At 62.0% G+C, this 113,663-nt stretch carries 106 protein-coding genes and 1 pseudogene (1 of these 107 running past the window's edge); 46 read left to right on the forward strand and 61 right to left on the reverse strand.

The features are described from left to right. Positions 1-196 precede the first annotated feature (196 nt). From FB009_RS07690 to FB009_RS07720, 7 genes are all read right to left on the reverse strand, one after another. Positions 197-427 carry a formate dehydrogenase subunit delta gene (locus tag FB009_RS07690; protein ID WP_012067107.1) on the reverse strand — a complete coding sequence of 77 codons (231 nt, stop codon included), beginning with the start codon at positions 425-427 and terminating at the stop codon, positions 197-199. Positions 428-444: 17 nt separating this feature from the next. Further along, positions 445-1,353 carry a formate dehydrogenase accessory sulfurtransferase FdhD gene (fdhD, locus tag FB009_RS07695; protein WP_012067108.1) on the reverse strand — a complete coding sequence of 303 codons (909 nt, stop codon included), beginning with the start codon at positions 1,351-1,353 and terminating at the stop codon, positions 445-447. Between the two features lie 8 nt (positions 1,354-1,361). Beyond that, entirely contained in the window at positions 1,362-4,241 is a 2,880-nt protein-coding gene (gene fdhF / locus FB009_RS07700; RefSeq protein ID WP_028054298.1) for a formate dehydrogenase subunit alpha, read from the reverse strand. Positions 4,242-4,323: 82 nt separating this feature from the next. Beyond that, positions 4,324-5,880 carry a formate dehydrogenase beta subunit gene (locus tag FB009_RS07705; RefSeq protein ID WP_012067110.1) on the reverse strand — a complete coding sequence of 519 codons (1,557 nt, stop codon included), beginning with the start codon at positions 5,878-5,880 and terminating at the stop codon, positions 4,324-4,326. Continuing rightward, positions 5,877-6,356, reverse strand: coding sequence for a formate dehydrogenase subunit gamma (locus FB009_RS07710; protein WP_012067111.1), 480 nt, complete (start codon positions 6,354-6,356; stop codon positions 5,877-5,879). The genes FB009_RS07705 and FB009_RS07710 overlap by 4 nt, the downstream gene beginning before the upstream one ends. 176 nt (positions 6,357-6,532) lie before the next feature. Next, complete coding sequence (locus FB009_RS07715; RefSeq protein WP_012067112.1) at positions 6,533-7,429, reverse strand: LysR family transcriptional regulator; 897 nt, start codon at positions 7,427-7,429, stop codon at positions 6,533-6,535. Between the two features lie 89 nt (positions 7,430-7,518). Next, positions 7,519-8,289, reverse strand: a complete 771-nt coding sequence (locus tag FB009_RS07720; RefSeq protein WP_012067113.1) for an SDR family NAD(P)-dependent oxidoreductase — start codon at positions 8,287-8,289, stop codon at positions 7,519-7,521. A gap of 168 nt (positions 8,290-8,457) precedes the next feature. Here FB009_RS07720 and FB009_RS07725 point away from each other — a divergent pair, with 168 nt between their 5' ends. The 11 genes from FB009_RS07725 (at position 8,458) to FB009_RS07775 (ending at position 21,453) form a co-directional block, all read left to right on the forward strand. Next, the gene (locus tag FB009_RS07725; RefSeq protein ID WP_012067114.1) at positions 8,458-9,222 is read left to right on the forward strand and encodes a DeoR/GlpR family DNA-binding transcription regulator; all 765 of its coding nucleotides are present in this window, start codon (positions 8,458-8,460) and stop codon (positions 9,220-9,222) included. Between the two features lie 127 nt (positions 9,223-9,349). Beyond that, complete coding sequence (gene glpD, locus FB009_RS07730; RefSeq protein ID WP_012067115.1) at positions 9,350-10,861, forward strand: glycerol-3-phosphate dehydrogenase; 1,512 nt, start codon at positions 9,350-9,352, stop codon at positions 10,859-10,861. A gap of 41 nt (positions 10,862-10,902) precedes the next feature. Next, positions 10,903-11,973 carry an ABC transporter ATP-binding protein gene (locus tag FB009_RS07735; protein WP_012067116.1) on the forward strand — a complete coding sequence of 357 codons (1,071 nt, stop codon included), beginning with the start codon at positions 10,903-10,905 and terminating at the stop codon, positions 11,971-11,973. A gap of 22 nt (positions 11,974-11,995) precedes the next feature. Further along, positions 11,996-13,066 carry an ABC transporter ATP-binding protein gene (locus FB009_RS07740; RefSeq protein ID WP_012067117.1) on the forward strand — a complete coding sequence of 357 codons (1,071 nt, stop codon included), beginning with the start codon at positions 11,996-11,998 and terminating at the stop codon, positions 13,064-13,066. A gap of 1 nt (position 13,067) precedes the next feature. Beyond that, on the forward strand, positions 13,068-13,934 hold the full coding sequence (locus FB009_RS07745; RefSeq protein ID WP_012067118.1) for a carbohydrate ABC transporter permease: 867 nt from the start codon (positions 13,068-13,070) through the stop codon (positions 13,932-13,934). A 20-nt stretch (positions 13,935-13,954) separates the two neighbouring features. Beyond that, a complete protein-coding gene (locus tag FB009_RS07750) occupies positions 13,955-14,779 on the forward strand; it encodes a carbohydrate ABC transporter permease (RefSeq protein ID WP_012067119.1) in 825 nt (274 codons plus the stop codon). A 13-nt stretch (positions 14,780-14,792) separates the two neighbouring features. Next, positions 14,793-15,212, forward strand: coding sequence for a DUF2160 domain-containing protein (locus FB009_RS07755; protein WP_012067120.1), 420 nt, complete (start codon positions 14,793-14,795; stop codon positions 15,210-15,212). Positions 15,213-15,292: 80 nt separating this feature from the next. Further along, positions 15,293-17,017 carry an ABC transporter substrate-binding protein gene (locus FB009_RS07760; RefSeq protein WP_012067121.1) on the forward strand — a complete coding sequence of 575 codons (1,725 nt, stop codon included), beginning with the start codon at positions 15,293-15,295 and terminating at the stop codon, positions 17,015-17,017. 261 nt (positions 17,018-17,278) lie between these two features. Continuing rightward, entirely contained in the window at positions 17,279-18,751 is a 1,473-nt protein-coding gene (locus FB009_RS07765) for a nucleobase:cation symporter-2 family protein (protein ID WP_020487369.1), read from the forward strand. Between the two features lie 184 nt (positions 18,752-18,935). Next, complete coding sequence (locus FB009_RS07770) at positions 18,936-20,420, forward strand: nucleobase:cation symporter-2 family protein (RefSeq protein WP_012067122.1); 1,485 nt, start codon at positions 18,936-18,938, stop codon at positions 20,418-20,420. Between the two features lie 127 nt (positions 20,421-20,547). Continuing rightward, positions 20,548-21,453, forward strand: a complete 906-nt coding sequence (locus FB009_RS07775) for a DMT family transporter (RefSeq protein ID WP_012067123.1) — start codon at positions 20,548-20,550, stop codon at positions 21,451-21,453. A 5-nt stretch (positions 21,454-21,458) separates the two neighbouring features. Here FB009_RS07775 and FB009_RS07780 read toward each other — a convergent pair whose 3' ends face one another. Then, positions 21,459-21,887, reverse strand: a complete 429-nt coding sequence (locus tag FB009_RS07780) for a Fur family transcriptional regulator (RefSeq protein WP_012067124.1) — start codon at positions 21,885-21,887, stop codon at positions 21,459-21,461. Positions 21,888-22,008: 121 nt separating this feature from the next. Between FB009_RS07780 and FB009_RS07785 the strand changes: the two genes are divergently transcribed. From FB009_RS07785 to FB009_RS07805, 5 genes are all read left to right on the forward strand, one after another. Beyond that, positions 22,009-22,914: a metal ABC transporter substrate-binding protein gene (locus tag FB009_RS07785; RefSeq protein ID WP_012067125.1), complete on the forward strand. Its 906-nt coding sequence runs from the start codon at positions 22,009-22,011 to the stop codon at positions 22,912-22,914. Continuing rightward, a complete protein-coding gene (locus FB009_RS07790; protein ID WP_012067126.1) occupies positions 22,911-23,846 on the forward strand; it encodes a manganese/iron ABC transporter ATP-binding protein in 936 nt (311 codons plus the stop codon). The genes FB009_RS07785 and FB009_RS07790 overlap by 4 nt, the downstream gene beginning before the upstream one ends. Then, on the forward strand, positions 23,843-24,700 hold the full coding sequence (locus FB009_RS07795) for a metal ABC transporter permease (protein WP_012067127.1): 858 nt from the start codon (positions 23,843-23,845) through the stop codon (positions 24,698-24,700). Before FB009_RS07790 ends, FB009_RS07795 begins: the two co-directional genes overlap by 4 nt. Further along, positions 24,697-25,554: a metal ABC transporter permease gene (locus tag FB009_RS07800; RefSeq protein ID WP_018012716.1), complete on the forward strand. Its 858-nt coding sequence runs from the start codon at positions 24,697-24,699 to the stop codon at positions 25,552-25,554. The genes FB009_RS07795 and FB009_RS07800 overlap by 4 nt, the downstream gene beginning before the upstream one ends. Positions 25,555-25,681: 127 nt before the next feature. Continuing rightward, on the forward strand, positions 25,682-26,527 hold the full coding sequence (locus FB009_RS07805) for a DUF6030 family protein (RefSeq protein WP_012067129.1): 846 nt from the start codon (positions 25,682-25,684) through the stop codon (positions 26,525-26,527). A gap of 11 nt (positions 26,528-26,538) precedes the next feature. On the opposite strand, the gene FB009_RS07810 is transcribed toward FB009_RS07805, so the two are convergent. Continuing rightward, positions 26,539-26,970: an Lrp/AsnC family transcriptional regulator gene (locus tag FB009_RS07810; protein WP_024310848.1), complete on the reverse strand. Its 432-nt coding sequence runs from the start codon at positions 26,968-26,970 to the stop codon at positions 26,539-26,541. 126 nt (positions 26,971-27,096) lie between these two features. Here FB009_RS07810 and FB009_RS07815 point away from each other — a divergent pair, with 126 nt between their 5' ends. Further along, positions 27,097-28,200: a saccharopine dehydrogenase family protein gene (locus FB009_RS07815; protein ID WP_012067131.1), complete on the forward strand. Its 1,104-nt coding sequence runs from the start codon at positions 27,097-27,099 to the stop codon at positions 28,198-28,200. 264 nt (positions 28,201-28,464) lie between these two features. Here FB009_RS07815 and FB009_RS07820 read toward each other — a convergent pair whose 3' ends face one another. The 7 genes from FB009_RS07820 to FB009_RS07850 all read right to left on the reverse strand — a co-directional run bounded on the left by FB009_RS07820 (position 28,465) and on the right by FB009_RS07850 (position 36,495). Next, entirely contained in the window at positions 28,465-28,869 is a 405-nt protein-coding gene (locus tag FB009_RS07820) for a F0F1 ATP synthase subunit epsilon (RefSeq protein WP_012067132.1), read from the reverse strand. A 122-nt stretch (positions 28,870-28,991) separates the two neighbouring features. Continuing rightward, the gene (atpD, locus tag FB009_RS07825; protein ID WP_012067133.1) at positions 28,992-30,521 is read right to left on the reverse strand and encodes a F0F1 ATP synthase subunit beta; all 1,530 of its coding nucleotides are present in this window, start codon (positions 30,519-30,521) and stop codon (positions 28,992-28,994) included. Positions 30,522-30,545: 24 nt separating this feature from the next. After that, on the reverse strand, positions 30,546-31,421 hold the full coding sequence (locus tag FB009_RS07830; protein ID WP_012067134.1) for a F0F1 ATP synthase subunit gamma: 876 nt from the start codon (positions 31,419-31,421) through the stop codon (positions 30,546-30,548). Positions 31,422-31,448: 27 nt separating this feature from the next. Next, positions 31,449-32,978, reverse strand: coding sequence for a F0F1 ATP synthase subunit alpha (gene atpA, locus FB009_RS07835; protein ID WP_012067135.1), 1,530 nt, complete (start codon positions 32,976-32,978; stop codon positions 31,449-31,451). Continuing rightward, the gene (locus FB009_RS07840; protein WP_012067136.1) at positions 32,978-33,544 is read right to left on the reverse strand and encodes a F0F1 ATP synthase subunit delta; all 567 of its coding nucleotides are present in this window, start codon (positions 33,542-33,544) and stop codon (positions 32,978-32,980) included. The genes atpA and FB009_RS07840 overlap by 1 nt, the downstream gene beginning before the upstream one ends. Positions 33,545-33,781: 237 nt before the next feature. After that, complete coding sequence (locus FB009_RS07845; RefSeq protein WP_012067137.1) at positions 33,782-34,168, reverse strand: AGROH133_08824 family phage infection protein; 387 nt, start codon at positions 34,166-34,168, stop codon at positions 33,782-33,784. Between the two features lie 122 nt (positions 34,169-34,290). Beyond that, positions 34,291-36,495: a primosomal protein N' gene (locus FB009_RS07850; protein ID WP_012067138.1), complete on the reverse strand. Its 2,205-nt coding sequence runs from the start codon at positions 36,493-36,495 to the stop codon at positions 34,291-34,293. Positions 36,496-36,670: 175 nt separating this feature from the next. On the opposite strand from FB009_RS07850, the gene fsa reads away from it, so the two are divergent. After that, a complete protein-coding gene (fsa, locus tag FB009_RS07855; RefSeq protein WP_012067139.1) occupies positions 36,671-37,324 on the forward strand; it encodes a fructose-6-phosphate aldolase in 654 nt (217 codons plus the stop codon). Between the two features lie 74 nt (positions 37,325-37,398). Here the strand turns inward: fsa and FB009_RS07860 are convergent, their stop codons facing one another. Beyond that, positions 37,399-38,838: an alpha/beta hydrolase gene (locus FB009_RS07860; protein ID WP_024310849.1), complete on the reverse strand. Its 1,440-nt coding sequence runs from the start codon at positions 38,836-38,838 to the stop codon at positions 37,399-37,401. Between FB009_RS07860 and FB009_RS33115 the strand changes: the two genes are divergently transcribed. Then, a complete protein-coding gene (locus FB009_RS33115; RefSeq protein ID WP_234705059.1) occupies positions 38,746-38,961 on the forward strand; it encodes a transferrin-binding protein-like solute binding protein in 216 nt (71 codons plus the stop codon). The two genes, FB009_RS07860 and FB009_RS33115, sit on opposite strands and share 93 nt — an antisense overlap. Positions 38,962-39,174: 213 nt before the next feature. After that, positions 39,175-40,128 carry a surface lipoprotein assembly modifier gene (locus FB009_RS07870; protein ID WP_234710101.1) on the forward strand — a complete coding sequence of 318 codons (954 nt, stop codon included), beginning with the start codon at positions 39,175-39,177 and terminating at the stop codon, positions 40,126-40,128. 60 nt (positions 40,129-40,188) lie between these two features. Here the strand turns inward: FB009_RS07870 and FB009_RS07875 are convergent, their stop codons facing one another. Both FB009_RS07875 and FB009_RS07880 read right to left on the reverse strand, forming a co-directional pair. Beyond that, positions 40,189-41,337: an AAA family ATPase gene (locus tag FB009_RS07875; protein WP_018209313.1), complete on the reverse strand. Its 1,149-nt coding sequence runs from the start codon at positions 41,335-41,337 to the stop codon at positions 40,189-40,191. A gap of 66 nt (positions 41,338-41,403) precedes the next feature. Continuing rightward, positions 41,404-42,318 (reverse strand): GNAT family N-acetyltransferase, encoded by a 915-nt coding sequence (locus tag FB009_RS07880; RefSeq protein ID WP_012067143.1) that lies wholly within the window; start codon positions 42,316-42,318, stop codon positions 41,404-41,406. 205 nt (positions 42,319-42,523) lie between these two features. Between FB009_RS07880 and FB009_RS07885 the strand changes: the two genes are divergently transcribed. Then, positions 42,524-43,459 carry a tyrosine recombinase XerC gene (locus tag FB009_RS07885; protein WP_024310850.1) on the forward strand — a complete coding sequence of 312 codons (936 nt, stop codon included), beginning with the start codon at positions 42,524-42,526 and terminating at the stop codon, positions 43,457-43,459. An 85-nt stretch (positions 43,460-43,544) separates the two neighbouring features. Next, positions 43,545-44,636, forward strand: a complete 1,092-nt coding sequence (locus tag FB009_RS07890) for a TraB/GumN family protein (RefSeq protein ID WP_012067145.1) — start codon at positions 43,545-43,547, stop codon at positions 44,634-44,636. Here FB009_RS07890 and FB009_RS07895 read toward each other — a convergent pair. The 16 genes from FB009_RS07895 to FB009_RS07970 all read right to left on the reverse strand — a co-directional run bounded on the left by FB009_RS07895 (position 44,620) and on the right by FB009_RS07970 (position 62,866). Then, positions 44,620-45,114, reverse strand: a complete 495-nt coding sequence (locus FB009_RS07895) for a DUF2867 domain-containing protein (RefSeq protein ID WP_012067146.1) — start codon at positions 45,112-45,114, stop codon at positions 44,620-44,622. The genes FB009_RS07890 and FB009_RS07895 overlap by 17 nt on opposite strands. 129 nt (positions 45,115-45,243) lie before the next feature. Then, on the reverse strand, positions 45,244-46,650 hold the full coding sequence (gene lpdA, locus FB009_RS07900; RefSeq protein WP_012067147.1) for a dihydrolipoyl dehydrogenase: 1,407 nt from the start codon (positions 46,648-46,650) through the stop codon (positions 45,244-45,246). A 50-nt stretch (positions 46,651-46,700) separates the two neighbouring features. Next, the gene (locus FB009_RS07905; RefSeq protein WP_012067148.1) at positions 46,701-47,453 is read right to left on the reverse strand and encodes an SDR family oxidoreductase; all 753 of its coding nucleotides are present in this window, start codon (positions 47,451-47,453) and stop codon (positions 46,701-46,703) included. Continuing rightward, positions 47,450-47,950, reverse strand: coding sequence for a hypothetical protein (locus tag FB009_RS07910; protein ID WP_012067149.1), 501 nt, complete (start codon positions 47,948-47,950; stop codon positions 47,450-47,452). Before FB009_RS07910 ends, FB009_RS07905 begins: the two co-directional genes overlap by 4 nt. Then, entirely contained in the window at positions 47,950-48,594 is a 645-nt protein-coding gene (locus FB009_RS07915) for a LysE family transporter (RefSeq protein ID WP_012067150.1), read from the reverse strand. Before FB009_RS07915 ends, FB009_RS07910 begins: the two co-directional genes overlap by 1 nt. 164 nt (positions 48,595-48,758) lie before the next feature. Continuing rightward, positions 48,759-50,006, reverse strand: a complete 1,248-nt coding sequence (gene odhB, locus FB009_RS07920) for a 2-oxoglutarate dehydrogenase complex dihydrolipoyllysine-residue succinyltransferase (RefSeq protein ID WP_028054302.1) — start codon at positions 50,004-50,006, stop codon at positions 48,759-48,761. A 49-nt stretch (positions 50,007-50,055) separates the two neighbouring features. Then, complete coding sequence (locus FB009_RS07925; protein WP_012067152.1) at positions 50,056-53,052, reverse strand: 2-oxoglutarate dehydrogenase E1 component; 2,997 nt, start codon at positions 53,050-53,052, stop codon at positions 50,056-50,058. 280 nt (positions 53,053-53,332) lie between these two features. Beyond that, a complete protein-coding gene (gene sucD, locus FB009_RS07930) occupies positions 53,333-54,235 on the reverse strand; it encodes a succinate--CoA ligase subunit alpha (RefSeq protein WP_012067153.1) in 903 nt (300 codons plus the stop codon). Between the two features lie 6 nt (positions 54,236-54,241). Beyond that, complete coding sequence (sucC, locus tag FB009_RS07935; protein WP_012067154.1) at positions 54,242-55,438, reverse strand: ADP-forming succinate--CoA ligase subunit beta; 1,197 nt, start codon at positions 55,436-55,438, stop codon at positions 54,242-54,244. Positions 55,439-55,471: 33 nt separating this feature from the next. Next, a complete protein-coding gene (gene mdh / locus FB009_RS07940) occupies positions 55,472-56,434 on the reverse strand; it encodes a malate dehydrogenase (protein ID WP_012067155.1) in 963 nt (320 codons plus the stop codon). A gap of 183 nt (positions 56,435-56,617) precedes the next feature. Beyond that, the gene (gene zapE, locus FB009_RS07945) at positions 56,618-57,772 is read right to left on the reverse strand and encodes a cell division protein ZapE (protein ID WP_024310852.1); all 1,155 of its coding nucleotides are present in this window, start codon (positions 57,770-57,772) and stop codon (positions 56,618-56,620) included. Between the two features lie 117 nt (positions 57,773-57,889). Then, complete coding sequence (locus FB009_RS07950; protein WP_012067157.1) at positions 57,890-58,429, reverse strand: protease inhibitor Inh/omp19 family protein; 540 nt, start codon at positions 58,427-58,429, stop codon at positions 57,890-57,892. Positions 58,430-58,597: 168 nt separating this feature from the next. Next, on the reverse strand, positions 58,598-59,668 hold the full coding sequence (locus FB009_RS07955) for an ABC transporter ATP-binding protein (protein ID WP_012067158.1): 1,071 nt from the start codon (positions 59,666-59,668) through the stop codon (positions 58,598-58,600). A gap of 40 nt (positions 59,669-59,708) precedes the next feature. Continuing rightward, complete coding sequence (locus tag FB009_RS07960) at positions 59,709-60,554, reverse strand: carbohydrate ABC transporter permease (RefSeq protein ID WP_145161545.1); 846 nt, start codon at positions 60,552-60,554, stop codon at positions 59,709-59,711. Continuing rightward, positions 60,547-61,485 (reverse strand): carbohydrate ABC transporter permease, encoded by a 939-nt coding sequence (locus FB009_RS07965; protein WP_145161548.1) that lies wholly within the window; start codon positions 61,483-61,485, stop codon positions 60,547-60,549. Before FB009_RS07965 ends, FB009_RS07960 begins: the two co-directional genes overlap by 8 nt. A gap of 76 nt (positions 61,486-61,561) precedes the next feature. After that, positions 61,562-62,866 (reverse strand): ABC transporter substrate-binding protein, encoded by a 1,305-nt coding sequence (locus FB009_RS07970; RefSeq protein ID WP_024310853.1) that lies wholly within the window; start codon positions 62,864-62,866, stop codon positions 61,562-61,564. Between the two features lie 210 nt (positions 62,867-63,076). Between FB009_RS07970 and FB009_RS07975 the strand changes: the two genes are divergently transcribed. From FB009_RS07975 to FB009_RS07985, 3 genes are read left to right on the forward strand one after another with little or no spacing between them, the layout of a single operon-like run. Next, positions 63,077-64,282: an ROK family transcriptional regulator gene (locus FB009_RS07975; protein ID WP_012067162.1), complete on the forward strand. Its 1,206-nt coding sequence runs from the start codon at positions 63,077-63,079 to the stop codon at positions 64,280-64,282. Positions 64,283-64,322: 40 nt separating this feature from the next. Continuing rightward, the gene (locus FB009_RS07980; RefSeq protein ID WP_012067163.1) at positions 64,323-65,423 is read left to right on the forward strand and encodes a Gfo/Idh/MocA family protein; all 1,101 of its coding nucleotides are present in this window, start codon (positions 64,323-64,325) and stop codon (positions 65,421-65,423) included. Positions 65,424-65,443: 20 nt separating this feature from the next. Next, positions 65,444-66,085 (forward strand): ThuA domain-containing protein, encoded by a 642-nt coding sequence (locus FB009_RS07985; protein ID WP_012067164.1) that lies wholly within the window; start codon positions 65,444-65,446, stop codon positions 66,083-66,085. 160 nt (positions 66,086-66,245) lie between these two features. On the opposite strand, the gene FB009_RS07990 is transcribed toward FB009_RS07985, so the two are convergent. From FB009_RS07990 to sdhC, 6 genes are all read right to left on the reverse strand, one after another. Beyond that, the gene (locus FB009_RS07990) at positions 66,246-66,512 is read right to left on the reverse strand and encodes a type II toxin-antitoxin system Phd/YefM family antitoxin (RefSeq protein ID WP_012067165.1); all 267 of its coding nucleotides are present in this window, start codon (positions 66,510-66,512) and stop codon (positions 66,246-66,248) included. A gap of 102 nt (positions 66,513-66,614) precedes the next feature. Then, positions 66,615-67,211 carry a peptide-methionine (S)-S-oxide reductase MsrA gene (gene msrA, locus FB009_RS07995; RefSeq protein ID WP_012067166.1) on the reverse strand — a complete coding sequence of 199 codons (597 nt, stop codon included), beginning with the start codon at positions 67,209-67,211 and terminating at the stop codon, positions 66,615-66,617. 149 nt (positions 67,212-67,360) lie between these two features. Then, on the reverse strand, positions 67,361-68,140 hold the full coding sequence (locus tag FB009_RS08000) for a succinate dehydrogenase iron-sulfur subunit (protein WP_003531162.1): 780 nt from the start codon (positions 68,138-68,140) through the stop codon (positions 67,361-67,363). 18 nt (positions 68,141-68,158) lie between these two features. Then, positions 68,159-70,000, reverse strand: coding sequence for a succinate dehydrogenase flavoprotein subunit (gene sdhA, locus FB009_RS08005; RefSeq protein WP_012067167.1), 1,842 nt, complete (start codon positions 69,998-70,000; stop codon positions 68,159-68,161). 7 nt (positions 70,001-70,007) lie between these two features. Further along, positions 70,008-70,388 carry a succinate dehydrogenase, hydrophobic membrane anchor protein gene (sdhD, locus tag FB009_RS08010; RefSeq protein WP_012067168.1) on the reverse strand — a complete coding sequence of 127 codons (381 nt, stop codon included), beginning with the start codon at positions 70,386-70,388 and terminating at the stop codon, positions 70,008-70,010. Positions 70,389-70,399: 11 nt separating this feature from the next. Then, positions 70,400-70,792, reverse strand: a complete 393-nt coding sequence (sdhC, locus tag FB009_RS08015; protein ID WP_012067169.1) for a succinate dehydrogenase, cytochrome b556 subunit — start codon at positions 70,790-70,792, stop codon at positions 70,400-70,402. Between the two features lie 300 nt (positions 70,793-71,092). On the opposite strand from sdhC, the gene FB009_RS08020 reads away from it, so the two are divergent. Beyond that, positions 71,093-71,713, forward strand: a complete 621-nt coding sequence (locus tag FB009_RS08020; RefSeq protein WP_012067170.1) for a hypothetical protein — start codon at positions 71,093-71,095, stop codon at positions 71,711-71,713. 29 nt (positions 71,714-71,742) lie between these two features. On the opposite strand, the gene FB009_RS08025 is transcribed toward FB009_RS08020, so the two are convergent. From FB009_RS08025 to tsaD, 5 genes are read right to left on the reverse strand one after another with little or no spacing between them, the layout of a single operon-like run. Beyond that, complete coding sequence (locus tag FB009_RS08025; protein ID WP_012067171.1) at positions 71,743-72,399, reverse strand: class I SAM-dependent methyltransferase; 657 nt, start codon at positions 72,397-72,399, stop codon at positions 71,743-71,745. 13 nt (positions 72,400-72,412) lie between these two features. Further along, positions 72,413-72,844, reverse strand: a complete 432-nt coding sequence (locus FB009_RS08030) for an EVE domain-containing protein (protein ID WP_012067172.1) — start codon at positions 72,842-72,844, stop codon at positions 72,413-72,415. Between the two features lie 6 nt (positions 72,845-72,850). Next, positions 72,851-73,144 (reverse strand): YciI-like protein, encoded by a 294-nt coding sequence (locus tag FB009_RS08035; RefSeq protein WP_012067173.1) that lies wholly within the window; start codon positions 73,142-73,144, stop codon positions 72,851-72,853. Positions 73,145-73,160: 16 nt separating this feature from the next. After that, positions 73,161-74,156 (reverse strand): NAD(P)H-dependent glycerol-3-phosphate dehydrogenase, encoded by a 996-nt coding sequence (locus tag FB009_RS08040; protein ID WP_012067174.1) that lies wholly within the window; start codon positions 74,154-74,156, stop codon positions 73,161-73,163. Between the two features lie 4 nt (positions 74,157-74,160). After that, entirely contained in the window at positions 74,161-75,189 is a 1,029-nt protein-coding gene (gene tsaD, locus FB009_RS08045) for a tRNA (adenosine(37)-N6)-threonylcarbamoyltransferase complex transferase subunit TsaD (RefSeq protein ID WP_231234240.1), read from the reverse strand. Positions 75,190-75,430: 241 nt separating this feature from the next. Between tsaD and hemC the strand changes: the two genes are divergently transcribed. From hemC to FB009_RS08075, 6 genes are all read left to right on the forward strand, one after another. Next, on the forward strand, positions 75,431-76,360 hold the full coding sequence (gene hemC, locus FB009_RS08050; RefSeq protein WP_024310856.1) for a hydroxymethylbilane synthase: 930 nt from the start codon (positions 75,431-75,433) through the stop codon (positions 76,358-76,360). A gap of 115 nt (positions 76,361-76,475) precedes the next feature. Beyond that, entirely contained in the window at positions 76,476-77,192 is a 717-nt protein-coding gene (locus tag FB009_RS08055) for a uroporphyrinogen-III synthase (RefSeq protein WP_012067177.1), read from the forward strand. Positions 77,193-77,421: 229 nt separating this feature from the next. Next, a complete protein-coding gene (locus FB009_RS08060) occupies positions 77,422-78,717 on the forward strand; it encodes a COG4223 family protein (RefSeq protein ID WP_024310857.1) in 1,296 nt (431 codons plus the stop codon). Positions 78,718-78,829: 112 nt separating this feature from the next. After that, positions 78,830-80,485: a heme biosynthesis protein HemY gene (locus FB009_RS08065; protein WP_012067179.1), complete on the forward strand. Its 1,656-nt coding sequence runs from the start codon at positions 78,830-78,832 to the stop codon at positions 80,483-80,485. 25 nt (positions 80,486-80,510) lie between these two features. Next, on the forward strand, positions 80,511-80,990 hold the full coding sequence (locus FB009_RS08070) for a tellurite resistance TerB family protein (protein ID WP_012067180.1): 480 nt from the start codon (positions 80,511-80,513) through the stop codon (positions 80,988-80,990). A 2-nt stretch (positions 80,991-80,992) separates the two neighbouring features. Then, positions 80,993-81,739, forward strand: coding sequence for a glutamine amidotransferase (locus FB009_RS08075; protein ID WP_012067181.1), 747 nt, complete (start codon positions 80,993-80,995; stop codon positions 81,737-81,739). A gap of 158 nt (positions 81,740-81,897) precedes the next feature. Here the strand turns inward: FB009_RS08075 and FB009_RS08080 are convergent, their stop codons facing one another. Further along, positions 81,898-83,145: an MFS transporter gene (locus FB009_RS08080; RefSeq protein ID WP_012067182.1), complete on the reverse strand. Its 1,248-nt coding sequence runs from the start codon at positions 83,143-83,145 to the stop codon at positions 81,898-81,900. A 233-nt stretch (positions 83,146-83,378) separates the two neighbouring features. On the opposite strand from FB009_RS08080, the gene FB009_RS08085 reads away from it, so the two are divergent. Beyond that, the gene (locus FB009_RS08085) at positions 83,379-83,672 is read left to right on the forward strand and encodes a YggT family protein (protein WP_024310858.1); all 294 of its coding nucleotides are present in this window, start codon (positions 83,379-83,381) and stop codon (positions 83,670-83,672) included. A gap of 164 nt (positions 83,673-83,836) precedes the next feature. On the opposite strand, the gene ppa is transcribed toward FB009_RS08085, so the two are convergent. The 5 genes from ppa to FB009_RS08110 all read right to left on the reverse strand — a co-directional run bounded on the left by ppa (position 83,837) and on the right by FB009_RS08110 (position 89,936). Next, positions 83,837-84,370 carry an inorganic diphosphatase gene (gene ppa, locus FB009_RS08090; protein WP_024310859.1) on the reverse strand — a complete coding sequence of 178 codons (534 nt, stop codon included), beginning with the start codon at positions 84,368-84,370 and terminating at the stop codon, positions 83,837-83,839. A 478-nt stretch (positions 84,371-84,848) separates the two neighbouring features. Beyond that, positions 84,849-85,355 (reverse strand): GNAT family N-acetyltransferase, encoded by a 507-nt coding sequence (locus tag FB009_RS08095; RefSeq protein ID WP_012067185.1) that lies wholly within the window; start codon positions 85,353-85,355, stop codon positions 84,849-84,851. A 213-nt stretch (positions 85,356-85,568) separates the two neighbouring features. Beyond that, positions 85,569-87,395, reverse strand: coding sequence for a translational GTPase TypA (typA, locus tag FB009_RS08100; RefSeq protein WP_012067186.1), 1,827 nt, complete (start codon positions 87,393-87,395; stop codon positions 85,569-85,571). A gap of 135 nt (positions 87,396-87,530) precedes the next feature. After that, entirely contained in the window at positions 87,531-89,093 is a 1,563-nt protein-coding gene (locus tag FB009_RS08105) for an alkaline phosphatase D family protein (RefSeq protein ID WP_012067187.1), read from the reverse strand. A 153-nt stretch (positions 89,094-89,246) separates the two neighbouring features. After that, the gene (locus FB009_RS08110; RefSeq protein WP_012067188.1) at positions 89,247-89,936 is read right to left on the reverse strand and encodes a FadR/GntR family transcriptional regulator; all 690 of its coding nucleotides are present in this window, start codon (positions 89,934-89,936) and stop codon (positions 89,247-89,249) included. Positions 89,937-90,101: 165 nt separating this feature from the next. Between FB009_RS08110 and FB009_RS08115 the strand changes: the two are divergent. From FB009_RS08115 to FB009_RS08140, 6 genes and pseudogenes are all read left to right on the forward strand, one after another. Continuing rightward, positions 90,102-90,901, forward strand: a pseudogene (locus FB009_RS08115) (ABC transporter substrate-binding protein). Positions 90,902-91,005: 104 nt separating this feature from the next. Then, positions 91,006-91,677 (forward strand): amino acid ABC transporter permease, encoded by a 672-nt coding sequence (locus FB009_RS08120; RefSeq protein ID WP_012067190.1) that lies wholly within the window; start codon positions 91,006-91,008, stop codon positions 91,675-91,677. Next, positions 91,677-92,414 (forward strand): amino acid ABC transporter ATP-binding protein, encoded by a 738-nt coding sequence (locus tag FB009_RS08125; RefSeq protein WP_012067191.1) that lies wholly within the window; start codon positions 91,677-91,679, stop codon positions 92,412-92,414. The genes FB009_RS08120 and FB009_RS08125 overlap by 1 nt, the downstream gene beginning before the upstream one ends. A 28-nt stretch (positions 92,415-92,442) precedes the next feature. Next, the gene (locus FB009_RS08130) at positions 92,443-93,720 is read left to right on the forward strand and encodes a cysteine desulfurase-like protein (RefSeq protein ID WP_012067192.1); all 1,278 of its coding nucleotides are present in this window, start codon (positions 92,443-92,445) and stop codon (positions 93,718-93,720) included. Next, positions 93,717-95,171: a dihydropyrimidinase gene (hydA, locus tag FB009_RS08135; protein WP_162304016.1), complete on the forward strand. Its 1,455-nt coding sequence runs from the start codon at positions 93,717-93,719 to the stop codon at positions 95,169-95,171. The genes FB009_RS08130 and hydA overlap by 4 nt, the downstream gene beginning before the upstream one ends. A gap of 212 nt (positions 95,172-95,383) precedes the next feature. Then, positions 95,384-96,691 carry an amidase gene (locus FB009_RS08140; protein WP_012067194.1) on the forward strand — a complete coding sequence of 436 codons (1,308 nt, stop codon included), beginning with the start codon at positions 95,384-95,386 and terminating at the stop codon, positions 96,689-96,691. Positions 96,692-96,695: 4 nt separating this feature from the next. On the opposite strand, the gene FB009_RS08145 is transcribed toward FB009_RS08140, so the two are convergent. Continuing rightward, complete coding sequence (locus tag FB009_RS08145) at positions 96,696-96,857, reverse strand: hypothetical protein (RefSeq protein ID WP_012067195.1); 162 nt, start codon at positions 96,855-96,857, stop codon at positions 96,696-96,698. A 279-nt stretch (positions 96,858-97,136) separates the two neighbouring features. Between FB009_RS08145 and FB009_RS08150 the strand changes: the two genes are divergently transcribed. Continuing rightward, on the forward strand, positions 97,137-97,643 hold the full coding sequence (locus tag FB009_RS08150; RefSeq protein ID WP_012067196.1) for a hypothetical protein: 507 nt from the start codon (positions 97,137-97,139) through the stop codon (positions 97,641-97,643). Positions 97,644-97,741: 98 nt separating this feature from the next. Here the strand turns inward: FB009_RS08150 and FB009_RS08155 are convergent, their stop codons facing one another. After that, on the reverse strand, positions 97,742-98,398 hold the full coding sequence (locus tag FB009_RS08155; protein ID WP_012067197.1) for a phytochelatin synthase family protein: 657 nt from the start codon (positions 98,396-98,398) through the stop codon (positions 97,742-97,744). A 475-nt stretch (positions 98,399-98,873) separates the two neighbouring features. Between FB009_RS08155 and FB009_RS08165 the strand changes: the two genes are divergently transcribed. The 3 genes from FB009_RS08165 (at position 98,874) to FB009_RS08175 (ending at position 101,253) form a co-directional block, all read left to right on the forward strand. Continuing rightward, a complete protein-coding gene (locus FB009_RS08165) occupies positions 98,874-99,452 on the forward strand; it encodes a cysteine hydrolase family protein (RefSeq protein WP_012067199.1) in 579 nt (192 codons plus the stop codon). A 97-nt stretch (positions 99,453-99,549) separates the two neighbouring features. Continuing rightward, on the forward strand, positions 99,550-99,963 hold the full coding sequence (locus tag FB009_RS08170; RefSeq protein ID WP_012067200.1) for a CopG family transcriptional regulator: 414 nt from the start codon (positions 99,550-99,552) through the stop codon (positions 99,961-99,963). Between the two features lie 30 nt (positions 99,964-99,993). Beyond that, positions 99,994-101,253, forward strand: a complete 1,260-nt coding sequence (locus FB009_RS08175) for an extracellular catalytic domain type 1 short-chain-length polyhydroxyalkanoate depolymerase (protein ID WP_012067201.1) — start codon at positions 99,994-99,996, stop codon at positions 101,251-101,253. A 191-nt stretch (positions 101,254-101,444) separates the two neighbouring features. On the opposite strand, the gene FB009_RS08180 is transcribed toward FB009_RS08175, so the two are convergent. The 7 genes from FB009_RS08180 to FB009_RS08210 form a co-directional block, all read right to left on the reverse strand. Continuing rightward, entirely contained in the window at positions 101,445-102,764 is a 1,320-nt protein-coding gene (locus tag FB009_RS08180; RefSeq protein ID WP_012067202.1) for a glucoamylase family protein, read from the reverse strand. Between the two features lie 6 nt (positions 102,765-102,770). Continuing rightward, positions 102,771-106,682: a GH36-type glycosyl hydrolase domain-containing protein gene (locus FB009_RS08185; protein WP_102045040.1), complete on the reverse strand. Its 3,912-nt coding sequence runs from the start codon at positions 106,680-106,682 to the stop codon at positions 102,771-102,773. Positions 106,683-106,856: 174 nt separating this feature from the next. Continuing rightward, a complete protein-coding gene (locus FB009_RS08190; protein ID WP_102045039.1) occupies positions 106,857-107,426 on the reverse strand; it encodes a histidine phosphatase family protein in 570 nt (189 codons plus the stop codon). 16 nt (positions 107,427-107,442) lie between these two features. Beyond that, positions 107,443-109,905, reverse strand: coding sequence for a phosphoketolase family protein (locus tag FB009_RS08195; RefSeq protein WP_018209289.1), 2,463 nt, complete (start codon positions 109,903-109,905; stop codon positions 107,443-107,445). A gap of 57 nt (positions 109,906-109,962) precedes the next feature. Next, complete coding sequence (gene adhP / locus FB009_RS08200) at positions 109,963-110,997, reverse strand: alcohol dehydrogenase AdhP (RefSeq protein ID WP_012067206.1); 1,035 nt, start codon at positions 110,995-110,997, stop codon at positions 109,963-109,965. Between the two features lie 72 nt (positions 110,998-111,069). Further along, positions 111,070-111,741, reverse strand: coding sequence for a CBS domain-containing protein (locus tag FB009_RS08205; protein ID WP_012067207.1), 672 nt, complete (start codon positions 111,739-111,741; stop codon positions 111,070-111,072). Positions 111,742-111,809: 68 nt separating this feature from the next. Beyond that, on the reverse strand, positions 111,810-112,136 hold the full coding sequence (locus FB009_RS08210; protein WP_012067208.1) for a hypothetical protein: 327 nt from the start codon (positions 112,134-112,136) through the stop codon (positions 111,810-111,812). A gap of 104 nt (positions 112,137-112,240) precedes the next feature. Here FB009_RS08210 and FB009_RS08215 point away from each other — a divergent pair, with 104 nt between their 5' ends. From FB009_RS08215 to FB009_RS08230, 3 genes are all read left to right on the forward strand, one after another. Beyond that, positions 112,241-112,504 carry a hypothetical protein gene (locus FB009_RS08215; RefSeq protein ID WP_012067209.1) on the forward strand — a complete coding sequence of 88 codons (264 nt, stop codon included), beginning with the start codon at positions 112,241-112,243 and terminating at the stop codon, positions 112,502-112,504. Positions 112,505-112,652: 148 nt separating this feature from the next. Then, positions 112,653-113,000 (forward strand): hypothetical protein, encoded by a 348-nt coding sequence (locus tag FB009_RS08220; protein ID WP_024310869.1) that lies wholly within the window; start codon positions 112,653-112,655, stop codon positions 112,998-113,000. A 179-nt stretch (positions 113,001-113,179) separates the two neighbouring features. Next, positions 113,180-113,663 carry the start of a mechanosensitive ion channel family protein gene (locus FB009_RS08230; RefSeq protein ID WP_018012758.1) on the forward strand. The gene runs 1,598 nt beyond the window's last position, so the window shows 484 of its 2,082 coding nt (coding positions 1-484); its start codon is at positions 113,180-113,182; the stop codon falls past the right edge of the window.

Raw genomic sequence — 113,663 nt, forward strand, 5'->3', positions numbered from 1 at the left:
CAGCACACGGTCTTTAAAGACCAGGATTCCGACGGCCTTCCGCCCGCACCCATATAAGCACAGTTTCGACACACAGGATTCCTGTGACGAGCACATGAATGAGGGGAATAGGTGCAGCGATACCGCGCAACCCGAACGCGCCGCTCTCCCTGCCAATACCGCAAAGCACGAAGGGGACGAGCCTTCCTGAAGTGCCTTAAACCGCTTCCGGACGACGGATTTTCTCAGCCGCCTCGAGCACCAGCGGGTTCAAACCTTCACCGCCATGCGCGATATGCTCGAAGAGTTTGCGGCGCATGCGCGGCTCCCAATATTTGTTGATATGCGTCGCCACGCCATCGGCCGCCCCTGCCGCCGGCTGAGTCAGGAAGAAGGTGGCAATCTGGTTCGCCATATAAATGAGCTTGGCGTTCGGGTTTTCAGACATGGGCGAATTGCTCCGATTCAGAATAGCGGTGCGCGGGCGGATAAGGACGCAGGCACCTCGTCATGGCGAGCGATGCGCTCCGCATGGGTGAAGATTTCAAACTCGTCACCGCGGACAAGCGCAATGAGGGTCATGCCCGCCCCCTCCGCCGTGCGGATCGCGAGCGCCGTGGGTGCGGAAATGGCGATGATCACCGGGCTTCCGGCGATCGCGGTTTTCTGCACCATCTCGACCGAGACGCGCGAGGTGACGACGACTGCGCCTTGAGCGCCCCTGAACCCGGCGCGGGCGGCCGCTCCGGTGAGCTTGTCCAGCGCATTATGGCGACCGACATCCTCGCGAACCGCGATCAGCCCGCGCCCCGGCACATAGAAGGCAGCACCGTGGACGGCGCGTGTCTCGAAATGCAGCGGCTGCTGACCATTGAGAAGCGCGACTGCGTCCACCACGTCCTGCTCGGAAAGGCGAAGCAGCGAGCCGGAGACGTCCGGCGTCGGGCGAACGGCCTCGTCGATCGACTCTATACCGCAGAGGCCGCAACCGACCGGCCCGGCCATGTGGCGACGCCTGAGGCGCAGAGCGTCGTTCTGCTCGTCCTTGAGCCTGATCTGCAGGTCGATGCCCTTCTCCTCGGCAACGATGTCTATGTCGTCTATCTGTTCGGGACCGGTGATGATCCCTTCAGTGAGGCTGAAGCCGGTGGCGAAATCCTCGAGGTCGGCGGGCGTCGCCATCATCACCGCATGAGTCGAACCGCCATAGGTGAAGGCAACCGGCATTTCCTCGGGCACCACCCGCGATTGCGCGACGAAGATACCGCCGCGCCGTGCAGCCTCGGCAACCGTCGCCGTCGTTCCTGGTCGGGGCGCGCCGCCGGCGCCGGCCGGAACAACCGTTGGAGAGGTCGAAACGCGCTTGCCCGCCATGCCCGATCCTATTCCGCCGCCTCCAGCTTGCCGGCGATGCGACGCGACTGGCGCGCCTGCTCATCATAATCACGCTGCCAGTCGGAGGGGCCGTTCGACGGCGAGACCTGCACCGCCGTCACCTTGTATTCCGGGCAGTTGGTCGCCCAGTCGGTAAAGTCGGTGGTGATCACGTTCGCCTGCGTCGAGGGGTGATGGAAGGTCGTATAGACGACGCCAGGTGCGACTCGGTCGGTGATCAGCGCGCGGAGCGTCGTGTCGCCCGAGCGGCTGGCGAGCCTGACCCAGTCGCCGTCGCGAATGCCGCGCTGCTCGGCGTCGTGCGGATGGATTTCCAGCCGGTCTTCCGCATGCCAGACGACGTTCTCCGTGCGCCGCGTCTGGGCACCGACATTGTACTGGCTGAGAATACGGCCGGTCGTCAGAAGCAGCGGGAAGCGGGGGCCGGTTCTCTCGTCGGTCGCCACATATTCGGTGCGGATGAACTTGCCCTTGCCGCGTACGAAACCGTCCACATGCATGATCGGCGAGCCGAGCGGCGCCTTTTCGTTGCACGGCCACTGCACCGAGCCCATCTTGTCCAGATAGTCGTAGGAGACCATGGCAAAGCTCGGCGTCGTAGCGGCGATCTCGTCCATGATCTCGGACGGATGACGGTAATTCCAGGCAAGCCCCATGGCTTGCGCCATCTTCTGCGTCACCTCCCAATCGGCATAGCCGTTCTTCGGCCGCATGACGCGCCGGACGCGGTTGATGCGGCGCTCGGCATTGGTGAAGGTTCCGTCCTTTTCGAGGAAGGTCGAGCCCGGCAGGAAGACATGAGCGTAGTTCGCCGTCTCGTTGAGGAAGAGGTCGTGCACCACGACGCACTCCATGGCGGCAAGGCCGGCCGCGACGTGCTTCGTGTCGGGGTCCGACTGCAGAATGTCCTCCCCCTGGACGTACAGGCCCTTGAAGGTGCCCTCGACGGCGGCGTCGAGCATGTTGGGAATGCGCAGTCCCGGCTCGTGGTTGAGCTTCACGCCCCAGAGCTTTTCGAAGATCTCGCGCGTTGCATCGTCCGAAATATGCCGGTAGCCGGGAAGCTCATGTGGGAAGGAGCCCATGTCGCAGGAGCCCTGGACGTTGTTCTGGCCGCGCAGCGGATTGACGCCAACGCCCGGCCGGCCGATGTTGCCGGTGAGCATGGCGAGGTTCGCGATCGCCATCACTGTCGTCGAGCCCTGGCTGTGCTCGGTGACGCCAAGGCCGTAATAGATCGCGCCATTGCCGCCGGTCGCGTAAAGCCGCGCGGCTCCGCGCACCAGATCGGCCCGAACGCCGGTATAGGCCGCGGTCGCTTCCGGGCTGTGATGCGGCTCGGCGACGAAGGCTGCCCAGTCCTCGAATTCCGACCAGTCGCAGCGCTCGCGGATGAAGGCTTCGTTACCAATACCCTCGGTGACGATGACATGCGCCAGCGCGGTCAGGATGGCGACGTTGGTACCTGGCTTCAGCGGCAGATGGTAGGACGCTTCGACATGGGCCGAGCGGACGAGGTCGATCCGGCGCGGATCGATGACGATCAGCTTGGCGCCCTGGCGCAGCCGCTTCTTCAGCCGCGAGGCGAAGACCGGATGACCGTCGGTCGGGTTGGCACCGATGATGACCGCAACATCCGTGTGCTCCACGCTGTCGAAATCCTGCGTGCCGGCGGAGGTGCCGAAGGTCTGGTTGAGGCCGTAGCCGGTCGGCGAATGGCAGACGCGGGCGCAGGTGTCGACATTGTTGTTGCCGAAACCGGCGCGCACCAGCTTCTGCACCAGAAAGGTCTCCTCATTGGTGCAGCGCGAAGACGTGATGCCGCCGACGGAATCACGGCCGTACTGGTACTGGATCCGGCGGAACTCGGAGGCGACATGGGCGAAAGCTTCCTCCCAGGTGACCTCGCGCCAGGCATCGGTGACCTTCTCGCGGATCATCGGATTGAGAATGCGGTCCTTGTGGTTGGAATAACCATAGGCAAAGCGGCCCTTTACGCAGGAATGGCCGCGGTTCGCCTGCCCGTCCTTCCATGGCACCATGCGCACCAGCTCCTCGCCGCGCATCTCCGCCTTGAAGGAGCAGCCGACGCCGCAATAGGCGCAGGTGGTGACGACAGAATGCTCGGGCTGGCCGATTTCTATCACCGATTTTTCCGTCAGCGTCGCGGTCGGGCAGGCCTGAACGCAGGCGCCGCAGGAAACGCATTCGGAGGAGACGAAGTCCTCGTTCATGCCGGCCGATACGCGTGAATCGAAGCCACGGCCGCTGATCGTCAGCGCGAAAGTTCCCTGCACTTCCTCGCACGCCCGCACGCAGCGCGAGCAGACGATGCACTTCGCCGGATCATAGGTGAAATAGGGGTTCGATTCGTCCTTCGGCATCCATTTGGCGTTGATTTCGCCATTGTTGCGCGCCGTCACATGGTTCTCGCCGTCATAGCCGTAGCGCACATCGCGCAGGCCCACGGCGCCAGCCATATCCTGCAGCTCGCAATCGCCGTTGGCTGCGCAGGTAAGGCAGTCGAGCGGATGGTCGGAAATATAGAGTTCCATGACGCCGCGGCGGACATCCTTCAGCCGCTGTGTCTGCGTCGAAACGCTGATGCCTGCCGAAACCGGCGTCGTGCAGGAGGCCGGCATCCCAGCGCGCCCATCGATTTCGACGAGACAGAGCCGGCAGGAGCCGAAGGCATCCATCATGTCGGAAGCGCAAAGCTTCGGCACCTCGATGCCCGCTTCCATTGCCGCGCGCATGATCGAGGTGCCTTCCGGCACGGTGATCTCGCGTCCGTCGATCGTCAGCGTCACCAGCTTTTCGGATTTGGAAGCAGGAGTGCCGTAGTCGATTTCATGAATGAGAGACATTAGCGGGACTCCTGAGAAATTACGTTCGGGGCGGATGCGATAGCCGGCTCTGTCAAGGTTCCGTGTGCCATGGCCGCCATTATCATTCCGCAGCCTCCACCATCGGCACTGGTGAAAAATCCTCCGGGAAATGCGTCATGGCGCTCATCACCGGATAGGGCGTAAAGCCGCCGAGTGCGCAAAGAGAGCCGAACTTCATCGTGTTGCAGAGATCGGCAAGCAGCACTCGATTCTTTTCCGGCTCGATGCCGGCCGCGATCGCGTCGGCAACCTCGACACCGCGTATGGAACCTATGCGGCAGGGCGTGCACTTGCCGCAGCTCTCTATGGCGCAGAATTCCATGGCGAAACGCGCCTGCTTCAGCATGTCGGCCGTGTCGTCGAAGACGACGATGCCGGCATGACCGATAAGCCCGTCCCTGGCGGCGAAGGCTTCGTAGTCGAATGGCGTATCGAACAGCGCCCGTGGGAAATAGGCGCCAAGCGGACCGCCGACCTGCACGGCCTTCACGGGTCTGCCGCTCGCGGTGCCGCCGCCGATCTCGTCGACGATCTCGCCAAGCGTCAGGCCGAAAGCGGTTTCGAAAAGCCCGCCATGCCTTACATTGCCGGCGATCTGCAGCGGGATCGTTCCGCGCGACCGGCCCATGCCGAAATCGCGATAGTAGCCGGCACCCTTGTCGAGAATCACCGGTACGGACGCGAGCGAGATGACGTTGTTGATGACGGTCGGGCGATCGAAAAGGCCCTTATGCGCCGGCAGCGGCGGCTTGGCGCGCACCAGTCCGCGCTTGCCTTCGAGGCTGTTCAGGAGCGAAGTCTCCTCGCCGCAGACATAGGCGCCGGCGCCGGTGCGAACCTCCATATCGAAGGCATGCGCAGAGCCGAGCACAGAGGTGCCGAGCACACCGGCGGCCCGGGCGATCTCGACCGCTGCGCTCATCACCGCGATCGCATGCGGATATTCCGAGCGCGTATAGATGTAGCCCTTGGTTGCGCCAGTCGCGATGCCGGCGATCGCCATGCCCTCGATCAGCACGAAGGGGTCGCCTTCCATGATCATACGGTCTGCGAATGTGCCACTGTCACCCTCGTCGGCATTGCAGACGATGTATTTCCGCGCACCCGGCGTTTCGAGCACGGTCTTCCATTTGATCCCGGTCGGGAAGCCGGCACCGCCGCGGCCACGAAGACCGCTTTCCGTGACCTCGGCAACGATCGCCGCAGGCTGCATGACGACTGCTCTTTCGAGGCCGCGCAGGCCTCCATGAGCCCGATAATCATCGAGCGAGAGCGGGTCGATGACACCGCAGCGGGCAAAGGTAAGCCGCGTCTGTCGCTTGAGGAACGGAATTTCCTCGGTCTTGCCGAGACAGAGCGGATGCGCACCACCCGAAGTCAGCCCGGCATCGAAAAGCGAGGCCACGTCGCCCGCTTTCACCGGCCCGTAGGCGACGCGCCCATCGGCCGTTTCGATTTCGACCAGCGGCTCCAGCCAGTGCATGCCGCGAGAGCCGTTGCGGACGATCGTGGCGTCGAGCGCGCGAGCGGCGATCTCGCCGGAAATCGCCTCCACCACGCTTTCGGCGCCGAGCGCCAAGGCTGCTGCATCCCGGGGAATAAAGATTCTTACAGTCATTGGCGGGCCTCCGCGACCAGCGCGTCGAGCACCGCCTCATCGAGCCGCGCATGAAGCTCGCCGTCGAGCATCGCCGACGGCGAGCAGGAACAGAGCCCAAGACAGTAAACGGGCTCGAGCGTGACGGCGCCATCCGGCGTCGTCTCGTGGAAATCGATCCCGAGAAGCGCCTTGGCGCGCTCGGCAAGCCGGTCGCCGCCCATCGACTGGCAGGCTTCGGCGCGACAGAGCTTGAGCACATGGCGTCCGGCCGGGTGCTCGCGGAAATCGTGATAGAAGGTGACGACGCCATAGACTTCGGCGCGCGACAGATTGAGCTCCTGTGCGATCACCGGCAGGCTCTCCTCAGGCACGTAGCCGAACTCGTCCTGAATCTCGTGCAGAATGGGAATAAGCGGGCCTTCGAGCCTCTTGAGTTCGCCGACGATCGCCAGCGTCCGTTCGGTCACGTCTGCGCGCGGCAGATGGATATTCACTGAAGGAGCCCTCCCGGCTCGCGGCCGCATTGGTCAAGTTTTCTCGACCGTCGTCGCGCCGCTGTCTCAACCAATTGGCAAAGATCGGAGATTTCACGCTCTTTGCCCAGGAAATAAGCTTCGCGCGTATGCTTCCACGGGTCAATAAGGCTGTTCCGTTGGTCGATAGGAAATTTCTATTGAGCTTTATTGCGCTCACCGAGCATGCGCGCCTCATGCAGCAGTGCGGAGACCAAGGGCGTGAACGGCTCACGATAGGTGGCGACCAGCCCGACCGTATGATGGACGTCCGGATCGACAATCGGTATCATCCGGATATCCTCGTGAAAGCCGAATGATTTCGCTACGTTAAAAGGCATGATGCTCGCCCATCGTCCGGTTCGGACATGGGAGAAGAGCACGATCATCGAATTCGATTCGAGTGTAGGGCTCGGGACCGCACCGGCCTCTGCAAAGTGCTGGTTGATGATGCGGCGGTTCTGCATATCGGCCGTCAATAGACAAAGCCGAATGCCGCTCACTTCCTTCCAGGTCACGCTTTCGCGATCCGAAAGGGCCGTGTCGGCGGCCGTAACCAGATGATATTGCTCGATCTGCAGCGGCACGCTCGTTACCCGGCCGAGCGGCTCATTCTCGAGATAGGTCAGGCCGGCATCGATCTCGAGGTTTTCGAGTAGCGCCAGTATCTGCAGCGATGTGGTGGAAAGGACGGAGAAAGTGACGTCCGGATGCTTCTCCTGGAACGGTGCGGTTATCATCGGCACCATGGAGAGTGTCGTCGGTATTGCGGCGAGGCGGATATGACCCGACAGACCTTTTCGGGCTGCACGCATCTCTTCACGCATCGTACGGGTGTCGCTGACGATCCGCCGTGCCCATTCCAGCACCCGCTGCCCTTCGGGTGTCAGCCCCTGGAAACGTGATCCGCGATTGACCAGGATGACGCCGAGCTGTTCTTCAAGCTGACGGATCGCCGCCGAAAGCGTCGGTTGCGTCACGCCGCACTCCTCCGCCGCCCGGCCGAAGTGCCGCTCCCGGGCAAGTGCGAGAAAGAATTCCAGCTTGTCGATCATGACCGGCTCACTCAGTGCACGCGTTTTTGCCCCTCACCCCCGCAGGCGGGGAGAAGGCACCGGCAGGCGGATGGGGGGCGGACGCGCGCTCAAGCGATGAGCTGCCCACCGTTCACCTCCAGAACCTGGCCGGTGATGTAACCTGAAAGCGCGTGCGAAGCGAGGAAGAGGTAGGCTGGCGCGCAATCCTCGGCCATCCCCAGCCGACCTAGCGGAATCGTCTTACGCGTCGCCTCGAGCTTCTCCGGCGTCGAATAGCGTTCGTGGAAATCCGTCGCGATCGTGCCGGGCGAGACGCAGTTGACGCGGATGCCTTCCGGCGCAAGTTCGCGCGCCAGAGCCTTGGAATAGGTGGAAACGAAGGCCTTGGTGGCGGAATAGATCGAAGAGCCGGGACTGCCGCCCGCGCGTGCCGAGATGGAGACGGTGTTGACGATCGCCGGGTGCGTGCCCTTGCGCAGGAGCGGTAACATCGTCCGGGTCATCTCGACCACCGAGGTCTGGTTGAGCTTCACGACAGTGCGGTAGTCGTCGTCGGTGAGTTCGCCGGCCGGAAAACGACCGACCATCGTGCCGGCATTGTTGACGAGAACGTCGACGCTGTCGAAACGGCTCCTCACCGCGTCGGCAAGGCTCTCCACGCCCCCGTCCGAAAGGAAATCCGCCGCCGTGAGGAATGCCCTGCCCTCTGCCGCTGCAAGATCGAGAAACTCCGGGCGGTCGGATGCGATCGTCCGCCCCAGATGCACCAGAACACGGGCACCGCAATCCAGGAACTGCCGCGCGACCTCGAGGCCAATGCCCCTCCCGCCGCCGGTAACCACCACGTTCATGCCCTTGAACAAGGCCGGATGATACATTCTCTTTCGCCCTCCCGTACCGTTCCGACTGGCGCGTCCGCAAGGATTACAGCGCATATCGGGTGTAAGCCGCAATGAAAATCGAACGTGTTGGATATGCCCAAACACAAATTGCGCCACTTTCGTTTTTGCATATTATGAAAGAAAACGAAAAGCGAGGGGCGTTGAATGTACCTGACCGAACGACAGGCGGAGATCCTGGAGCTGGCGAAAGCGGAGGGCCGCGTACTGGTCGAAGACCTCGCCCAGCGTTTTTCGGTGACACCCCAAACGATCCGCAAGGATCTGAACGATCTTTGCGATGCAAGAGTTTTGAACCGCATCCATGGCGGCGCCATCTTTCCGAGCGGCAAGGAAAACGTCAAATACGAATCTCGCCGCCAGATCGCAGCGGCCGAGAAGCAGGCGATCGGACGCGCCGCGGCTAGCCTCATTCCGGACAATTCCTCGCTGTTCATCAATATCGGCACGACAACGGAAGCGGTCGGAGAGGCACTTCTCGACCATCGGGAACTGATGGTCATCACCAACAATATAAACGTCGCCAACAGGTTGCGTGTGTTCCCCACGATCGAAGTGGTTATTGCCGGCGGGGTCGTACGCGGTTCGGACGGCGGCATCGTCGGGGAGGCCGCCGTCGATTTCATCAAGCAGTTCAAGGTGGATTTCGCGGTGATCGGCGCCTCGGCGATCGACCCGGATGGCGCGCTTCTGGACTTCGACTACCGCGAAGTGAAAGTGGCGCAGGCGATCATCGCCAATGCCCGCCATGTCATCCTGGTTTCGGATTCGACGAAATTCGAACGCACGGCGCCGGTGCGTATCGGTCATATCTCACAAGTGCAAACCTTCATTACCGATCGCTGCACCGTTGAAAATGTTCGCAAAATCTGTGCGGACCGGGATGTGCGGCTGCTGGAGACCGAGACTTGATCCGCCTTGGAACGCAAGGATAGTGTCGCCCAAACATTCGTTTGACATTCGAAATATTTTCGCTTTAACTGTTTTCACTTTCGCGATTGCGTGGAATTGTGCGTTGCGAAAAGTGGAGGGGAACAGAGTGTCAGAGCAGGCGATCTTCGACGTCTTCGTCATAGGCGGCGGCATCAACGGATGCGGCATTGCGCGTGATGCGGCCGGTCGGGGATATTCCGTCGCGCTTGCGGAGATGAACGATTTCGCCTCGGGAACGTCTTCCGGCTCGACCAAGCTCATCCATGGCGGCCTGCGCTATCTCGAATATTATGAGTTCCGCCTCGTACGCGAAGCCTTGATGGAGCGCGAAGTCCTCTGGGCGATGGCGCCGCATGTCATTTGGCCGATGCGGTTCGTTCTGCCTTTCCACAAGGGCGGCCCACGGCCCGCCTGGCTGATCCGTCTCGGCCTCTTCCTCTACGACCATATTGGCGGCCGCAAGCGCCTGCCGGCGACAAGCACTCTTGACTTGACCCGGGATCCGGCCGGCGTGCCCTTGAAGCGCCTCTTCTCCAAGGCTTTCGAATATTCGGATGGGTGGGTCGACGATGCCCGCCTCGTGGTCTTGAACGCACGCGATGCCGCCGATCGCGGCGCGCGGATCATGGCCCGTACCCGCGTCGTCTCAGCACGGCGCGCATCCGGACGTTGGACGATAGAGATCGAGGATGTCACGACGGGAGCGCGCGAGACGCTGGGCGCCCGCATGCTCGTCAATGCCGCAGGTCCCTGGGTGGACCGGATTCTCTCCGAAGCCGTCGGAAAGAAGGACGTCCGCAATGTCCGCCTCGTCCAGGGCAGCCATATCGTCTTAACGAAAAAGTTCGACGATACGCGGGCCTATTTCTTCCAGAACCCGGACGGGCGGATCATGTTCGCCATTCCCTACCAGAACGATTTCACACTCATCGGAACGACAGATCACGATTTTGCCGGCAATCCGGCGGATGTGCGCATCAGTGACGCAGAAATCGACTATCTCTGCGCGGCGGCGAGCGAATATTTCAAAGATCCGGTCACGAGGGACGATATCGTCTGGACCTATTCCGCCGTTCGTCCCCTTTACGACGACGGCGCGAGTAAAGCCCAGGAAGCGACCCGCGACTATGTGCTGCGCGTCGAGAACGGCGATGCGCCGCTGCTCAATGTCTTCGGCGGCAAGCTCACCACCTACCGGCGGCTTGCGGAATCGGCTCTGGACAAGATCGGCGAGGCTATTGGCGCCAAGGGCGGGAAATGGACCGCCGGATCGCATCTTCCCGGCGGCGACTTCCCGGCGACAGGCTATGAAGACGAGGTGGAAAAGCTCAAGTCGCGCTATCCGTTTCTGGCTGCCTCGCATGTCCGCCGGCTGGTGCGGCTCTATGGGAGGCTTGCGGCGCAGCTTCTCGGCAACGCCGCAAGCGAGGCCGATCTTGGAAGGTACTTCGGAGCGGATCTCTACGCGGCGGAGGTGGATTGGCTCATCGGACGGGAATGGGCGTTGGGCGCGGAAGACGTGCTTTGGCGCCGAACGAAACTGGGACTGAAGTTTTCGCGGGCGCAAATCGCGGAACTGGAGGAATATATCCGGGCAGCGGCCAACGCCGCCGCCTGAGATACCACGGCTGAACCGCCGGTGGCTGGGTGGAGAATTCAATGCTTGAAATGAAGAACATATCCAAGGTCGTGGGGGGCGAGATGCACATCCACCCGACCGACCTTGTGCTGGAGAGGGGGTCGCTGAACGTGCTGCTCGGCCCGACGCTCTCCGGCAAGACGTCGCTGATGCGGCTGATGGCCGGTCTCGACAAGCCAGCCTCCGGTTCGATCCATCTCGACAATGCGGACGTTACCGGCGTTCCGGTTCAGAAGCGCTCGGTTGCCATGGTCTACCAGCAGTTCATCAACTATCCCGCGATGACGGTATACGAGAACATCGCCTCGCCTATGCGGATCAAGGGCGCCGACGCCGCCACCATCGACCGCGAAGTGCGCAAGGCGGCGGAACTTCTGAAGCTTACGCCATATCTCGACCGCACGCCTCTCAACCTGTCCGGCGGCCAGCAGCAGCGCACGGCGCTTGCGCGCGCCATCGTCAAGAACGCCGATCTGGTGCTGCTCGACGAACCGCTTGCGAACCTCGACTACAAGCTGCGGGAGGAATTGCGCGAAGAGCTGCCGAAGATTTTCTCCGCATCAGGCGCGATCTTCGTCTATGCGACGACCGAGCCTTCCGAAGCGCTTCTCCTCGGCGGCAACACCGCCACGATGAGCGAGGGAAGGATCACCCAGTTCGGCCGCACAATCGACGTCTATCGCCAACCTGTCGATATCGTTACGGCACGTACATTTGCCGATCCGCCGCTCAATACCATCGACCTCCTGAAGAGCGGGTCGCATTTCGCGCTCGAAGGCAAGCCCGTGCTTCCCGTTCCCGTGCATCTCGGCGCCGTCGCCGACGGCCCCTGTACCGTCGCTTTCCAGCCACACCACCTTTCTTTCGACCCGCCGAACGGCAGCGACCAACCACTTGCCGTCAAGACGGCGATCTCGGAAATCACCGGGTCCGAGAGTTTCATTCACGTCGCGTTCGCGGGCGCCCGCTGGGTCATGCTCGCGCCCGGCATTCACGAGATCGAACCGGACGCAACCCTCAGAGTCTTCGTCGACACGCGCCACCTTATGGCCTTCGGGCCGGACGGCAGGGCGGTCGGCGGAAGGGCCTGAGGAAGGCGTCGGGGAGGAAACCATGGCACGCATCAATCTCGAACACATCCGCCACGCTTACGGCGCCAAGCCGAAGTCGGAGAGCGATTATGCGCTGAAGGAAGTACATCACGAGTGGAACGACGGCGGCGCTTACGCATTGCTCGGGCCCTCCGGCTGCGGCAAGACCACGCTGCTCAACATCATATCGGGGCTGATCAACCCCTCCGAGGGCCGCATTCTCTTCGACGGCACGGACGTGACGCATCTGACGACGCAGCAGCGCAACATCGCCCAGGTGTTTCAATTTCCGGTCATCTACGACACCATGACCGTCTACGACAATCTTGCATTTCCACTGCGCAACCGCCGTGTGCCGGAGACCGAGGTCGACCGCCGCGTCAAGGAAATCCTTGAAATGACCGGGCTCGTCAGTTGGGCGAAGAAGACTGCGCGCGGGCTGACGGCCGACCAGAAGCAGAAGATTTCGCTCGGCCGCGGCCTCGTGCGCTCGGACGTCAGCGCCATTCTCTTCGACGAGCCGTTGACCGTCATCGATCCGGAAATGAAATGGGTCCTGCGCTCACAGATCAAGCGGCTGCACAAGCAGTTCGGCTTCACCATGGTTTATGTGACACACGACCAGACCGAGGCGCTCACCTTCGCCGACAAGGTCGTTGTCATGTATGACGGCCAGATCGTTCAGATCGGCACGCCGGCCGAACTCTTCGAGCGCCCACGCCATACCTTTGTCGGCTATTTCATCGGCTCTCCGGGCATGAACGTGTTGCCGGCCGAGATCGCCGGCAGCACGGCCTCCATCGGCGACCAGAGGATCGCGCTGGATTTCCGGCCTGAGGTCAAGGCCGGCACGAAGACCGAGCTTGGCATCCGGCCGGAATTCATCTCGCTCGGCCGCGAAGGCATGCCGGTTGCGGTCACCAAGGTCGAGGATATCGGCCGCCATAAGGTGGTGCGTGCCCGCTTCGCCGACCGGCCGATCTCGATCATCGTCGACGAAGACGGTGAGATTCCCGCGGAGCCGCGTGTCACCTTCGATCCGAAGGCAATCAATATCTACGCCGATTCCTGGCGCGTCGGCGGGGAGGCCTGATATGGAAAAGACCTGGAACAACAAGGCCTGGTTCATGGTCCTGCCGGTGCTGGTGCTTGTCGCTTTCTCGGCGGTGATCCCGCTGATGACCGTCGTCAACTATTCGGTACAGGACACTTTCGGCAATAACGAGTTCTTCTGGGCCGGAACCGACTGGTTCCTGGATGTGCTCGAATCCGACCGGTTCTGGGACGCACTCACGCGCAACCTGATCTTTTCGGCAATCATTCTCTCGATAGAAATCCCGCTCGGCATCATCATCGCGCTCAACATGCCGAAGAAGGGCATCGGCGTGCCGATCTGCCTCGTTCTGATGGCGCTGCCGCTGCTCATTCCGTGGAACGTCGTCGGCACTATCTGGCAGGTCTTCGGCCGCGTCGACATCGGCCTGCTCGGACGCACGCTCGCCTCGCTAGGCATCAATTATAATTACGTGCAGAACCCGTTCGACGCCTGGGTCACGCTGATCGTCATGGATGTCTGGCACTGGACAAGCCTGGTCGTGCTGCTCTGCTATGCCGGTCTGGTCTCGATCCCCGACGCCTATTACCAGGCCGCCAAGATCGACGGCGCCTCGCGCTGGTCGGTCTTCCGCTACATCCAGCTTCCGAAGATGAAGCGTGTGCTTCTGATCGCTTTCCTGCTGCGCTTCATGGACAGCTTCATGATCTACACGGAACCCTTCGTCGTGACCGGCGGCGGTCCCGGCAACTCGACCACCTTCCTGTCCATTGATCTGGTCAAGACGGCGATCGGCCAATTCGACCTCGGCCCGGCCGCAGCCCTCTCGATCATCTACTTCCTCATCATCCTGCTCTTGTCGTGGATCTTCTACACGGTGATGACCACGAGCGACGCGCAAGGCTGAGAAAGGCGGGAGGAGACATCATGATGACCAACAAGCAACCACTTTCGCAGCGCCTCTCCTGGCTGGTGCCGACACTCTATATCGTTTTCCTGCTCCTGCCGATCTACTGGCTCGTCAATATGAGCTTCAAGGAGACGAGCGAGATCCTCAGCACCTTTTCGCTATGGCCGCAGAATCCGACGCTCCGGAACTACACGGTGATCTTCACCGATCCTTCCTGGTACAACGGCTACATCAACTCGATAACCTACGTGGTTCTGAACACCATCATCTCGGTCACGGTGGCGCTGCCGGCCGCCTATGCCTTCTCGCGCTACCGATTTCTCGGCGACAAGCATCTGTTCTTCTGGTTGCTCACCAACCGGATGGCGCCGCCGGCGGTTTTCGCTCTGCCCTTCTTCCAGCTCTATTCCGCCTTCGGCCTGATCGACACGCATATCGCTGTGGCCATCGCGCACTGCCTGTTCAACGTGCCCCTTGCCGTCTGGATCCTGGAAGGCTTCATGTCCGGCGTGCCGAAGGAGATCGACGAGACCGCCTATATCGACGGCTATTCCTTCCCGCGCTTTTTCGTGAAGATCTTCGTGCCGCTGATCGCCTCCGGCATCGGCGTCGCGGCCTTTTTCTGCTTCATGTTCTCGTGGGTCGAGCTCCTGATCGCCCGCACGCTGACGACAACGGATGCCAAGCCGATCGCCGCGACCATGACACGCACGGTCTCGGCCTCCGGGCTCGACTGGGGCGTGCTGGCCGCCGCCGGCGTGCTGACGATCATCCCGGGCGCGCTCGTCATCTATTTCGTTCGCAACTACATCGCCAAGGGCTTCGCCCTTGGTCGGGTCTGAAAAGGAGGGTCTGATGGCAGCCATTGCCGCTCGCAACAACCGCTGGCCCGTCGCACTTGCCGCCGTACTCATCGTCTACCTTGGCGCCGCGGGCCTGCTTTTCTCGCTTCTGCCGGTGAAGGACGGCGAGCGCGACTGGTTCGCGCCGCTGGTCCCGGGAGGCTGGATGGCCTGGTCTTTCCCGACCGCCATGTTCTTTCTGACGATCTTCGCGCTCCTGTCGCTGATGGCCGTCTGGGAATATGCCCGGCCCGGCGGCAATCCCAGGGTCGGCATCCTGCGCTTCGAGACGACACGCGGCGACCGGCTCTTCGTATCGCTTCTCGGAAGCGCATTCATTCACCTCGCCTGGCTGGGGCTGGTCGGCGCAAATCTCTGGTGGGCCGTCGCCCTCTCGGTGATCTATGCGGTCGGCGTCTTCCGCTACGTCTGAGGAATGGAATGAAGGGCGCTCCCCACAGGCGCCCTTTTAGACTGCAAGGCAACGCAATCGCAAAACCCAGGGAGGAATTGATGCGACGGCACCTTTTGACAACGACGGCGGCCATGCTGCTGGCTTTCACCGGCTCGGCCTTTGCCGGCATGGACGAGGCAAAACAGTTTCTGGACAAGGAAGTCGGCGACATGTCCTCGCTCGACCGCGCTGCCCAGGAAGCGGAAATGCAGTGGTTCGTCGATGCGGCGAAACCCTTTGCGGGCATGGAGATCAAGGTCGTCTCCGAAACGATCACCACCCACGAATATGAATCGAAGGTGCTGGCCCCGGCCTTCACTGCGATCACCGGCATCAAAATCACCCATGACCTGATCGGCGAAGGCGACGTTGTCGAAAAACTGCAGACGCAGATGCAGTCGGGCGAAAACGTCTATGACGCCTACATCAACGACAGCGACCTGATCGGCACCCACTGGCGCTACCAGCAGGCGCGAAGCCTGACCGACTTCATGGCGAACGAGGGCAAGGACGTCACCAATCCCAACCTCGACATCGACGACTTCATCGGCAAGTCCTTCACCACGGCTCCGGACGGCAAGCTCTACCAGCTTCCCGACCAGCAGTTCGCGAACCTCTACTGGTTCCGCTACGACTGGTTCAACGACGAGAAGAACAAAGCGGATTTCAAGGCGAAGTACGGCTACGATCTCGGCGTTCCCGTCAACTGGTCGGCCTACGAGGACATCGCCGAGTTCTTCACCGGCCGCGAAGTCGACGGCAAGAAGGTCTATGGCCACATGGACTACGGCAAGAAGGACCCGTCGCTCGGCTGGCGCTTCACCGACGCTTGGCTCTCGATGGCCGGCAATGGCGACAAGGGCATTCCGAACGGCAAGCCGGTCGACGAGTGGGGCATCAAGGTCGACGAAAACTCAAGACCCGTCGGATCCTGCGTTGCACGCGGCGGCGATACCAATGGCCCGGCATCCGTCTATGCCATCCAGAAATATCTCGACTGGATGAAGGCCTATGCACCGGCCGCTGCTCAGGGCATGACCTTCTCGGAATCTGGCCCCGTTCCATCGCAAGGTGAGGTCGCCCAGCAGATGTTCACCTATACGGCCTTCACCGCCGATTTCGTGAAGGAAGGCCTGCCAGTCGTGAACGAGGACGGTACGCCGAAGTGGCGTTTCGCTCCGAGCCCGCATGGCGTCTACTGGAAGGAGGGCATGAAGCTCGGCTATCAGGACGCCGGTTCCTGGACGCTGCTTAAGTCGACGCCGGACGATCGCGCCAAGGCCGCGTGGCTCTACGCGCAGTTCGTGACCTCGAAAACGGTAGACGTGAAGAAGAGCCATGTCGGCCTCACCTTCATCCGTCAATCGACGCTCGACCATCAGAGCTTCACCGACCGTGCGCCGAAGCTCGGCGGTCTGATCGAGTTCTACCGTTCGCCGGCCCGCCTGCAGTGGTCGCCGACCGGAACGAACGTCCCTGACTATCCGAAGCTGGCACAGCTCTGGTGGCAGGCGATCGGCGATGCTTCTTCCGGTGCGAAGACCGCACAGGAGGCCATGGACTCGCTCTGCGCCGAACAGGAAAAAGTGATGCAGCGTCTCGAGCGCGCCGGAGTCCAGGGCGAAATCGGGCCGAAGCTCGCCGATGAGCACGACCTCGAATACTGGAACGCGGAAGCCGTCAAGGCCGGCAACCTCGCACCGCAGCTCAAGGTCGAGAACGAGAAGGATAAGCCGGTCACCGTCAATTACGACGAACTGGTCAAGAGCTGGCAGACCAACTGATTGACATGCGCCGCCCGATCCGACGGGCGGCGCCGCTTTCCGGGGAGATGCGGTACCGGGGCTGGAAACAGCCCCGTTTTTTATTCCGAAAGCTGATCGGAAGGGGGTGCGCCCCGCTCGCCGCTCCGGCCGGCATTACCGCCCATCACGCGAAAACTGTTTCCGCCATTTCAGTAAGGCGGCGCCTCACGGCCGCTGCCATTATTTGCGAACGTCTTCGTAAGACGTGGATTACATGCAAAGGTATTGGAGGAGCTTACCTTGGCAATCAATGCAGAGGAACCCGTAGCATCAACGCGCCCGGAGGATGAGAAGCTCGGCATCGGCGCCAATCTGGCCTATGGCCTGCAACACGTTCTGACGATGTATGGAGGCATCGTCGCCGTTCCCCTTATTCTCGGCCAGGCGGCAGGCCTTGATCCCGGCGAGATCGGACTGCTTATCACGGCATCCTTATTTGCCGGCGGCCTCGCCACCATATTGCAGACCATCGGCCTTCCCTTTTTCGGAAGCCAGTTGCCGCTGGTACAGGGCGTCTCCTTTTCCGGCGTGGCGACGATGATCGCCATTTCCGGCAATGGGGGCCTTCAGTCCGTGCTCGGAGCCGTCATCGCCGCCTCCCTGATCGGGTTGTTGATCACCCCCGTATTTTCGAGGATCACGCGCTTCTTCCCGCCGCTCGTCACCGGCATCGTCATTACGACCATCGGCCTGACGCTGATGCCGGTCGCCGCGCGATGGGCGATGGGCGGCAATAACAGCTCTCCGGATTTCGGCAGTCCCGCCAATATCCAGCTTGCGGCCGTCACACTCGTCGTCGTGCTCCTGCTCAGCAAGCTCGGAAGCGCGGCCATCTCCCGGCTCTCGATCCTGCTCGCCCTGATCATCGGCACGATCATAGCCTGGTTCGCCGGCATGGCGGATTTCTCGCAGGTCACCGAAGGTCCTCTTTTCGCTTTTCCGAAGGTGTTTCACTTCGGCTATCCGACTTTCGAACTTGCGGCGATCGCTTCGATGTTCATCGTCATCATTGTGACGCTGGTCGAGACATCGGCGGACATTCTGGCAGTCGGCGAGATCATCGAGACGAAAGTGGATTCGCGCCGGCTCGGCGATGGCCTCAGGGCCGACATGCTGTCGAGTCTGATTGCACCGGTCTTCGGCTCCTTCACCCAGAGCGCCTTTGCCCAGAACGTGGGGCTCGTTGCGGTAACCGGGGTCAAGAGCCGTTATGTCGTTGCCATGGGCGGCCTGTTTCTCGTCACGCTCGGCCTTCTGCCGGTCATGGGCCGCATCGTCGCGGCGGTTCCAAGTTCCGTGCTCGGCGGCGCCGGCATCGTGCTCTTCGGCACGGTCGCGGCGAGCGGCATCCGCACGCTGTCGAAAGTCGACTACGTCAACAACATGAACCTGGTCATCGTCGCGACTTCCATCGGCTTCGGGATGATCCCGATTGCCTCGCCGACGTTCTACGAGCATTTCCCGGCCTGGGTCGAGACGATCTTTCATTCCGGCATCAGCTCCGCCGCGCTGATGGCGATCAGCCTCAATCTGATCTTCAACCATATGACCGCCGGAAACTCGGACCAGCAATCGGTCTTCGTCGCCGGCACCGAGCGAACGCTGCGTTACCAGGACATCGCACGGCTGCACGACGGGGATTACTTCCTCAACGGCAAGCTCTACGACGCCAAGGGTATCGAAGTGCCGGTGATTGCTGCGGAAGCGCATTGACCGCGACAATCCGTACTGGTCAACTGGCGCAAACGCGATCCGGACCTCTGAGCGTCCGGATCGGCGGCGCGCCGATTACGCCGGAAAACCGGAAAGTGTTTCCGATTCTCCCTCCCTTGCGACATGCGCCCGCCGCACGAAAAGTCTCCGTTCCCGTTGGAGGACGGGGAATGGAGGAGGAACCATGAACGACGCATCCAGCATACATCCCGTGGACGAGCGCCTGCCGGTCGGCAGGCTTGCAACGCTCGGGATACAGCATGTTCTTGTCATGTATGGCGGCGCGGTCGCCGTTCCGCTGATCGTCGGACGGGCGCTGCAACTGAGCCCGGAAGACGTCGCCTTCCTGATTTCGGCGGATCTCTTCGTCTGCGGCATCGTCACCATCATCCAGTCGCTCGGACTGACGAGAGGCATAGGCATTCGCCTCCCCGTGATGATGGGCGTCACCTTTGCCGCCGTCGGCCCCATGGTCTCCATGGCGGCCATGACACCGGGGATCGACGGGGCCAGAACGATCTTCGGCGCGATCATCGGTGCAGGGCTCGTTGCGCTTCTGCTCGCGCCCGTCATGGGGCGCCTTTTGAAGTTCTTCCCGCCCGTTGTCACCGGCACGATCATTCTCGTCATCGGGGTGACCCTGATGCGCGTCGGCGTCAATTGGATATTCGGCAATCCCTTCGGCCCGACCGCGCCGAAACTCGTGGATCCGGCCCATGCGCAATGGCTGGCGGAATTGAAACAGCTCGCCACGGCAGGCGGATCTGCCGTGCCGGACGGGCTCGTCCTCGGTGCGACGATACCGAACCCGATCTATGCCGAACCGAGCCATGTGGCGCTTGCCGCCTTCGTTCTGGTCTCCATTCTCGTTGTGGCGCGCTTCGGCAAGGGTCTCATCAGCAACATCGCTGTTCTGATCGGCATCGCGGTCGGATGCGTAGCGGCGGCTATGCTCGGCATGATGCACTTCGATCGTGTGGCGAGCGCCGGCTGGTTCGCCGTCGTGACGCCCCTGCGCTTCGGCACGCCCATTTTCGATCCGGTGCTGATTGCCACGATGTCGCTCGTCATGGTCGTGGTGATGATCGAATCGACCGGCATGTTCCTGGCGCTCGGCGAGATGACCAATCGTGAAGTGACGCAGCAGCAACTGACCGCCGGGCTGCGCGTGGACGGCCTTGGCACCGTTATCGGCGGCCTCTTCAACACCTTTCCCTATACGAGCTTCTCGCAGAATGTGGGGCTCGTCGGCGTCACCGGCGTCAAGAGCCGTTACGTGTGCGTCATGGGCGGCATCATCATGATCCTGCTCGGACTCGTTCCCAAGATGGGCGCGCTGGTCGAGGCCGTTCCGACATTCGTTCTCGGGGGAGCCGGGCTCGTAATGTTCGGCATGGTGGCGGCAACTGGTGTCAGGATTCTCTCCACGGTCGACTTCAAGTCCTCGCGCAACAACCTGTTCGTCGTGGCCGTTTCCGTCGGATTCGGGTTGATCCCGATGATTGCTCCGAACTTCCTGATGTGGATGGCGCATGCGCTCCACCCGATCATCGAGTCCGGCATCGTCCTCGCGGCCATCTCGGCCATCGTGCTCAACGCCTTCTTCAACGGCCTCAGTCTCGAGCGTTCCGCTTGCGTCGAGGCCGCGCGGATGGCAGACGGGCATTGATCAAAGGACAATCTCCCGTGGCCCAGGGCCACGGGAGATTGTCACACTTCGATCGGCACCGAAGCATTGCGGCAGCTCCGGGCGGTAGGAATGGTCCGATGACAACGATTCACAAGGACACCTCGTCATGGACAGGCCGCGTCTCGCGCTCGAACTGCTTTTGCTCGTCGCCCTCGCAACACTCTGGGGCGCCTCGTACACCTTCATCAAGATCGGCGTCGAAACCATCCCGCCGGTGACGCTGATTGCCGCACGCACGCTGCTTGCCGGCGCGATCCTTCTGGCACTGATTGCATGGCGCGGACTGAAATTGCCGCGGGACAGGGCGACATGGAGAAAGTTCCTGTTCCAGGCCTGCCTCAACAGCGTCATTCCCTTCACTCTGATCGCCTGGTCGGAGCGCACGATTGATGCCGGCGTGGCGGCCATCCTCAACTCCACGACCCCGATCTTCGCCTTTCTTCTGACGGCGTTGATCACCCGCCACGAGCCCGTCACCCCGCGCAAGTTCATAGGCGTCCTTGCTGGCCTCACAGGAATAGGGCTGATTATCGGCCTTGAGGCTTTCCGGGGCATCGGCGATCAGCTCATCCCACAGCTTGCCGTGGTGCTTGCGACCCTTTGCTATGCCGGCGCGGCCATTTTCGGAAAGAGTTTCAAAGGTCTCGATCCGATGATGCCCGCCTGCGGATCTCTCCTCGCAGGTGCGGCCCTGCTCATCCCGGCGAGCCTGGTGGTCGATCGGCCCTGGATGCTCGATCCCTCCCGGGAGTCGCTGATCGCTCTCCTCTGCCTGTCGGTCTTCTCGACAGCGCTCGCCTTCGTCATCTATTTCCGCCTGATCCATACACTCGGCTCGGTCGGCGCGACGGCCCAGGCCTATGTGCGCGTTCCGATCGGCGTTGCCATCGGAGTGGTCTTTCTGGGGGAAACGCTTTCGACCACCGCGTGGCTCGGCCTCAGCTGCGTCATCGTCGGCGTCGCCGCGATGACGATCCCCTCACGGCCCGTGATTGCCACCCTCAAAGGGTAATCGGCTCAATCCTTGCGCTTCCGGCAATAGAGTTCCAGCCGGTGGCGCACAAGATCGTATCCGAGTTCGGCGGCAATTTCGGCCTGCAGCTGCTCGATCTTGTCGGAGCGGAATTCGATCACCGCACCCGTTTCTATGTCGATCAGGTGATCGTGATGCGGCGCGTCCGCCGTCTCGAAGCGGGCCGTCGCATTCTCGAAAGCATGCCGCTGCACTACCCCTTGTTGCTCCAGCGCCGAAAGCGTCCGGTAGACCGTCGAGAGCGAGACGGTCGCGTCGATTTCCTTGGCCCGCCGGTGCAGCTCGCTGGCATCCGGATGGTCCTCTGCCTCGGCCAGGATCTTCAGAATTGCGGCGCGCTGACGGGTGACGCGCACGCCGCCATCCCGCAGAATTCCTTCCAGTTCCTCGACCCGATTCTTGCTCTGCTTCATCCGGCGACACTAGCCAAGGGCGTGCCTCTTGAAAATAGCCAGTTGCAAATGCTTCTCATTTGCATTGACTTATGCAGACCATTCACCTACCCCTATTATGGTTCGCAAAGAGGAGAGCCGAATGATTCAATCAACGAGGCGCATGATCGTAGCGGCAGCAGCGGCAATGGCCGTCTGTTCCATCATGCCGGCGGCGGCCCCGGCAGCGGAAAAACTCAAGGCAGTCACCACCTTCACGGTCATCGCCGATATGGCGCAGAACGTCGCGGGCGACGTCGCAGTGGTCGAATCGATCACCAAGCCCGGCGCCGAGATCCATAATTATCAACCGACGCCGCGCGATATTCTCAAGGCCCATGATGCCGACCTTATTCTCTGGAACGGGCTGAATCTCGAGCTCTGGTTCGAAAGATTTTTCCAGAACTTCGACGACGTTCCGGGGATCGTCGTTTCGCAGGGTGTCGAGCCGATGGGCATCGCCGAAGGCCCCTATACCGGCAAGCCAAACCCGCATGCATGGATGTCGCCGTCTGCCGCGCTGGTCTATGTCGACAACATCCGCGACGCCTTCGTGAAATACGATCCTGCGAACGAGGCGGCCTATAAAGCCAATGCCGAGGCTTACAAGAAGAAGATCGAGGCGGCCGTGGCACCGATCCGCGCTCAGCTCGACGGGATTCCGCTGGAAAGGCGGTGGCTCGTTTCCAGCGAGGGCGCCTTCAGCTATCTCGCCCGTGATTTCGGCCTGAAGGAGCTTTATCTCTGGCCGATCAATGCCGACCAGCAAGGGACGCCACAGCAGGTGCGCAAGGTGATCGACGCGGTTCGGGCCAATAATATCCCCGTCGTCTTTTCCGAGAGCACCATCTCGCCCGATCCGGCAGAGCAGGTCGCGCGGGAGACGGGTGCAAAATACGGGGGCGTGCTCTATGTCGACTCCTTGAGCGAGGCCGACGGGCCCGTTCCGACCTATATCGATCTGCTGCGCGTTACATCGGAAACGATCGCGAAAGGCTTGTCGCAATGAATCTTCAGGAAATGGCCCGCGCCAATCCGAAAGCAGCTCCGGAAGAGGAAGGGAGCGGCATTCGCGTCAGCGGAGCCACGGTGACCTACCGCAATGGTCATCGGGCATTGCGCGATGCCTCCTTCAAAATCCCCACCGGCACGATCGCCGCCCTTGTCGGCGTCAACGGCAGCGGCAAGTCGACGCTCTTCAAGGCGATCATGGGCTTCGTGCGGCTGGCGAAGGGCGACATCTCCATCCTGGGAATGACGGTCCCGCAGGCATTGAGGCAGAACCTCGTCGCCTATGTGCCGCAGGCCGAAGAGGTGGACTGGAACTTTCCGGTTCTCGTCGAAGACGTGGTGATGATGGGCCGTTACGGCCGCATGAACATGCTGCGCATCCCGAAAAAGGCCGATCACAACGCTGTCGAAACGGCGCTGGCAAGGGTCGGCATGAGCGAATTCCGCAAGCGCCAGATCGGCGAGCTGTCCGGCGGCCAGAAGAAGCGGGTCTTCCTGGCCCGGGCGCTTGCCCAGGACGGTCGCGTCATTCTTCTCGACGAACCTTTCACGGGGGTCGACGTGAAAACGGAGGATGCGATCATCCGCCTGCTCGTCGCGCTTCGCGAGGAGGGGCGCGTGATGCTCGTCTCCACGCACAATCTCGGCAGCGTGCCGGAATTCTGCGACCGCGCCATCCTCCTGAAGAATACCGTGCTCGCCTATGGGCCGACGGAAACCACGTTCACGCGCGAAAACCTGGAACTCGCCTTCGGCGGCGTACTGCGTCACTTCGTGCTTGGCGGCGAGAATCTCCACGACGATGCCGACCCGCGCCAGCTCTCGGTCATCAGCGACGACGAGCGCCCGCTCGTCATGTATGGCGCCCGCGACCGAATGGTCGCCCAGCCGGCAAAACCGGAACCAGACTCCGAGGCGGACTCCGAATGATCGCCATGCTCGCCGAGCCGTTCTCCTATAGCTATATGGTCAATGCCATGTGGGTCAGTGCGCTCGTTGGCGCGGTCTGTGCCTTTCTGTCAGCCTATCTCATGCTGAAAGGCTGGTCGCTGATCGGCGATGCGCTCTCCCACTCGATCGTGCCGGGAGTTGCCGGCGCCTATATGCTCGGGCTCCCTTTCTCGCTTGGCGCCTTCTTCTCCGGTGCGCTGGCCGCGGCGGCAATGCTGTTCCTGAACCAGCGCACGCGGCTGAAGGAGGACACGATCATCGGCCTGATCTTCACCTCCTTCTTCGGGCTCGGCCTGTTCATGGTCTCCCTCTCGCCAACCTCGGTGAATATCCAGACGATCGTGCTGGGCAACATACTCGCAATAACGCCGGCCGACACCGTACAGCTTGCCATCATCGGCATCGTCTCGCTGCTGATCCTGTGGGCGAAGTGGAAGGATCTGCTGGTGACCTTCTTCGATGAAAGCCACGCCCGTTCGATCGGCATCAACACCACCTTTCTCAAAATTCTCTTCTTCACGCTGCTCTCGGCCTCGACGGTAGCGGCGCTGCAGACGGTCGGCGCCTTTCTGGTCATCGCCATGGTCGTAACCCCCGGCGCGACCGCCTATCTCCTGACCGACCGTTTCCCGCGGCTGATCTTGATCAGCATCGTCATAGGGGCACTGACGAGCTTCTTTGGAGCCTATGCGAGCTACTTCCTGGACGGCGCCACCGGCGGCATCATCATCGTGCTGCAGACGCTGATCTTCCTGTTCGCCTTCGTGTTCGCCCCCAAACACGGGCTGCTCGCCGCCCGCCGCCGCTCAACGGAAGCTCTGGAGACCGCATGATGCCATCGCTCGACATGCTCCTTGCGGTCTTCGAGTTCGAGTTCATGCGCAACGCGCTGCTGATCTCGGTTCTGGTCGCGATCCCCACGGCGATGCTCTCATGCTTCCTGGTGCTCAAGGGCTGGTCGCTGATGGGCGATGCGATATCGCATGCGGTCTTCCCCGGCATCGTTATCTCCTACATCGCCGGCCTGCCGCTCGCCGTCGGTGCCTTTACCGCAGGCATGTGCTGCGCGCTTCTGACCGGCTATCTGAAGGAAAACAGCCGCATCAAGCAGGACACGGTGATGGGCGTCGTCTTTTCCGGGATGTTCGGTCTCGGCCTGGTGCTCTACACCAAGATTCAGAGCGACGTGCATCTCGACCACATCCTCTTCGGCGACATGCTCGGCATCGGCTGGGGCGACATATTCGAAACCGGCCTCATCGCGCTTCTGGCCGGCGGCATCCTCGGCCTGAAATGGCGCGATCTCCTGCTGCACGCCTTCGATCCGGCGCATGCCCGCGCCATCGGACTCAAGGTCGGTTGGCTGCACTACGGCCTGCTCGCGATCCTGTCGCTGACGATCGTTGGCGCGCTGAAGGCGGTCGGCCTTATCCTGGCGATAGCCATGCTGATCGCCCCCGGCGCTATCGCCTTTCTCGTCACCCGGACATTCGGCGCGATGCTTGCGGTTGCCGTAATGGTCGCCGTCGCCGCTTCTTTTTGCGGCGTCTACCTGTCCTTCTTCATCGACAGTGCTCCGGCACCCACCATTGTCCTTCTGATGACGGCTATATTCCTTCTCGCCTTCGCCTATTCCAGCTGGAGGACGGCCCGCGCCGAAGCCGAGCGGACAGGCGTGCTGGAATGACGTTGCGACCAGCCCCTCGTCAGCCTCTTGGACGCAGGCGCCCTGATCCCTTATGGTGCGCCACTACTGAGGTTTGGAGCGGTACGCCACAAGCGTGGTCCTCTCCGTGGCGGAGTAACGACGCAAGATGGAGAAGAAGCAGAAAGGCCGTTCCGGCATCGCTTTCTTCTTCTTCGCCATGGGGCTCATCTTCGCGGCGATCGCGGCAACCGTGCTCCTTGCCAACGAGCAGCGAAACTTGAAACAGATCCTGTCCCGGCTGGGCTTTCATACGCCGGCGCCGCAGGCGGAGCGGCAGCCGCGGATCGCCCGCGGGCCGCGTAAAGAACCCGATCAGCCGAAGGGTTTCCTGCCCGCCCACATCTTCGCGGATCTTCAGACACCGGAACAGCAATTCATCCGCCAGATCCGCAGTGACCCGCGGGCCCTTTGCGAAGGGCTGAGCGATGCCGGCTTCCGCGACCTCGAATGGAAATCGGCCGAGAGCGGCCGCTGGGAATGCTCGTCGCTCGTTCCCTTCGTCCGTCCCGGCCAGGAGCCGAGCTCGTCCATCTTCATCCTGGTCAAGGGCCGCGGAGAGGAGGAGATCACATCCTTTCGCGTGAAGCTCAATATCGAGCATGGCGGCGATACGCCCGTCGTCACCAGTGCTGCGGCAAGGGCTGCTTCCGTATTCTTGAACGAGGTCCGTTGGGCCGGCAGCGCGAGCATCACTCTCAAGATCCAGGCACTACAGGAATTCGACCTCGAGCGCTTCGGCAGTCGTATCCAGTTCCGGCGTGAAATGGGGGATACGCCCCGCTACAACTTCCTTGCTAACCAGACCGCGCGCACGCGGCCGAAGAGCGTTGCCGAGCTATATTTCGACCGCGAAAAATGGCTGACGCCGGGCGAGGGTGCGAGCGTTTCCTTCATCCAGGGTCCCAGCGCCTGGCCACGGCCGGGCCCGCAACCCGCTACTCCGGCACAGTGAGGAGCCGGCGTTCAACGGTCGATGCGGGTCGAAAGAATGATCGACGACAGGGTCTTTTCGACACCCTCGATCTCGCCGATGCGGTCGATCAGCAGATCCAGTTCGCTGATCGAGGAAGCCGCGACGACCGCGATCAGATCGAAACTGCCGCTGACCGAATGCAGCATGCGGATTTCGCCAATGGCGGCAAGTTCCGGCGTGACCCGGCTCAGCGCCCGGGGCGCGATGGTGATCAGGACATGCGCTCGCACGAGACCCTTCTCGTAGCTTTCCGAGAGCCGCACGCCGTAGCCCGCGATCACCCCCTCACGCTCCAGCCGTTCGATTCGGGCCTGTACGGTCGTGCGCGACAGGCCGAGGCGCCGGGCGATCGTCGCCGTGGACATGCGAGCGTTCTCGCTCAGGATGGCGAGGAGTTCGCGGTCTTTGTCGGTTACCTGCATATCGTCGGCTTTCGTCGGCGAATTGCCGAACATAAGCCGACGATTTAGCCATATCGAAGCTTCAAATCAATAGGTGGCAGCGCGACAATGGCGGTGGAAAAGGCTCATGCCCCGGGGAATTTTAGAATGAAAGACATCGTCGTCATCGGCGCCGGCAAAATCGGCTCCACCATCGCCCGCATGCTGGCACATAGCGGGGACTACCGCGTCTGCATCGCCGATCGCAGTGGCGAACAATTGCAGCAGGTCGAGAAGCACGACGCCGTTTCGACCGCCGTCGTCGATATTGCCGACAGGAAGGCGCTGGTCGCCCTGCTCTCCGGCAAGTTCGCAGTTCTGAGCGCCGCCCCGTTCCATCTGACAGTCGAGATCGCCGAGGCTGCAGCCGAAGCCGACGTCCACTATCTCGATTTGACCGAGGACGTCGAATCGACCCGTCAGGTCAAGGCCATCGCGGCGGACTCCAGGACCGCCTTCATCCCGCAATGCGGCCTTGCACCCGGCTTCATCTCGATTGTCGCCAATGACCTTACCCGGCATTTCGACACGCTCGAAAGCGTGCGCATGCGTGTCGGCGCGTTGCCGCAGTACCCGTCGAACGCTCTGAACTACAATCTCACCTGGAGCACCGACGGCGTCATCAACGAATATATCGAGCCCTGCGAAGCGATCGTCGAAGGATCTCTGATCGAAGTTCCCGCCATGGAGGAGCGCGAGGAGTTTTCGCTCGACGGCGTCACCTATGAGGCCTTCAACACCTCAGGCGGGCTGGGCACGCTTTGCGAAACGCTCAAGGGCAAGGTCCGGACCCTCAACTATAAGACGATCCGTTATCCTGGCCACGCCGCGATCTTCAAGGCGCTTCTGAACGATCTCGGCCTGCGTCACCGCCGCGAAGTGCTGAAGGACATACTGGAGAACGCTCTGCCGACGACGACCCAGGACGTGGTCGTGATCTTCGTCACGGTCTCCGGCTTTCGCGAAGGCCGCCTGGTGCAGGAAACCTACGCCAATAAGGTCTATAGCGGCGTCGTGGCAGGACGCATGCAGAGCGGCATCCAGATCACCACCGCCGGCAGCATCTGCGCCGTCCTCGACATGCTCTCCGAGGGCAAGATTCCGACCAAAGGCTTCATCCGCCAGGAAGACATCGCCCTCGACAGCTTCCTCGCCAACCGCTTCGGCCATTACTACGCCCAGAAGCACCAGACCGAGCGCGCAGTGAGCTGACCCCGAGTTCAGGTCGAGAACCAGCATGCCCGGGCCTTGTCCGGGCATTTTTCGTTCCTGCCTGAGAAGCCCCTCATCCGCCTGCCGGCACCTTTACCCGCAAGCGGGGAGAAGTCGCGGCAGCGGGATGATGGGCGGCAGGGACGGAGAGCTTTCTGCCCCGCCGTGCTCCTTCTCGAGGTGAACGGCATGGTCTGTCCAGAAACGAAAAACCCCGCTCGAGGCGGGGTTGGATAGGCATTATCCCTTATCGGGATGTCCCTTTCAGGCCGGGATCACGATCTCCCCGAGCTTCGTGAGTTCGGCGACGAGTTGCTCCAGGCGGGTTTTCTTCTCGTCGCTCGCGCCTTCGAGTTCGGCACGTGCCGCTTCGATGCGGTTCTCGAGAACCGTGCTGTCCAGCTCGTCGACATGGACGGCGGATTCGGCCAGCAGCGTGCAGCCGGTCGGCAGGATGTCGGCAAAACCGCCGAAAACGGCGTAGCGTTCGGTATTGCCGGCGGCGGTTTTCACCGCGACTACGCCCGGCCGGACGGTCGTCATGGTCGGCGCGTGATTGGCCATCACGGTCATCTCGCCCTCGGTCGCCGGAATGACGACTTCCGTCACCGTCTCCGAGACCAGCAGGCGCTCGGGGGAAACAAGCTCAAAATTGAAAGTTTCGGCCATGACCATTCACTTCTGGTGAGCGCGCCGCGGGTCGGCGGGCTGTGCACGTTCTCCGCCGTCACTGATCGCGGCGGGACGAAGGCCGTGGCGCGAAATGTGCGCGCCACGGTTCACGAGGCAGTTTAAGCGGCTTCGGCAGCCAGCTTCTTGGCCTTCTCGACGGCTTCCTCGATGGAACCGACCATGTAGAAGGCGGCTTCCGGCAGGTGGTCGTACTCGCCGTTGACGAGGCCCTTGAAGCCCTTGATCGTATCTTCGAGCGCGACCAGCTTGCCCGGCGAACCGGTGAAGACTTCGGCGACGAAGAACGGCTGCGACAGGAAGCGCTCGATCTTGCGGGCGCGGGCAACGGCGATCTTGTCCTCTTCGGAAAGTTCGTCCATGCCCAGGATGGCGATGATGTCCTGGAGCGCCTTGTAGCGCTGCAGCGTGCCCTGGACCTTACGCGCGACTTCGTAATGCTCTTCTCCGACGACCATCGGGTCGAGCATGCGCGAGGTCGAGTCGAGCGGGTCCACGGCCGGGTAGATACCCTTTTCGGCGATCGAGCGCGACAGAACGGTCGTTGCGTCCAGGTGGGCGAACGAGGTCGCCGGTGCGGGGTCGGTCAAATCGTCGGCGGGAACGTAGATCGCCTGAACCGAAGTGATAGAGCCCTTGGTGGTGGTGGTGATGCGCTCCTGCATTTGACCCATGTCCGTGGCCAGCGTCGGCTGATAACCCACGGCCGAAGGAATACGGCCGAGAAGAGCCGACACTTCCGAACCTGCCTGGGTAAAGCGGAAGATGTTGTCCACGAAGAACAGAACGTCCTGGCCTTCGTCGCGGAACTGTTCGGCGACCGTCAGGCCGGTCAGCGCGACGCGCGCACGGGCGCCCGGCGGTTCGTTCATCTGACCGTAAACGAGCGCAGCCTTGGAGCCTTCGCCGCCGCCGTGCTTGTTCACGCCGGATTCGATCATTTCGTGGTACAGGTCGTTTCCTTCGCGGGTCCGTTCACCGACACCTGCGAAGACGGAGTAACCGCCATGCGCCTTGGCGACGTTGTTGATCAGTTCCATGATCAGAACGGTCTTGCCCACACCTGCGCCGCCGAAGAGGCCGATCTTGCCGCCCTTGGCGTAAGGAGCCAACAGGTCGACAACCTTGATGCCGGTAACGAGGATCTGCGCTTCCGTCGACTGGTCGACATAGGCCGGCGCATCCTGGTGGATCGCGCGGCGCGCGGAGGTCTTGAGCGGACCGGCTTCGTCGACCGGCTCGCCGATGACGTTCATGATGCGTCCGAGCGTTTCCTTGCCGACCGGAACCGCGATCGGGGCGCCCGTGTCGGTGACCTTCTGGCCGCGAACGAGACCTTCCGTCGAGTCCATGGCAATCGTGCGGACCGAATTTTCGCCGAGATGCTGCGCGACTTCGAGAACGAGGCGGTTGCCGTTATTGTCGGTTTCCAGTGCGTTCAGGATCTTCGGGAGCTGGCCTTCTTCGAAAGCCACGTCGACGACGGCGCCGATGACCTGCGTCACGCGGCCGACAGCACCCGTAGCCGCAACGACTGTGGTGGCAGAAGCTGTCTTGGCGGAAGCTGCCTTCTTCGGAGCAGCTGGCTTCTTCGCCGCTGCGGTTTCTTTCGGGGTAGCTGCCTTAGCCATAATTCTTACCCTCTTCTCGTAACCTTAGAGCGCTTCCGCGCCAGAGATGATTTCAATGAGTTCCTTGGTGATCTGCGCCTGCCGCTGACGGTTGTAGTTGAGCGTCAGCTTGTTGATCATCTCACCCGCATTGCGCGTCGCATTGTCCATGGCACTCATCTTCGCGCCCATTTCGCCGGCGACGTTCTCGAGCAGGGCCCGGAAGATCTGCACGGAGATATTGCGTGGAATGAGATCGCTCAGGATCGCCGCGGCGTCCGGCTCATATTCGTAGATCGCCGAAGCACCCTCGGCAACGGCTTCGCCGGCCGATGCTGGAATGAGCTGCTGGGCCGTCGGGATCTGAGAAATGACGGACTTGAACTCGGAATAGAACAGAGTGCAGACGTCGAACTCGCCATTGTCGAAGAGCTCGATGACCTTGTGGCCGATCCGGTCCGCGTTCTCGAAACCGATCTTCTTCACTTCGCGCAGGTCAACCCGGTCGATGATCAGCGACGCGAACTCGCGCCGAAGAATATCGAAGCCCTTCTTGCCGACGCAAATGATCTTGACCGTCTTGCCCTGGGCCAGGAGCTTGCGTACGTGGTCGCGGGCATGGCGGGCGATCTGCGAATTGAAACCGCCGCAAAGGCCGCGCTCGGCTGTGCAGACTACCAGCAGATGCGTGTCGTCCTTGCCGGTGCCCGTCATCAGCCGCGGCGCGCTGTCGTCCGCACCGACCGCCTGGGCGATATTGGAGAGAACGGCAGCCATGCGCTGCGAATAAGGCCGGGCGGCCTCGGCCGCCTCCTGGGCACGCCGAAGCTTCGCCGCGGCGACCATCTTCATCGCCTTGGTGATCTTCTGCGTCGCCTTGACGGAGGCGATCCGGTTCTTCAGATCCTTAAGTGAAGGCATCCGTTGTCCGTCCTAATTGAGGTCCGCTCAGGCGAAAGACTTGGCGAAGCTGTCGATTGCGGCCTTCAATTTGGCCTTGGTGTCGTCCGAGATCGCCTTTTCCGTGCGGATGGTATCCAGAACGGCCTTGCCTTCCGAACGCATGTAGGAAAGGAGACCCTGCTCGAACTTGCCCACGTCGGCGACCGGCAGCTTATCGAGAAAGCCATTGACGCCGGCAAAGATGACCGCGACCTGCTCTTCCGTCTTCAGCGGCGAGAACTGCGGCTGCTTCAGGAGTTCGGTCAGACGGGCACCGCGGTTGAGCAGGCGCTGCGTCGCGGCGTCGAGATCCGAACCGAACTGTGCGAAGGCCGCCATTTCGCGGTACTGGGCGAGCTCGCCCTTGATCGAACCGGCGACCTGCTTCATCGCCTTGATCTGGGCGGAGGAACCGACACGCGAGACCGACAGGCCGACGTTAACGGCCGGGCGGATGCCCTGGTAGAACAGATCGGTTTCAAGGAAGATCTGGCCGTCGGTGATCGAGATCACGTTGGTCGGGATGAACGCGGAAACATCGTTGCCCTGCGTCTCGATGACGGGCAGAGCCGTCAGCGAGCCGGCGCCATTGTCGTCGTTGAGCTTTGCAGCACGCTCCAGCAGGCGCGAATGCAGGTAGAAGACGTCGCCGGGATAGGCTTCGCGGCCCGGCGGGCGGCGGAGCAGCAGTGACATCTGACGGTAGGCGACGGCCTGCTTGGAGAGATCGTCATAACCGATCAGGGCGTGCTTGCCGCTGTCACGGAAATATTCGCCCATCGTGCAACCGGCAAACGGCGCCAGGTACTGCATCGGTGCGGCATCGGAAGCGGTCGCAGCAACGATGATCGAATACTGTAGCGCGCCGCGCTCCTCGAGCACCTTCACGAACTGGGCGACCGTCGAGCGCTTCTGGCCGATCGCGACATAGACGCAATAGAGCTTGTCGCCTTCCGGCCCATTGTCGTGAATGGCCTTCTGGTTGAGGATCGTGTCGAGAATGATGGCGGTCTTGCCGGTCTGGCGATCGCCGATGACGAGCTCGCGCTGGCCGCGACCAACCGGGATCAGTGCGTCGATGGCCTTGAGGCCGGTCGACATCGGCTCGTGAACCGACTTGCGCGGGATGATGCCGGGCGCCTTGACGTCCACGCGGGCACGCTGCTTGGCATTGATCGGGCCCTTGCCGTCGATCGGATTGCCGAGCGCGTCCACGACGCGGCCGAGCAGTTCCGGGCCGACCGGAACGTCCACGATGGCTCCGGTCCGCTTGACGGTGTCACCTTCCTTGATGTCACGGTCGGAACCGAAGATGACCACGCCGACATTGTCGGCTTCCAGGTTCAGCGCCATGCCGCGAATTCCGCCCGGGAATTCGACCATCTCGCCTGCCTGAACGTTGTCGAGGCCGTAGACGCGGGCAATACCGTCACCGACGGAAAGCACCTGACCCACTTCGGAAACTTCCGCTTCCTGGCCGAAATTTTTGATCTGATCTTTAAGAATAGCGGAAATTTCCGCGGCGCGGATATCCATCAGCCGACCTCTTTCAGTGCAAGCTTAAGGGTAGAGAGTTTGGTGCGAAGGGAGGTGTCAATCTGGCGGGAACCGACCTTGACGATCAGACCTCCAAGAATAGACGGGTCGACAGTGACGTTTACCGCCACGTCTTTGCCGGTGACGCCTTTCAGCGCCGCCTTCAATTCGGTTTCCTGCGCCGGGGTCAGCGCATGCGCCGACGTCACGTCGGCAGTGATTTCGCCCTTGTGGCGGGCAGCGAGCAGACGAAATGCCCTGATGATGCCCGGCAGCACGAAGAGACGGCGGTTGCGCGCGACGACTTTGAGGAAGTTGCCCACCAGCCCGGAGACGCCGAACTTCTCGACGAGGGCCGAAATTGCCTTGTACTGGTCGTCGGCAGAAAAGACCGGGCTTACGATCAGTCGCTTCAGATCCGCGCTGCCGTCGATCAGAGCCTGGATGCGCGTCAGGTCGGCACCGACCGCTTCGATCGATCCGGCTTCCAGAGCAAGCTCGAAAAGCGAGGAGGCATATCTTTCTGCAACACCGGAAATGAGCTGGGATGTGTCTGCCACGGGCACAAGCTTCTCTCAAAATCATCCAGGAATGTCAGACCCGGCGAACCTAAGACCTAACCTCTTGAATTTGCTGCAACAACTCGCAGGATATCGAGGCCTAGCGACCCACTTCCCCCGCAGTTCGCGGTTCGTCTAGCATAGGATGTTTGGACTCGCAACACGCCAAGGGCAGGAATGCGGGATTACCCGGCCGGTTAGGCCGAATTTTGCCGTAAATAGTGTCGCAGTCCTTGCCGGCGATCAGATCAGGCCGAAAACATAGGCAAGCGGCAGGATCGCAAGTGCCGCCTGGATAAGGAGTGCGAGCCAGTTGAAAAGGGTCGCGCCGTTGTCGCTCATGATGGACAGGATGCGACCGAACGTCGCGAGCGCGAAAGCCGCACCAACCGCGAGATAGACCATGGGCTGCGCAAGCAGGATGGCCCCGAGCCCCAGCCCGAGATGCATGCCGCCCATGGTCGAACGCGCCTCCGCGAGGCCTCCCCGTCTGCCCTCGGCGATCCCGATTCCGGCGGCTCGAAAGGTCAGGCGCGGCGCAAAGAGCATGACGAGCCCGATCAGCGCCGCGAGCGCGGCAGCACAAAAGGCAAGCAACTCCCCGGTTTCCGTCGGTATGTAGAACTCCATCGCCGTCCCGCCTGTTGATGCCGTGGGTCATCGCCCCGCGCCGAGTCGGCGCAGTGCGTGGGAGTGGTCTAGCCTATGTCCTCCCGGATGTGAATCGGTTGAAGGACGAAGGAGGACGGTGATCACAGGAAACTCTGCGGATCGATGTCGAGTTGGACGCTGATCGATCCGCGCTCCTTGGGGCCGGCCGCGATCATCGCCCGGACGAAAGTCTGCATGTCGCTGTTGCGCCGCCCGTGGACGAGCAGCCGGAAGCGATGCCGGCCGCGGATGAGCGCGAGCGGTGCTTCCGCCGGTCCGAGGATCGCGATGCCGTCGACGCGCGGCGCCGCGTTGCGCAATCCGCGGGCATGGCCCTCGGCATCGCCGCGGCTGTCGGCGGAAACGATGATCGAGGCGAGCCGGCCGAACGGAGGCAGCGCCGCCCTTTCCCGCTCATGGATTTCGCGCTGGTAGAAAGCATCGGAATCGCCCGACACGATCGCCTGCATGACCGGATGCTGCGGCTGATAGGTCTGCAGAAGGCCGAGGCTCTTGAGGCCCGTCCGGCCGGCGCGGCCAGTCACCTGAGAAAGCAGCTGAAATGTCCGTTCGGCCGCGCGCGGGTCGCCATTGGCAAGCCCCAGATCCGCATCGACGATGCCGACCAGCGTCATATTCGGGAAGTTGTGCCCTTTGGCAACGAGCTGCGTGCCGATGACGATGTCCGCCTCGCCGCGAGCGATCGCCTCGAGCTCCAGCCGCAGCCGCTTGACCCCCATCAGGTCGGAGGAAAGCACGATGGTGCGCGCGTCCGGAAAGTGCCGTTCGACCTCTTCGGCAATGCGCTCGACGCCGGGGCCGCAGGCAACGAGATGGTCGAGCGTGCCGCATTCCGGACAGGCTTCAGGGGTTCTCTCCGAGTAGCCGCAATGATGGCACTGGATCTGGCCGCGGAAGCGGTGCTCGACGAGCCAGCTCGAGCAGTCCGGGCACTGGAAACGATGGCCGCAGACACGGCAGAGCGTCAGCGGTGCGTAGCCGCGCCGATTGAGAAAGAGGAGCGCCTGCTGGCTGCGGCCGATCGTCTTGCCGATATGGTTCACGAGCACCGGCGAGAGGAAGCCGCCGCGTTCCGGCGGATGACGGCGCATGTCGACTATGCCGAGATCCGGCAGCGCCGCATCGCCGTAACGGGTCGGCAGATGGATCGGCCGGTAACGGCCCATCTCACCGTTTACCCGGCTCTCGACGGAAGGCGTGGCGGAGACGAGTACAACCGGAAAATTGCCGATGCGCCCGCGCACGACAGCCATGTCGCGCGCGTTGTAGAAAACGCGGTCCTCCTGCTTGTATGCGGGGTCGTGCTCTTCGTCGACGATGATGAGCCCGAGTTCTTCGAAGGGCAGGAACAACGCCGAGCGGGCGCCGGCGACGACGCGCACCTGACCGGTCGTCACCTGCCGCCAGACCTTCTCCCGCGTGCGCGGCGCGAGATCGGAGTGCCACTCCGCCGGCTTGGCGCCGAAACGGTCCTGGAAGCGTTCGAGAAAGCTTGCGGTAAGCGCGATCTCCGGCAGCAGGATCAGGACCTGTCTGCCGGCGCGCAGCGTGGCCGCGATCGCCTCGAAATACACCTCCGTCTTGCCGGAGCCGGTAATGCCGTCGATCAGCGAAACCGAGAACTTCCGCTCCTCGACGGCCGCCAGCAGGTCGACAGCCGCCTGCCTTTGCGGTCCTTCGAGGCGGGGCGCGGCGAAGGCTGGATCCGGTAGCGCGACGACGGGTGGCGGCGGCATGAAGACGGTTTCGAACACGCCCTGCGACGCCAGCCCGTCGATGACGCTGGACGAAACCCCGGCGGCATGCGCGAGCCCCGAGCGGGTCCAGGATAGTCCGTCGCTCGCTCTGGCAAGGACGCGCTCGCGCGCCGTCGTCATACGCTCGGGCCTCATGTCGGTCAGCCGCAGCGCTTCCACCATCGGCTCCGGATCGAAAGCCGCAGGCGCCCGCAGGGCCATGCGGGCGACGAGGCCTGGCGGCGTCAGCGTGTAGGCAGCAACCCAATCGAGAAAGGCGCGCATCTCGGGGCTGAGCGGCGGGCAATCGAAGACCTTTTCGATCGCCCTCAGCTTCTTCGGGTCGACGCCGCCGTCGTCTTCGCCGTCCCAGACGACGCCGACGACGAAACGGGGGCCGAGCGGCACTTGGACGATCGACCCCGGCTCGACCGCCATGCCCTCCGGCACCGCGTAGGAATAGGCCCTCGGCGCCGGCATGGGCACGAGGACGGGCACCACGCGGCGGTCCAGTACGGGGCCGAATAGATCGGTTGAATCAAGAGTCATTTTGCCGTGACCTTGCCACCGCTTTCAGTTAAAGAAAACTCGCAGCGAACCGCTGCCTTGCAGAAAGCAGGGTTTGTCACGGTTCCAACCGAGTTTCAACGCGCGCGATACCCGCCAAGGAATTTCCTGCTGCGGAGATGCGCCCGAAACGGCTGAGTGCCAAAGGAAGACTCCGATGAAATTTTTCGTTGATACCGCCGATGTGAAGGACATCCGGGAGCTGAACGACCTCGGCCTGCTCGACGGCGTCACCACCAATCCGTCATTGATCCTGAAGGCCGGCCGCGACATCGTCGAGGTCACCAAGGAAATCTGCTCGATCGTCGAGGGACCGGTTTCCGCCGAGGTCACCGCTACCGAATACAGTGCGATGATGAAGGAAGCGGCCGCACTTTCGAAGATCGCCGACAACATTTGCATCAAGCTGCCGCTGACGCTCGACGGCCTCAAGGCCTGCAAGGCGCTGACCTCGGACGGTCACCAGACCAACGTGACGCTTTGCTTCTCGGCCAACCAGGCCCTGCTCGCCGCCAAGGCCGGTGCGACATTCGTTTCGCCCTTCATCGGCCGCCTCGACGACATCGCCGTCGACGGCATGGATCTGATCCGCGAGATCCGCCACATCTACGACAATTACGGCTACGAGACCGAGATCCTCGCCGCCTCGGTGCGCACGGTCAACCACGTCAAGGAAGCCGCGCTCATCGGCGCCGACGTCGTCACCGCGCCGCCGGCGACGCTGAAGGCGCTGGTCAAGCACCCGCTGACCGACAAGGGTCTCGAAACGTTCCTCGCCGACTGGGCCAAGACAGGCCAGAAGATCGCCTGATCCTACGGCATTGGGCAGATTTTTAAGGGCCTCGCAGCAATGCGGGGCTTTTTCGTCTGTACGGGGTGACTCTCTCAGCTTTCGGAGGAACGGCAATCGAGAAAGCCGCGGTAGAGGCGAATCGTCGGTTCGAAATGACTATGGTAAAGCAGTTGCCCGGCGTTTGGCAGCGACAAGACCGGCACGCCCCCGAGCGACTGTGCCAGTTTGCGTCTCTCTGTGACGGAATGGATGAAATCCTGCGCCCCGTGGAGAAAAACGGCACGGCAGCCTGGCACGGGAAATCCGCTCCAGTCAGGCAAAGCCTGGTGATAAAAATCGTGCTTTATCGACTGCACCGAGGAGGCAAAGAACTTTCGCATCCTCTCGCCGCCGAAAGGCACTCCATATTCGGCGTCGATGATCGCCAAATCAGCCATATTGGGGCGATAGACGCTTAGAAGCAGATGCTTTAGCGTCTCCGGACGACGAATTCGCCGTCCATAAAAATCCATCAGGCGAGAGTAAAGGTGCCATTGGTGCATCGAGACGGTGAACAAGCCGGATCGAAGTCGCCCGGCTGTAGTTCGTGACGTGGTCGGCTTCACCGTTGCTCCAACCAAGGCAAGGGAAGACACCCGATCAGGGTGACGGCGAGCATATTCCAGCCCGTAAGCCGTTCCGCTTATGCAAGCCATGATATCGACCAGGTCGCCGCAAAAATGCTTTCGCGCGAGATCGATCCCTTCGCAGGCGTGATCGAGATGGGCGGAGACATTCAAAGCGGCTGTTTCTCGCGACATCGCGCCGTGGCGCAAGGGTATTATCAGGCGCGTGGAGAGAGTTTTGAGCGCCTCGATATCTCCTTCCCTGAGGTCCGGAAGGATCATTGGATGCAGCATTACGGCGGGCCGCCCGTCCACCGGGCCCACGTCCACGAAGCGGTGGCTTTTTCCGGATCGACAACGCAGGCGCAAGGTTCGCGCTCCGGGCGCGAACTCCCGCAGGAGATCGTCGAAGTAATCGTCGTGGGGCACGCCGGGGCGGGACACCGACGCGATTTCCAGGAAGACACGCGACAGGGCTCTGCTGGCGATCTCCGCCTGTGAACCGCCGCCAAGCTTGCGAGCGAGCGACTTGAACTGGGAGCGCTTCGTTTCGTGACTTACCCCGTCGAGAGCCGCGGCCGCGGCAAGGTTGAAGCCACAAATCAGTTGCTTCAACAGCCGCCGCTCTGAAGCAAAGAGTGGCTCATCGGAAGCAAGCTTACCGACCGCATCGAATAACGCAGAATCGCGGAGGACGATGAGGCGCGTGGGGCGGTCACTACCGCCGGGTACAATCACAGCCAGGCCATCATCAAGAAGAATCCCACTGCGCAATTCGCCTTGACGGCTCAAACCATCGGCAATGTTCTGCCACAATGCATTTTGCAGTTCCGCGTGTTTCAGTGGGCGAGGAATACCGTCGGCAAGGCCGGTGACCTCGCTATCGAAGCGGGCGGCCTTTCCGGTAACATCGCAACGGCCGACCAAGGGATGACCGGCACGGCGAACGGTCACTTCTATGGATCGAAGGCCCAGGAAGTTGGCGGCACCTTCGATCTGAAGGGCGGCGGCGCGACGATGGTTGGCGGGTACGGGGCCGTCAAACAGTAATGGGTCGCACGGTCTTCATGGCGGGCCTCCTTCTAGCAGGCGTGGCGACGGCTTCGGTTGCCGCCACGCCTGCCGAGATCGACGCCGGTTTCAAGCGCGATGACCGACGCCGGCACGGGCCGGGTGGATAGCGCCATAGAGGGCCTCCGGTTGCTTCTGTCGGAGACCGACGCCCCGCGCATCAGGCTTGAACTGGCGCGGCTGCTCCTGCGCATGGGCGACAACGCCGGTGCGCTTGCGCTGTTTCGCGAGGTTTATCTGGACAAGGAAACGCCGCAAAAGGTTCGCCGCAACATTCTTCCCTATATCGAAGAGGCGGAGTTGCGTGTGCTTCGCATCCGTTACGGGGCCAGGATCGTCACCGACAGCAATCCGTCCAAGGTCGGCGAGGGCGGCACGATCTATTTCAACGGCATCCCGCTCGAGTATCAGCCGCCGGCACAGAAGGAGATCTCCTACGGTATCGAGCCGTGGTTCTCCGCGGAAAAACTCTGGCAGAACGGCTACATCACAAAGTTTCATACATCGGCGCGACTTTTCGAGGAGGATGATCTGCGAGCGGGGTATTTTCGGCTTGCGGCCACCAAGCAAGTCGCCGCAATACCCGGTCTCTTTATCCAGGCAAGCGTCGACACCGGGCTCTCTCTAGATAGTTCATATGTGCTGCCCACCGCCGAATCCTGGAAGCGGTTCCGACTATCCGATACGATGGGTGTCGGTCTTGGCGGCCAGGCGGGATACATGTTTGCGCAGGAGAAGGATGTCTCCGGGCCGTTCTACAGGGCGTATGTTTTCGGAGACTGGACATTCCAGCCTGATGCCACGGTGTTCGGGAAAATTTCAGCAGAAACGCTCAGAAGTCGGAATGATCACTATAGCTTCGTTTCCACAAAGATCGACTTCGGATTTAATTTCCGCATCGCCGATATACAGTTGACGCCGCAAATAAGCTGGAAGAAAACGAATTTCGCCGAACATGGCACTTTCTGGGCCAGCCATCGTCGAGATACGACGACAAGGCCGGAGATAATGATCTCAAGCGACCGTTTTGAGTGGAATGGGATCCGCCCCGAGGTGAGCGTCTTTTATGAGAAGCGCACCAGCAACGTCCCACTCTACGAGTATGATCAATTTGGCGGCCATTTGAATTTGCGCAAGCTGTTCTGACGAATGAATGATTCGGCGCTATCAACCTGATGTTCTTGCCTGCAGTCACCGGCTCGAGCATCAGGAGCTTTCTTGGTCGCCCTCATCTGCCATAAGGCCAGTTTGCCGCATACCGTCGATCCACGTGGCGCCTTCCCGGCGAATGACGCGACGCGGGCGCACCCCACAGCGGCGGTGCACTTCCGCTGCCAATAGCTCGGAATGGGTGACGATCCAGATCTGGCTCTCGCGCGCGGCGCTCGCGATCATAGCGGCCAACGCCGGAAGCATATCGGGATGAAGGCTTGTCTCCGGCTCGTTCAGCGCAATAAATCGCGGGCGGCGATAGGATAAGAGCGCAGCCGCCAGCGCCAGAAACCGCATCTGCCCGTCCGAAAGCTCGCGCGGCGAAAACGGCCGTCGCGGAAATTCCGGCAGGACGAGCGAGAATTCTGCAAACTGGCCGGGTTCGGGAACGTCCAGATAGGCGCCTGCGAAAGCGTCCGCGATCGCCCGATCGAGATCGACAGTATCCTGTCTCGTGTGCCGGAGCGTTGCGAAAACCGCGGCCATGTTGAAACCACTCTCGTCCAGCAGTGGCGCGGTGATCGCGAGACAGGGCATACGCAATGGCGAGTCGCGGTCGGTGCGAAAACCGTGAAAGAAGCGCCATTGATCGACCGCCCTGCGGAAACTCCCGATCTCCGGATAGTGGCCGGCGTCGCCAAGCAACGAAATAGCCGTCTCCGACGTCATCGCCTGTTCCGGATAGTCCGCCATCCGCCCGCGCTCGCCGCGCACGAGGATACCGGGGCCGGCTCGCTTCATCACCGTCACCGGTCGCCGGCCGGTCTCGACGGTGAGTTCCTCCTCCTTGACCTCCGGCTCGTAGGCGAAACCAGCTGCTGCTTTCGGTGGCCGAAAACCCGCCTCGATACGGTAGCGGAACGTGATGGCCCGCTCCTCGTCCATGAGCTCGGCATCCAGACGGATGCGGGCCGGCTTGCCGGCACGGCGCGAGCCGCTCCAGATGGCAGAGGCCATGCCGCCTTCCTCGGCGATCTCCCGGGCGAAGTGACCTCGCACGGCCGCCTGAACCAGCTGCAGGCCACGATAGAGGTTGGACTTCCCGACACCATTCTCTCCGATGAACAGGTTGACGCCGGCCAGGTCCATACGGATCGAGCGCAGCGACCGGTAGTTCTCGGCGAACATCGAGCGAAGCAACATGAAAGAGAATTAACTGATCCGCCTGGCGAAATGAACTGCGGGCGCGCAAAACGCCGCCGTGTGAACCTACCCTGTCCGGACAGACGGCTCGAACGCCGCGTCGCTGTCGGCGGCCAGAGCTTGAACCGTATGCCGCTCAAGTGCCCGGGTTACTTCCATCGGATCGCCGTCGAGCGCGTCCGCCGGAATAAGATTGCCTATCCGGAAATCGAAGCGGTCGCCCTTCTTGTTCAGGAGCTCGTGAAACACCGTCATGTCGCGCAGCTCCGTCGACCACTTCGCAAACCAGTAGAAGAGGCCGGAATTGCGCGCGCTCATATGCACCGGCAGGATCGGCAGGCCGTATTTGCGTGCGAAGCCGACCGCGGAGCTTTTCCACGGGCGCTCGTTCAGTCGTCCCTCGGCCCAGTATGCTATGCGGCCGGAAGGGAAGAGCACGGTTGCCTTGCCCTCCTCAATGGCCCGATTGGTGACCTGAAGCGTCTCGCGCGCCTTGAGCTTAGACTTGTGCTCCTCCCGCCATTCGACCGGGATGACCATTTCCACGAAGCGCGGATTGACGCGGATCGCGTCGCGATTCGCGAAGAACATCATGTCCGGCCGCCGGCTCTTCAGGAGATCGAACACGGCGATGCCGTCGGCAATGCCCGTCGGATGATTGCTGACGAGCAGGAAGCCGCCCTTCTCGGGAATACGCTCCGGCCTGTCGGCGCGGATCTCGAGAGCAAGAAGCGAGCTCAGATGTTCGAAGGCCTGGAAACCAGGCATATTGGCAACGGCATTGGCGAATTCTATCGCCTTGCGGTAGTTGAGAAGCGTGTAGAGAAGGGGCCGCATGACGGGCCAAAGTGGGTGCCGAACGATCTTCTGTCCGCGCTCCGCGATCAGCGTATCGACAATATGGCCCGGACGCCCTTGCGAGACCAGCGCAACCGCCTCTGCAAAATGCGCCAGAGCGCTCGCCGAATCACGTCTCGACATTATCCCATCCGCTGTTGCTGCCCGAACATTGCAGTTCAATATGATCGAACAATGACAAATTCCAAGGGGCCGCCGCAGCAAACTTCAGCATGTTAGCAAAAACATAAGACGCCGATGGCATCCTCGGAAGCTGAAACAAGTGCAGCAAGCAGGAGCCTGGATCCGCCAAGCTCCGTCCCGCTGATCGCGCGTCGGGCCGATGTTGATGAACGAACTCCTTATCATAGGCCATCCGGAAGTGATGGCGGAACGGAAGCGCTGGCTCGCGAGCCTTGCCGAGGAGCGCCGGCTTTCAGGAAAGACGGTCGAGGCCTATGAGCGCGACACGCGCCAATTTCTGACCTTCCTCACCGGTCACCTGGCTGGGCCGCCGAGGCTCTCGGACATTCGCGCCCTGCGCCCCGCGGATTTGCGCGGCTTTCTGGCACAGCGCCGCAAAGGCGGCGCTGGCGCGCGCACCCTCGGCCGTGGCTTGGCGGGTCTGCGTTCCTTCCTGCGCTATCTCGAGAAAAACGGATTGGCCAATGCGGCCGGCGCGGGGGCGGTGCGTTCACCGAAGCAGCCAAAGTCGCTCCCCAAGCCTCTGACCGACCGCGATGCGCTGAAAGTCGTAACCACCGACTCGCAATTGGCGGAGGAGCCGTGGATCGCCGCTCGCAATGCCGCGGTTCTGACCCTGCTTTATGGCTGCGGCCTGCGCATAGCGGAGGCACTGGACCTGACGCCCGCCGACTTCACCGAAACGGCCAGGTCCTTGCGGGTCACCGGAAAGGGCGGCAAGACACGGATCGTGCCTCTGATCGCAGCCGCCGCGGAAGCGGTGACGACCTACCGGAAGCTTTGTCCTTACCACATCGAGGCTGGAGAACCGATTTTTCGCGGCGCCCGCGGCGCGAAACTTCAGCCGGCGATCATACAGCGCGAAATGCAGAAGCTGCGCTCCGCACTCGGCCTGCCGGATTCGGCGACGCCGCACGCGCTTCGCCACTCTTTCGCGACCCATCTTCTTGCGGGCGGCGGGGATCTGCGCACGATACAGGAGCTGCTGGGCCATGCCAGCCTTTCGACGACGCAGGTCTATACCGGAGTCGATTCGGCGCGGCTCCTGGAGATCTACGACCGCGCTCATCCGCGCGCCTAAAATCCGACGCGCTTGGCCGTTAACCAAGTGCGTTAAGGAACCCGTGACCGAGGGGGTGTAGGTTCCAGCAAATGCGGGGGCATCCATGATCACCTTCACCAGACCCGTCCGCGATCTCGCGGCCAAGGCGACCGACTGCCTGTTGTGGCTCACGGCATCGTTCCACATACTGATGGCCGCGAGCCTCCTTGCCGCCCTGCTCTATGTCTCGGAGGCTCGGGCGGATGAGACGGATTGCGTCGGCAGCAATATTTTGACCGGACTCGAAAATTCTGATCCTGCCCGTCTGGCGGCTTTGCGTGCGGAAGCGGCGGCGATACCCAACGGAAAGGGCCTGCTCTGGCGAATCGAAGATCCCGCCGCTCAAGGCCAGGGACGGGCGCCCTCCTTTCTGCTCGGCACCATGCATGTCAGCGACCCGCGCGTGCTGGCGATGCCTGGCGGGGCGGCGCAAGCCTTCGCAAAAGCGCGGACCGTCATCGTGGAATCCGACGAGATTATCGATCAGAACCGGGCGACCGCCGCGATCATGATGCGGCCCGATCTGACCATGTTCACCGGCGACAAGACGATCAACGACTTCCTGAAGCCGGAGGACCTCGCCCTTCTCGAAGGCGGACTGAAGGCTCGCGGCATCCCCCTGCCCCTCGTCACCAGGATGAAGCCCTGGATGATCGCCAGCTTCGTGGCCCTGCCGGCCTGCGAATTCTCACGCAAGGCGGCCGGCGCCTCCTTCCTCGATAAGAAGCTCGCCGAGGACGCGGTGAGGGAGGGCAAGACGCTCAAGGGGCTCGAAACGCTGGTCGAACAGCTTGCGGCAATGGATTCTCTGCCGGTCGAACTGCACTTGAAGGCATTGATCGAAACGCTCGCTCTCGGCAAGACGATCGACGACGTGTTCACGACGACCACCGATCTCTATCTTTCCGGCGAGACGGGCACCATCATGCCCATGATGAAACTGGTCTCCGCCGGGCTTTCGCCTAATGATGCCGGCTATGCCGAATTCGAGCAAAGGATCGTCGTCGACCGCAACAGGATCATGGCGGACCGTGCCGGACCTATCCTGAGGGACGGCGGCGCCTTCATGGCCGTGGGCGCGCTGCATCTTCCGGGCAAGGAAGGCCTGGTCGAACTTCTGCGGCAAGAGGGTTTTAAGGTTACGCGGGAGGAATGACCGGCGCTCGCGACCGGTCGTTCACCCCCGCCAGTAATGTTGGGACGATCGCCTTGTGGAAGGGCATGACTGCAGCGAGATAGAGCCGGCCGAATAGATTCCTGCGGCGCACCAGGGTGGTCATGCCGATGATCTGGCTATCGGCCGGCCCTTCGCGCACATCCACGACGATGCGGAAATCCAGGTGGCGGTCGTCATAGCCGACGACGGCTTCGCGATCGTCGCTGTGCAGCAGCGGAAAAGTGCCGATCAGGCCGGAATGCGCGGGGGGCGCGGCTGCGTTCAGACCGATGAGAGAGGCGAAGCGGTTGCGCAATGCGAGAAGACTCCGCACCCAGCCAGGTGCGCTTCCAAGCGCTCTCGCCGCCTCCGCCGCCGTCATTCGCTCGCCGAAGACGAGAAGTTCGTGGCGGTCCGACCAGTCGGCTCCGGGAAGCCAGGCGTTCGGCAGGCCGGCGGCAACGCTTCGTGGTCTCATGAACGCTTCCCTTTCGCTTTCGCCGCTCCCGCCGATCGGAGGCGGTCATGTCTGCGGTGAGTGGTTCATGATTGCGCCGGTTGCCGGCACGAAGCGAGGGGCCACTTGTCGCAGCCCCCGCGCCATTTGTCACATATGGATCGGCTTGAAGAAGGTGGAAAGCGCCGCTTCCTTCACCGCTTCCGACATGGTCGGATGGGCGTGGCAGGTGCGGCCGAGGTCTTCGGACGATCCGCCGAATTCCATCAGCACGGCGATCTCGTGAATCATCTCTCCGGCGCCGAAGCCGATGATGTGGCCGCCAAGGACGCGGTCGGTCTCCTTGTCCGCCAGGATCTTCGCGAAACCGTCCGTTTGCAGCATGGCGCGGGCGCGGCCGTTGGCGGTAAAGGGGAATTTTCCGACCTTATAGGCAACGCCTGCGGCCTTCAGCTCTTCCTCGGTCCTGCCGACGGAGGCAACCTCGGGCTGGGTATAGACCACACCCGGGATGACGTCGTAGTTCACGTGGCCGGCCTGGCCGGCGATGATCTCCGCGACGGCGATGCCTTCATCCTCGGCCTTGTGGGCCAGCATCGGACCGCGCACGACATCACCGATCGCGTAGACGCCGGTGATGCTCGTCTGAAAGTGCTGGTCGATCTCGACGCGGCCACGCTGATCGAGAACGACGCCCGCCTTGGCGAGGCCCAAACCTTCCGTGGAGGGCTTGCGGCCGGTAGCGATGAGCACGACTTCGGCATCGAGCGTCGTCGCCTCGCCGCCCTTCACCGGCTCGAAGGTGACCTTCGCACCCTCGTCAGACTTCACCACTCCGGTGACTTTTGCGCCGAGCTTGAAGTCGAGGCCCTGTTTCGTCAGCATCCGCTGGAGCTGCTTGGCGACTTCGCCGTCCATGCCACCGAGAATGGTGTCGAGATATTCGACCACCGTCACCTTGGCGCCGAGGCGCGCCCAGACCGAGCCGAGCTCGAGACCGATGACGCCGCCGCCGACGACGATCATGCTCGCGGGGACCTTTTCGAGCGCGAGCGCCCCGGTCGAGGAGACGATGATCTTTTCATCGAAAGGGACCTCTACCCCGGGAATGCCGGCGACGTCCGAACCGGTGGCGATAACGACATTCTTCGCCTCGAGCACCTGCTCCTCGCCCTTCTCGTTCGCAACGGCAACCTTGCCCTGGCCGAGGACTTTGCCCAGGCCCTGAAATCCGTCGATCTTGTTCTTCTTGAAGAGGAAGGCGACTCCGTCGACGTTGGACTTAACGGTCGCGTCCTTGTGCGCCATCATCTTCTGAAGGTTGAGCTTCGGGGTTGCGACCTCGACGCCCAGGGCGTCAAGCCCGTGCTCGGCGACATGGAACATTTCGGAAGCATGCAGCAGCGCCTTGGAGGGGATGCAGCCTACATTCAGGCAGGTACCGCCATAGGTGCTGCGCTTCTCGACCACGGCAACCTTCATGCCCAGCTGCGCCGCCTTGATGGCGCAGACATAGCCGCCGGGGCCGCTTCCGATAACGATGAGATCATAGGCCATTTGATAATCCTTCTTGGGAGGACGGTCTTTGGAGGGCAGTCGTGGGAGGGCTACCGCCCGCCGCTGACCGTGAGAATGGTTCCCGTGACATACGTTGCCTTGTCGGACAGGAGATAGAGAATTGCGTCGGCAACCTCGCCGGCCGTTCCGGGACGCTGCATCGGGATCGTTGGCGCGAGGTCGCGGGCGCGGTCGGGCAGCCCGCCGGAGGCATGGATTTCCGTGTCGATGACGCCGGGCCGGACCGCGTTCACGCGTATGCCCTCGGTGGCGGTTTCACGCGCCAGTCCGACGGTGAAGCTGTCGATCGCGCCCTTCGTGGCTGCGTAGTCGACATATTGCCCGGGCGCGCCAAGCACGGCAGCGATGGAGGAGAGATTGACGATCGAGCCCCCCCGCCCGCCGTGACGCGTCGACATCCGGAGCACCGCCTCGGCGGCGCAACGGATGGAGCCGGTCACATTGATGCGGAAAAGCCGCTCGATTCGCTCAGGCGAAATCTCGTCCACGCGCTGCGGCGGGCCGATAATGCCGGCATTGTTGACGAGACCGTCGAGACGGCCGAAGACGGAGTCGACGGCGGCAAAGATCGCCTTGACCCCCTCTTCCCTGCCCACGTCGCCTTCGACGGAAACGGCTGTGCCCCCAGCTTGCAAAATGCGTCGGACCACCTCTTCGGCCGCGTTGCGATTGGACGCGTAGTTGACCGCGACCCTCCAACCCTCGCTGGCCGCGGCAAGCGCAATCGCGGCGCCGATGCCGCGGCTGCCCCCGGTGACGAGAAGCACAGGTCCGTTGCTCATGATCCACATCCCTTGAACCGGAAAACATCGGAACTGTCGGTGCTGCCCTTGCCCTCGCCCCAGGCGCTCGATTCGCGCAGCGACGGTCCGAAATCGGGGAGCAGTATCTGGTCGGCGGCGGGCGCGTCCTCCGGCTGAAGCAGTCCGATCCGGCCGGCCTTGTCGACCGTATAGATCGGGCCCTGCCACACGGTGCAGGCCGCCAGTTCCGCGCCGGTCACATCGCCGGTGGGGCAGTCGTTCATGACGATCCCGTTCGCTCGCAGCGGTTCGCCCGACTGCATCACGACGCCATCGAGCAAAAGCCCGGTGTCTCCGACCTTGACCTTGAAGTGATTGCTGGTGACGGCTGCCTCCGATCCGACAGGCTCGAAGCGCAGCTCGTAGGTCCCGGCCGGATCGGCGTAGACCGCCTGCGCCTGGATGCACTCGTCCGCAACAGCCGGTGCTGCCGAGAACACAATCGAAGCAAAGAGAACGTTGCGGCCGAGGATCATCACGCAGCCTTTTCCGTCGCCAGCTTCAGTCCGAGGGCGATGAAGACCAAGCCGCTCGCCCGGTCGATCCATTTGCTTGCCCGGGTGAAGGCCGCCCGCATGCGGGGCGTCGTCATGAACAGGCTGACGCCGACGAACCAGAGGATCAACGCGCTCGCCATGACAAGTCCATAGCCGAATTTGACGGTTATCGGCGTATGGGCGCTGACGACCGTCGAGAAAATCGAGAGGAAGAAGAAGACCGCTTTGGGGTTGAGCGCATTGGCGGCAAAGCCGAGGCCGAAGGCCTTCAGCGCCGGCTGCTGCGTGGGGGCTTCACCGGATTCCATCGTTTCCTCGACTGCGATTTCCGTCTGGCCGGCACGGAGCGCCTTGATGCCGATATAGATCAGGTAGGCTACGCCGCACCATTTCACGATGTTGAAGAGATAGATCGACTGCGAAATGATCAGCCCGAGGCCGAGAATGGTATAGCTCACGTGGAACATCAGCGACGCGCCGATGCCGAAGGACGTTATGATCGCCGATCGGCGGCCGTGCACCAACGACTGACGCAGCACCATTGCGAGGTCGGCGCCGGGCGAAACGATGGCGAAAGAGAAGATCGCCATTAGTGAAGCGAGTTCGATCAGATAGCTCATCATGGTTTGCGACCGGTGCTTACAATGCCAACTGTGCGGGATGCGCGCATAGCGTGCCCCGGAAAACCTAACCTCTGACTCCGTGGCTGTCGATGCCCGTAGGACGCCTGTTCTCGGCACGGGCACCGGCGGAGATGGAAACGGGGGCACGTGGCCCCCGCCATTCCTTAGAGATCGAGTACCAGGCGTTCCGGATCCTCGAGGCTTTCCTTGACGCGCACGAGGAAGGTCACCGCTTCCTTGCCGTCGACGATACGGTGATCGTAGGACAGCGCCAGATACATCATCGGCCGGATGACGACCTGACCACCGATCGCGACCGGGCGGTCCTGGATCTTGTGCATGCCGAGGATGCCCGATTGCGGAGCATTGAGGATCGGCGAGGACATCAGTGAGCCGTACACACCGCCGTTGGAGATGGTGAAGGTGCCGCCCTGCATGTCGGCCATGGACAGAGCGCCGTCGCGCGCTGCCTTACCGAGACGGCCGATCTCCTTCTCGATTTCGGCGATCGACATCTGGTCGGCGTCACGCACGACCGGCACGACGAGACCCTTGTCGGTGCCGACCGCGACGCCGACATGGCAGAAATTCTTGTAGATGATCTCGGTGCCGTCGATCTCGGCGTTGACAGCCGGCAGTTCCTTCAGCGCGTGGGTCACTGCCTTGGTGAAGAAGCCCATGAAGCCGAGCTTCACGCCGTGCTTCTTCTCGAAGATGTCCTTGTACTTTGAACGCAGGCTCATGACGGCGCTCATATCCACCTCGTTATAGGTGGTAAGCATCGCCGCCGTGTTCTGCGCGTCCTTCAGGCGACGGGCAATCGTCTGGCGCAGGCGGGTCATCTTGACGCGCTCCTCGCGAGCCGCGTCTTCAGCCGGTGCCGGCGCGCGGGCCTGAACCTGGGCCGGCTCGGCGGCAGCCGGGGCCGAAATGCCCTTGGCGACGGCCGCGAGCACGTCGCCCTTCAGAACCTGGCCGCGCTTACCCGAGCCGTCGATCTGATCGGCGGAAAGGCTGTTTTCGGCAATGAGCTTGGCGGCTGCCGGTGCCGGCGGCATCGACGTTGATGTCTGCGGCGCGGCTGCAGTGGGCGGCCGCGCGGCCGCAGCCGGAGCAGCCGCAACCGGTTCGGGTTTTTTCTCGGCCGCAGCCGGAGCGGCGGCAGCTGCACCCGCGCCTTCGGCAATCTGGCCGAGAAGGGCACCTAGCCCGACCGTCTCGCCCGCCTGGGCAACGATTTCGCTGAGCGTGCCGGCTGCCGGTGCAGGAACTTCGATCGTCACCTTGTCGGTTTCAAGCTCGACGATCGGCTCGTCTGCCTTGATCGCATCGCCAACCTTCTTGAACCAGGTGCCGACGGTCGCTTCACTGACGGATTCGCCGAGAGTGGGAACGCGGATTTCTGTTGCCATGTTTTTTGTCCGTTGATCAGATTTCTGTTTCAGACCGTGAGGGGCTTCGTCAGCCCCCCAGCGCGTCCTCGAGGAAGGCGGCAAGCTGCGCCAGATGCTTGGACATCAGGCCGGTAGCCGGCGAAGCGGCGGCAGGACGGCCGGTATAGCGCACCCGCTGGTACTTGGCATCGATATGGGCAAGTACCCATTCTAGATAGGGATCGATGAACGACCAGGCGCCCATGTTCTTCGGCTCTTCCTGGCACCAGACCATCTCCGCATTGCGGAAGCGGCTGAGTTCGTTGATCAGCGCCTTTGCCGGGAACGGATAGAGCTGTTCGACGCGCAGCAGGTAGATGTCGTCTATCCCGCGCTTCTCGCGCTCTTCCAGCAGATCGTAATAGACCTTGCCCGAGCACAGGACCACGCGGCGGATCTTCGAATCCTTCTGCAGCTTGATCGGCCCGTCCTTGATGACCTCTGCATCGTCCCAAAGGAGACGATGGAACGAGCTCTCGCCGGCCATTTCCGACAGGCTGGAGACCGCCCTCTTGTGACGCAGAAGCGACTTCGGAGTCATCAGGATCAGCGGCTTGCGGAAGTCGCGCTTTACCTGCCGGCGCAGAATATGAAAGTAGTTCGCCGGGGTCGTAACGTTGGCGACCTGCATGTTGTCTTCCGCGCAAAGCTGAAGGAAGCGCTCGAGGCGGGCGGAGGAATGCTCCGGTCCCTGCCCCTCATAGCCGTGCGGCAGCAGGCAGACGAGACCCGACATGCGCAGCCACTTGCGCTCGCCCGACGAGACGAACTGGTCGAAAACCACCTGTGCGCCATTGGCGAAGTCGCCGAACTGGGCTTCCCACAGTGTCAGCGCGTTCGGGCGGGCGAGCGAATAGCCGTACTCGAAGCCGAGCACTGCCTCTTCGGAGAGCATCGAGTTGATGACCTCGTATCGAGCCTGCGTCGGTGCCAGGTTGGCAAGCGGAATGTAGCGCTCCTCGGTCTCCTGATCGTAGAGAACCGAATGGCGTTGCGAGAAGGTGCCGCGCTCGCAATCCTGGCCGGAAAGGCGAATCTTGGTGCCCTCCGTCACGAGCGTACCGAAGGCGAGCGCTTCCGCCATCGCCCAGTCGATGCCCTCGCCGGTCTGGACCATGTTGGCGCGGTTCTCCATGAAGCGCTGGATGGTGCGATGCGCGCTGAAGCCGTCCGGGATTTCGGAAAGCTTACGGCCGATTTCCTTCAGCTGCTTCATAGGGACCGAGGTCCGCCCGCGCCGCTGCTCATCCTGGTTGTCGGCCGTGCGCAGACCCGACCAGGCACCGTCGAGCCAGTCGGCCTTGTTCGGCTTGTAGGACTGGCCGGCCTCGAATTCCTGTTCGAGATGGGCGCGCCAGTCGGCCTTCATCTTCTCGACTTCGCCGTCGCTGATCAGGCCCTCGGCAATCAGCCGGTCCGAATAGAGCTGGACGACCGTCTTGTGCGAGCGGATGGCCTTGTACATCCTCGGCTGCGTGAAGGCCGGCTCGTCGCCCTCATTGTGACCGAACCGCCGGTAGCAGAACATGTCGATGACGACAGGCTTGTGGAACTTCATCCGGAATTCGGTCGCGACCTTGGCGGCATAGACCACCGCTTCCGGATCGTCGCCGTTCACGTGGAAGATGGGCGCTTCTATCATCTTCGCCACGTCGGACGGATAGGGCGAGGAACGGGAGAAGGCCGGGTTCGTGGTGAAGCCGATCTGGTTGTTGATGATGAAGTGGACGGTGCCGCCGACACGATGCCCGCGCAGGCCCGATAGGCCGAGAATCTCGGCGACCACACCCTGGCCGGCAAAGGCCGCGTCGCCGTGCAGGATCAACGGCATGACCTTGACGCGTTCGCGCAGCGGTATGATGTCGCCTTCGAATACGGTCGCCATCTGATCCTGCTTGGCGCGCGCCTTGCCCATGACGACCGGATTGACGATTTCGAGATGGGACGGGTTTGCGGTCAGCGACAGGTGGACCTTGTTGCCGTCGAATTCGCGGTCGGAGGAAGCGCCGAGGTGATACTTGACGTCGCCGGAGCCTTCCACATCGTCGGGCGTGTAGGACCCGCCCTTGAACTCGTGGAAGATGGCGCGGTGCGGCTTGGCCATGACCTGGGAGAGAACGTTGAGACGGCCGCGATGCGCCATACCCAGGACGATCTCCTTCAGGCCGAGCTGGCCGCCGCGCTTGATGATCTGCTCGAGCGCGGGGATCAGGGATTCGCCGCCATCAACGCCGAAACGCTTGGTGCCCTTGTACTTGACGTCGATGAACTGCTCGAAGCCCTCCGCTTCGATGAGCTTCTGCAGGATCGCCTTCTTGCCCTCTGGGGTGAATTCGACGCCCTTGTCCGGACCTTCGATGCGTTCCTGTATCCAGCCCTTCTCTTCCGGGTTGGAGATATGCATGAATTCGACGCCGATCGTCGAACAATAGGTCCGCTCGAGCAGCTCGACCATCTCGCGCACGGTCGCATATTCGAGGCCGAGCACGTTGTCGATGAAGATCTTGCGGTCGTAGTCCTTCTCTTCGAAGCCGTAGGTCTTCGGGGAGAGTTCGTCGTAATCCTCGACGGGATCGGCCAGGCCGAGCGGGTCGAGCTTGGCATGCAGGTGGCCGCGCATGCGATAGGCGCGGATCATCATGATGGCGCGGACGGAATCGCGCGTCGACTGATGCACCTCGGCTTCGCTGAGCGGGACGCCGGTTGCGGCGGAGGCTTCCTCCGCCTTGGCCTTGACCTTCTTTTCGATGACCTTCTCGACCGTGCCCCAGTCGCCGTCGAGGGCCGAAACGAGTTCGCCATTGGCGGGGATCGGCCAGTTCGGCTTCTTCCAGGAGGCGCCCTTGGCCGCTCTCACCACATCTTCGGGCCGCTCGGCAAGCGCCTTGAAGAAGGATTGCCACTCGGCCGAAACGGATCCGGGATCTGCTTCATAGCGCGCATAGAGCTGCTCGATATAGGCGGCATTGGCGCCGTCCAGAAAGGATGTGAGCTGAAATTGCTCGTTGGCCTCTTGCCTTGTCATGGTCTCTCGCGGGCTCAGCCCGCCTCCTGACTTAAGTTGGTGTGCCGGGTTGTCCCGGTCATGTTTGCCCGCCGCCGGATCTGCGCCCTTCGACGGTCGGGCGCGTCGTTCCGGCTGCGCCGGCCCGGCTCCGGCTGTTCGCCATCTGCACCGGGCTTGGCGCTCATCATCGTATCTTTTTTGGCTCCAATGGGGCGGCATGCCCTGCCGCCCCGCTGTAAGGTCCCGCAGCGCCCTGTACGCGTCCGACGGGACGCCCGGGCGCTGCGGGAAGAGTTCGTCAGCCCTTCAGGACTTCGACCAGCGTCTTGCCGAGGCGTGCCGGCGATGGCGAAACGCGGATTCCCGCCGATTCCATCGCCGCGATCTTGTCTTCCGCACCGCCCTTGCCGCCCGAAATGACGGCACCGGCATGGCCCATGGTGCGGCCGGGAGGCGCCGTGCGGCCTGCGATGAAGCCGACCATCGGCTTCTTGCGGCCGCGCTTTGCTTCATCCTTCAGGAACTGAGCCGCTTCCTCTTCCGCCGAACCACCGATCTCGCCGATCATGATGATCGATTTGGTCTCGTCGTCCGCGAGGAACATTTCCAGGACGTCGATGAATTCGGTGCCCTTGACCGGGTCGCCGCCGATGCCCACTGCCGTCGTCTGGCCGAGGCCCTCATTGGTCGTCTGGAACACCGCTTCGTAGGTAAGCGTACCGGAGCGCGAAAGCACCCCGACCGAGCCCTTGCGGAAGATATTGCCCGGCATGATGCCGATCTTGCACTCGTCGGGCGTGAGAACGCCCGGGCAGTTCGGGCCGATGAGGCGCGAAGACGATTTATCGAGCCGCGCCTTGACCTTCACCATATCGGCGACCGGAATTCCCTCGGTGATGCAGACGATGAGCGGGATTTCGGCGTCAATCGCCTCGATTATCGCCGCGGCGGCACCGGCCGGCGGAACATAGATCACGGAAGCATCGGCGCCGGTGGCGTCGCGGCCCTCGGCGACCGTCGCGAAGATCGGCAGCTGCTCGCCCTTGGCGCCGGTCCAGGTCTCGCCGCCCTTTTTCGGGTGAATGCCGCCGACCATCTTGGTGCCGTTATAGGCGAGCGCCTGTTCGGTGTGAAAGGTGCCGGTCTTGCCGGTCAGGCCCTGAACGAGAACCTTGGTGTCTTTGTTGATCAGGATGGACATGAAACCTCAGGCTCCCTTGACGGCTGCAACGATCTTCTGGGCGGCATCGTCCAGATCATCGGCGGAAATCACGTTGAGGCCCGATTCATTGATGATCTTCTTGCCGAGCTCGACATTGGTGCCTTCGAGCCGCACGACGAGCGGCACCTTGAGGCCCACTTCCTTGACCGCTGCAATGACGCCCTCGGCGATGACGTCGCATTTCATGATTCCGCCGAAGATGTTGACCAGAATGCCCTTCACGGCCGGATCGGCCGTAATGATCTTGAAGGCCTGCGTTACCTTTTCCTTCGAGGCACCACCGCCGACATCGAGGAAGTTCGCGGGCTCGGCGCCGTAGAGCTTGATGATGTCCATCGTCGCCATGGCGAGACCGGCGCCGTTGACCATACAGCCGATATTGCCGTCGAGGGCGACATAGGCGAGGTCGTACTTCGACGCTTCGATTTCCTTCTCGTCCTCTTCCGTCGTGTCGCGCAGAGCAACCACATCCTCATGGCGGAAGAGAGCGTTGCCGTCGAAGGAGACCTTTGCGTCAAGGACGCGCATACGGCCGTTCGTCATGACGATCAGCGGATTGACCTCGAGCAGGCTCATGTCCTTTTCGACAAACGCCTTGTACAGGATGGGGAAGAGCTTCTCGGCATCGGCGCGCGCTTCGCCGTCGAGCTTGAGCGCCTCGGTGAGCGTCTTCAGATCGTCTGCGGTCACGCCCTTATCCGGGTCGATTGCGACGGTAACGATCTTCTCCGGCGTATGCTCGGCGACCGCCTCGATGTCCATGCCGCCTTCGGTCGAAACGACGAAGGCAACCTGGCCGACGGAGCGATCGACGAGAATCGAAAGGTAGAGCTCACGGTCTATGTCGGCGCCGTCCTCGATATAGAGGCGGTTGACCTGTTTGCCGGACGGGCCGGTCTGCTTGGTCACCAGCGTGTTGCCGAGCATTTCCCTGGCATGGGCGACGACCTCGTCGGCCGACTTGGCCAGGCGCACGCCGCCCTTGGCATCGGCGCCGAGTTCCTTGAACTTGCCTTTGCCGCGGCCGCCTGCATGGATCTGGCTCTTCACGACGTAGAGCGGACCCGGCAGCTTCTTGGCTGCCGCTGCGGCCTCGTCGGCGGAGAAGATCGCGACGCCTTCCGCGACCGGCGCGCCGTAGCTCTTCAAGAGAGCCTTGGCCTGATATTCATGGATGTTCATGGGTTCTTTCCTGTCTGATGGGCCGGTTGGCGATTACTTCAGGCTCGGTGCGATGTTGATGCAGGCTTCGCAAAGGCCGGCCACGGCCGCCACCGACTTGTCGAAGGCTTCCTTCTCGCCCTTGTTGAGGTCGATTTCGATAATGCGTTCGACGCCGCCGGCGCCGATCACGGTCGGTACGCCGACATACATCTCCTTGACGCCATACTGTCCGGAAAGATGCGCCGCGCAGGGCAGCACGCGTTTCTTGTCCTTGAGATAGGCTTCGGCCATTTCGATCGCGGACGCGGCCGGGGCATAATAGGCCGAGCCGGTCTTGAGCAGGCCGACGATCTCGGCGCCGCCGTCGCGGGTGCGCTGGATGATCTGGTCGAGCTTCTCCTTGGTGGTCCAGCCCATCTGGATGAGATCGGGAAGCGGAATGCCGGCAACGGTCGAATAACGGGCGAGCGGCACCATGGTATCGCCATGGCCGCCGAGCACGAAAGCGGTGATGTCCTTGACCGAGACGTTGAACTCCTCGGCAAGGAAGAGCCGGAAGCGCGAGGAATCGAGCACGCCGGCCATGCCGACGACCTTGTTCTTCGGCAGCCCGGAGAATTTCTGCAACGCCCAGACCATCGCGTCGAGCGGGTTGGTGATGCAGATGACGAAGGCGTTCGGAGCATATTTCTTGATGCCGGCGCCGACCTGCTCCATGACCTTGAGGTTGATGCCGAGCAGATCGTCGCGGCTCATGCCCGGCTTGCGCGGCACGCCCGCCGTGACGATGCAGACGTCGGCGCCTTCGATCGCAGAATAGTCGCTCGCACCCGTGAGCGAGGCATCGAAGCCCTCGACCGGAGAGGACTGAGCGATGTCGAGCCCCTTGCCCTGGGGAATGCCGTCGGCAATGTCAAAGAGGACGATGTCGCCCAGTTCCTTCAGGCCGGCGAGATGCGCCAGCGTGCCACCAATCATTCCCGAGCCGATAAGTGCGATCTTGTTGCGCGCCATGAAAGTGCTTCCTTTGTGATCCCAAAATGATCAAGGCCTGAAACGCGGCAAACGCCAAACCTTCGCGAAAGCCCTTTAAACGGCAAAGGGAAAAATATCAATCTCTACTTTTTGGCAGAGCAATTTCAATCGGTTAGATCGTAAAATTCTTACGTAAACGTAAGTATTTTTGCTGTCCGGCAATCAATCTGCCGGTGCGTTCTCCGGGTGCTGAGAAGCATATTCCTGGCTTTGCATCTCGATCAGGCGCGAAACCGTGCGGTCGAATTCGAACCCTTCCGTGCCCTTTCTCGCGGTCAGCAGATGCTGCGGTTCGGCCGCGGCCGAGGCGAAGAGGCGCGCGCCCTGATCGTAAAGAGCGTCGACGAGGATGATAAAGCGCTTCGTCTCGTTGCGCAGGTGCGGTCCGAGTTGCGGAACATGGTCGACGAAGATGGTGCTGTATTGCGCGACAATCGCAAGATAGTCGGAGGCTCCGAGCGGCTGCGCACAAAGATCGGCAAAGGTGAATCGCGCGGCCCGGCCGGCCGCCGCAGGCACGCGGATGGTCCGTCCCTTGCGGCCGATCTCGGCCGGGGAGCCCGGCTTTCCGCTCGTCTCCCGATACCAGGCGCGGTCCATGGCGGCTTCCGTTTCGGGTCCGAGCGGCGAGAGCCAGACGGGCGTCCCACCGGTCTTGCCGAGTCGGTAATCCGTTTGCGTGTCGAGCGAGATGATCTCGGCATGCGCCTTCAGGAGATCGATGAATGGAAGGAAAAGACCCCGATTGAGGCCGTCGCGATAGAGATTGTCCGGCTCGACATTGGAGGTGGCGACGAGCACGCAGCCCTTGGCGAAGAGTTCGGCGAAGAGCCGCGCAAGGATCATCGCATCGGCGATGTCGGTGACAGTGAACTCGTCGAAACACAGGAGCCGCGCCTCGCCCAGGAGATCGGAGGCAACGGGGGGGATGGGATCGGCCTGCTTCGTCTCGCCGTTCTTCAGCTTCTGCCGGTGCCGGTAGATGCGCTCGTGCACATCAGCCATGAACTCATGGAAGTGCGCGCGGCGTTTGCGCCGTATCGGCACTGCATCGAAGAACATGTCCATGAGCATGGTCTTGCCACGCCCGACGCCGCCGTGGATATAAAGACCCTTGACCGGAGGCTGCTCCTTCTTGCGAGCGGCAAAGAGCCAGCCGAGCGCGTTTGTCTTGCGCGAGGGGCGACTCGCAAGAAGGTCGGCGGTCAGGCGGTCCAGCCGTCTTGCGATTGCGAACTGAGCGGGGTCGCGCTGCCGTTCGCCGGCTGCGACGTGTCCCTCAAGCTTACGAAGAATGCTGTCGTCTGGATTAAGCACGATGCGTCCGGGCCGCCATGGCCGATTGGGGAAGGAGGATGGCGGCCGCGGCGGCGGAAGGCGCCCGTGCCGCATTCCGCCTCTTGTCCGGCCGCGAGATCGGCCTTGACTTGGTCGTTAGCGGCTGAGGCTGACCGGCTGCCCGCCGTTGGTCGATCCGTCGAAGCGCGCATCGGCCGTCTTGTAGAGCCGGGCGATCGGATTACCGCTGCGATCCTTGAGCACGACTTGCTTGCCCGCCACTTCCCACGACCCCATGGTCGTCAGCTCGCCGGCGCAGCCGCGCGTGCCGCCGCGCGAGCCACTCCCGAGATTGGTGAGCGTCAGGAACATGTCGCAGGAGCTGCCGGCGCTCGAAACGCGCCAGTTGCCGACCATCGACTCCTTCGTCACATCGAGCGCATTGGTGGCCGCGGCCACTTCCGTTCCGGCGGGCGCGCCGGGCGCGCCTGTGCCTGCCGTCGGCGGCGCCGGGAACTGGGATGCGCCGGCCGGCGGAGGCAGTTGCCCCGCCGATACGGTTGGTACGGGCTGCGCCTGCAGCGGAGCGGGAGAGCGAGGAACATCCTGAGATCCGAAACCGCCAAAGGACGTCCGCTGGCATCCAGCTAGCGCAAGTACAACCGCCAACCCGACCGCCGCATGTGAAACCCGCATATCTTCACCCCCGATATTGTCCGCGAACAATGATGCAACGCGATAATATAGGCCGAATTACAGCAAAACCACCTTTCAAATCAAGGCGAGGCATTTCGCGCCCAGCAGTTGCATGATTGAGACGCCTGACGAACATCGGACTTCGCCAAGCCTTCTACGCGTCGAGCCTCAAAGAGCCGCTCCCGTCTGCCGGTCGAAGACATAGACCTGACTGCGGTCCATCGCAGCGGTAAAGATCGAGCCATGGCGTGCCGGATGGTCGCCATCGACGACGGCGGTAATCTGTTCTCCGGCGAATTCGAAGAGAACATGCGTCTGCGCGCCGGTCGGCTCCACCAGCAGCGTCGTGCCGGCGATGGCATTGCCCTTGCCGCCCGCAACGAAATGTTCGGGACGCAGCCCGATCCGAACCGCCTGGCCCGGCCGAACCTTGCGTTCGGCCGCGATGCGGATCGCCGATCCGTCCCCGAGGCGAACCGCCGGCTCACCGTCCTCGGCATCGACCGTTCCGTCGAGCACGTTCATGGCCGGCGAACCGATGAAACCGGCGACGAAGAGGTTGGCGGGTGTGCGATAGAGCTCCAGAGGCGTGCCCACCTGCTCGATCCTGCCGCCGTTGAGAACGACGATGCGGTCCGCAAGCGTCATCGCTTCGATCTGGTCGTGGGTCACGTAGATCGAAGTTGTGGCGACCTTCTGGTGCAGGGCCTTGATCTCGGTGCGCATCTGCACGCGGAGCTTGGCATCGAGATTGGAGAGCGGTTCGTCGAACAGGAAGACGGCCGGATCGCGGACAATCGCCCGGCCCATGGCGACGCGCTGGCGCTGGCCTCCGGAAAGCTGGCTCGGCTTACGGCCGAGAAGCTCCGTCAGCGCCAGCATGCGGGCCGCATCGCCGACGCGTCTGTCGATCTCGGGCCGTGGAAGACCGGAGAGCTTGAGATTGAAGCCCATGTTCTCGGCGACCGTCATGTGCGGATAGAGCGCGTAAGACTGGAAGACCATTGCAATATTGCGCTCGCGCGGCGTCAGCGGATTGACGACCTTGCCGCCGATGAACACCTCGCCGTCGCTGATCTCCTCCAATCCGGCGATCATGCGCAGCAATGTGGACTTGCCGCAGCCGGAGGGGCCGACAAGTGCGATGAATTCGCCTTCTGCGATCGAGAGCGATACCCCATGGATCACCTCGAGGGCAGCATAGCTCTTGCGAATATCCCTGAGGTCGACCGATGCCATATGCTTTCTCCTTGGAACGAGGGATCAGGGGAACGGATGCTCAGGATTTCACCGCGCCGGCGGTCAGGCCGGCGATAATGTGCTTCTGGGCGAGGAAAAAGACGATCACCGTCGGCAGGATCGTCAGCGTGATGAAAGCGAGCACGAGCTGCCAGTCGGTACCGAATTCGCCGCGATAGACCATGATGCCCAGCGGCCACGGATATTTAGCCTCCGTGTTCAGCATGATGAGCGGCAGGATGTAGCTGTTCCTATGGACGAAAGTGATGATGCCAACCGTCGAGACGATGGGCCGCGAAAGCGGCAGGGAGATGTACCAGAAGAAGCGAATGTAGCCGCAGCCGTCGACGAAGGCGGCCTGGAAGAGTTCTTCCGGCAAGTTCCGGAAATAATTGCGGAAGAGCAGGATGCTCATGCCGAGACCAAACGCGACCTGAGGCAGGATGACGCCCCAATAGGTATCCAGCAGGCCGAGGTCGCGGATGCGGATGAAGAGCGGCAGGATCGCGGTTGCCGCCGGGAACATGAGCCCTATCAGGAAATAGTTCAGCAAATGGTTCGAGCCGAAAAACCTGACATGGGCGAATGTGAAGGCGGCCATGGCCGAGACGATCACGGTCAGTCCCACCGTCATTGCAGCGATGAACAGCGAGTTCAGCATCTGCCGCCAATAGCGGTCGCCGAAAAGGATATCGAGATAGTTCGACCACAGCCATTCCGATGGAAGGCCGAAGGGATTGACGCGCAGGTCGCCAAGCGACTTGAAACCGCCGAGCGCCGTCGTCACCAGCGGCAGCAGGACCAGCATCGCCACCAGCGACAGCGACACGTAGAGATAGAGGCGGGTGGCAGGGGACATGCGAACGGAGGAATTCGTGTCAGTCATGGCGCATGAATATCCGTTTGTAGCCGAAGGCGAGCGTGACGCAGATCACGAAGAGGACGACGCCTACCGCGCTACCGAGCCCCACCTGCATGCGGGTTACCCCATAGGTGTAGAGGAAGGTCACCATAGTCTGCGTGGAGTTCGACGGCCCGCCGCCGGTGAGCGGCATGACGAGGTCGAAGAGTTGCAGCGATCCGATGACGGCGAAGAAAATCGACAGCCTGACGGTCGAGCCAAGGAGCGGCAACGTCACATAACGGAATTTCTGCCAGCCGGTCGCGCCGTCGATCTCGGCAGCTTCGAGCACGCTCCTGTCCACCGCCTGCAGGCCGGCGATGAACAGCATCATATGGAAGCCGAAATATTTCCAGATGATGACGGCGAGGACCGCATAGATCGCAAGACTTCGATCGGCGAGCACGTAAGGCGTGGCCACGCCAAAGAAGCCGGCGACCGCGGCCACGAGGCCGTAGTCTCCGTCATAGACGAAGCGCCAGATGAGACCGGCCGCGACATCCGCCAGCACGTAGGGCAGAAAGAAGATCAGCCGGAAGGCGACGACGCCGGCGATCCGCTGCGCGAGAATCATCGCCAGCCAGAGGGCCAGCGGGATCTGCAGGAGTACTGAAACGAAAATGATGATCCCGTTATTGATCAGCGCCCGCGAAAAGGCTGCGTTGTTGAACAGCACCTCGAAATTGCGCAGGCCCACGAACTGTGTCGGTGTTCCGTAACCGTTCCAGCGATAGAGGCTGTACCAGGCCGCCTCGCCCATCGGCAGAATCACGAAGACGGTGAAGAGCAGCAGAGCCGGCGGCAGGAAGAGGATGAGCACCGGCAGGCGTCCGCGCACGGTCGGGCTCTTGTAGCGCACAGTCTTGCGGCTTGCCGTCGGGGGCACCGCGGTCACCGTCGCAGTCGTGTCGGTCATTTCGTTCTCGCGCAGTTCGTTCCGGATCGTCGAAGAAAGGCGGGCGGCGGGGCCACCCGCCGCCGCGCTTTCGCACTCATTCCAGCTCGCGTGCGTCCTGGATCATCCGGGCTCCCTCCTCGGAGGACATCTGCCCGGAGAGGATCTCGACGGATGCGTCGTTCACGACGCGGCCGACCGAGGGGCCGAGATCCTGGTCGAAATAGTTCTGGTGCCATGTCGAGGCCGCAAGCTGGTCGGCCGAAGCACGCACCAGCGGGTTGGTGATGCCCTCTTCCGCGCCCACGGCCACCGGTACGATCATGCCGGTACTTGCCATAAGCCTCTCGTTCTCAGCATTGGTGAGATAGCGCAGGAAATCGAGCGCCTCAGGCGGGGCATTCTTGGTTACCGCCCAGCCGTTGAGGCCTCCGAGCGTATCGGTCGCCGCACCTGCCCCGCCCTCGACGGCCGGGAAGGGGAAGCGACCGATGTTCTCGGGTGCCAGGCCCTTGCCGTCGCCGGAATTGGCGCGCTGGGTGGCTTCGGTGGTTTCGAAGCTCAGGATCATCGCCGCCTTGCCGTCACCGAACAGGCCGAGCGTTTGCGGCCAGTTCGCCCCGAGATAGCCGCCCTGGAACGGCTCGAGCTTGCCGAGTTCGGCGAGTTGTTCACCGGCCTTTAGGATCGCCGGGTGCAAGAAACCCTCGCCCTCGTTGTTCTTGGCATCCTCGAATACCTGCTGGCCGCCATTGCGCATCACGAGATAGCTCCAGTAGAAGTGCAGCGGCCATTTGTCCCCGCCGCCGCCGGCGATCGGCGTGATCCCGGCCTCCTTCAGCGTTTTCACCGCTGTGAGGAAATCATCCCAGCTCTTGATGTCCTCGGCCTTGACGCCGCCCTTCTGGAACAGCTCCTTATTGTAGAAGAAGCTGATCGTTCCCATTTTGAAGGGAACCGCATAAATTCGATCCTCAAAGGTGAAGCCCTTGACTGCCGCCGGGTTGTAGCTCTTCTCCCAGGCGCCGCCATCGGCACGCATTGCTTCCGTCAGGTCCTTGAGTGCGCCGGTCTCGGCCTGCTGCTTCAGCACTCCGCCGCCCCAGCTGTAGAAGAAATGGGGAGCGTCGTCCGATTGCAGCAGCGTCGGCAACTTCGCCTTGAAAGCCTCGTTTTCCAGGAATTGGAGCTGAACATCCACGCCGGGATGTTCGGTTTCGTACTTGGCGGCGATGTCCTCCCATTGCTTCAGATAGGCGGGAACCGTCTCCAGATGCAGCCATTTTACGACGGTTTCGGCCGATGCCGTTTCGGGACCGAAGAGAAGCGTCATGCCGGCGGCTGCGGCAAGCGCCGTTAGTTTAGCGGCGTGCATGGACGCCAACCCGCGTTCAAACATCATCATATTTCTCCTCCCAGGGGAAATATCCTCACCATTTATTCCCCAATGCGGATTAATTCAGACGAGGCGCCGTCAAATGTCAACAGACAATCTTAATATTTCCGGCGACGAGCTTGACAAGGGATGTGACATGCCTGTTATTTAATTCGCATCCCGGCAAAACATCCGGGCCCACCAACCGGCCACCAAGCACGCGAGCATCTGCAGACAATGAAGACCGCCGATCCTGAACTGATGCGCGCAATAAACCGCTTCAATGTGCTCGATACGATCCGCCGACACGGCCCCATTTCACGTGTCGAGATCAGCGAGCGCACCGAACTGTCCACCACTACGGTCTCAGCCATCACCGCATCGCTGCTCGACGACGGACTCATCCTGACCAGGCACGAGGGCGACATCCGCAACGCTGCCGCAAGGGGGCGTCCACGCGTCATGCTGGAGCTCAATCCGGAGGCCGCACGCGTCGTCGGCGCGAAAATTGCCGCCAACCGCATGGTCTTTGCCGTCACCAACTTCCGAGGAGAGGTTCTCTCCAACCTGACTTTGCCGATCCGGGTCGACCGCCAGCCCATCGCCGTCATTGCCGACCTGATCGAGGACGGCGTGCGGCGCTGCGTCGTCGACGCCGACCTTTCCCTCGACGACATCGATTCGATCTGCATCGGCCTTCCCGGCGTCGTGGAGCACCGCACCGGCCATGTCCGATCGAGCCCGATATTTCGTGAGACCAATGTCGATTTTGCAAGCGAAATGACTAGCAGGCTTGATGTGGCGACTATCGTGGAGAGCGACGCTCACGCGATCACACTTGCTCACCATTGGTTCGGCCGCGCCCGCGACCTCGACGACATGGTGCTCGTCTCGCTCGAGCAAACGCTCGGGCTCGGCGTACTGCATGCCGGCCAGCTTTTCCGCGGCGCCGGAGGACTGAGCCACAATCTCGGCGATCTCGTGCTCGGAGTCGGCCGGAGCGAGACCATCCGCCTCTCCATGCTCGCCGGGGAAAAAGCGATCCTCGGCGAACACGCCATGGACGGGCGATTTGCCGAGGCGGTGCGCCTCGGGCGGGGCATGACGCATGCGCAGACGCTGATCGCAGCGGAGGATGACGCACTGATCGCGGCGGCTTCGCGCGCCGGAGAAGCGATCGGGCTCGCCGTCGCCAACATCGTTACGCTGTTCGGACCGCCACGGGTCGTCATCGTCGGTTCGAGCCTGTCGCTCGGCACCGTTTTCGTGGAGAGCATAGGCCGGTCCTACCGGGACGCGATCCCTCCCTCGATCTCGACGGTGGCGGAACTCGTTTTCGACGAATCGGCCGACGAGACCTGGGCGCAGGGAGCGGCCGTCGTGGCGCTCTGCGAACTCTACGAGTCCCCCTGGGGGACGACCGGACCGGCGCCGGCGCTTTGACGCTTCCGGCTTCTGCAAATTCCACATCGGGAGGAGACTTATGGAAAGACTCGGTATCGGCATCATCGGCTGCGGCAACATTTCGTCCGCCTATCTGAAGGCTATGGCAGCCTTTCCCATCCTCGACATTCGCGGCATCGCCGACCTGAACCGCAGCCTCGCCGAGGAGCGCGCCAACGAGTTCGGCGTCAGGGCGCGTGACCTTGCCGATCTCCTCGCAGACCCTTCGATCGAACTCATCGTCAACCTGACCGTGCCGAAGGCGCACGTCACCGTCGCCATGCAGGCGCTGGAGGCGGGGAAGCACACCTATTCCGAAAAGCCGCTCGCCACCGATTTCGCCGACGGACGCAAGCTTGCGGCACTGGCCCGGGAAAAGGGCCTGCGCATCGGCGCCGCCCCGGACACATTTCTCGGCGGCTCGCATCAGACGGCGCGGGCGATCGTCGATTCCGGCGCGCTCGGCATTCCAGTCGGCGGCACCGCCACCTTCATGTGTCCGGGCCATGAGCGCTGGCATCCCAATCCGGATTTCTACTATGACGTCGGCGGCGGGCCGATGCTCGACATGGGACCTTATTACATCACCGACCTCGTCAACCTCCTCGGCCCGGTCGCAAAGGTCGCCGGCTTCGCAACGTCGGCTCGCAAGGAGCGCACCATCACCAGCCAGGCGCGCAACGGCGAAAGCATTCCCGTTCGAGTTCCCACCCATGTCGCCGGCGTGATGGCCTTCGAGAATGGTGCCGTCGTGCAAATAGGCATGAGCTTCGACGTCGCCGGCCATAAGCATGTCCCGCTCGAACTCTACGGTACCGAGGGCACGCTGATCGTGCCGGATCCCAACCATTTCGGCGGCCAGGTCGAGCTTCTGAAAAAAGGGGGCGCCTTTGAGCTTAAGACGACGACCGAGCCCTATGCCGACGGCAATTATCGCTCGATCGGCGTCGCAGACATGGCGCATGCCATTCGCTCGGGCCGGCCGCACCGCGCAAATGGAGATCTCGCGCTTCACGTGCTGGAGGTGATGGAAGCGTTCCACAAGGCTGCCGAAAGCGGCACCACCGTCAGCATCGCTACAACCACCGAGCGTCCGGCACCCCTGTCGGAGTCGCTCGTCGACGGCCGCATCGGCCGATAATTCATCAGGAGGAGTTCGACATGCGAGAGGCACTGATCGTCTGGGGTGGCTGGAGCGGGCATGAGCCGCAGGAATGCGCCCATATCATCCGCGACATGCTGCAGGAGGACGGATTCAAGGTCTATCTTGAACATACGACGGAAGCCTTCGCTGACCCGTCGATTCACGACCTGTCACTGATCGTTCCCATAATGACCATGTCGAAGATCGAAAAGGAAGAAGTGAAGAACCTCGCTGCAGCCGTCGAGGGCGGCGTCGGCATCGCCGGCTATCACGGAGGCGCGGGCGATGCTTTCCGCGAGAGCGTCGAATATCAGTTCATCATTGGCGGCCAGTGGGTGGCCCATCCCGGCAACGTCATCGATTATCGCGTGAACGTCACACGGCCGGACGACCCATTGATGAAGGGCATCTCCGATTTCCCCTACACCTCGGAGCAATATTACATGCATGTCGACCCGTCCAACGAGGTCCTGGCCACCACGACCTTCTCCGGCGCACATGCGTCCTGGATCGAAGGCGTGGTGATGCCGGTGGTCTGGAAGCGCAAGCATGGGAAAGGCCGGGTCTTCTATTCCTCGCTCGGCCACGTGGCCAAGGAGTTCGAGGTACCGGAAATGCGCACGATCTTCCGCCGCGGCGCGAACTGGGCGGCGCGCTGAGGCCTCTCCGCCTGGCGACTGGCGGAGAGGCCAGCCGCGACTTCGTCGAGCGGCGCGTCAGAGCATGCTGGATGTCGCCGCCGTTAGGCGGCGTCGTTGCCGCTGAACAGAATTCGCCCAATTTCGGACCATAACAACGCGTGGGTATCGAGCAGGAGCCTCACGCCCCGTCTTCCATCGCCTTCAAGAGGTCTGCGGGCAAAGAGTCGAAATCATCGGCGATCTTGATCCTGCCCCGCAATGCACCGGGCTTGCGGGCACCAACGTCGGATGACGGCGGCCCGATTTCCGCAACAACCTTGTGGTGGGAGGTCAAAACAAACCTCTGTCCGTCCTGAACCTGCTGCAGGAAGGAGGTCAGGTTGCCGCGAAACTCCCGCACACCGACACGGCGAGGAGAGGAAGTGTTAGGGCGAGATTCAGGCATGGCTTCGCTCCATCTCTAGGAAATGCGTACACAATTCGTTGGGAATGCAAGGCCTATCCATCACCCTCTGCTGCGGCCACATCCGCGTGCCGGCACGGCCGGTCAGTGGCTGACGCCGGCATAGGCGCGATCGCCCCAGAGCTTCTCGACCGTCCGGTTCCTGCCGCAGCCGTTGCGATAGTACCAGTAGCGGATGGGGTTCCGCTTGCCGAAGTCCTGGTGGTAGTCTTCCGCGGGCCAGAACTTCGCCGCACCCTCGACGGGCGTGACGATCGGCCGCCCGAGTTCCGCCTCGGCCTTTATCTTCTCCGCCTTCGCGCCCATCGCCTGGCGCTCGTTCAACGCATAGATGGCGGTCGTATAGGCAAAGCCCCGGTCGCAGAACTGGCCGCCGCCATCCGTCGGGTCGGTCGTGCGGAAGAGGACGCCGACGAGCGCGGCAAAGGAGACCCGGTCCGGATCGAATTTGATGCGGACCACTTCGCGGTGCCCGCCCCTCACATAGGTCTCATAGGTGGGATTGGCGCTCTTGCCGCCGGCATAGCCGGAGATCGTTTCAAGGACGCCCGGCACCGCGTCGAAGTCGCTCTCGACGCACCAGAAGCAGCCGCCGGCAAAGATCGCATATTGCGGTTCTGCCGCCCGCGCCGGCAACAACAGGAAACAAGTGACGAAAAAACCGAGCAGCAGGCGAAGCATCGACGGCCCTCCATCCTAAACTATTACCTAACTGCCTCGCCGCGCGTTTCAAATCACTTAGCAACACGTCGATGTGACGGACGTGAAAGCAAACGGCGAGCCAAGGCCCGCCGTTGAAATGCTGCTGAAAACACCTGCAAGACGGATGGTCAGAACCGGCGCTCGACCAGCATCTTCTTGATCTCGCCGATCGCCTTGGCGGGGTTCAACCCCTTCGGACAGGCCTGAGCGCAGTTCATGATCGTGTGGCAGCGATAGAGCCGGAACGGATCCTCGAGATTGTCGAGGCGCTCGCCGGTCGCCTCGTCTCGGGAATCGATCAGCCAGCGATAGGCCTGCAGGAGCACGGCGGGCCCGAGATAGCGATCACCATTCCACCAGTAGCTCGGACAGGAGGTCGAGCAGCAGGCACAGAGAATGCACTCATAAAGACCGTCGAGTTTCAGACGGTCTTCGTGGCTTTGCCGCCATTCCTTGGCCGGTGTCGGCGAGACCGTCTTCAGCCAGGGCTCGATCGAGCGGTGCTGGGCATAGAAGTTGGTAAGGTCCGGCACGAGGTCCTTGACGACGGGCATGTGCGGCAGCGGATACACCTTGACGGCGCCTTTCACCTCATCCATGCCCTTGGTGCAGGCGAGCGTATTGGTGCCGTCGATATTCATCGCGCAGGAGCCGCAGATGCCTTCGCGGCAGGAGCGGCGAAGTGTCAGCGTGGGGTCGATATTGTTCTTGATGTAGAGCAGACCGTCCAGAACCATCGGACCGCAATCGTCGATATCGATGTAATAGGTATCAATCCGCGGGTTCTTGCCGTCGTCCGGATTCCAGCGATAGACCCGGTATTCGCGGAGATTGGCCGCGCCGACCGGTTTCGGCCACACCTTGCCTTCGGTGATCTGCGAGTTCTTGGGAAGTGCGAGTTCAACCATGTGCCTTAGTCCTCGAGATCAGTAGACGCGGGCCTTGGGCTCGATCTTGTAAGGATCGATGCCTTCGGCGATCAGCTCGGTGTGAACCGGACGAAAATCGAGCCGGACGTCGCCCGCGTCGTTGACCCAGGCAAGCGTATGCTTGCGCCAGTTGACGTCATCGCGGCCGCCGAGCGGGCCGTCCTTATAGTCCTCGCGCGCATGTGCGCCGCGGCTTTCCTTGCGCGCTTCGGCGCCGTAGACCGTGGTGATGGCATTGGCCATCAGGTTTTCGAGCTCCAGCGTCTCGACGAGATCCGAATTCCAGATCATCGAACGGTCGGTAACCCTGATATCCGGCAGTTCCTTCCAGATCGCCGACAGGCGCCGACAGCCGGATTCGAGCGATTCCTGCGTGCGGAACACGGCCGCATCTTCCTGCATGGCGCGCTGCATCTTGTCGCGCAGAACGGCCGTCGGCGTTGCGCCATTCGCGTGCCGCAGCCGGTCGAAACGGTCCATGATGCGGTCGCATGCAGCAATATCGACCTCCGGTACCGCCGCGTTGCGGTCGATGATCTGGCCGGCGCGGATAGCCGCCGCACGGCCGAAGACGACAAGGTCGATCAGCGAGTTCGAGCCGAGCCGATTGGCGCCGTGCACCGAAGCGCAGCCGGCTTCGCCGACGGCCATCAGCCCGGGCGCGATGCGCTCGGGGTTCTGGCTGTCCGCGTTCAGCACTTCGCCCCAGTAATTGGTCGGCACGCCGCCCATGTTGTAATGAACAGTCGGCAGCACCGGAATCGGTTCGCGCGTGACGTCGACGCCCGCAAAGATCTTCGCCGACTCCGAAATTCCGGGCAGACGCTCATGCAGTACCGCCGGATCGAGATGGTCGAGGTGCAGGAAGATGTGGTCCTTGTTCTTCCCGACGCCTCGTCCCTCGCGGATTTCCATCGTCATGCAGCGGGAAACGACGTCGCGCGAGGCAAGGTCCTTGGCCGAGGGCGCATAGCGCTCCATAAAACGCTCGCCCTCGGAATTGACGAGATACCCGCCCTCGCCGCGTGCGCCTTCGGTGATGAGGCAACCCGCACCGTAGATGCCGGTCGGATGGAATTGCACGAATTCCATGTCCTGCAGCGGCAGGCCGGCACGCGCGATCATGCCCCCACCGTCGCCCGTACACGTATGCGCCGAAGTCGCCGAAAAATAGGCGCGGCCGTAGCCGCCGGTCGCCAGTACCACCATCTTTGCCGCGAACCGGTGGATCGTGCCATCGTCGAGATTCCAGGCGACGACGCCGGTGCATCGTCCGTCATCCGACATGATCAGGTCGATGGCGAAATACTCGATGAAGAATTCGGCATTGTTCCTGAGCGACTGGCCGTAAAGCGTATGCAGGATCGCGTGGCCGGTGCGGTCGGCGGCCGCACAGGTGCGCTGTACCGGCGGTCCTTCGCCGTAATTCTGCATGTGGCCGCCAAAGGGGCGCTGGTAGATCTTGCCTTCCTCGTTGCGCGAGAAGGGAACGCCATAGTGCTCGAGCTCGTAGACCGCCTTCGGCGCCTCCATGGCGAGATACTGCATGGCGTCGACGTCGCCGAGCCAGTCCGAGCCCTTGACGGTGTCGTAAAGGTGCCATTGCCAGCAGTCGGGCGTCATGTTCTGCAGCGAAGCGGCGATGCCGCCTTGTGCCGCGACCGTATGCGAGCGCGTCGGGAAGACCTTGGTGATGCAGGCCGTCCTCAGGCCCTGCTCGGCCATGCCGAGCGTCGCGCGCAGGCCCGCCCCGCCGGCGCCCACGACGACAACGTCGAAGGAGTGGTCGACATACTTGTATGCCTTGCCGTTTGCAGCGGGCGTGCTGATCGATGCCATGGCGAAATTATCCTGCAAAAGCGATCTTCAGGACGGCGAAAAGACAGAGTCCGCCGACCGCGATCGTGAAGAATGTGTTGAGCATGAGAAGTGCGATCTTGGCGCCCTCCCCATGGACGTAGTCCTCGATGATGACCTGCATTCCGATCTTCATGTGAACAAGGCCGGCGACAACCATCAGCCCCATGGTCACCGCCACGAACGGATTTGCAAGGGCCGCAAGCAGTTCCGCATGCGGAGCGCCCGCATAATGGGCGAGGAAGACGACGAAGAAGATGGTGAGCGGAATGCTTGCAACGGCCGTGACGCGCTGCCGCCAGAAGTGATCCGTACCTTCCTTTGCCGAACCGAGACCCCGGACCTTGCCGAGAGGAGTGCGCATGCTCATGTCAAAGTCCCTTAACGAGCGAGATAGCCGACGATCCAGATGACGAGCGTCAGCGCCGCCGATGCGACGATCATCGCCTTCGCCACCCGGGTCGCGAAGTGCTTTTCGTAGCCATAGCCGAGATCCCATCCGAGGTGGCGGATACCGCCCAGCAGATGATGCATCAGCGCCCAGGTGTAACCGAAGAGAACCACCTTGCCGATGAGCGTTCCGAAAAACCAGTTCACCCAGTCGTAATAGGCAGTGCCCGAAGCTGCAGCGATCAGCCACCATGCCACGAGGACCGTGCCGAAATAGAGTGCACCGCCGGTGATGCGGTGCATAATCGACATGATCATGGTGGGAATCGGCTTGTAAATTTGAAGATGCGGCGAGAGCGGCCGGCTTCTTGTGACATTCGTCATCGGAACCTCGCGGGATGACCGGATTCCCGTCCAAACTGGACTCGTTCATCCGGTATCGCACCGATTGTGCGCAATTCAGTCATCCGGACCTTTAATCGCCATAAGCCTTAACGACAAGTGTGTTTGCAGTGCAAAATCAATTTAATCGATTTGACGGAAAACGTCATTTTCGAGCCTGGCGGAGACAAGGGGGCGATTAAGGATAGATGCAAAAAACGGTGTGAAATCCGTGACATTTGCGGGCTCTTGCCTCAGGATGCGCTTTAACGCTTCGTTAAAGATGTCCGGGGGCATTGCGGTATGGACCTCCTTAAATTGGCCCGTGCAACCAAAGTTCTAGTCCTGGCCTTCGCCCTTGCGATGCCTGCCGGCCTTTCCGCGCGCGCCGAAAGCGGCGGCGTGGGTAACGCGGAAACCGGCACCCGCCACATGCGGGGCAAGCACCGCACATCCCATCACATCTGGCACAAGGGGCGTCACCGTTCGGTAACGACCGTCGACGGTTTCTCGTCCTCCGCTTTCAGAAGCCCGCCGGACTTTCAGACCAGGACCCGCCACGTGCGGCCAAGAACTCCCTGGTCCAGATTTCCCTGGCATCGTCACGCCCGCCGCGGGCGCGACCATCGTCCCGTGGTCATCATCGGTGGCGGCGAACATTCCTTCGGCGGTGACGGCGGCCACGGGAATCACGACTTCCCCACGCCTATTTCGGATATCGGCACCTATGCCGGCGGCCTTTCGGCTTATCGTGACGAAGGCAACGGCATCTATTTCAGCCGGGACGGCGGCTACTCCTACCTTGCCGGGGATACCATCGTACGCAATACATCTTCGAAACGCGCGAAGATCATCATCCTATCGCCTCAGGTCAATGCCAGCGCATGCTCGTGGGAGCGCGGCGTCTGCGTCGTTCGGCCGTAGGAGGCGGACGCTCCCGTCGATCGTCGCTGTCACGAGGCCGCCTGACCGAATCGCCAGACCGTCGTGCGCTTCACCTCGCAGTCTTCGAGCGCCCGCGTCACCGGGACCTCGTAGGTCGCCAGCGGCGTCATCCGCTCGCGCGGACAATAGGCCCGACCAGGATCGCCGACCAGGACGACAGCACCGGCACGTTCGAGTGCATCGAACCAGGGCAAAAGCAGGGCGGCGAAGCTCTTGTCGTAGAAGACGTCTCCGGCGAGGTAAACATCGGCTGCCCGTTCCGATCCAACGATATCGGCGGCGGCAAAGGCGAGCGACACACCGTTGAGTTCCGCATTCAGCCGCGCGGCTGTTTCGCACCAAGGATCGATGTCGGCGGCCACGACTTCGTCGGCGCCGGCCATCTTCGCCGCGATGGCGACGAGGCCGGAACCGGAAGCGAAATCGACGACGCGGCGGCCGCGCACCGTTTCGGGATGATCAAGGATGAAACGTGCGAGCCCCTGCCCGCCCGCCCAGGCAAAGGCCCAAAAGGGCGGCGGCAGACCGATCTGTTCCAGCTCTTCCTCGGTCTTCAGCCAAAGCTCATGCGCCTCGCTCGCAAGATGCAGGCGGATTTCCGGTACGTGCGGCGGCATAAGAATGCCGGTGTTGGCGCGGACGAAACTTTCCGGATCGGTCCTCACGATGCTTGCGGGTTCAACGGGGCGAAGTATCGAGGCCGCCCATGCGGCAGACCTCTACCCACTCGTCCTCGGTTACCGGCTGTACCGAAAGGCGCATCGAGGTGACGAGCGACATCGTCGCGAGCCTCGGGTTTTCCTTGATCTCCTTCAAGGTCACGGGTCTCGGCATGTCCATAACGGCGCGAATGTCGACGCAGTCCCAGCGCGCGTCACCCTCGGCTGTCGTGTCCGGATGCGAAAGCGCGCAGACCTCGGTGATGCCGACGACCTCAAGCCCCTCGTTGGAGTGATAGAAGAAACCTTTGTCGCCGATCTTCATCGCCCGCATGTTGTTGCGCGCCAGGTAATTGCGAACGCCGGTCCATTCAGTGCCCTTCTCGCCGGCATCCTTCTGCATCTGCCATGACCATTTGGCCGGTTCGGATTTGTAGAGCCAGAACGCCATTGCCCCTCAAGCCTCCGGATTGTTGAAGACCCAGTTATAGGCCTTGATCTCGACCTGGGCGAAGAGACCGGCCTTCGCATAAGGGTCAGCCGCCGCGATCGCCGCTGCCGCCTCGAGCGTGTCGGCCTTGACGATCACCAGACTTCCGGTCGGCTTGCCGTCTTCGCCGAGGAACGGCCCTGCAATTTTCAGAATGCCGCGGGCGTTGAGGTCGTTGAGATAGGCGAGGTGATCGGGTCGTGTGTCGAGCCTCAATTGCAACGCGCCGGGCTTGTCGGTGCAGAGCAGTGCGAAGAGCATGGATCCTCCTGGAGAATTATTCGTGGGTGATCGGTCTGGACATCAGTTGTTCGAGAGCCGAGCGGACATCGAGCTTCCCGTCGACGATGGCCGCTACGGCCTCGGTGATCGGCATATCGATACCGAGTTCTCCCGCCACGCGAGCGGCGACGGATGCGGCAAAGGCACCTTCGACCAGCTCGCCGCTTCCCTCGGCGCGGCCACTCTTGCCGAGCGTTATGCCGAATCGCAGGTTGCGCGACTGGTGGCTGGTCGCAGTCAGCACGAGGTCGCCCAATCCCGAGAGACCGCGCACCGTATCGGCGTCGCCCCCTCTCGCTACGATGAAGCGCGACATTTCGGCAAGCCCGCGCGAGATCAGCGCCGCACGGGCAGAATCCCCAAGGCCTGCGCCCTCGACGATGCCACAAGCGATTGCGAGCACGTTCTTGAGCGCTCCGCCGAGCTGAACGCCGGTGCGATCGGCCGAGGGATAGAGCCGGAACGTCCGCCCGGAAAGCACCTCTGCGAGTTCCGTCGCGATCGCCCGGTCAGGAGCGGCGATCACCATCGCCGTCGGCAGTCCTTTGGCGATATCGGCCGCAAAGCCCGGGCCGGAAAGCACCCCGATGCGGCGGCCCGGCAACTCCTCGTCGAGCACGTCGGTGAGCAGCCGGCCGGTCGATTGCTCCATGCCTTTGGCGCAGGTGACGACGATCGCCTTGGCGCCGATTGCATCGCCGTAACGACGCGCCGCGTCGCGATGCGCCTGCGAAGGCATTGCAAAGAGCACGATGTGGGCATCTCCGAGCGCGGCAGCCTGCGAGGAATAGGAAAGGCCTGCCGGAAGCGGGATGCCCGGCAAAGCCGCCTCGTTGCGCCCGGTCCGGCGGCATTCCTCAGCCGCTTCCTCCCGCCGCGCAAGCAGCGTGACATTGGCTTTGTCGGCGGCCACGGCCGCAAGCGCCGTTCCGAAGGCGCCCGCCCCGACGACCACGATCTTTGGTCCGGTCTTCGGATTTTTCATCTTCATTCCATCATGCCTTGGCGCCGCGTCTGCCTGAGCCGATCAAGGCCTTTGCTTCGGCGTCGAGCGGCCAGCGCGAACGCGGGGCCACATCCAGTCCGTCGGCCGGCAGGCCGGCGGCCAGCCGCTCCGCACCGGCCCAGGCGATCATCGCGGCATTGTCGGTGCAAAGCGAGAGCGGCGGCGCCACAAAACGAAAGCCGTGCTCGTCACAGAGCGATTGAAGGGTCTGGCGCAATGCCTGGTTCGCGGCAACCCCGCCGGCAACGACGAGGGCCGGTTGCGCCACGGATGCGGACTCCGCCTTGAACCGCTTCAAGCTGCGCCCGACCCGATCCCTGAGGGTGCGGGAAATGGCGCGCTGGAAGGAAGCGCAGATGTCCGCGATGTCAGCCTCGGTCACCGGCTCCAGCGATTTCGCCGCCTGCCGGACGGCCGTCTTCAGGCCGGAGAAGGAGAAATCGAGCCTGGCATCGCCAACGAGCGGCCGCGGAAAGTCGAAACGCTCCGGATTGCCGGTCCGGGCTGCCCGTTCCACGGCCGGGCCGCCCGGATAAGGAAGGCCGAGCAGCTTGGCGGTCTTGTCGAAAGCCTCGCCCAGCGCGTCGTCGATCGTCGTGCCCCAGCGCTCATATTCACCGACACCTTTGACGAGGATCAGCTGCGTGTGCCCGCCGGAGACGAGCAGCATCAGATAGGGAAACTGGAGCTCGTCGGTCAACCGCGCAGTCAGCGCGTGACCTTCGAGATGGTTGACCGCATAGAGCGGCTTGCCGGTCGCCCGTGCGATCGCTTTTCCGGTCATCAGCCCGACGATGAGCCCGCCGATCAGGCCCGGGCCGCTCGTAGCGGCGATCGCGTCGATGTCCTCAAGCTTGACGCCGGCGCGCAACAGCGCCTCTACGATCAGCGTATCGAGCGCCTCGACATGCGCGCGCGCGGCGATTTCGGGAACGACGCCGCCATAGGCGCTATGCTCTTCCAGCTGGCTCAGCACCACGTCGCCGAGAATCCTTCCGCGGCCCTCCTCGTCGCGCATGACGACCGATGCCGCGGTTTCGTCGCAGCTAGTCTCAATACCGAGGATGCGCAATGGCGGGGACGTCACGTGCTATACTCAACGATTGCGGTCGCAGTGAAAGGTGGCTACACGGAACTCACACAGCGGCGTGCGTCTGTCTGAGCATGAAGGACGCTTTAAAGCTTTGAAGTGCTGCATGGTTTCGTCCTTAAATCGATTCCGATTTAAGCAACCACGCAGTAACAACGGATGGCAGAGGATGCAAACAAAACCTTTCCGCATAGGCACCCGCGGCAGTCCGCTGGCGCTGGCCCAGACGCATGAAACGCGCGATCGTCTCGCCGCCGCTCATGGTCTGCCCGTGGAGATGTTCGAGATCGTCACACTCTCCACCAAGGGCGACCGGATCACCGACCGGTCCCTTGCAGAGATCGGCGGCAAGGGTCTGTTCACCGAAGAGCTCGAACAGCAGCTTCTGTCGGGAGACCTCGATTTTGCCGTGCATTCGTCGAAGGACATGACGACGAAGCTGCCCGACGGTCTGTTTCTTTCTGCTTTTCTGCCGCGCGAGGACGTCCGCGACGCCTTTGTCGGCCGTTCCGCCACAAGGCTTGCCGAGCTCCCGCAAGGGGCCACCGTGGGGTCGTCGTCCCTGCGGCGTCAGGCGCTGATCCGGCGGTTGCGACCGGACGTCAACGTGATCACCTATCGTGGTCAGGTCGAGACGCGCCTGCGCAAGCTCGCCGAGGGGCAGGTCGACGGCACGCTTCTGGCCTATGCCGGCCTGAGGCGGCTGGGCATGGCCCATGTTCCAACGGAGCTGCTCGACCCCGAGTCGTTCCCGCCGGCGCCCGCCCAAGGTGCGATCTGTATCGAAGCGCGCCTCGGCGACGACCGCATCAACGCGCTGCTTTCTGCTGTCGACGACCCCCGCACCCATGAGGCAGTCTCCTGCGAGCGTGGCTTCCTGGCGACGCTCGACGGCTCCTGCCGCACGCCGATAGCCGGTTACGCGCAGTCGGATGGGGCGCGTATCCGCTTTTCCGGCATGATCCTGACGCCGGACGGCACGACCTGCCATCGCATCGAAATCGATGGCAGAACGGCGGACGCGGCGGCGCTCGGGCGGGAAGCGGGCGAGCGGATCCGCGCCAAGGCCGGACCGGAATTCTTCTTGAGCTGGAGCTAGAGCGGGATGAAGAAGAACATGCGCGATTTACCCCCCGCGTTCCGCTTTGATTTTGCCGGAGGCGCGTGCGGAGATTTCAATCCGATCCTCCCTGAAATCATAGTGATCTGAGCCGATGCGCGTGCTCGTGACCCGGCCACGCCCGTCAGCCGAAAGCACGGCGGCAAAGCTCGGTGCCATGGGCCATGAGACGGCCATACTGCCGATGTTGCAGGCGCAGCATCTCGCCGATGCGGTTCTCACGGCATTGAGTGTACCGCATCAGGCGATTGCCATCACCAGCGCGGAGGCCGTCCGCGTCCTCGGCTCGCTCGGGCCTGCGCTTGAGCCACATTTCGGCACGCCGCTCTTCTCGGTCGGAGGCGCGACCGCGCGCGCGGCGGGTGGCCTCGGATTTACCGATATCCGCACGGGGCCGGGAACCGGAGAGGGGCTCGCCGAGACGGTGGCTGCCCACCTCCCCGCTGGCGGAGCCCTGGTCTATCTCGCCGGCTCGCCGCGGACCGGGGGCTTCGAACGGTCCTTGCACGAAAGGCGGGTCGATTACAGGACCGCCGAATGCTATCGAATGGCGCCGGTCCACTATTCTGCGGACACGCTGCCTGAACTCGTCCGCGCTGGTCCTTTTGATGCGGTGCTGCTCTACTCCCGCGAGACCGCGCGGCGCTTGATCGCAACATTGCGGGAGAGCCGCCTTCAGCCCGCGGAACTGGCTTCGCGTTGCCTCTGCCTGAGCTGGCCGATCAGAGAGATCCTGCCGGCCGGCTTTGTCAGCGAGGTTGCAGCGGCGCCCGACGAAGAAAATCTGTTCAGGCTCCTCGAAGCCGAATAGGCGAAGAACCCGGCGGTTCGCCGGCTGGACGGACGTAACTTCAGCGTGTTTGCCCGGCTCATCTGAGGCATTTCCGTCAAAAAGCACGGGCAGGGGCTTTCCCTCCTCATTCTCGCTGACTAGGTTTGCTTAGGTGATGTTGAAACGACGGGGTGTGCCTGCTGCAGGTCCGCTCCGGCGAGGCCGTCAGGCAAAAAGGCGGTCCAATAGGCAAACTTATGAGGTGACCATGGCATCGGAAAAGCCGCCGCGCCGCTCGAAAGCTGGAAAAGAACCGCTGACGATCGATCTCGAGGCGGAGAAAACCGCGTCCGCGCAGACCGAAGCCACCGCTGACGGGGAAGCCGCACCCAGCCAGCCGGTGGACATGCCGCCGAGCGAGGCGGCGGCAGCCGGTGAAGCAGGCACCGGCGGCGCCCGAAGCCGCGAAGGCGGCACCGGCGAACCTCCATTGCCGGCAGGCGATCCGCAAGAGGAAACGGAAGAGGCACGGGCAGATGCCGCCGCTGCCGCTTTCGACGAGAAGCTTCCGCATTCGAGCAGCGGCGAAATGCCTGAGCCGAAGAGGAGGCAGACTGCGGGTGCAGGCGCGCTTGCAGCCGGCATTCTCGGCGGCCTCGTCGCGCTCGCCGGTGCCGGCGTGTTGCAATATGCCGGCTACATTCCTGCGCCCGGACCTGAGCGGCCTGGCACCGAGCAGAACCTTGCGGGCGAAATCGAAGCGATAAAGGCCGAGCTCCGGGCTCAGGCTCCGGCGGCACCAGTCGACGTCGCCCCGCTGGAAAACCGCCTTGCCGCCCTGGAAAATGCGGCGCGGGAGCCCGGCGCTGATGCGGAGGGCTCGCCTGAGGTCAAATCGCTCGAAGCCGAGGTCGCCAATCTGACGACCGAAATCGCCACGCTCAAAACGGAGCTTGCCGAAACCCGCCAGGCGGCCGACGCCGCTCGAGCAGAGCTTGCCGGCCGTATCGACCAGGCGGAACAAAAGCTCAACGAGCCGGCAAACGACATCGATATGGCGAAAGCCGTCGCGGTGACGGCACTGAAGACGGCGATCGATCGCGGCGGGCCGTTCCTCGCAGAACTCGACGCCCTGCGCAGCATCGCGCCCGACGATCCGGCGGTCAAGGAACTGGCGGCTGTAGCCGCAACGGGGGTCGCCACGCGCGCGGCTCTCCGGGATAGCTTCCAGCCGGCGGCCGACGCGATGCTGAATGCGCTGCAGCAGCCCGATCCCAACCAAGGGATCTTCGATCGCCTCGTCTCCAGCGCCATGTCGGGGATCCGTGTTCGGCCGGTCGGCAGCGTCGAGGGCGACACGCCGGAAGCGGTGATCGCACGCATCGAGGACAAGCTCGACAATGGCGATCTCAAGGGCGCATCGCTCGAATGGAACAGCCTTCCCGAGGCGGCGAGATCAGCCGGCCAGAAATTCAAGGAGAAGCTTGACCGGCGGCTCAACGTGGAAACGGTGATCGATGCCGCCGTCGCCGGGACCATGGTTCGAACCGGTACACAAGGTTAGAGCGGGATGAGGAAAAGTGTATAACGGTCTTCCGTTCGGGAATGCGTCGTTTGAAAGAGTTAGATCGTTTCGCTGCTTCAGTGAGCCGATCTAGCGGGAGAAAGAAGACTACATGATTCGAATACTGTTCTTCGTCCTGCTCGTCCTTTGCCTTGCTCTCGGCTTTGCCTGGCTCGCGGATCGCCCGGGGGAACTGTCGCTAATCTGGCAGGGTCAGCTGATCGAGATGAGCCTGCTGCGCGCCGCCTCGCTCCTGATTTCGGTTTTCGCCGCCGTTCTGATCGCCGTCTGGCTGCTCCGCACGATCTGGTCGTCTCCCCATACGGTCACGCGCTATTTTCGCGCCCGCAAGCGCGACCGTGGCTATCAGGCGCTGTCGACCGGCCTGATCGCAGCCGGCGCCGGTGATGCCAATCTCGCACGCAAGATGACCGCGCGCACGCGTAGCCTGATCAGCTCCGACCAGGAGCCGCTGATCCATCTCCTGGAAGCGCAGACCTCGCTGATCGAAGGCAAATACGACGACGCGCGCAAGAAATTCGAGTTGATGGCGGATGATCCTGAGACGCGCGAGCTCGGCCTGCGCGGTCTTTACCTCGAAGCCAAGCGGCTCGGCGCAAATGAAGCCGCGCGCCACTATGCCGAGCGTGCCGCCGAAAAGGCGCCGCACTTGCCGTGGGCGACGCTCGCAACGCTCGACCATCGCAGCCAGGCGCGTCAGTGGGACGAGGCTATCCGGCTGCTCGATCAGAGCCGCGCCGCCAATGTGCTGGAAAGGAAGGAGGCGGATCGCAAGAAGGCCGTTCTCCTGACAGCGCGGGCGATGGAACAACTGGAGGCCGACCCGAAATCCGCACGTGACGACGCAAGGGCGGCGCTGAAGCTCGACGACAGTCTCGTGCCGGCGGCGCTGGTTGCCGCCAAGGCGCTGTTTCGCGAGGACAATCTGCGCAAAGGCGCCTCGATCCTCGAAAAAATGTGGAAGTTGGATCCCCATCCGGAGATCGCGCGTCTTTACGTGCGGGCGCGCGGCGGCGATTCCGCCCTCGATCGCCTGAAGCGCGCAAAAAGACTTGAAACGCTTCGCGGTAACAATGCTGTTTCATTGGCCACTGTCGCCGAGGCGGCGCTCGAAGCGCGCGAACTCGCGCTTGCGCGGACGAAGGCAGAGGCCGCCGCCCGGATCGACCCAAGGGAAAGCATCTTTCTGCTGCTCGCGGATATAGAAGAAGCCGACACCGGGGACGAGGGCCGCATCCGTTACTGGATGTCGCAGGCGCTCAGGAGCCCGCGCGATCCAGCCTGGACCGCTGACGGTGTCACATCGCCGAGCTGGCTGCCGGTCTCGCCGGTCACCGGTCGCCTCGACGCGTTCGAGTGGAAAGCTCCACCGGCGCGGCTACCGGCCGCAACCGAAGAAGGGTATCTGAACCCGGACGCGGCAATTCGCAGCCTCCCGCCCGTCGCAACCGTGCCTCGCCCGGCCACTGAACCCGAGACTGAAAGCGCCGTCGATGCCGCCCCGCCGGCAGAGCGCGTTGAGGCCGAGCCCGAGAAAGCCATCACCGTTCCCGACCCGAACGAAACGGTCGCCCCTCCAGCCGGGGATCCGAACCGGAAAGAACCGGTCCCGGCGGTCGCCTCGCCCGCCAAAGGCAAGGATTCCGAGGAGGCGCCGGATCCCTTTTTCGGCCGACCTCCGGACGATCCGGGCGTACGCGAGCCGGCGTCGACGGAACAGAACACCGGCAACTTCCGTCTTTTCTGAACCCGATATCAACAGGCGATAGTGCATGTTCGAACGTTTTCGCGCATTTCTGGAAGGCATGACGGGCTCGGCTCAGATTGAAGCGGGCGATCCAAGGGTGGCCGTGATCGGTCTCTGCTTCCAGGTCATGGAAGCGGATGGTGCGGTCCGCAGTTCTGAGCGCCGCAAGATGCGCGCGCTCATCAAGGATCACTACAGGCTCGACGATGCCGTGCTCAATGCATTGATCGAGGCCGGCGAGAACGCCGAAAGCGAGGCGATCGACTTTTATCGGTTCACCTCCGACATAAAGCGGCACCTGTCCGAAGAGCAGCGTATCGAGCTCGTCGGAATGCTGTGGGAGATCGTTTACGCGGACGGCTCGCGCAGCGAAATGGAAGACCATGCGATCTGGCGGATTGCCGACCTCCTCGGCGTCTCCGGTCGTGACCGGGTCTTGAAACGGCAAGAAGCAGCAGCCAAGATCGACATGGTGGAGGAGAACGAGGCGCAACAGGGAAGTTGACGATGCCGCAAGGGGCCAGTGACGCCAAGAGACCCATCCTCATCATCCTCCATCAGGAGCGCTCGAGTGCCGGTCGTGTCGGCCATATTCTCGAGAAAATGGGCTTCTCACTCGATATCCGCCGTCCGGCGCTCGGCGACGATCTGCCTCCGACGCTGGAAGGCCATATGGGCACGATCATCTTCGGCGGACCGATGAGCGCCAATGATGAGGAAGAGTTCGTTCGGCGTGAAATCGACTGGCTGTCCGTGCCGCTCCTCGAAAACAAGCCCTATCTCGGCATCTGCCTCGGGGCTCAGATGCTGGCCCGCAACCTCGGCGGCAAGGTCGAACCTCATCACGAGGGCATGACCGAAATCGGCTGGTACCCGCTAAGAGCCACGGAGGCGGGCAGCGCGCTGATGGACTGGCCGGCAATGGTCTATCACTTCCATCGCGAAGGATTCGACCTGCCGAAGGGCGCCGAACTTCTGGCGACCGGAGACACCTATCCCAACCAGGCCTTCCGCTACGGCGAAAACGCCTGGGGTATTCAGTTTCACGGTGAGCTGACGCGGGCGATGATGCATCGCTGGGTCGTTCACGGCGCACACCGTTTCGTGCTCCCGGGGGCACAGCTGGGCAAGGCGCATCTGGAGGGCCGGATGCTGCACGACCATCCGCTGCGGACATGGATGGAGAACCTCCTGGAGCTGATTTTCCTGAAGAATGGAGGCGGTCGGATAAACCGGACCGGCTTGCAGTCGTGAATTACGGGGCCCCTCCCCGGGTTTGACTTGATGACCAACCACTCCTGTCACGCTGCGTCGACTGGCCCCTCACCCGGCTGCCGCCACCTTCCCTCGCTTGCGGGGTGAAGGGAATATGCCGCCGCCGTATCGCTCAAGCCACCCGTGGATATCGAAGCTCATCCGCCCCGCTGCGCCTCCGGCACATCCAGCGTGTCGATCCGGCGCAATTGCGGAAAGCCCGCCGCCCAGAGAAGTGCCACCAACAACGTCCCCAGACCACCGAAGACGACGGCGAAGATTGCGCCGAAACCGGATGCCATCATGCCGGCGCGGAATTCGCCGAGTTCGTTGGACGCGCCGACAAACACCATGTTGACGGCGTTCACCCGGCCGCGCAGCTCGTCCGGCGTCCAGAGCGTGATCAGAATTTCGCGCACATAGACCGAAATCATGTCGGAAGCGCCCATGACGATGAGCGCGACAATCGAGATCCACGGCGTCGCCGACAGACCGAAAACGACCGTTGCGGTGCCGAAGAGAGCAACGCCGACAAACATGTAGAGGCCGGCTCGATTTCGGATCGGATGAGCGGCAAGCCAAACCGCCATGGCGACAGCACCGATGCCGGGGGCTGCCCGCAGCAGCCCGAGACCCCATGGCCCGAGCGTCAGGACATCGCGCGCAAAGACCGGCATGAGCGCGACCGCGCCCCCGAGCAGCACGGCGAAGAGATCGAGCGAGATCGCCCCGAGCACGATCTTCTCGGCCTTTATGTAGCGGAATCCTGCGGTGATCGTCTTCCAGGTCTCGGCCGAAGGCGGCGTCCGCTGTTCCGGCTTCGGCACGGCGAAGACCATCAGGGCGCCCGCAGCGAAGAAACCGAGACTGACCGCATAGGGTACGGTCGGACCCAGACCGTAGAGCAGTCCTCCCGCCACCGGACCGACAATCATTGCCGTCTGCCACGAGGTCGAGTTCCAGGCGATGGCATTGGACAGGTCTTCCGCGGGCACCAGATTGGGCGCCAGAGACTGGGATGCGGGGCCCAGAAAAGCGCGCTCTATGCCGAACACGACAAGGATCGCGTAGACCGGCCAGGGCGAAAACAGTCCCGTCACCGTCAACAGGAGGAGTGCAGCGCCGCAGAGCGTGCTGACCAGCATGCAGATGCCCATGATCGCACGGCGGTTGTAACGGTCCGCCACGCTGCCCGTCACGAGAATGAGGAAGAGCGAGGGCAGGAACTGGAAAAGGCCGATGAGGCCGAGCGACAATGGATCGCGCGTAAGATCGTATATCTGCCAGCCGACGGCCACCGACATGATCTGGACGGCGAAGTAGGCAAGCAGTCGTGAGAAGAAATAGCGCCGGTAGCCGACATGCCTGAAGGCAGCGAAACGGTGCGCGGCATGAACGGCCGACATGCTGGAATGCTCCTGCTGCGTGCTCCTGATATCATTTAAATTCGACGACGGGAGCATGCAGACTTGAAGATCCCGCATCGGTGATTCGCATCGGAACCGATACGGATCGTTGCGGGAAGGGGAAGAAAGACGCGCTCCGCGCCATTAAACATGATCGCGCGAGGCGGGCCGGCGTACTTGCCCGTTTAGTTCCTAATGTCTACATGTCTGTCAACAACGAATTGGAGACTGGCATGCTCGCTGTTATCGGCACCTTGAATTTCATCATCAACATTGCGTGGTTTCTGATCATCGCCTCGGCCATCTTCTCCTGGCTCTATGCGTTCAACGTGATCAACGTGAACAATCAGGCGATCAACATGATCGGCCGCTCGCTCTATCAGTTGACCGAACCGCTTTACCGGCCGATCCGGCGCGTGCTGCCCGATATGGGCGGCGTGGACCTCTCGCCGCTGGTGGTGCTGGTGATCCTCTATTTCATCCAGCTCTTCCTCAACACCACCATCGCTCCGGCGCTGCTGAGCTAAAGCCATTCTAGGAAACTGCGCAGGGGTTTTCCGTCCGGAGTTGCAGCTAGAAAACGCTGGAGCGATGTCGCGGCTGGTGAAACCCAACAAAAAAACCCTCCGGATCGCGGCCGATCCGGAGGATTATGAAGGTTCTTCCCTGTCTCAGCGAAACAGGACCGTTCTTATTTCTTCGTCTTGGCGCGCTCGACCGCTTCACTGATCAGCTGCTTGGCCATGGCCGCATCCTTCCAGCCGAAGATCTTCACCCACTTGCCGGGCTCCAGATCCTTGTAGTGCTCGAAAAAGTGCTCGATCTGCTTGAGCGTGATTTCCGGCAGGTCGGTATAGCTGTGCACCTTGTCGTATCGCTTGGTGAGGTGGGCGGAGGGCACCGCGATGATCTTCTCGTCCTGGCCGGAATTGTCTTCCATCATCATTACGCCGATAGGACGGACATTGATGACACAGCCCGGGACGAGCGGACGGGTATTGCAGATCAGCACGTCGATCGGATCGCCGTCATCGGAAAGGGTGTGCGGCACGAAGCCGTAATTGCCGGGATAGGTCATCGGCGTATAGAGGAAGCGATCGACCACAAGGGTGCCAGCCTCCTTGTCCATCTCATATTTGATCGGATGCCCGCCGACCGGGACTTCCACGATCACGTTGACATCTTCCGGTGGATTCTTTCCGATGGAAATCGCGTCGATCCGCATGAGCACCTCCAAGATCGTTTCTAAGTCGCCCCGTCGGATAAAGGGAAACATGCCGCGATGCAACATGACTTTGGTTCCGGACGGGCGGATTTGCTGTAGGCAGGCCGCACGGCCAAAAAGGGGCGGAGCCGATATTTTATTCCGGGAGCAGAAGATGCGCCCGAAACTTCGCTATTTCGTTTCCGCATGCTGATTTCGGCGCCTGCACTCGCAATGACAGCGTTCACACCGACGCCACCGGGACGGATGCGTCATCGGCTATGTCGACGCGCTCGCCGATGCCGAGGCGAACCTTTTGGCGGCCGAGTAGCGGATGAAAGGGCGACGGGCTTCCGCTACGGTACGGATCGGGCAAGCTATCACGGAAAACGGGGCGAGGAGGCGGACGAACCCACCCACTTTCGCCCGAAATGACGCGGCCTGGATCAGATGATTTGAGGTCGCGTCGCCCCGGCATCATCCGGGCAATGGCGGCCGGTCAATTCCAGACGAAGCCGACTTTCTTCAGATGTTTCTCGCCGAAATCTTCCATTCCTTCGGCCACGTCGCGGCCGCCGGCCGACAGGAAGAAATTGTAGGCGTGCTCACTTTCTTCGAGGCACCAGACGACGAGACCATCGCAGCCGAGCGACTTCAACAGGCTCTTGGCTTCGCCGAAGAGAACGCGCCCGAGACCGATCCCCTGAAACTCCGGCCTGAGATAGATCTCGTATATCTCGCCTTCCTGGGGCATTGCCCGCGCCCGGCTCAGTCCCAACGTCGCATAGCCGGCTATCGTCCCGGCGACGTCGACGACGAGAAGTGTCGCCGGCCCGCGCGTGGCCTTGCGCCACCATGTCTCGTTGCGGCGGTTGACCATCCGGACGAGCGGGCGGTGCGGAATGATGCCGCCATAAGCCTGCAGCCATGCAACACGATGCACCTCGGCAATCGCCGCCGCTTCATGCGGCTCTCCGGGCCGAACCTCGATCGAAACAGTCTTCATGACTTGCGACTCTAAACACACGATACAGCGAACCGGAATCCCGCCGTGCTGCCGCGTGGCGTTAACCCACAGGCAAGTTTAACGACATCCGATCCAAGGTTAACGCCTTTTTAACTTTATCCGCAAGCCGCCCGCGAAAGGCACACACAGCAAAAACCCCGGATCGCTCCGGGGTTCTGTAGATCGACGAAATCAGAAGGTTGGACTTGCCCCTCAGGCGGCGCCCGCGGTGCGGGTCTTCTCGAAGCGCTTGCGCTCGTTGGGATCGAGGTACATCTTGCGAAGCCGGATCGATTTCGGCGTCACTTCGACCAGTTCGTCGTCCTGGATCCATGACAGCGCCCGGTCGAGCGTCATACGGATCGGAGGCGTCAGCTTTACCGCTTCATCCTTGCCGGAGGCGCGCATGTTGGTGAGCTTCTTGCCCTTCAGCACGTTCACTTCCAGATCGTTGTCGCGCGTGTGGATGCCGATGATCATACCGGCATAGACCTTTTCGCCGGCGTCGATGATCATCGGGCCGCGATCTTCCAGATTGAACATCGCATAGGCCACGGATTCACCTGCATCGTTCGAGAGCAGAACACCGTTCACCCGGCCGCCGATCTCACCCTTAAAGGGCTGATAGTCGTGGAACAGGCGGTTCATGATCGCCGTGCCGCGCGTGTCGGTCAGAAGCTCCGACTGATAGCCGATGAGACCGCGGGTCGGCGCGAAGAAGACGAGCCGGACGCGGTTTCCGCCGGACGGACGCAGCTCGGCCATTTCGGCCTTGCGCTCCGACATTTTCTGAACGACCACGCCCGAATGCTCTTCGTCGACGTCGATGACGACCTCTTCGATCGGCTCCAGAAGCTGGCCGTTCTCGTCCTTGTGCATGACCACGCGCGGACGCGAAACGGCGAGTTCGAAGCCTTCGCGGCGCATGGTTTCGATAAGCACGGCAAGCTGCAGTTCGCCGCGGCCGGAAACGTAGAACGAGTCCTTCTCGGACGATTCCTCGATTTTCAGCGCGACATTGCCTTCCGCTTCCTTGAAGAGGCGGTCGCGGATGACGCGCGAAGTGACCTTGTCGCCTTCGGTGCCGGCGAGCGGAGAATCGTTGACGAGGAAGGACATGGTGACGGTCGGCGGATCGATCGGCTGCGCTTTCAGCGGCTCGCTGATCGCCGGGTCACAGAAGGTATCGGCGACGGTGCCCTTGGAAAGGCCGGCAATGGCCACGATGTCGCCCGCATGGGCTTCCTCGATCGGCTGGCGCTCGATGCCACGGAAAGCGAGGATCTTGGAAATGCGTCCGGATTCGAGCAGCTTGCCGTCCTGCCCAAGAACCTTGACCGGCTGGTTCGGCTTGATCGAACCGGAATGAATACGCCCGGTGATGATGCGGCCGAGGAAGGGATTGGCTTCGAGAATCGTGCCGATCATCCGGAAAGGGCCCTCGCCGACGCTCGGCTCCGGAACATGGTCGAGAACGAGATCGAGAAGCGGTGCCAGGCCTTGATCCTGCGGACCTTCCGGCGCGACGTTCATCCAGCCGTTGCGGCCGGAGCCGTAGAGGATCGGGAAGTCGAGCTGCTCATCGGTCGCATCAAGCGCCGCGAAAAGGTCGAATACCTCGTTGATGACTTCCTCGTGGCGCGCATCGGGCCTATCGATCTTGTTGATTGCCACGATCGGGCGAAGACCGACCTTGAGTGCCTTGCCGACGACGAACTTCGTCTGCGGCATGGGGCCCTCGGCGGCGTCGACCAGAACGATGGCACCGTCCACCATCGATAGGATGCGCTCGACCTCGCCGCCGAAGTCGGCGTGGCCGGGGGTGTCGACGATATTGATGCGCGTACCCTTCCATTCCACCGATGTCGCCTTGGCAAGGATGGTGATGCCGCGTTCCTTTTCCAGCTCGTTGGAATCCATCATGCGCTCGGCGACGCGCTGGTTGTCGCGGAAGGAGCCCGACTGCTTCAGGAGTTCGTCGACGAGCGTGGTTTTCCCATGGTCGACGTGCGCGATGATCGCGATGTTGCGAATGCTCATTTTTTGTCTCGGAAAGTTCGTGGGCACGCGCAGCAAGGCGGGTACCGCTTTTCAGTTGCCGCGCTCATACAGGTTTTTTCACGAAAGCGAAAGGGGCCGCCGCGCAGAGCAGGCCTGCGTTTACGCCTGCAATGCTCATGCGGCCGCTGCCGGGTCCAGCGTCACACGCCAGAGTTCCTGATCCTGCCGGTCCATCAGCCGCACCGTCATCTGCTGCGTCTGACCGCTGATATCGACGACGCCGAAGAACTGCAGGCCTGCGGAGGGCGGCAGGTTGCTGTCGACGCCTCCGCCCGAAGCCTTGATGAAGCGGACCTCGGGGCCGAAGGTCATGTCGAGTTCTTTCGGGCCGTAGGTGCCGGAATGAAGCGGGCCGGAGACGAACTCCCAGAAGGGCAGGAAATCCTTGAAGGCGGCGCGCGACGGATCGTAGTGATGCGCTGCGGTATAATGCACGTCGGCCGTGAGCCAGACGATGTTGTCGACCGCATTGTCGCGGATGAAGCGCAGGAGGTCGGCAAATTCCGTCTCGCGCCCTTTCGGCGCGCCGCTGCCGCCATCGGCGATCGCATCCGATCCGCGCCTGGCCGAGTAGTCGTCCCAGACGACGAGGCCGACCGGCATATCGCAGGCTATCACCTTCCAGGTAGCGCTGGATGCCGCGAGCTCGCGCTTCAGCCAGTCCATCTGCCGCCAGCCGAAAAGGCCGCCACCGCCATCTCCCTGATTGGGGCCGCGATAGGAGCGCAGGTCCACGAAGAAGACGTCCAGCAGCGGGCCGTAAGCGACCTTGCGGAAAATACGCCCCGGCTGCGTCGGCACCGTGCGGATCGGCGTCATCTCGTGGAATGCGCGAGCGGCGCGGGCGGCGTAGACGGCGACGTCTTTCTCGGGATAGCGCGCATCATCGCTGAGATCCGTCGACGCCGACCAATTGTTCAGCACCTCATGGTCGTCCCACTGATAAAAGGTAGGACATTCGGCATTGAGCCCGCGCACGTGCTCGTCGAGAAGGTTATATTTCCACTGGCCCCGATATTCCTCGAGCGTGCGCGCAACGTCGCGCTTCTCGGGCGTGACGATACGGTTCTTCCACATGCCGCCGTCGCGGAGCTTGATCTCGTCGGGGATCGGGTTGTCGGCATAGATCGTGTCGCCGGAATGGATGAAGAAGTCCGGCTCATGCAGCCGCATCGTCGAATAGGTCTTCATGCCGACCTCGTCGATGCCCCAGCCCTGCCCCGCCGTATCGCCGGACCATACGAAGCGCACCGAGCGTCGGCGCAAGGGTGCGGTGCGAAAGCGCCCGACGACCGGGTCCGAGACGCGGTTGGCATCATAAAGATCCGTCGCGGTAAAGCGGTAGAAGACATCCTGGTCCGGCAGCAGGTCGTCGAGCCGGCACTTGACGGCGCAATCTGTCTGCGGGGTCGCATCGATATCGGCAAGCCTTACGGCGTTCGAAAAGCTCTCTGTGGTCGAATATTCGACGGAAACGCGCGCCGGCCGATCGACGCGCGTCCAGATCATGCCGGATCGCGTATCGACATCGCCGGACTGCACCCCATGGGCAAATTCCGGCCGCCCATACCCGCGAGCATAGAACGGCGTTGCAAGTCCCGAAGACGCGACGAGACCAGCGGCGCCGGCCGAGAAGAGGAAAGAACGCCTGGTCAGCGTGCGCAGAAGTGCGGCCAAGACCTGCCTCCGGTTCCGTTTCGCGAATGTAGAGCTTTCGCGAGCGGACCATCGGCGAGCCGGATGTCAGTGACGTTACAGACGGATGAAACTATTTCAACGGTTTGGCGACAGTTCCGTGAAGGGAGGTTCACGGCGTTGCCCGGCACCGGGTCAGGGCGCGAGCCCCGCACACTGCGCGGTGTTGCGGATATGCGTCTCCATTTCATGCCTGGCGCCAAGCCCGTCATTGGCCGCAAGCGCGGCGATGATACGCCGGTGCTCTGAAATCGAAGCCTTCATCCGCTCTGGATCCGTGTGAGGGATTGGTTGACGTTGGGTCTCGGTAAGCTGGTCACGTACGGTCTGATAGAGCGCGCGCAGCATCGCGTTCGAGCAGGCGGAAACGATGACCCCATGGAACTCCAGGTCCGCCTCCACATTCGCCAGGAGGTCCTGATTGGCCCAGCACTCCTCCATCGTACGGGTCGCCCTTTCCATCCTTTCGAGCTGGATTTGTGTGAGGCGTCCGGCGGAAAGCCGTGCGATTTCGCCTTCAAGCATGATCCGGGTCTGAAATACATCGAATACAGAATAGCTGTCGGAGTAACGCCACGGCGCCATGTCACCGGAGGGCCGGCCCTGCGCCTCGGCGACGAAAGTGCCACGGCCCGGCTCCGTCTTCAGCAGACCAAGCGTTTCCAGGGTCAGAAGGGCTTCCCGCAGAGAAGCGCGGCTGATGCCGAACTTCTGCGAGAACTCCCGCTGGGAGGGAATCTTTTCCCCCGCCTTCAATGTTCCGCTGTTGATCATGGTCTGAATTTCGCGTGCGACCGATTGCGGAACGAGTGTCTTGCTGAGCATGCGAACCCTTCTTCTTCCCGGACCCGGGCATATCGGCCCAATCTATTTTTTATCGTCGACCTTGCAAAGCGCCTTGACCCGTGATTGTCTGGTCTAACTGGTCAGACCGGTCAGGCCACAATGTCAAGGTAAGTCGCGCCAGTTAAAAAAAGCAAGGGGAACTTAATGACACGCACATCCAAGCTCAAAGCCGCCATCGTTTCCACAGCCTTCGCTGCAACCGGAGCCTTCGCTGCCCAGGCTGCCGACCTGACGGTCGGCGCCAATATCGGCAACGTTCCTTGGGAATTCCAGGAGGCGGACGGCAAGATCGTCGGCTTCGAGGTCGACCTGGTCAACGAGATCGCGAAGCGGCTCGGCAAATCCGTGGAGTTCGTCAATACGCCATTCAACGGCCTTTTCCCGGCCGTGCAGTCCGGACGCATCGACATGGCGATTTCGTCGATCACCATCACCGACAAGCGGCTGGAATCCGTCTCATTCGCGCAGCCCTATTACGACAGCGACCAGTCACTCACCGTGACCGCGACTTCCGGCACCACCGGCTTGAAGGACATGGAGGGGAAGGTCGTTGGCGTCGACACCGGCTCGACGGGCGACATGTGGGCCGACAGGAACAAGGCGGACTACAAGTTCGGGGAGATTCGCCGCTTCGAGGGTCTGTCTCCGGCCATGCTCGATCTCGTCGCCGGCCGTGTCGACGGCTATATCAGCGACATTCCGGCCCTGCTCTACTATGTGAAGGACAAGCCAGACCTGAAAGTCGTCGAGCGCATCCCGACCGGCGAGAAATACTCGATCATGTTCAACAAGGGCGCTCCGCGCTTGCAGCCGAAGTGAACGACGTCATCACGACGCTGAAAGGCGAAGGATTTATCGCAAAACTGCACGAGAGCTGGTTCGGTGCCAAGGCTGAGGATACGACCTCGACCGTCGCTGTACTGGACATGCCCGCGGCCGAGTAACCCGCCGTTCCAAAGAATCGAGACGCGGGATGGGGGCGGAAAACCGCACATAGCTTCCTCATCCCGCTCTCGGGAGCCTTCTCGGCCAAGGGAGCCTTGCCGGCATGAATCTCATCAATACCTTCTTCAATGTCAAAGTGCTGCTGGACAGCTTGCCACAGCTGTTGTGGGGGCTCGCCGTGACGCTTCAGATCGGCATCACGAGTATATTGTGCGGGCTCGCCGGCGGTCTGTTTCTGGCAGTCGCCCGTCTTTACTCGCCGCCGTTCTGCCAGTTCCTGATCCGGACCTATGTCGATGTTTTTCGATCGATCCCGCTGCTGGTCCTTCTCATCGTCGTCTATTATGCGCTTCCTTTCGTGGGCATCAGGCTCTCGCCGTTTCTTTCCGCGGTGACCTCGCTCAGCCTCGTCTCGGCCGCCTATACGGCGGAGATCTTCCGCGCCGGCATCGAGGCGATCCCGCACGGCCAGTTCGAGGCTTCTGCGGCGCTTGGCCTTTCCAACAGACACACCATGGTCGACGTCATCCTTCCTCAGGCGGTCCGCATCGTCATTCCACCGCTCACCAACAATTGCATCAATGTCCTCAAGGACACTGCACTTGCCTCCGTCGTCGCCATGCCGGACCTGCTGAAGCAGGCGACCCAGGCACAGGCACTTGCCGCCAACCCGACACCGCTGATCGGAGCCGCCATCATCTACGTGATGCTGCTCTGGCCGATGGTGATCGTCGTTGGCAGGCTCGAGACGATTTTCAGCCGGGGGAGACGATGATGGCTGCTCTGATTTCGATTCGCGGACTGAAGAAGGCGTTCGGCCGCTTCATGGTCTTGCATGGCATCGATCTCGATATCGCCGAGGGCGAGGTCGTCTGCGTCATCGGCCCTTCGGGATCGGGAAAGTCGACATTGATCCGCTGCATCAACCATCTGGAAGGCTTCGAGAAGGAAAGCAGCGTTACGGTCGACGGTGTTCGGGTCGAACAGGGTGCCGCCCTCGCCAAAGTGCGGGCGGAGGTCGGCATGGTGTTTCAGTCTTTCAATCTGTTCCCGCATATGACGGTGCTGCGAAATGTGATGCTTGCGCCGATGCGGGTGCGAGGAACACCTCCCGCAGAGGCAAAGCGCAAGGCGCTCGACCTTTTGGCCCGCGTCGGCATCTCGGAGCAGGCGGACAAATTCCCCTCCCAGTTGTCAGGCGGTCAACAGCAGCGTGTCGCCATTGCGAGGGCACTCGCAATGGAACCGAAAGTGCTTCTTTTCGACGAGCCGACTTCGGCGCTCGATCCGGAAATGGTCGGTGAAGTGCTTGATGCAATGCGCAAGCTCGCCGGCACCGGTGTGACGATGATCGTCGTCACGCATGAGATGGGTTTCGCGCGTCAGGTTGCCGACCGCGTCATCTTCATGGATGGCGGACGAATCGTCGAAGCGGGCACGCCGTCGGATATTTTCGACAGCCCTCGCGAGGAACGGACACGCGGCTTCCTGCGCGCAGTCCTCAATCATTGAACAAACTCTTTTCCGGAGAACGCCAAGAATGGCCGCCAACGCACAGCTAGATATCGATTTCGCGCGCAGTCAGTTCCCGGGCCTCGAACTCGGCTGGACCTTTTTCGACAATGCCGGCGGATCGCAGATCCTCAAGGGCGCGCTCGAGCGCATAAACACCTTCCTTATCGAGAAGAACGTTCAGATCGGCGGTTCCTATGCGGTGTCGCAGCATGCGGCCAAGGCGCTCTACGAGGCCCGCACAGCCGGGATGCATCTCGTTAATGCGAGCCGGCCGGAAGAAATCGTCTTCGGCAGTTCGACGACGGCGCTTCTCCAGAACCTGGCTCGCGCCATGGCGAGCCAGCTTGCGCCGGGCGACGAAATCATCGTCACGGTGAGCGACCACGAATCCAATATCGGTCCTTGGGACCGGTTGCAGGCAGCGGGCATCGTTCTCAAGATCTGGCCGCTCGACAAAAAGACCCTGACCCTTGACCTCGCCGACCTCGAACCTTTGATGGGCGCACGCACGAAGCTCGTCTGCGTGCCCCATGCTTCCAACATTCTCGGCTCGATCAACCCGGTCCGCGAAATTGCCGATTTCGTCCACGCCCGAAACGCGAAACTATGCGTCGACGCGGTGGCTTACGCGCCGCACCGCGCCATCGACGTACAGGCCTTCGACGCCGACTATTATGTCTTCAGTCTCTACAAGACCTATGGGCCGCACTATGCGCTGATGTACGGCAAATATGATCTGCTGCTCGAGCTGGATACGCTCTACCACTACTTCTACGGCAAGGATAAGGTTCCAGGAAAGCTCGAGCCAGGCAATCCGAACTATGAGCTCGCCTATTCGACCTGCGGGATCGTCGACTACCTTTGCGAGCTCGGCGCCCGCTCCGGAGAAGCCGGCACTGTCAGGCGAAAGATCGAGGCCGCCTTCGATGCGGTGGCCAGCCAGGAGGACGCCCTGACCGAGCGGCTCCTCTCCTATCTGCGCTCGCGCAACGACTGCCGGATCATCGGACAATCGGTCAATCGCGACAGCCAGCGCGTGCCCACCATTTCCTTCCGCTTCGACGGACGCGATGCTGCAGAACTCTGCAAGGCGATCGACGAGGAGAACATTGCCATTCGCCACGGCGATTTCCATTCCCGCCGGCTTGCCGAGTATCTGGAGCTGACCGATTACAACGGCATGCTGCGCGTCTCCATGGTGCATTACAACACGATCGAGGAAGTGGATCGTCTCACGGCCGCCTTCGACCGGGTTCTTTCGACCGGCACCGGAAACACAGCCGATGCAAGGCGCGCCGGATGAGCCAGAAAGGGCCGGCCATGCGCTTCGATAAGGTCATCCGTTATGGAACGGTCGTCACCGCCAGCGATACATTCAAGAGCGATGTCGGCATTAAGGAAGGCCGCATCGCGGCGCTTGCGGGGGCGTTGACGGAGGCGGACGAGATCATCGACGCAACCGGCCTCTACGTCATGCCCGGCGGCATAGACAGCCATGTTCATCTGGACCAGCCCTCCGGTGAGGGCATCGTCATGGCCGACGACTTCGAAAGCGGTACCCGTTCGGCGGCGATCGGCGGAAACAGCACGGTTCTGACCTTCTGCATGCAGGAGAAGGGCCAGAGCCTTCGCGAGGCACTGAGACTTTACCACGCCAAAGCGGAGGGACGCTGCCACATTGACGTATCCTTCCACCTGGTCGTCACCGATCCTACGCCCGAGGTGCTCGGGCAGGAACTGCCGGCGCTCGTCGCCGACGGCTACACCTCGATCAAGGTCTTCATGACCTATGACGGTCTGCGGCTGCGCGACGACGAAATCCTCGCCACGCTCGACGCGGCGCGCCGAACCGGCGCATTGGTCATGGTTCACTGCGAGAACGAGGACGCGATCCGCTATCTGATCGGGCGCAACGAGGCCGAAGGACAGGTCGAACCCAGATACCATGCAGCCACTCGGCCGATTGCCGCCGAGCGCGAGGCAACGCACCGGGCTTTGTCGCTCGCCGAGATTGTCGACACGCCTGTGGTCATCGTTCATGTTTCCAATCGTCAGGCGATGGAAGAGATCAGGCGGGCGCGGCAACGCGGCCAGAAGATCGCCGGCGAAACATGCCCGCAATATCTGATGCTGACTTCCGAGGATCTGGATGCCGACGCCCTTGAAGGAGCGAAATATGTCTGCTCGCCGCCGCCTCGGGACAAGGAAAGCCAATCGGCATGCTGGGAGGGCATTGAGCAAGGCGTGTTCGATCTCTTTTCTTCGGATCACTGCCCGTTTCGCTTCGACGATCCCGCAGGCAAGCTGAACGAGAAAGGCAGACGGCACTTCCGCTGGATACCCAACGGCATCCCGGGTGTCGCTACGCGGCTGCCTATCCTCTTCTCGGAAGGCGTGATGAAGGGACGGATCGATCTGAATCGCTTCGTCGCGGTAACATCGACCAACCACGCAAAGCTCTACGGACTCTATCCGCGCAAGGGCACGATCGCGATCGGAGCCGATGCCGACATCGCACTCTGGGATCCGGATATGCAAATCACGCTGACGAACGAGATGCTTCGGCATGGGGCCGATTATACGCCCTATGAGGGCCTCGCCGTTCGCGGCTGGCCGGTTCGGGTCATGGTCCGAGGCACCACGGTCGCCAAAGACGGGCATCTGTGTGATAGCCGACGCGGCGGATCCTATCTGCACAGGACGCTCTCCTCGTTGACGAGGAATGCAGGCAACGGGAACCGTAACCGCGGTTAGAGCAATTCCAGGAAAAGTGCGAAGCGCTTTTCCGTCCGGAATCGATCGCGGATAAGAGATTTTCGGAGAACAGCGGAAATGCTCTGACCTTTCGAAGAAGTCGCGGTAAGCTGTCATCATCGCGCTGCCTTGGACGAAGACGGCCTTGCACCGCTCGCCGGTTCGGCAATCGCGCTCCGGCGGCAATCGCCACAATTCACGAGGTTTTCTGCTTGCCCCGGCCCGACATGCCCTCCCGCGACCGCCTCGAAGCCATTCTTGCCGGCCTCGACCTTCGCCGGCACGAAGAGCGCGCCTTCGTGAAACTCTATCCGGAGACGGCCCGCGCGGAAGCGGACGCCGCCGACCGGCGGCGGCGCGAGAAGCGGAGCCTCGGACTCCTCGACGGGCGGATCGTCTCCGTCAAGGACCTCTTCGACATAGCCGGCGAACCGACGCTCGCAGGCTCGATCATCCGCCGCGCAGCGCCGTCCGCAACGGCGGATGCGGCAATCGTCCGGCGTCTGCGTGCTGCCGGCGCGGTCATCATCGGCAAGACGCATATGACGGAATTCGCCTTCACCGCGGTGGGCCTCAATCCGCATTATCCGGTGCCCGGCAATGCGACCGATCGCAGCCTCATTCCCGGGGGGTCCTCGTCGGGCGCTGCAGTCTCAGCGGCAGAGGGCACGAGCGAGATCGCCATCGGCTCGGACAGCGGCGGCTCGGTGCGCATTCCGGCTGCTCTGCAGGGCCTCGTCGGCTTCAAGCCGACCGCCCGCCGCATACCTCTGGAAGGCGCCTTCCCGCTTTCCCCCAGCCTCGATTCCATCGGCCCGCTCGCGCGCACGGTCGCAGACTGCGCGGCGGCCGATGCGATCATGGCCGGCGAGACGCCGAGACCGCTCGAACCCGTTCCGCTCGCCGGCATGAAGCTCGGCATGCCCAAAGGCGCCCTTCTGGAAGGGCTTGCAACGGAAATCGCGGCGGCTTTCGAAAGAAGCCTGCAAGCACTCTCCCGCGCGGGTGCTAAACTCGCCGAATGCGGGATCGACGATCTCCTCACCCGCTTCGCCGAGGCAACCGCGATCGGCTCGCTTGCCGGCCTCGAGGCAAGTCGCGTACACGCCGACTGGCTCCGGGACGAGAATGCGCCGGTCGACATCCGCTTGAAATTCCCCCTACGCCGCCGGCTCGCCATTCCCGACAGCGCGATCCACGACCTGCTGCGGACGCGGCAAGGGCTCATGCGCGCCATGGACGAGCGGCTGAGACCCTTCGATTTCATCCTGATGCCGGCCACACCCATCCCCGCCGTCAGCATCGCCTCGGTCGAAGAGGACAGGGCCGAATACCGGCGTGTGGAAGACCTGCTGCTGCGCAACACGCAGGTCGCCAACCAGTTCGACCTGACCGCGATAACCCTGCCGATGCCAGGCATGAGCCTGCCGGCAGGGCTGATGCTCATGGGCCGCAACGGAACGGACGGAGCGCTTCTACGGCTTGCCGCCTCGGTGGAGCGATTGTTGCAGAGGGGCTGACGCCTCAATGCACCGATGCGCTCGACCATTCCTCTTTGAGAATACGAAATGCATCTTCGAGCGCGGCAACCAGGACATCGGTCAGCTCGCCGCCGTCATTGTTCATGAGGTACAGGGCCACGGCCGCTTCCTGCGGGTCGCTGTGGCGCTCAACATCGTCAGACATCGAATCGTCCTTCCTTCCGCATTCATTACGGCTGTCGGGCGACGTTAGAAAGGCTGACTTGTGCAGAACTGGAGCAAGACCGGCTTTCATATTACGGATGGGCCAGCGGGCACCGGATATTTCGCTCGCCCTCGCCCTCCTCCCGCGCTACAGCAATTCCAGGAAAGGTGCGTAGCGGTTTTTCCGTCCGGAACTGAGCCAAAACAAGGGCTTAGAGAGTGTCCGGAGAAAAGCGGAAATTCTCTAGCACCCGGCCGCGAAAGTCCTATCGGAGTCAAGATGGCGAAGAAAACCAAGAGTGACGACGCCCTCTATCTGCAACGCCTCAAGGCCGAGTTCCCGGAAATCCACGCGGCGCTTGCCGCCGGCAAAATCCCGTCGCTGCGCCAGGCGCTCGTCCTCGCCGGCCTCAGGCCGGAGCGCAGCCGGTTGGAAAAACTCAAGAACTCCTGGGCGAAGGCAGGCGATGCCGAACGGGAAAGCTTCCTCACCTGGCTCGCCTCCAAAGGCGCGCTGCCCGCGCCCGCCGCCACCTTCGCGCCCAATGCCGGCCTGCAGCCCGCCAAAACGCCGATCGCCAGCGGCCGCTACCTGCTTCCCTCCACGATCGTCGAGATCAGAGCGATCATGGCCCGGCGCGGGCTGAAACCCGACGACGTCATGGCCGAACTGGGCTTCCCAACGGACGGGCGCCCGCTTGCCCGCGCGCTGACGCGCAATGCCAGTTTGAGGCTGTCGGTGATCGCGGGGTTGGAGGATTGGCTGAGGAGGAATGCGGGGGAGTGATCATGGCAGCCGCAACGAGCGGCAGCGAGACGGCGCCCACGAGGCACCAACTGCTATTGCGGCACCGGAGGTAGCACCAGAGTGAATTGATGGCGCTCTCACTCGATTAAGAGTAGTCCCCGTTTCTTGCTCCCATCGAACGTGTCCATGGCGGCAAACAGGCGCTCACGCTCGATCAGCCACGGTTTGTAGTCTTCATTGACGTCCAGCACGAGCACGAGGTCTTGGGCTTCCAAATACCCCGCGATGGGCGAGTGGTGACCCACGCCGGAGCCGAATATCATCTCGCGAGTGAAGTTGACGATATAGCGGCGGCCAGGGTCGTTGCTGCGTTTCATGTGCTCCAGGAACTCGTCCGCCGTGATATCGCGCACCAGCGATACCGTACGGTCCGTGTGCCTGCGGGCGACAGTTGCAAGCTCATCCAGCGTGAGACCCATGATGCAGAAGCCCGTCCAGCACATTCCGGTACCCTCCAGGACTTCGCTTTCTGTGATCTCCTCTTCGCCCAGCGAACGGAACACGTTGGCAAGGCTGGCCGGTCCGCACAGAGATCCGTTCGATTGCCATGAGATATTCGACTGGAAAGTCGCGGCAACGGGCAGTGTCCAGGCGCGCTCCATCAATTCCGGCACGCGTATCACCGAGGATCGGATCACATCCTCGGGAACACTGGGCGGACTGGCGGCGATGAAAAGGGCGGCCGCCAGTCCGCAGAGGCCCACAACGGCACCGAGTAAGCGAAGGCGCTTCATCAGCGTGGCTCCCCCATCACGATCGACTTAAAATACTCCTTCTTCGTCGCGTTGGGAGTACTATCGCTTCAGGGCAGTGAGCAGTCCGGAAGGTTCAACCGAGCCACGCCCATCACGCCACATGGGTCATCCGCGGAGCGGTTCCATGTACCTGTGGAGGCACTGACCTTCGGAACGCAGGGATATCCGGCAAATTGGCGCGGCGCCTTCGTGTGCTGAACTTCGCCTGCTGGGCTTCCGCGGCCTCATGGCTCGCCGTTGCGATCCTTCACTTTCCGGATCCCAAGCTGCGCACCATAGTCATAACCGTGGCCGGACTCGTCTAAACCTGGTGCCTTGTGACGGGTACAAAGCACCGATGATTTGGCGAGCCTCCGCCCTTGCTCCGTACGAAGCCGGAACTCCGTTCCTCTCCTCGAGTTCTTACGATGATATTCGCTAGAGGTTCGCCGCCATCAGGAGCGCCGGGTACGAAATGAATCCAGGAAAATGGACTCACCTGTGCATAGATATGCAACGCATGTTCGCCGAAACCACCCCCTGGCAAGTCGCCTGGATACCCAAGGTGTTCGATCAGGTTGCCGAGGTTGCGACCCGATTTCCCGATCGCACTATATTCACACGTTTCGTGCCGCCGTCCTCCCCAGAGGAGATGGCGGGCATGTGGAGGCCATACTACGAAAAGTGGCCGATGATGACGACCAGCGAACTGGACCCCGCTTTGGTGGATCTTGTTCCGGACCTGAAAAGGTTGGTTCCGCCCGCCCGCCTTTTCGACAAGACCACTTACTCGCCTTGGACCAGCGGTCGATTACATACCGCGTTGCTTCATCAGGGTATTGGAACGCTGGTCGTAACAGGAGGCGAGACGGACATCTGTGTGCTGGCCACGACGCTCGGGGCTGTCGATCTCGGTTACAAGGTCGTCCTGCTGAAGGACGCGCTGTGGAGTACGACTGATCAAACGCACGACGCATCGCTGCAACTTCTGGGCAATCGGTTTTCAGTTCAAGTGGAGGTCATAAACACGGAAGAATGGCTGTCCTCACTTTAGGCGACGCAACAGAAACCGCGCTGCCTGCCAGCACCAGCTCTTGCAATAAGCCGCAAGAACATCCATATGCCATCCAAGTAGATGGCAGGTGGCTGGAATGAAAGACGGTCTCGTACGCGACAAGGGCGGTGAATCCGAGAAGATCACCATCAATCTCGGTTATGTCGATCTCGGTCGCATCGACGTTCTCGTGCAGGAAGGATTCTATTCCAATCGCACCGACTTCATCCGCACGGCGATCCGCAACCAGCTCACGGCCGAGGCCGAGGCGGTCAAGCAGTCGATTGTCCGGCACACGCTGGAACTGGGCTTGCGCGAATACAGCAGAGTGGAGCTGGAATCGCTTCAGGCGGCCGGCGAAAGACTTCACATCAAGGTGGTCGGGCTTGCCCGGATCGCGTCCGACGTCACACCTGAGCTTGCTCTGGCAACGATTGAATCCATCACCGTGCTCGGCGCCCTCCAAGCCAGCACCGAGCTGAAATCAGCTCTGGCCGAACGCATCCGATAGAACTGCAACCGGACCAGAAAGGACAACTCCATGAATGACGATTTCGAAACGGCCATGCGCCGTGCGTTACGGTCCACGCGCGCCTTGAACATTGCCGAGGCGACAAGGGTGATCCAGGATGCGCTCGCCAGGCGATCGGTCTCCGTTACTCGCTCCTCGTCACCGGACATCACGCCACCGCCGCCAGTTCAGCGTTCTGCCCCCTTCCCGGTCGATCCGCTTGCCGAGATCGTTGAGCCAGCGACATGGTCTGAGGCCGAAGAGTCCCCCCAAAAAGTTGGCGATGGAACGTCGTCGCCAAGGTTGCGGAAGCCCTTGCGAGAAACGGTACGGATCTTGCGCGAGAGTCGGTTGGCGCGCGGCGTTTCTGGATCGCTACGCGGCGTCGGCCTGCCGGGCACGGCAAGACAGGCCCAAGAGCCCGTCATCCCGGATGGGGCACAGTTCCTGGCACGATCCTTCACCTGCCCCGCGGGTTCGCGAAGCTACAGGCTCTACGTTCCGGCGTCCGCATCCGATCGGCCGCGCGGCCTTGTAGTCATGCTCCATGGCTGCAAGCAGGATCCCGAAGATTTTGCTGCAGGAACCGGCATGAACGCGGTTGCCGAGGCACACGGTCTCATGGTTGCGTATCCCCGTCAAAGCGGTGCTGACAATGCGTCGTACTGCTGGAACTGGTTCAGGCCGGCTGACCAGATGCGCGACGCGGGAGAACCTTCGATCATTGCCGGGATCACCAAGGAGATCATGTCGGAATCCGGCCTCGATCGCAGCCGAGTCTTCGTGGCAGGCCTATCGGCAGGGGGGGCCATGGCGGCGGTCATGGGCGAGACCTATCCCGATCTCTATTCAGCCGCGGGAATCCATTCCGGCCTGGCCTACGGATCGGCCAACGACGTCATGTCGGCCTTCTCCGCGATGCGCGGCGACGGAGGTCTTGCATCCCGTCCGAAGCGGCTCGCTAATGGTCACCGTCTCCGGACGATCGTCTTCCAGGGAAGTGAGGATCGGACGGTCCATCCCTCCAACGCCGATCGGATCGTCGCCGCGGCAGCGCCTACCGGCCCGGGATGTGCGCTCCGTAAGGAATCCGGCCGCTCCGCGAGCGGGCGGATCTATACAAGAACCATCGTAGAGGATTCCGGGGGAAGCCCGGCGGTCGAATATTGGCTGGTGGAAGGCGCCGGCCATGCCTGGTCCGGCGGCCATCCCTCGGGGACGTATACGGATTCGCATGGTCCGGATGCCTCTCGTCAAATGGTGCGCTTCTTCCTCGATGAGCAGGAATGAAGGCGCTCTACCGCCGGACGAATGCACCCGTGCCGGTGCTGGCCCGTCAGTCATAAGGGCTTGCGACGCCACCGCAGCTTCTGCTTCAAGTCTTGTCGACAGCACCTTTAACTGCGTCCTTCACCTTTCCCCTGGCTTGCTGGGCACAGCCGCAAATCCATGTCGTGCGTGCCACCGGAGTTTCAGCTGCGTCATAGCCACCCGCCCGTGAACCCGGCGCGCCTCAACCCGACCACCAAAGGCTCGCACCGACGCATAACGTTCCACAAGAGGCCGGTCCTGTAGTTTTCGATCATGAGAACAACGGGACCCTGGTCGATGCCGAAGTGATAAGGAGTCACCCACCATCCCGTTTCGCTGCCTTCAACCGCAAAGGTCTGGTTGAAGGATGGCTTGAAGCCGTATAGGCGTGTCATCCCCATTTGCATCTGCGCAAAGTTCCAAACAGTCGGAATGACGATCTCCGGAGCGAACGGCAGGGACCCCACAACCACCCAGGGGGACACGGTGCCATCGTCCGGTCCAAAGGGCGCGCCTCGCGCGGTATAGTCGTAGAATTCTCTTTCCACGCCATCGACTGTTCTCTTGATCCAGCCGGGACCGTCGCTTGCGGTGAAGCCCCAGCAATGCTTGCCGTAACCGGCGAATTTCAATGGGTTTCGGATGGCGTATTGCTGCTGGACGTAGGTCGCATGGCGGCTGTTCTGGAAGTAGTCGCTATTGTGATCGCGCATGAATTCATCGCGGATCCCACGAAAGTCGATCCACATATGCGAGAGCTGGTGGGTGAAGAGCGGCCCGGAATAAAGCAGTTCGCGTCCGTAGATGTTTCTCCATTCGTAGCTCTCGGTATAGGCGGAATAGGCGTTCGGAGGCAGCGGATGGGTCCTTGATCCCAATCCGAGAATATAGAGCAGAAGACCCTCGTCGTAACCACGCCAGCGATAGGGGATGAAGCCGCTTTCCGGTCGCCAGCCGTGGGTCAGGGTAGGCCCATGGTCACAGGCCCAGCTCCAGTCGGCCCGTTCGTAGAGCGTGTTGGCAAGCTGCCTGACCTCGACTTCATCGGCGCTGTCGCCGTCGAAATAGGCGGCTACGGTCAAGGCTCCGGCAAACAGGAAGGCCGAATCGATCGTCGAAAGCTCGCACTGCCAGACCCTGCGGCCGGTCTCGATGTCGAGGAAATGATAGAAGAAACCCTTATAGCCAGACGCGTCGGGCTCCGGTCCCTGTGGGCAGGCCAGCAGGAATGCCAGCTTCTTTCGGGCGATCTTGGCGGCAAACTTGCGGATCATGACGCCGCGCTCGACGACCACGGGAAGCGTCGCGAGCGCCATGCCGATCGCGGCTATGCTCGCCGGAGCGTTGGGCTCGGTCTTGTCGCGAACGAGCCCGTTGTCCGGGTTGGTGCAATGGAGGTAATAGAGCAGCGTCGTGAACTGGAGCCGGCCGAGGTCCTGGTCGGTCGGCATGCGAGTGAGCTTCGGGGCGATCGATAGCATTTGTGACATAGTTTTCTAGCCAAGGATCACTCGGACGTCGTGGAAACGACCATCATCTGTTAACGGTACCTTTGTGTCCGCCAGCGGTGTGTCATCGAGGAGAATCGAACGTACCCCGCGACAGACGCCGGCCGGGTTGTCCACGTGGATGCGGTATGTCGATGATCCGTGCCTGTATTTGATTTCGAACTCTGGCCAGTCGGCTGGTACACATGGTTCGATCGAAAGAAACTGGGCCTGCCGCCGAAAACCGAGCATCGCCTCCAGCGCGACGCGATACAACCAGCCTGCTGCTCCCGTATACCATGTCCAGCCACCGCGGCCGGTATTTGGCGGTGCGCCGTAGACATCGGCGCTGACGACATATGGCTCTACCCTGTAATGCTGAGCCTCCTGCTTCGTCGCCGCGTGATTGATCGGATTGAGCAGGTTCCAAAGCTCCAGCGCCCGTTCGCCGTCGCCTTGCAGCGCAGTGGCCAGCACGACCCAGGCAGCCGCATGGGTATATTGCCCGCCATTTTCTCGTATGCCGGGAACATAGCCCTTGATGTAGCCCGGCTGCAGCGAACCCTTGTCGAATGGCGGATCGAACAACTGGATCAGCTTGTCCTGCCGGCGCACGAGTCTTTGATAGGCCGCGCTCATCGCCTTCGACGCCCGCTCCTCGTCGGCTTCGCCAGAGATGACGGCCCAGGCCTGCGGAAGGGCGTCGATCTGGCACTCGTCGTTCGAAGAGGAGCCGAGCGGCGTGCCGTCGTCAAAATAGGCGCGGCGATACCAGGAGCCGTCCCAGGCGTGTGCTTCCAGGGCCGCGCGCAATCCTTCAGCACGTTCGCAGCACCAGGTTTCGCGGCTTTCGTCTCCACGCGATGACGCGATCGTCGCAAATGATTTCAGAACCGTCAGGAAGAACCAGCCGTTCCAAACACTTTCACCTCGTCCCTCGGCGCCGACCTTGTTCATGCCGTCGTTCCAATCGCCCGTTCCCATGAGCGGCAAACCGTGCTCGCCGAGCCGGAAGCCGTATTCCAATGCACGGATACAGTGTTCGTAGAGGGTGTCGGTCCGTTCGCCGACGTCAGGTTTGCCGAAGTCCTCCTCCTGGCCTTCCTTGAGGACCGGTGACGTTATGAAAGACACCTGCTCATCAAGAAGGTCGACATCGCCAGTCGTCGAAACGTAGTGGTGAACGACGAAAGGCAGAAAATAGAGGTCGTCGGTAATCCGGGTGCGCACGCCGACGCCGGACGGCGGGTGCCACCAGTGTTGAACGTCTCCCTCCGCGAATTGACGCGCGGCTGCTCGAAGAATGTGTGCGCGTGTCTCGTCCGGCGCGCTGTGGACCAATGCCATCACATCCTGAAGCTGGTCCCTGAAACCGAATGCGCCCCCCGACTGATGAAAGCCAGAGCGCCCCCAGACGCGACAAGCCAGGACCTGATACGGCAGCCAGCGATTCATCATCAGATTCATGCCGACGTCCGGTGTCGAGACCTGAATCGTATCCAGAATATCATTCCATTGGCAGCATGTGGCCGCGAAGCTTTCGATCGCACGTTGCGGGTCGGCATAATCGCGCACGAGTCTGCGGACTTGCTCGCGGGTGCGGGCCTGCCCCAGAACAAGGGTAACTTCCTTGCTCTCGCCGGGTGCCAGGGAGATCTCCACCATCAGCGCGGCACAGGGGTCCTGCAAGGGACCGAAGCTTTCTGCCAAATCGGTTCGCCCCAGGGCCGCTGGCGAGGACACTGAACCGTGTTTCCCAAGAAATTCCGCGCGGTCGGATGTCATCGACCTCGGAGGCTGGCTGGCGGCCGCAAACGCCAGCCTTTTCGCGAAATCGCCGGCCCATGGGTTCCGTGCAATGATCGCATTTGATTTCGCATCACGTTCGCAGACGATTTGCATTGCCGTGTCGTCACGCTGGGTTCCGAGAACCCATTCAGCGAAGTACGTTGCGGTCAGATGGCGCGTTCGGGCGTCGTCATTGCTCAGCCTCAGATGCATGACTTTAACCGGATCCTCCGGCGGAACATGCACCGTCAATTCGTGGCTCAAGCGTCGGCTGCGGCTTACATAGCGACTGTAGCCCTGGCCGTGATGCACAGTCACGGACGTCTCATGTCCGAGTGGCAGAGGCGTCGGAGTCCAGACGTCGCCGCTCTCCTCGTCCCTCAAGTAGATGACCTCGCCTGGCGTATCCGAAACGGGGTCGTTCGACCACGGCGTCAACCGGTTCATTTGGCTGTTGCCCCACCAGGTGTAGCCGAGCCCGGCCTCAGTCGTCAGGCAGCCGAAGTCCGGGTTTGCCAAGACATTGCTCCAAGGTGCCGGCGGCAAGGCCGGGGCTCGCGACTTGATGCCGTCCACCATGACGACATATTCGCGTCCCCCGGGGGTGAACCCCCCGAATCCGTTCCAGTACAGCAAGTCTTTAGTAGATGTGGTCGAACCCGGCTCCGGGGGCTCTCCGCCCGTTTGAGCGGCCCGAATACGTGCGGGAAGTGATGCGGCGGGGGATTGCCGGTCGAGCAGGCTTGCGAGAGACTTGCCGCCATCCGGCAAGACGATCCGCGCTGCGGCCGTGATTGCATTTAGGTGATCGCTCGGGGCCGTCGCTGCAGAAAGGACAAAGATTCCGCCTGGCTTGCCCGGCATTCCGGCTTGCGGGCCGGCTCGCAGGACTTCGGCAAGCCGCTCAGCGCTGCGCGCGCCACGCCTGTCATATAGGGCAAGATCGAACAGCAGCCCTCGGCGGCGGGCGAAGTCGTGCGCCATCCTCACTTCGCGAATGAGAGCGGCATCCCCGTCGCCATTTACGCAAACCAGCATGATCGGAAGATCACCCGAAATTCCATGAGACCAGAGCACTCCCCTATCCAGTGGATTTTTCTTCAGTGCCCCGGCCAATCGCATGGCCGGATTTGCAAACAGGATGCTCCCGGCAAGCTGGTTGAACAGCGACACGTCATCGGCGGTTAAGTTCGAGCTTTGCAGCTCGCCTCGATACGCCTCCAGCGCTTCGGAAAAGGCGCGGTCCGCCGCCTCGATTGTCGAGTAGCGTTCAGCGATTTCCTGGGCCGCCTGTTGATTGTCTGTCGCTCCCGTGACAAAGGCCGCGCGCACCTTGCCTTTGGGTTTCAGATGGACAATCCTTTGCAGGCAGAAGATCGCATCGAGCACCGGCCCGGTCGACTTGGAAAGCATGGCACCTGGGTCCAGCATCGCGGGGTCGGCCGTCGTGCGGCCCCGTCCGAGGAATTTGAGCCGATCGGTCTCATGGGCGACTTCTGCCCGGATCTGTTGATCTGATGATGAAACATGGACGGCCCAGACGGGTGGCTCTGCCGCATCGCGCGGCCGGCGTCGCGCAAACAAAGCGCCCGTCGCGTCATCGTGATGCGTCTCCACGAAGAGCTTGGCAAAGGCCGGATGCGCCCTGTCCGCGCGGCGGTCGTTCAGGCAGACCTCGGAATAGCTTGTAAGATCGAGAGTCCGCTCTCGTCCGCCGTGGTTGACCACGGTAAGCTCACGCACTTCCGCGTCGGCATCCTGCGCGACGCAGACTTTCCAGGAGATTTCAATGTCTTCGGAACGACAGGAGAACTCGGCCCGGTCTCCGTGAAAAGAGTGCGCGTAACTGTTTGCGGGCCTGCAAACGGGTTGCTTGCCGATAGACCACACCGTTTTTTCCGCCTGTTCTCGGACGTAGCAAAACTGCCCCCAGCAATCGCGCGTGACATCTTCGCGCCACCGCGTGACGTCAAGGCTCCGCCAGATGGCACAGCCCGCGCCCGCATCAGTAACCATGACGCTGTAACGGCCGTTGGAAAGCAGGGCGATGGCAGGGCCTGTATCCGCCAGCTCAGGCGTGCTGTCGTATCTCGTCACCTCGGGCGGTCTGCGGCCTTGATTTGATTTCGACATTGACGTTTCCCGGCTCAACCGACGACATGGACTTCGGAAGCAGGACCATGACGGCAACCGCCGCCGGAGCCTCCGCAGGCTGGATCATGTCGCACCGAAACGGTGAAATGATCTAACCCTTTGTAATCATGCGACTCCCGACGTAAAATGCCTCACACGTTTCCCGGATTCGCTCTAGTCAGCGGCGTGTCCGTTCCATACTCTCACTGCGGGTACCTCGTGGTAGTAGGTAAGGACGCTTAACGTGCCGGTATTCAGTAGAAAATGCTGCCCGGCGCGTGGTGGCAGGCCGATCCATCGCGCTGCAAGCACGCGCAGCACGTGCCCATGCGCAAATAGCGCGACGTCGCCCTTCGCAGCCCGGACACGCGTCACGACCTGATCCACACGAGCCCCCACCTGACTCGGCGTCTCGCCGCCGGGGCAACCATCCCGGAAAATCAGCCAGCCCGGCCTCTTCGCCTGGATTTGCTGGGGTGTATGACCCTCGTGTTCGCCGTAGTTCCACTCTATCAAGCCTGGGTCGCCGATTGCCGCGGCGCCGAGGCCCACCAAGTCACATGTCTCCCGTGCCCGCTGCATCGGGCTTACGAGAACGAGCGCGAACGTGTGCCGAGCCAAAACAGGCCGCATCCTTTCCGCCTGTCGTCGTCCGCTGTCGGTCAAGGGGATGTCTGTTGTGCCCGTGTGTTGCCCGCTCAGACTCCACTCGGTCTCCCCATGCCTGATCACGAATACGTTCACGTCCAGCCCTCCCGGCTCAGACGTTGTCCCCTTCCGTAGAGGTTTTCCGGGACGCTGCCGTCGTGTCTTTCACGCCCCACTTCCAGCCGCTGATCGCAAGCATGTCGTCGCCATGCTTCTCGATATATTCGCGATGCTCGATCAGCTTCTCGTGAATTGCCTGCTTGAAATAGGCGGCACGGGCGCCGAGTTGCGGCAGCCGATCGATAACGTCCTCGACGAGGTGGAACCGGTCGAGCTCGTTCAGGACCACCATGTCGAACGGGGTGGTCGTCGTGCCTTCCTCCTTGTAGCCGCGCACGTGCAGGTTGCCGTGATTTTTTCTGCGATAGGTAAATCGGTGGATCAGCCACGGATAACCGTGGAAGGCGAAGATGATCGGCTTGTCTCTTGTGAAGAAGGCGTCGAAATCACGGTCCGATAGCCCGTGCGGATGCTCCTCCGCAGGTTGCAGCTTCATCAGGTTGACGACATTGACAACCCGCACCTTCAGCTCGGGCAGGTGTTCGCGGAGCAGTTGCACCGCCGCAAGCGTTTCGAGGGTCGGGACGTCGCCGCAACAGGCCATGACGACATCGGGCTCGCTGCCCTTGTCGCTGCTCGCCCAATCCCAGATGCTGAGGCCCATGGCGCAGTGCCTGACGGCCTCGCTCATCGTCAGCCATTGCGGCGCAGGCTGTTTTCCGGCGACGACCACGTTGACATAGTCGCGGCTGCGCAGGCAGTGGTCCGTGACGCAGAGCAGGGTGTTGGCGTCCGGCGGCAGATAGACGCGGATCACGTCCGCCTTTTTATTGACGACATGGTCGATGAAGCCGGGGTCCTGATGGCTGAAGCCGTTGTGATCCTGTCGCCAGACATGCGAACTGAGGAAATAGTTCAGTGAGCCGATGGGTCTGCGCCACGGGATTTCGCCACACACCTTGAGCCACTTGGCATGCTGGTTGAACATCGAGTCGATGATGTGGATGAAGGCTTCGTAGCAGGAGAAGAAGCCGTGGCGGCCTGTCAGCAGATAGCCCTCCAGCCATCCCTGGCACTGGTGCTCGCTCAATACTTCCATGATGCGGCCGTCCGGCGAGAGATGGTCGTCCTCCGGATAGATATCCGCCATGTAGCAGCGATCGGTCACCTCGAGCACATCCTGCCAGCGGTTGGAGTTGTTCTCGTCCGGACTGAACAGCCGGAAGTTCTTGCTCTCCAGGTTTGCCTTCATCACGTCGCGCAGGAACTTGCCCATCGCGCGGGCTGACTCGGCCATAGTCGCGCCAGGGCTGGTTACCTCCACGGCGTATTCCCTGAAATCAGGCATCTTCAAATCACGCAGAAGCAACCCGCCGTTGGCGTGGGGGTTGTCGCTCATCCGGCGGTGGCCCGCCGGAGCGAGCGATGCAATTTCAGCCGTGAGCCGGCCGGTCTCGTCGAAAAGCTCCTCGGGCCGATAGCTTTTCATCCATTGTTCGAGAATGCGGATATGCTCCGGCTTGTCCATCTCGCCCATGGGCACCTGATGCGATCGCCAATAGTCCTCGCATTTCTTGCCATCGATCTCCGGCGGGCACGTCCAGCCCTTTGGCGTCCGAAAGACGATCATCGGCCATGCCGGGCGCTTGAGATTGCCGTTCGTACGGGCATCGGCCCAGATTTCCTTGATCTCGCCGACCGCGGTGTCGAGCACGCCTGCGAGCTTCTGGTGAACATCCTCGGGATCACGGCCCTCGACGAAATAGGGCCTGTATCCCATCCCCTCGAAGAACTTGCGCAGTTCCTCCTCGGGGATGCGGGCGAGGAAGCAGGGGTTGGCAATCTTATAGCCGTTCAGGTGAAGGATCGGCAGCACACAGCCGTCGCGGGCGGGATTGAGGAATTTGTTGCTTTGCCAGCCGGTCGCGAGCGGACCGGTCTCAGCTTCCCCATCGCCAACGACGCAGGCGACGATCAGATCGGGATTGTCGAATGCCGCGCCATAGGCATGGCTGAGCGCGTATCCGAGTTCGCCGCCCTCGTGGATGCTGCCGGGAGTTTCGGGCGCGACATGGCTCGGTATGCCGCCGGGGAAGCTGAACTGCTTGAACAGTCGCTTCATCCCTTCCGTATCCTCGCTGATATTCGGATAGAACTCGCTGTAGGTGCCTTCGAGATAAGCGTGCGCCACCAATGACGGTCCGCCGTGGCCGGGGCCGATGACGTAGATCATGTTGAGATCGTCGCGCTTGATGACCCGGTTCAGATGCACATAGAGCATGTTGAGACCGGGCGACGTCCCCCAGTGGCCGAGCAGTCGCGGCTTGATGTGCTCGCGCTTCAGGGATTCCCGCAATAGCGGATTGTCGAGCAGGTATATCTGGCCGACCGAGAGATAGTTGGAAGCCCGCCAGTAGGCGTCCATCAAGCGGAGTTCCGCGGATGACAGCACGGCTGCTGCAGGTGACTTGCCTGATGTCGTCTCGTTCATCGCTGCCGTTTCAAGCGAAGTCATCTGCACCTCCCGATCATAATGAATTCTGAAATCTCTCCGGCTTGCTGTTGATGCAAGCTACTGTAATCGCACCACTATTCGACCGTCGATCTTGCCCGCTTCCATGCGATGGAAGATGTCGTTGATGTTCTCGAGGCTCTCCCACGAGAAATACGGCTTTACCTTGCCTTCCGCCGCGAAAGCGAGCGATTCCTCGAGGTCTTGTCGGGTACCCACGATTGATCCACGCACGGTTATGCGTTTCAGGACGGTCTCGAAAACCGGCAAGGACATCATTCCGGGGGGAAGACCGACCAAGACCATCGTGCCTTTCGACCGCAGGAAACCAAAGGCCTGTTCCATGGCGGCGGGAGAGACAGCGGTCACGAGCACTCCGTGAACGCCGCCGCTCGTGGCCTTCTGTACCTGCTCGACTGCATCGTCCGACTTGCCGTTTACTGCGATGTCGGCGCCAAGTTGCTTGGCCAGCGCCAGCTTGTCTTCGGATATGTCGGCGGCCACCACGTGCATTCCCATTGCCTTGGCATATTGCACCGCCATGTGGCCGAGACCGCCGACGCCCGAGATGGCCACCCATTCACCGGGACGGACTTCCGTTTCCTTCAGCCCCTTGTAGACGGTCACTCCCGCGCAGAGAACGGGCGCGGCGGCTCCGAATTCCAACCGATCAGGAATCTTTCCCGCGAACTCGGGATCTGCCAGTCCGAACTCCGCGAAGGTGCCGTTCACCGAGTACCCGGTGTTCGATTGCGAAGAGCACAGCGTTTCCCAACCGGTCCGGCAATAGGTACAGTAACGGCAAGCGGTGTGGAGCCATGGCACCCCAACCCTGTCACCTTCTTTCACTCTCCTCACGCCGGCGCCCACGGCCGAGACGAAGCCAACACCCTCGTGCCCTGGAATAAAGGGCGGAGCCGGCTTAACGGGCCAATCGCCGTTTGCCGCATGCAGATCGGTATGGCACACGCCCGTTGCTTCATATTTTACGAGGACCTGCCCGGCGCCAGGCGTTGGGACTTCCATCTCCTCTATGGTCAGCGGAGCGCGGAACTGGCGTACGACAGCCGCCTTCATCGTCTGTGCCATTTTCATTCCCATCCATCCCATACGGCTTCAGAGACATTTCTCAGAAGTTGGCGAGAAGTTGTTTTGTGAACGGCGGCGCTATTGCGTGTAGGGATCTGGAAAATGCTCCACGATGCCCCTGACCCCGTGGACACTCTCAGCCACGATCCGCGCGGCCCTGCGACAAGCCGCCGTCTCGACTTGGCCCCAAAAGTGCACGATCCCCTCGGTGACCGTGACAGTCACATCCAGTTCCTCCAGACCCGTGTTTTCCCCGAGGCGAACAAGGATGCTGCGTCGAATGGCTTCGTCGCCCGCTGCTGTTTCGTCTGGCTTCGTTGAAAAAATTGCCTGCAGGAGGTCGGCGCGGCTGACGATGCCGACCAGTTCTCCATCGCGCATTACGGGGATGCGCTTGATGCCGCGTTCCTGCATGAGCCCTGCCACGCGCGCAAGGGGCGCTTCCTCCTCGATGGTTACGGGGTCGGCCGTCATGACGTCGCCGACGCGCCACGAGCATCGCCGGATGAAGGCGTTCGCCCTGTTAACGGGATCGATCGTCATGTCCGCCATCAACACGGATGCTCCGCTGCAGAGTTCCGTCCGCCGGATCAGGTCGCCCTCGCTGATGACGCCGAGCAAGCGCCCATCGTCGTTAACGACCGGGACGCCGCTTACGTGGTAGTCGAACATCAGCTTGGCTGCCTGTCTGACGCTGTTGTCAGGCGACAGTTTGACGACCTTTGTCGTCATCACATCCTTGACAAGCATATCGATCGAACTCCGGTACAGACGTCCCCGCCACTACGGCGTCGCTGCGAAGCTGGGTCGAGTCATACTCAAGCAAGCTCCGCGACGATCTCAAGCGTGGCCCCCTCGAGATCCCGCCTGATTGTGAACTCCTCCATTCTGTGCTGCCCATCGGAAGGCGAATTGCAGCGGAAGATGCCGAACGCCGACTTCCTCGTGTGACGATAGGGCAAAAGGAACCGGTCGGCATTGACCGGAGTCAATATATCGACACTTGCTCGGCGAATCGAGAAGCTCGTCCGGCGCTGATTTCGTCGATATCGGCGCGTCGCCAGATGCTCCCCGACAAACTCGCCCGGCGTCTGCCACAGCAGAGTGCTGCTATGCGGGAGCGCACGCGGATCGGGTATGACCATCAGGCCTCGCCTAGTTCAGTCCGCCCGGAGCGCACCCGGTACGCTTGGGATTTGATGGAGATCAATGCTCAGCAGGCAGTGTTGGTGTATGTGCAATCAGAGACTTGGAACGCCCTGCGTTCAAGCCGAGGAGTAGACCGAATGCCTCAGCCGACCATCCATCATTCGCAGACGCACTCGCCTATTCGCTCGATGCCTGGCAGCGTTCCATTCTCTTTCTCGACGTGATGCGCCAGCTGGTGAACAGTACCGGGAATACAGCATACGCCGGGATAATCCCGCCCGAGGGCGTCGTTGTCGACACGCTGAAGCCCGCCGGCGACGCCAAGCTTCGCGTGATCGGACCTCGCGTGATCGGCCCTTGGTGATCAGCAACCGTTAGCCCGGCTGGGCGCCGATGAGCATCGTATCGCTGCGCCCGGAACTGTTCGGTCCGATCGTCATCACACCAAACAAAAGAGTTCAAGGTACCCAGGAGCACGTGGGAAGCCGGTGCTAGATCAAGTGGGGTCCGAAATGATCGTATACGTCGCCGAGATTTCAGGACGCGGCATCGCCGCTTTTGACGCAGCCAACGACATTGAAGCGCAAGCACAGTTGGCAAACAGGGGACTCCTACGGGATCTGATTGTCTTGCAGAATAAGGGTCGCGCACTCTGGGATGGTGTCGCGGAGATCCATGTGCGGATGGCCACCCCTGAGGAGACCGAGATCTGGCAAGCAAGCCGGGCGGCGGCTGCTCAGTCAGGTGAGGATTCCGATGTGAATCGACATGTCTTCCTGGTCCCCGTCATCGATCCTTCCCATGACAAATTCGACGATGACGATGACCCCCACGATGACGACGACCGTGACGGCGACTGAAAACGGATGACGCGGCCCTCATCGAGGAAGGGGCGGGCTGTGTGCGGCCTGGCCGATCCCCGACATCATGATGCCGTCCGAAAAGGCCGACGGATAGAGCGAGAGTTGGCTGCGCGGTCAAGCCGAAACCTCCGATCTTCTGGTCGCGCCGCCTGCCAGAAACTAGTCCGGAGCGCCCCATGAGTAACGCACTACCCATTCGAATTGGTTTTCTGCTATTGGCCGTCGCTCCAATCCTCTTTTGGATGCTGCTTGGCGTTTCCTGGGCACAGCAGGCTCCCGTCGGCGTGCCGCCCGAAAAGGCCCAACAGTTTCTCGGTCTGCTCTCTGATCCCGAGGTGAGGACATGGCTCGAGGGAAAAATTCCTTCAGCTGCGGCGGAACCCCCTGCCGCGTCGCCCGCCGATACGATTTCGAGCTGGGAGGCAGCCATCCGCGATCGCATCGGTGGGCTTTTGGGCGCAGTTCCCCGCATACCGGAGGAGCTGGCAAGCGGCGCCGCTGTTGTCTCGCGCGACGTGAACTCGGGAAGGCCCGGGCTTGTGGTCAGCATATTGGCCGTACTGATCGCCGCTGGCCTGGGCGCCGAGTGGCTGATCCGAAGGGTCTTTGCCCGGGCACGTAAATCCGGCACAAAAGAGGAAGCCGGACAGGAGATCCTGT

Source organism: Sinorhizobium medicae, assembly GCF_007827695.1.
Lineage (GTDB): Bacteria > Pseudomonadota > Alphaproteobacteria > Rhizobiales > Rhizobiaceae > Sinorhizobium > Sinorhizobium medicae.

Excerpts from the sequence above, each read along its gene's own strand:
- FB009_RS08210 (WP_012067208.1), bottom strand. The coding sequence starts at position 112,136 with ATGGTCATACCCGATCCGCGTGCGCTCCCGCATAGCAGCACTCTGCTG.
- FB009_RS08175 (WP_012067201.1), top strand. The coding sequence starts at position 99,994 with ATGAATGACGATTTCGAAACGGCCATGCGCCGTGCGTTACGGTCCACG.
- FB009_RS07980 (WP_012067163.1), top strand. The coding sequence starts at position 64,323 with ATGGAAAGACTCGGTATCGGCATCATCGGCTGCGGCAACATTTCGTCC.
- FB009_RS07785 (WP_012067125.1), top strand. The coding sequence starts at position 22,009 with ATGATTCAATCAACGAGGCGCATGATCGTAGCGGCAGCAGCGGCAATG.
- sdhD (WP_012067168.1), bottom strand. The coding sequence starts at position 70,388 with ATGAGCATGCGCACTCCTCTCGGCAAGGTCCGGGGTCTCGGTTCGGCA.
- FB009_RS07975 (WP_012067162.1), top strand. The coding sequence starts at position 63,077 with ATGAAGACCGCCGATCCTGAACTGATGCGCGCAATAAACCGCTTCAAT.
- adhP (WP_012067206.1), bottom strand. The coding sequence starts at position 110,997 with ATGAAAATGGCACAGACGATGAAGGCGGCTGTCGTACGCCAGTTCCGC.
- FB009_RS08000 (WP_003531162.1), bottom strand. The coding sequence starts at position 68,140 with ATGGTTGAACTCGCACTTCCCAAGAACTCGCAGATCACCGAAGGCAAG.
- sucD (WP_012067153.1), bottom strand. The coding sequence starts at position 54,235 with ATGTCCATCCTGATCAACAAAGACACCAAGGTTCTCGTTCAGGGCCTG.
- FB009_RS07800 (WP_018012716.1), top strand. The coding sequence starts at position 24,697 with ATGATGCCATCGCTCGACATGCTCCTTGCGGTCTTCGAGTTCGAGTTC.
- tsaD (WP_231234240.1), bottom strand. The coding sequence starts at position 75,189 with ATGCGCGACGAGGAGGGCCGCGGAAGGATTCTCGGCGACGTGGTGCTG.
- atpD (WP_012067133.1), bottom strand. The coding sequence starts at position 30,521 with ATGGCTAAGGCAGCTACCCCGAAAGAAACCGCAGCGGCGAAGAAGCCA.
- FB009_RS08165 (WP_012067199.1), top strand. The coding sequence starts at position 98,874 with ATGAATCCAGGAAAATGGACTCACCTGTGCATAGATATGCAACGCATG.
- FB009_RS08095 (WP_012067185.1), bottom strand. The coding sequence starts at position 85,355 with ATGAAGACTGTTTCGATCGAGGTTCGGCCCGGAGAGCCGCATGAAGCG.
- FB009_RS07985 (WP_012067164.1), top strand. The coding sequence starts at position 65,444 with ATGCGAGAGGCACTGATCGTCTGGGGTGGCTGGAGCGGGCATGAGCCG.
- FB009_RS07740 (WP_012067117.1), top strand. The coding sequence starts at position 11,996 with ATGGCACGCATCAATCTCGAACACATCCGCCACGCTTACGGCGCCAAG.
- FB009_RS07965 (WP_145161548.1), bottom strand. The coding sequence starts at position 61,485 with ATGACCGACACGACTGCGACGGTGACCGCGGTGCCCCCGACGGCAAGC.
- FB009_RS07690 (WP_012067107.1), bottom strand. The coding sequence starts at position 427 with ATGTCTGAAAACCCGAACGCCAAGCTCATTTATATGGCGAACCAGATT.
- FB009_RS07815 (WP_012067131.1), top strand. The coding sequence starts at position 27,097 with ATGAAAGACATCGTCGTCATCGGCGCCGGCAAAATCGGCTCCACCATC.
- FB009_RS07810 (WP_024310848.1), bottom strand. The coding sequence starts at position 26,970 with ATGCAGGTAACCGACAAAGACCGCGAACTCCTCGCCATCCTGAGCGAG.
- FB009_RS07910 (WP_012067149.1), bottom strand. The coding sequence starts at position 47,950 with ATGATCCTCGGCCGCAACGTTCTCTTTGCTTCGATTGTGTTCTCGGCA.
- hydA (WP_162304016.1), top strand. The coding sequence starts at position 93,717 with ATGAGCCAGAAAGGGCCGGCCATGCGCTTCGATAAGGTCATCCGTTAT.
- FB009_RS07990 (WP_012067165.1), bottom strand. The coding sequence starts at position 66,512 with ATGCCTGAATCTCGCCCTAACACTTCCTCTCCTCGCCGTGTCGGTGTG.
- FB009_RS08070 (WP_012067180.1), top strand. The coding sequence starts at position 80,511 with ATGTTCGAACGTTTTCGCGCATTTCTGGAAGGCATGACGGGCTCGGCT.
- FB009_RS07850 (WP_012067138.1), bottom strand. The coding sequence starts at position 36,495 with ATGACTCTTGATTCAACCGATCTATTCGGCCCCGTACTGGACCGCCGC.
- FB009_RS08110 (WP_012067188.1), bottom strand. The coding sequence starts at position 89,936 with ATGCTCAGCAAGACACTCGTTCCGCAATCGGTCGCACGCGAAATTCAG.
- FB009_RS08180 (WP_012067202.1), bottom strand. The coding sequence starts at position 102,764 with ATGTCACAAATGCTATCGATCGCCCCGAAGCTCACTCGCATGCCGACC.
- FB009_RS07745 (WP_012067118.1), top strand. The coding sequence starts at position 13,068 with ATGGAAAAGACCTGGAACAACAAGGCCTGGTTCATGGTCCTGCCGGTG.
- FB009_RS07715 (WP_012067112.1), bottom strand. The coding sequence starts at position 7,429 with ATGATCGACAAGCTGGAATTCTTTCTCGCACTTGCCCGGGAGCGGCAC.
- FB009_RS08030 (WP_012067172.1), bottom strand. The coding sequence starts at position 72,844 with ATGGCGTTCTGGCTCTACAAATCCGAACCGGCCAAATGGTCATGGCAG.
- FB009_RS07775 (WP_012067123.1), top strand. The coding sequence starts at position 20,548 with ATGGACAGGCCGCGTCTCGCGCTCGAACTGCTTTTGCTCGTCGCCCTC.
- FB009_RS07750 (WP_012067119.1), top strand. The coding sequence starts at position 13,955 with ATGATGACCAACAAGCAACCACTTTCGCAGCGCCTCTCCTGGCTGGTG.
- FB009_RS07925 (WP_012067152.1), bottom strand. The coding sequence starts at position 53,052 with ATGACAAGGCAAGAGGCCAACGAGCAATTTCAGCTCACATCCTTTCTG.
- FB009_RS08075 (WP_012067181.1), top strand. The coding sequence starts at position 80,993 with ATGCCGCAAGGGGCCAGTGACGCCAAGAGACCCATCCTCATCATCCTC.
- FB009_RS07875 (WP_018209313.1), bottom strand. The coding sequence starts at position 41,337 with ATGTTGCTTCGCTCGATGTTCGCCGAGAACTACCGGTCGCTGCGCTCG.
- FB009_RS07755 (WP_012067120.1), top strand. The coding sequence starts at position 14,793 with ATGGCAGCCATTGCCGCTCGCAACAACCGCTGGCCCGTCGCACTTGCC.
- FB009_RS08170 (WP_012067200.1), top strand. The coding sequence starts at position 99,550 with ATGAAAGACGGTCTCGTACGCGACAAGGGCGGTGAATCCGAGAAGATC.
- FB009_RS07790 (WP_012067126.1), top strand. The coding sequence starts at position 22,911 with ATGAATCTTCAGGAAATGGCCCGCGCCAATCCGAAAGCAGCTCCGGAA.
- FB009_RS08065 (WP_012067179.1), top strand. The coding sequence starts at position 78,830 with ATGATTCGAATACTGTTCTTCGTCCTGCTCGTCCTTTGCCTTGCTCTC.
- odhB (WP_028054302.1), bottom strand. The coding sequence starts at position 50,006 with ATGGCAACAGAAATCCGCGTTCCCACTCTCGGCGAATCCGTCAGTGAA.
- FB009_RS08150 (WP_012067196.1), top strand. The coding sequence starts at position 97,137 with ATGGCGAAGAAAACCAAGAGTGACGACGCCCTCTATCTGCAACGCCTC.
- FB009_RS08060 (WP_024310857.1), top strand. The coding sequence starts at position 77,422 with ATGGCATCGGAAAAGCCGCCGCGCCGCTCGAAAGCTGGAAAAGAACCG.
- sucC (WP_012067154.1), bottom strand. The coding sequence starts at position 55,438 with ATGAACATCCATGAATATCAGGCCAAGGCTCTCTTGAAGAGCTACGGC.
- FB009_RS07870 (WP_234710101.1), top strand. The coding sequence starts at position 39,175 with ATGGGCGACAACGCCGGTGCGCTTGCGCTGTTTCGCGAGGTTTATCTG.
- FB009_RS07820 (WP_012067132.1), bottom strand. The coding sequence starts at position 28,869 with ATGGCCGAAACTTTCAATTTTGAGCTTGTTTCCCCCGAGCGCCTGCTG.
- FB009_RS07805 (WP_012067129.1), top strand. The coding sequence starts at position 25,682 with ATGGAGAAGAAGCAGAAAGGCCGTTCCGGCATCGCTTTCTTCTTCTTC.
- FB009_RS07705 (WP_012067110.1), bottom strand. The coding sequence starts at position 5,880 with ATGACTGTAAGAATCTTTATTCCCCGGGATGCAGCAGCCTTGGCGCTC.
- fdhF (WP_028054298.1), bottom strand. The coding sequence starts at position 4,241 with ATGTCTCTCATTCATGAAATCGACTACGGCACTCCTGCTTCCAAATCC.
- FB009_RS08185 (WP_102045040.1), bottom strand. The coding sequence starts at position 106,682 with ATGTCGAAATCAAATCAAGGCCGCAGACCGCCCGAGGTGACGAGATAC.
- FB009_RS07795 (WP_012067127.1), top strand. The coding sequence starts at position 23,843 with ATGATCGCCATGCTCGCCGAGCCGTTCTCCTATAGCTATATGGTCAAT.
- FB009_RS07725 (WP_012067114.1), top strand. The coding sequence starts at position 8,458 with ATGTACCTGACCGAACGACAGGCGGAGATCCTGGAGCTGGCGAAAGCG.
- FB009_RS07915 (WP_012067150.1), bottom strand. The coding sequence starts at position 48,594 with ATGATGAGCTATCTGATCGAACTCGCTTCACTAATGGCGATCTTCTCT.
- FB009_RS07830 (WP_012067134.1), bottom strand. The coding sequence starts at position 31,421 with ATGCCTTCACTTAAGGATCTGAAGAACCGGATCGCCTCCGTCAAGGCG.
- FB009_RS07760 (WP_012067121.1), top strand. The coding sequence starts at position 15,293 with ATGCGACGGCACCTTTTGACAACGACGGCGGCCATGCTGCTGGCTTTC.
- FB009_RS08130 (WP_012067192.1), top strand. The coding sequence starts at position 92,443 with ATGGCCGCCAACGCACAGCTAGATATCGATTTCGCGCGCAGTCAGTTC.
- FB009_RS08195 (WP_018209289.1), bottom strand. The coding sequence starts at position 109,905 with ATGACTTCGCTTGAAACGGCAGCGATGAACGAGACGACATCAGGCAAG.
- FB009_RS08120 (WP_012067190.1), top strand. The coding sequence starts at position 91,006 with ATGAATCTCATCAATACCTTCTTCAATGTCAAAGTGCTGCTGGACAGC.
- FB009_RS08205 (WP_012067207.1), bottom strand. The coding sequence starts at position 111,741 with ATGCTTGTCAAGGATGTGATGACGACAAAGGTCGTCAAACTGTCGCCT.
- ppa (WP_024310859.1), bottom strand. The coding sequence starts at position 84,370 with ATGCGGATCGACGCGATTTCCATCGGAAAGAATCCACCGGAAGATGTC.
- hemC (WP_024310856.1), top strand. The coding sequence starts at position 75,431 with ATGCAAACAAAACCTTTCCGCATAGGCACCCGCGGCAGTCCGCTGGCG.
- FB009_RS08085 (WP_024310858.1), top strand. The coding sequence starts at position 83,379 with ATGCTCGCTGTTATCGGCACCTTGAATTTCATCATCAACATTGCGTGG.
- FB009_RS07955 (WP_012067158.1), bottom strand. The coding sequence starts at position 59,668 with ATGGCATCGGTCGACCTCAGGGATATTCGCAAGAGCTATGCTGCCCTC.
- FB009_RS07845 (WP_012067137.1), bottom strand. The coding sequence starts at position 34,168 with ATGGAGTTCTACATACCGACGGAAACCGGGGAGTTGCTTGCCTTTTGT.
- typA (WP_012067186.1), bottom strand. The coding sequence starts at position 87,395 with ATGAGCATTCGCAACATCGCGATCATCGCGCACGTCGACCATGGGAAA.
- FB009_RS08145 (WP_012067195.1), bottom strand. The coding sequence starts at position 96,857 with ATGTCTGACGATGTTGAGCGCCACAGCGACCCGCAGGAAGCGGCCGTG.
- msrA (WP_012067166.1), bottom strand. The coding sequence starts at position 67,211 with ATGCTTCGCCTGCTGCTCGGTTTTTTCGTCACTTGTTTCCTGTTGTTG.
- FB009_RS07735 (WP_012067116.1), top strand. The coding sequence starts at position 10,903 with ATGCTTGAAATGAAGAACATATCCAAGGTCGTGGGGGGCGAGATGCAC.
- FB009_RS08125 (WP_012067191.1), top strand. The coding sequence starts at position 91,677 with ATGGCTGCTCTGATTTCGATTCGCGGACTGAAGAAGGCGTTCGGCCGC.
- FB009_RS07720 (WP_012067113.1), bottom strand. The coding sequence starts at position 8,289 with ATGTATCATCCGGCCTTGTTCAAGGGCATGAACGTGGTGGTTACCGGC.
- FB009_RS08080 (WP_012067182.1), bottom strand. The coding sequence starts at position 83,145 with ATGTCGGCCGTTCATGCCGCGCACCGTTTCGCTGCCTTCAGGCATGTC.
- FB009_RS07780 (WP_012067124.1), bottom strand. The coding sequence starts at position 21,887 with ATGAAGCAGAGCAAGAATCGGGTCGAGGAACTGGAAGGAATTCTGCGG.
- fdhD (WP_012067108.1), bottom strand. The coding sequence starts at position 1,353 with ATGGCGGGCAAGCGCGTTTCGACCTCTCCAACGGTTGTTCCGGCCGGC.
- mdh (WP_012067155.1), bottom strand. The coding sequence starts at position 56,434 with ATGGCGCGCAACAAGATCGCACTTATCGGCTCGGGAATGATTGGTGGC.
- FB009_RS08055 (WP_012067177.1), top strand. The coding sequence starts at position 76,476 with ATGCGCGTGCTCGTGACCCGGCCACGCCCGTCAGCCGAAAGCACGGCG.
- sdhC (WP_012067169.1), bottom strand. The coding sequence starts at position 70,792 with ATGACGAATGTCACAAGAAGCCGGCCGCTCTCGCCGCATCTTCAAATT.
- FB009_RS07880 (WP_012067143.1), bottom strand. The coding sequence starts at position 42,318 with ATGTCGAGACGTGATTCGGCGAGCGCTCTGGCGCATTTTGCAGAGGCG.
- FB009_RS07770 (WP_012067122.1), top strand. The coding sequence starts at position 18,936 with ATGAACGACGCATCCAGCATACATCCCGTGGACGAGCGCCTGCCGGTC.
- FB009_RS07885 (WP_024310850.1), top strand. The coding sequence starts at position 42,524 with ATGAACGAACTCCTTATCATAGGCCATCCGGAAGTGATGGCGGAACGG.
- FB009_RS08040 (WP_012067174.1), bottom strand. The coding sequence starts at position 74,156 with ATGAAGATGAAAAATCCGAAGACCGGACCAAAGATCGTGGTCGTCGGG.
- FB009_RS07960 (WP_145161545.1), bottom strand. The coding sequence starts at position 60,554 with ATGACTGACACGAATTCCTCCGTTCGCATGTCCCCTGCCACCCGCCTC.
- FB009_RS07905 (WP_012067148.1), bottom strand. The coding sequence starts at position 47,453 with ATGAGCAACGGACCTGTGCTTCTCGTCACCGGGGGCAGCCGCGGCATC.
- FB009_RS07895 (WP_012067146.1), bottom strand. The coding sequence starts at position 45,114 with ATGAGACCACGAAGCGTTGCCGCCGGCCTGCCGAACGCCTGGCTTCCC.
- FB009_RS08220 (WP_024310869.1), top strand. The coding sequence starts at position 112,653 with ATGATCGTATACGTCGCCGAGATTTCAGGACGCGGCATCGCCGCTTTT.
- FB009_RS07890 (WP_012067145.1), top strand. The coding sequence starts at position 43,545 with ATGATCACCTTCACCAGACCCGTCCGCGATCTCGCGGCCAAGGCGACC.
- atpA (WP_012067135.1), bottom strand. The coding sequence starts at position 32,978 with ATGGATATCCGCGCCGCGGAAATTTCCGCTATTCTTAAAGATCAGATC.
- lpdA (WP_012067147.1), bottom strand. The coding sequence starts at position 46,650 with ATGGCCTATGATCTCATCGTTATCGGAAGCGGCCCCGGCGGCTATGTC.
- FB009_RS08035 (WP_012067173.1), bottom strand. The coding sequence starts at position 73,144 with ATGCTCTTCGCACTGCTCTGCACCGACAAGCCCGGCGCGTTGCAATTG.
- FB009_RS08020 (WP_012067170.1), top strand. The coding sequence starts at position 71,093 with ATGGACCTCCTTAAATTGGCCCGTGCAACCAAAGTTCTAGTCCTGGCC.
- FB009_RS07950 (WP_012067157.1), bottom strand. The coding sequence starts at position 58,429 with ATGCGGGTTTCACATGCGGCGGTCGGGTTGGCGGTTGTACTTGCGCTA.
- FB009_RS07970 (WP_024310853.1), bottom strand. The coding sequence starts at position 62,866 with ATGATGTTTGAACGCGGGTTGGCGTCCATGCACGCCGCTAAACTAACG.
- FB009_RS08155 (WP_012067197.1), bottom strand. The coding sequence starts at position 98,398 with ATGAAGCGCCTTCGCTTACTCGGTGCCGTTGTGGGCCTCTGCGGACTG.
- fsa (WP_012067139.1), top strand. The coding sequence starts at position 36,671 with ATGAAATTTTTCGTTGATACCGCCGATGTGAAGGACATCCGGGAGCTG.
- sdhA (WP_012067167.1), bottom strand. The coding sequence starts at position 70,000 with ATGGCATCGATCAGCACGCCCGCTGCAAACGGCAAGGCATACAAGTAT.